Source organism: Catenuloplanes indicus, assembly GCF_030813715.1.
In the GTDB taxonomy this organism is placed as follows: domain Bacteria; phylum Actinomycetota; class Actinomycetes; order Mycobacteriales; family Micromonosporaceae; genus Catenuloplanes; species Catenuloplanes indicus.
In genome coordinates, this window is record NZ_JAUSUZ010000001.1 from 4,112,511 (window position 1) to 4,227,853 (window position 115,343).

Below are 115,343 nucleotides of genomic sequence, written 5' to 3' on the forward strand. Positions count from 1 at the left end.
TGCTGGCCGACAGCACGAAGTGGGACACGGTCGGCATCTCGTCCTTCGCCACGCTCGGCGAGGCACACACCCTGATCACCGACGCCGGTCTCCCCGACCCGGCGCGGGCCGTACTCGCAGATTACGTAACGGACCTACGACTGGTGGAAGCATGAAGCGCACCCCGATCACGCTGGCGGACGGCCGCGAGCTGATCTACTTCGACGAGAACGACGACGCGGTCCGGGAGACCGTGGACCGGCGCGAGCTGCCCCCGCCGCCGGCCGCGTCGCAGCTGCGGTACGACCCGCTGACCGACGAGTGGGTGGCGGTCGCGGCGCACCGGCAGACCCGCACGTTCCTGCCGCCGGCGAACGAGTGCCCGCTGGACCCGTCCACGGACGCGTTCCAGACCGAGATCCCGGGCGACTACGACGTGGTGGTGTTCGAGAACCGGTTCCCGTCGTTCAGCGCGCGGACCGTCGACTCGCCGGGCGACTCGATCACGGACCTGGTGCCGATCAAGCCGGGCTTCGGGCGGTGCGAGGTCGTCTGCTTCACCTCGGACCACAACACGGCGTTCACCGCGCTGCCGCCGTCCCGGGTGCGCCTGGTCGTGGACGCGTGGGCGGACCGAACCGCGGAGCTGTCCGGCACGCCCGGGATCGAACAGGTCTTCTGCTTCGAGAACCGGGGCGTGGAGATCGGCGTGACGCTGCACCACCCGCACGGGCAGATCTACGCGTACCCGTTCCTGCCGCCGAAGACCGTGGCCATGCAGGCGGCGGCGCGGAAGCACTTCGACGCGACCGGGCGGAACCTCTACGCGGACGTGCTGGCCGCGGAGATCAAGGCCGGTGACCGGGTGGTGGCGTCGAACGAGTTCTGGACCGCGTACGTGCCGGCCGCGGCGCGCTGGCCGTTCGAGGTGCATCTGGCCCCGCACCGGCAGGTCGCGGACATACCGGCGCTGACCTCGGACGAGCGGGACGCGTTCGCGCTCATCTACCTGGAGATCCTGAAGCGCTTCGACGGGTTGTTCGACGGGCCGATGCCGTACATCTCGGCGTGGCACCAGGCGCCGGTGAACGCCGGGCGCGAGCTGGGCTACCTGCACCTGCAGCTGTTCAGCATCCGGCGCGCGCCGGGCAAGCTGAAGTACCTGGCCGGTTCCGAGTCCGCGATGGGCGTCTTCATCAACGACGTGACGCCGGAACAGGCCGCCGGCATGCTCCGGGACGTGCGGCTCTAGGGGGTGTGCGGGAGGCCCGGGACAGAGCCTCCCGCACGAGGGAAGGGACGACTTGAGGTCGTTCTGCCCAAAATAACGGCATATGTTCCCGGGAGTTACGGCCGGAACATCCGAAAAACGAACGAAGGCCCGCACCCCGGCAGGGTGCGGGCCTTCGTTTTGTGGATCAGGCGCCGAGGCGCTTCGCCAGGTTCTGGTCCAGCGTGGTCATGAACTCGTCCGTGGTCTGCCACGGCGCGTCCCGGCCGATCAGCGCGGCCAGGTCCTTCGTCATCTGGCCGCCCTGGACGGTGTCGATGATGACCTGCTCCAGCGTGTCCGCGAACTCCGAGACGGCCGGCGTGCCGTCCAGCTTGCCGCGGTGCGACAGGCCCCGGGTCCAGGCGAAGATCGAGGCGATCGGGTTGGTGCTGGTCTTCTCGCCCTTCTGCCACTGCCGGTAGTGCCGGGTGACCGTGCCGTGCGCGGCCTCGGCCTCGACGGTCTGGCCGTCCGGCGTCATCAGCACGGAGGTCATCAGGCCCAGCGAGCCGAAGCCCTGCGCCACGGTGTCGGACTGCACGTCACCGTCGTAGTTCTTGGCGGCCCAGACGAAGCCACCCTCCCACTTCAGCGCCGCGGCGACCATGTCGTCGATCAGGCGGTGCTCGTAGGTGATGCCGGCCGCTGCGAACTCGTCCTTGAACTCGGCCTCGAAGACCTCGGCGAACAGGTCCTTGAACCGGCCGTCGTACGCCTTGAGGATCGTGTTCTTGGTCGACAGGTAGACCGGGTAGTTGCGGGACAGGCCGTAGCGGAACGAGGCCCGCGCGAAGTCCCGGATCGAGTCGTCGTAGTTGTACATCGCCATGCCGACGCCGCCGCCGGGGAACTTGGCGACCTCGAACTCCATCGGCGCGGAGCCGTCGTCCGGCGTGAACGTGACGGTCATGGTGCCCGGGCCGGGCGCCACGAAGTCGGTCGCCTTGTACTGGTCGCCGTGGGCGTGCCGGCCGATGATGATCGGCTTGGTCCAGCCCGGCACCAGGCGCGGCACGTTGGACATGATGATCGGCTCGCGGAACACGACGCCGCCGAGGATGTTGCGGATCGTGCCGTTCGGCGAGCGCCACATCTTCTTCAGGCCGAACTCCTCGACCCGCGCCTCGTCCGGCGTGATGGTGGCGCACTTGACGCCGACGCCGTGCGTCTTGATGGCGTTCGCCGCATCGATCGTGATCTGGTCGTTCGTCTCGTCGCGCTTCTCGACGGACAGGTCGTAGTACTCCAGCTCGACGTCGAGGTACGGCAGGATCAGCTGCTCACGGATCTGCTTCCAGATGATCCGGGTCATCTCGTCGCCGTCGAGCTCCACGACCGGCTTGTTTACCTTGATCTTCGCCATCCGCCGGCGCTCCTCTCGGGGGCAGGTGCCCTTTCGCGAACTGTGGATTCTCAAGCAGTACGAGCGTACTGCAACGGCCTCGTGCCTGCCCTGCGGGCCCCCATCAGTCAAGCACCAGGCCCGACACGCCCGGTGGACAAACGGACTTTCCCGAAATGTCGCCTAGGTTGGAAGGTGTCGCCCGTTCACCGACCTCCAGCCACGATCTCGGCGCGGGGACGCGAGACCACCGGGCCTCATACGTTCCAGCTGGGGGCAGCACGCCATGTCGCTACCGTTCGCGCGTCCGGTCCGCCGGCGTGGTGTGCTCGCCGGGCTGGCTACCGGACCGCTGCTGCTCCGGCCCGGGCGTGCTCGCGGCGCCGGCGGACCGCTGCCGGACGGGCTCTTCGCGCTCGGCGTTGCCTCCGGCGACCCGCTGCCGGACGGCGTGGTGATCTGGACCCGGCTCGCGCCCGTCGCCGGCGGCATGCCGGACCGGGCCGTCGAGGTCGACTGGGAGATCGCCGAGGACGACCTGTTCCAGCGGGTGCGCCGGCGCGGCACCGCCTACGCCGAGCCGGAACTCGGCCACTCCGTGCACGTGGACGTGCGCGGCTTGCGCGCGGCCGCGGACTACCACTACCGGTTCCGGGCCGGCGCGGAGATCTCGCCGGCCGGCCGTACCCGCACCGCGCCGGACCCGCGCGCCTCACCGGACCGGCTGCGGTTAGCGTTCGCCAGCTGCCAGGACTACCAGGCCGGCCAGTACACCGCGTACCGGCACCTGGCGGCCGAGGACCTGGACTTCGTGGCGTTCCTCGGCGACTACGTCTACGAGACGCCGCCGGACCCGGGGGCGTACCGGATGCACGAGGGTATCGGGGAGCCGTACACGCTGGACGAGTACCGCGGCCGGTACGCCCGGTACCGCGGCGACCCGGACCTGCGGGCGGCGCACGCGGCGTTCCCGTGGATCGTCACGCTCGACGATCACGAGGTGGACGGCAACTGGGCGGACGAGGTGCCGAAGGACCCGGGTGCGCAGCCACCGGAGGTGTTCCGCGCGCGCCGGATCGCGGCGTTCCAGGCGTTCTACGAGCACATGCCGCTGCGCCGGGCGTCGCTGCCGCGCGGGCTGGACATGCGGGTCTACCGGCGGCTGCGATTCGGCGATCTGGCCGGCGTGCACGTGCTCGACACCCGGCAGTACCGCAGTGACCAGCCGGCCACGCTCGCGGCCGCGGAGGACCCGGCGCTGAGCATGACCGGGCCCACCCAGGAGCGCTGGCTGATCGACGGCCTGGCCACGTCCGGCACCCGATGGAATCTGCTGGCCAACCAGGTGATGTGGGCGTCCAACGACCGCCGGGCCGGGCCGGAGCGGCGGTACTCGTTCGACAACTGGGACGGCTACCGGGTGCAGCGACGCCGGCTGCTCGAGTTCCTCGGCTCGGACCGGGTGGCCAACCCGGTCGTGCTGACCGGCGACCGGCACTGCACCTGGGTCTGCGACCTGCGGCCGGACTTCGACGACCCGGCGTCACCGGCGGTCGCGGCCGAGCTCACCGGCACCTCGATCAGCTCCGGCGGGGACCCGGACACGGTCGCGTTCCACGCCGCCTACGACCCGGTCATGGCGGAGAGCCCGCACTGGAAATACATCGACAACCGGCGAGGGTACGTGGTGAGCGAGCTGACGCCCGAGCGGATGCGCTCCCGGCTGCGCGTGGTGGACAGCGTCTGGGCCGACGACAGCCCGATCCGCACGGCGGCCGAGTTCGTGACGGAGGCCGGGCGGCCCGGCGTCTCGGTCGCCTGGCAGGAGCCGGCGACCTACGCGCGGGCCCGCGCACACGACGGCCCGGTCTTCAGCGTCCACGACGACCGGGACGCGTTCCCGCTCCGCCGCTGACCGGGCGGCTCGGCGCCGGGTCTTCGGTGACCAGCGGCGGAACCGGAAGGGAGGCCGCCCGCGGCCGACCGGTGCCCGCGGGAGCATACGGGCAGCACCACGCCGGAAGCGGGAAGATCAAAGCTCTTGATCTTCGGTCTCCGGAACGGCGAAGCCGGGCCCGCTCGTCGCAGGCCCGGCTTCCGCACGGTGGATCAGAGGTTGGCGACGTCGGCCTGCTTGGTGCGGACCGCCTCGGCCGCGGTCTTGAGGTCGGCCAGCTCGGCGTCGGTCAGCGTGGTCTCGACGACCTTCTTGACGCCCTCGGCGCCGATCTCGGCCTCGACGCCGAGGTAGACGCCGGAGATGCCGAACTCGCCGTCGACCCAGGCGCAGACCGGCATGACCGCGCCGGAGTCCTCGGCGACCGCCTTGGCCATCCGGGCGGCGGCGGCGGACGGCGCGTAGTAGGCCGAACCGGTCTTGAGCAGCGCGACCACCTCGGCGCCGCCGTTGCGGGTGCGGACCACCAGCTCCTCGATCTTGTCGGCCGGGAGCAGGTCGGCCAGCGGCTTGCCGTCGACCGTGCAGCGCGACGGGACCGGGACCATGGTGTCGCCGTGCGAGCCGAGCGTGAGCGTCTTGACGCTGCTCACCGGCACGTTGAGCGTCTCGGCCACGTTGTTGGTGAAGCGCGCGGTGTCCAGCATCCCGGCCTGGCCGAGCACCCGGCTCTTCGGGAAGTTGGTGGCGATCTGGGCGAGCGCGGTCATCTCGTCGAGCGGGTTGGAGACCACGATGATCACGGCGTTCGGCGCGTGCTTGGCCACGTTCTCCGCGACGCCGCGGACGATGCCGGCGTTCACCTCGAGCAGGTCCATCCGGCTCATGCCGGGCTTGCGCGGCAGGCCGGCGGTGATCACGACGACGTCGGAGCCCGCGATGGCCTCGTAGCCCTCGCCGCCCTTGCCGGTGGTCTGGCCGACGACCTTCGTCTCGAAGCCCTCGATGGCGCGGGACTGGTTCATGTCCAGCGCGAGACCCTCCGGCTTGCCCTCGACGATGTCCGTGAGGACGACGGTCTCGAAGATGTCGTACTCGGCGAGGCGTTGCGCGGTCGTCGAACCGTAGAACCCGGCGCCGACGACGGTGACCTTCTTGCCCATGTCGCGTCACTCTTCTCTGGACGAGGCGGTTTTCCCGACCGTATCAATCGGGTTACGTGTTACCTCCGCCGGTCCAATGATCGTTAAGTAAGCCACCGGACACCGCCCGTATGTGACGCTGCGTCCACTTCCCGCCTCTAACGCTCCGTAACCCAGACTGTGTCACTTCCCACACTGTGAGCTTTGCAGCGGTCACAAAACAGTCAGTCGGGCATCAACCTCGCGTTGATCCAACCCTCCGAGACCTGGCCGTTTAGTCCAAATAATGGTGCATAATGCCTATTAACCACTTGGGTGATTGTCGCGGCCCGCTACCAGGGTGAGCAGGGATAACGCAAGTCGATGGAGGCGTGCTAGGGCATGTCGCCGTAAAGCACCGATTTGTGGGAGGGACGGACCCGCCCTACCTTTGCCCGGGCGTTGCTCAGCGTTACTCACACAGGGGCGAAGCTGCGCAGCGTAAGGAAACAAGGAGGCACCATGCAGGTCCGCAGATTCGCGGCCTTGGCCGCTCTCCCCGTCGTCACGTCCCTCGGCCTGGTCGCGTGCGGCCAGAGCGGCGACGATGCGAGCGAGAGCAACCCGTCCGCGATCGTCTCGATCGAGATCGCCGAACCTCAGCACCTGGTTCCGACCAACACCAACGAGACCTCCGGGTCGCAGGTGCTGGCGGCACTGTTCACGCCTCTCGTGAGCTACGACGAGGCGAACAAGCCGGTCGAGGACGCGGCCGAGTCGATCACCTCGACCGACAACACGGTCTGGACGATCAAGCTCAAGGACGGCTACACCTTCCACAACGGCGAGAAGGTCACGGCCGACAGCTACATCAACGCCTGGAACTACGGCGCGTACGCGCCGAACGCCCAGGGCAACTCATACTTCTTCGAGAAGATCGCGGGCTACGCGGACCTGCAGTCGACGGACCCGGACGACGACGGCCCGCAGAAGGCGCCGGCGCCGAAGGCGAACAAGCTGTCCGGCCTGGCCAAGGTCGACGAGCTGACCTTCACCGTGACGCTCGGTGCGCCGTACGTCGACTTCAAGACGATGCTCGGCTACACCGCGTTCTACCCACTGCCGGCCGCCGCGTTCTCGTCCGAGGGCGTCCTCGCCGAGGGCTACGAGGAGGCGCCGATCGGCAACGGCGCGTTCAAGATGAACGGCACCTGGCAGCACGACGCGAAGATCGAGGTCGCGGTCTACGACGCGTTCCCGGGCGAGAAGCCGAAGATCGCGGGCGTGGAGTTCCGGATCTACCAGCAGCTCACCGCGGCCTACGCGGACGTGCAGTCGGACAACCTGGACGTGCTCCGGACGATCCCGACCGAGAACATCACCACCGCGCCGACCGACCTGGGTGACCGCTACGCGACCAGCCCGGCGTCGACGTTCCAGTTCCTGGCGTTCCCGACGTTCCAGCCGGACTTCGCGAAGCCGGAGGTCCGCAAGGCGATCTCGATGGCAATCGACCGCGACGAGATCATCAAGTCGGTCTTCAAGAACTCGCAGCAGTCCGCCCGCTCGTTCGTGTCGCCGGTCGTCGGCGGCTACCGCGAGGACACCTGCGGCGCCTCCTGCCAGTTCAACGCGGCGAACGCGAAGACGGCGTACACCGCGGCCGGTGGCCCGGCGACGATCAAGATCTCGTACAACGGCGACGGCGGCCACAAGGACTGGGTCGACGCGACCTGCAACCAGCTCAAGACCAACCTGGGCATCCAGTGCACCGGTGTGGCCGAGCCGAAGTTCGCCGACCTGCTCAGCAAGGTCGAGAAGAAGCAGGACGTCGGCATGTTCCGGATGGGCTGGGTCATGGACTACCCGTCCATGGAGAACTACCTCGGCCCGATCTTCACCACCAAGGGTTCCTCGAACTACTACGGGTACAGCAACCCGGAGTTCGACGCGCTGGTCGCCGAGGGCACCAAGGCGGCGGACGAGGACGCGGCCATCGCGAAGTACCAGGCGGCCGAGGACATTCTCGCCGTCGACATGCCGGTGATCCCGCTGCGCTTCGGGCAGAACAACTTCGGTTACTCGACGAAGGTGCGCAACGTGGAGCTCGACCTGTTCCAGCGGATCGACCTGCACAAGATCGAAGCGGTCAGCTGACCAGCTGGGCGTGACGGTGGCGGCGTCACCGGCCCATCAGGCCGGGACGCCGCCACACCTCTATCTTCCCGGCGCGTGTCCTCCCCCTGACCCAGGGGACGCGTCGCCCTCTCTTGGGGGTTCCCTCACGTGATTCGCTACCTCGTGCGGCGCCTGCTTCAGGGCGTACTCACGTTTTTCGGGGCCACGTTCGTGGTCTACGCGCTCATGTTCGCCAACCAGAACGACCCGCTGCAGGCGCTCGCCGGTGAGCGCCCGATCTCGGACAGCGTCCGGCAGACGCTGACCGAGCGTTACCACCTGAACGAGCCGTTCATCGTCCAGTACGGCTACTACATGCGCGGCATCTTCCAGGGCGACTTCGGCACGTCGCTGACCAACCGGCCGATCTCCGAACTCCTGGAGAACGCCTGGCCGAACACCGCCCGGCTCGCGGTGATGGCCGTGATCTTCGCGGCGCTGATCGGCATCGTGGCCGGTGTCGTCGCGGGTATCCGGCGGACGGGCATCTTCGACCACACCACGCTGATCGTCACACTCGTGCTGATCTCGATCCCGATCGTGGTGCTGGCCCCGTTGATGCAGCTGTTCTTCGGTGTCGAACTGCGGTGGTTCCCCGCCACCGCGGGAGCCGACCCGGACTTCTACGCGCTGATGCTCCCGGCGATGGTGCTGGGCGCCGGCTCACTGGCCACGTATTCGCGGCTCACTCGTACCTCGGTGGTGGAGAACCTCCGGGCCGACTACGTGCGGACCGCGAAGGCGAAGGGTCTGACCCGGAACCGGGTGATCGGTGTGCACGTGCTGCGGAACTCGCTGATCCCGGTGATCACCTATATCGGTGTCGACCTGGGTGGTCTGATGGCCGGCGCGATCGTGACTGAGGGTGTGTTCAACATCCCGGGTGTCGGTTCGCAGCTGTTCCGGGGGATCACCACGGAGGACGGCCCGCTGGTGGTCGGCTTCGTCAGCATCCTGGTGATCATCTTTATCTTGGCCAACCTGATCGTCGACCTGCTCTACGCGGTCCTGGACCCGAGGATCCGGTATGAGTGACATGCAATCGGTGGCCGCCACCGAGGTTCCGTCCGCGGAACGGGCCCGCAGTCTGGGTCAGGACGCGTGGCGGGATCTGCGGCACAATTGGATTTTCTGGTTCGCCTCGGCGATCGCGTTGGTCGTGATTTTGATGGCGATCGTGCCGTCGTTGTTCACGCCGAACGATCCGGCCGATTGTGCGTTGTCGCGGCAGCACGCGCCGGGTAGTGGGTGGGCGTTGTTCGGGTACGACTTCCAGGGTTGTGACATCTATGCCCGTACGGTCTACGGTGCGCGTGCCTCGATCTGGGTGGGTGTGCTGTCCACGGCGCTGGCCTCGACGGTGGGTTTGATCTTCGGGCTGTCGTCGGGGTTTTTCGGTGGCTGGCTGGACGCGATCCTGTCCCGGATCACCGACATCGTGCTCGGCATTCCGCTGCTGCTGGCCGCGATCGTCCTCGGCAAGCGCCTGGCCTCGGCCGACACCGGTGGTTCGTCCGGCCTGATGGCGGTCGTGGTCGTGCTCGGCATCCTGGGCTGGACCACCGCCGCGCGCGTGATGCGGTCCTCGGTGATCTCGGCGAAGAACCAGGACTACGTCGCGGCCGCCCGGATGCTCGGCGCGGGGAACTTCCGGATCATGTTCCGGCACATCCTGCCGAACGCGATCGCACCGTTCATCGTGGTGCTCACGATCGCGCTCGGGCAGTTCATCGCCACCGAGGCCACGCTGTCGTTCCTCGGCATCGGCCTCAAGGGCAACGCCATCTCGTGGGGCATCGACATCTCGACCGCGTCGAAGCACGTTCGTGAGTCCGCTCCGCCGCTGGTCGCGCCGTCGATGTTCCTGGCGATGACCGTGCTGGCGTTCATCATGCTCGGCGACGCCATCCGCGACGCCTTCGACCCGAAGCTGCGGTGACCCCCATGCCTCCTGCTGCAAAACACCTGCTCGAGGTCAAGGACCTCTTCGTCGAGTTCAAGAGCCGGGACGGCGTCGCCAAGGTGATCAACGGCGTCTCGTACCACCTGGACGCCGGTGAGACGCTCGCGGTGCTCGGCGAGTCCGGCTCCGGCAAGTCGGTCACCGCCCAGGCGATCATGGGCATCCTGGAGATGCCGCCGGCCCGGATCCCGTCCGGCCAGATCCTCTACAACGGCGTCGACCTGCTCAAGCTGCCCGAGGACAAGCGGCGGGAGGTGCGCGGCAAGGAGATCTCGATGATCTTCCAGGACGCGCTCTCCGCGCTGAACCCCGTCTTCCCGGTCGGCTGGCAGATCGGCGAGGTGCTCCGCAAGCGCGAGGGCAAGTCCCGGGCCGACGCGCGCAAGCGGGCGATCGAGCTGATGGACCTGGTCAAGATCCCGGCCGCGAAGCAGCGCGTCGGGGACTACCCGCACCAGTTCTCCGGCGGTATGCGGCAACGCGTCATGATCGCGATGTCGCTGGCGCAGGACCCGAAGGTGCTGATCGCGGACGAGCCGACCACCGCGCTCGACGTCACCGTGCAGGCCCAGATCATGGACCTGCTCGGCGACCTTCGCCGGGACCTCAACATGGGGCTGATCCTGATCACGCACGACCTGGGCGTGGTCGCGGACGTGGCGGACCGGATCGCGGTCATGTACGCCGGCCGGATCATCGAGGAGGCGCCGGTCTACGACATCTACGAGGCACCGGCGCACCCGTACACCAAGGGTCTGCTCGCCTCGATCCCCCGGCTCGACCAGCGCGGGCAGAAGCTGGCGACGATCAAGGGCCTGCCGCCGAACCTGGCGAACATCCCGTCCGGCTGCCCGTTCCACCCCCGCTGCCCGTACGCCCAGCCGGTCTGCCGGGAGCTGGTCCCGGCCAAGCACGTGCTCGGCCCGCGGTACAGCGCCTGCCACTTCGCCCAGGAGGTAGTCAGTGACCAGCGCTAGGGGGACCGCAGCCATGGGTTCGGCCAAGCCGGCGCCGCAGCATCACCCGCGGCACGGTGAGGTGCTGCTCGACGTGCAAGGCCTGGTCAAGCACTTCCCGATCAGCCAGGGCGTGGTGTTCAAGCGCAAGGTCGGCGCGGTGCAGGCGGTCGACGGCGTCAGCTTCCAGCTGCGCCGCGGCGAGACGCTCGGCGTGGTCGGCGAGTCCGGCTGCGGCAAGTCCACGCTGGCCAAGCTGCTCATGCGGCTGGAGACGCCGACCGCGGGCAAGGCGCTGCTGGAGGGGCGGGACATCTACTCGCTCGGCGGCACCGAACTGCGCAAGCTCCGCCGCAACGTGCAGATGGTCATGCAGGACCCGTACACGTCGCTGAACCCGCGGATGACGGTCGGCGACATCATCGGCGAGCCGTTCGAGATCCACCCGGACGCGGCGCCGCGCGGTGACCGCCGCCGGCGCGTCCAGGAACTGCTCGAGGTGGTCGGCCTCAACCCGGAGCACGTCAACCGGTACCCGCACCAGTTCTCCGGCGGTCAGCGCCAGCGCATCGGCATCGCCCGCGCGCTCGCGCTCCGCCCGCAGATCATCGTCTGCGACGAGCCGGTGTCCGCGCTGGACGTGTCCATCCAGGCGCAGGTGATCAACCTGCTGGAGCAGCTGCAGGACGAGTTCGGGCTGTCGTACATCTTCATCGCGCACGACCTGTCCGTGGTCCGGCACATCGCGGACCGGGTCGCGGTCATGTACCTCGGCAAGATCGTCGAGCTGGGCTCCGAGTCGGAGATCTACGAGCGGCCGACGCACCCGTACACCCAGGCGCTGCTCTCCGCGGTGCCGGTGCCCGACCCCCGGGCGCGCAACCACCGCGAGATCATCCGCCTGGACGGCGACGTGCCCTCACCGGCCAACCCGCCGTCCGGTTGCCACTTCCGCACGCGCTGCTGGAAGGCGCAGGACATCTGCGCCGCGCAGGAGCCGCCGCTCACCATCCGGCCGGCCGACCCGCACCCGTCCGCCTGCCACTTCCCGGAGCTGCGCCACCCGGTGGCGTAATTCGGTTGCTCTCCCCGAACCGGGCGGGTGGTCTGTCCACCATGACCATCCGCCCGGCTCATCCCGACGACGCGCCCGCGCTGGTCGCGCTGCGCCGTATCGTCTTCCCCTACCTGGTCCGCGGCGAGGCCGCGACCCGGCGCACGCTGGTCTCCCCGCCGCCCGGCTCGTCCATGGCCTCGTTCGTCGCGGTCTCCCCGGCCGGCGAGATCGTCGGCTTCGCCGCCGCGTTCCGCAACACCAGCACCACCTCGCGGCACGCGGGCCAGATCTCGCTGCTGCACGTCCACCCGTCGTTCCGCGGTCGCGGGTACGGATCCGCGCTGCTGCGCGCGTCGATCGAGCATCTGCGGGCGGCCGGGCTGCGCGACCTGCGGGGCTACGTGCTGCCGTCGTCGCTGCCGTTCGCGACCGCGCGCGGGTTCACGGCCGGCCGCGAGATGCGCTACTCCGCGCTCGACCTGACCGCGCCGCTGCCGGCCGCGCCGGAGCCGCCGCCCGGCTACACGCTCGCGCCGGTCTCCGCGCTCCCCGCCCGCGCGCTCTACACGGCCGAGGTCGCCGGTGCGGCGGACGAACCCTCCGACGTCGCGCCGGACGCGCTCACGTTCGAGAACTGGCGCTACGACGTGTGGGAGGACCCTGGGCTGGACAAGGACGTGAGCTTCGTGGTGCTCGCGCCGGGCGGTGAGGTGGCGTCGCTCTCGCTGCTGCAGCGCGACGGCGACCGGTGCTGGTCGGACATGACGGCCACGCTCCCGGCCCACCGAGGCCGGGGCCTGGCCCGGCTGGCGAAGACGGTGGCGCTGTCCCACGCCGCCGCCACGGGCGCCACCACGGCGTACACCTCGAACGACGTGTCGAACGCCCCGATGCTCGCGATCAACACCCGCCTCGGCTACCGCCCCACCGCCTCCACCTGGTCCGCCCTCACCACCCTCCCCGCGTAACCCACCCGCAAGCCCACGCCGGACCCGGGCGCCGCGCGCCCGAAATCTCACGCTATGGACAACCCCGCTCCACTAGCGAGGAGGAGGAGTGCGGCGAGCGGGGCAGCGGAAATCGGGCCGGGTGGATCGCGCTGAGGTTCACGGTGGACGACATGTGCAAACGGCCACGGACGATCGTCGAGGACGTGCGAAGGGCCGTGGCCGAGGCCACGGCCCTTCGTGGAACACGACCTAGTGGAAGAAGTGCCGGGCCCCGGTGAAGTACATCGTGATGCCGGCCTTCTCCGCGGCCGCGATGACCTCCTCGTCGCGGACCGAGCCGCCGGGCTGCACCACCGCGCGGACACCCGCCTCGGTGAGCACCTCCAGGCCGTCCGCGAACGGGAAGAACGCGTCCGACGCTGCGACCGAGCCGCGGGCCCGGTCGGCACCGGCGCGGGAGACCGCGAGACGCGCCGAGTCGACGCGGTTGACCTGGCCCATGCCGACGCCGACCGTGGCGCCGTCCGCGGCCAGCAGGATCGCGTTGCTCTTCACGGCGCGGACCGCACGCCAGGCGAAGGCCAGCTCGTCCAGCAGCTCCGCGGACGCGGACTCACCCGCGACCAGCCGCCACGCGGACGGCGCGTCGCCGGGCGCGTCGATGCCGTCCCGGGTCTGTGCCAGCAGACCGCCGCTGACCTGCCGGAACTCGACCGAGGCCGGGGCCCACGCGGGAGCGACCAGGATGCGCAGGTTCTTCTTGGCCCGCAGCACCTCGACCGCGCCGTCCTCGTAGCCGGGCGCGACCAGGACCTCGGTGAAGATCTCGGTGACCTGCCGGGCCATCTCGACCGTGACCGGCCGGTTGACCGCGATGACGCCGCCGAACGCGGAGACCGGGTCGCAGGCGTGCGCCTTGCGGTGCGCCTCCGCGACGTCACCGGCGAACGAGACCGCGATGCCGCACGGGTTCGCGTGCTTGATGATCGCGACCGCGGCGTCGGCCATGTCGTTCGCGGCGCGCCAGGCGGCGTCCGCGTCGACGTAGTTGTTGTAGGACATCTCCTTGCCGTGCAGCTGCTCGGCCTGGGCGAGACCGGCCGGGGCGGCCGGGTCGGCGTAGAGCGCGGCCTTCTGGTGCGGGTTCTCGCCGTATCGCAGCACGGCGGAGCGGCGCAGCGCGAGACCGGCGAACTCGGGCCACCACGCCTCGGACGGGTTCAGCTCCTGCGCGACCCACTCGGCGACGGCCGTGTCGTACTCCGCGATGTCCGCGAACGCGCGGGCCGCGAGCGCCCGGCGCTGCGGCAGCGTGAAGCCGCCGTCGGCGAGGGCCGACTCGATCAGGGGGTACGCCCGGGGGTCGGTCACCACGGCCAGCGACGCGTGATTCTTCGCGGCCGCGCGGACCATGGCCGGCCCGCCGATGTCGATCTGCTCGATGGTCTCCTCGACACCGGCCCCGGACGCGACCGTCTCCTGGAACGGGTAGAGGTTGGAGACCAGCAGGTCGAACCCGGCGATGCCGAGGTCGGCGAGCTGCGTGCGGTGCGACTCCAGCCGGGTGTCCGCGAGCAGGCCCGCGTGCACCTTCGGGTGCAGCGTCTTGACCCGCCCGTCCAGGCACTCGGGGAAACCGGTCAGCTCCTCCACCCGGGTCACCGGCACGCCGGTCGCGGCGATGGTCGAGGCGGTCGAGCCGGTGGAGACGATCTCGACACCGGCCGCGTGCAGCGCCGCGGCCAGCTCGACCAGGCCGGTCTTGTCGTAGACGCTGACCAGCGCGCGGCGCAGCGGCCGGCGGAACGACTCGTCCGCGGCGGCCAGCGTGTCGCCCGCGACGACCGCCTCGCCCGAGGTGGCGGCGCCGACCGCGCCGGTGGCGGACACCGCGGCCGTCACGACCGAGGCCTCACCTGGGGTGAGTGTCATGGAATGGTGACCTTTCTTCCCGTGATGGTCCAGCCTTCCCGGACCAGGCGCCCGACCTGCTCGACGAGCTGGCGGCGTTCGGCTTCCTTGATGCGCTCGGTGAGGTCGGCCTCGGTGTCGCCGTCTAGCACCGGTACGACGGTCTGCGCCACGATCGGCCCGGTGTCGACGCCCGCGTCCACGAAGAACAGCGTGGCGCCGGTGACCTTCACGCCGTACTCCAGGGCGTCGCGCGGGCCGTGGATGCCGGGGAACGACGGCAGCAGCGCGTTGTGCGTGTTGAGGTAGCGGTCGCCGAACGCGGCCAGGAACTCCGCGCCGACCAGCTTGAGGAACCCGGCGGAGATGATCAGGTCAGGCTTGTGCTCGGCGACGTGCGCGGTGAGCGCCGCGTCCCACTCGCCGCGGGTGGCGAAGTCCTTCACCCGGTCGACGAACGTGGGCACACCGGCCTCGGCCGCGATGTCGAGCCCGGCGATGCCGTCCCGGTCGGCGCCGACGGCCACCACGGTCGCGCCGTAGCCGGGGTCGGCGGACGCGTCGAGCAGCGCCTTCAGGTTGCTGCCCGAGCCGGAGATCAACACCACCAGTCGTGCGGGGGTATTCACCCGAGCACCCTACCGAGGCGGCCGGAGCGGCCCAAACGTCGGGTGTCCCAGGTGTGACAGACGATGTCCCGCCCGCGACGCGAAGCGACGCTCAGCTCGCCGGCGGCGTACCCGTGCGGGATTTTCCGGATTTTGCTCCGGCCACGAACATGCGGGAGGCGACCGCACCGGCCAGCGCGCCCACGGTGACCACGCCGGCGCCGATCAGCCCGACCTGCCACGCGGACGTGCCGAGCTCGGAGAGGCGCCCGCCGCCGAGCGGGCCACCGGAGGCGAACGCGGCCACGAACAGCACCACGCCCGCGACGGGCCCGGACATGGCCGCGGCCGCAGTGAGGCGGCGCCACGGCACCACCCGCGGTGGCCGGGACGGGTCACGACCGGCCCGCCGCAGCCGCCGGTGCAGCAGCCAGCCGGCCAGCATCGCGGCGATCAACGGCACCGCGGGCAGTGCGGCGCCGAGCCCGCCGAGCGGCCCGGACGGAAGACCGGCCACCAACGGTACGGTCGGCAGCGCGCCCACGCTCACCTGCGTTATCTGCACCGTGGTGTGGGTGCCGAGCGAGAAGCCCGGCCCGAGCAGGTAGCCGACCGCCCAGATCGCGGCGTTCGGCGCGTAGGCCAGGCTGACCAGTGTGATCCCGGCCTGCCCGGCCACCCCGGTCCGGTAGGCGCTGATCATGTCGCTGGCGTCGCCGCCGTTGAGCGCGATCGCGAGCCCGGTGCTCCCGGCCCCGGTGGCCAGGATCAGAAGACCGCCCACCACGCCGGTACGGACGGCGTCGCGCAGGTATCGCGGCAGGCGCGACGCCAGCTCGCCGAGCGCGCCGGTGGTCCGCAGCGCACCGGTGAGCGAGGCCAGCCCACCGGCCGCGAAGAGCGTGCCGAACGCACGCAACGCGTTGATCTCCGGCCCGCCGCCCGCGCCGACCAGCAGCGCCGCGAGCAGACCCAGCCCGCCCCAGGCAACCCCGATCGCACCGGCGACGGAGAACGCCTGCCGCATCGTGCCGTCGTCCCGCGCGCCGATCGCGCGGGTGACGTGCACGCCGGCCCGGGCCAGCCGCCAGGCGATCAGCACGGCCAGGCCGAGCGGCGCCAGGCCGACCGGGCCGAGTGAGGTGCCCAGCGGTACGCCGTGCCCGAGCAACCACGCGCCGAGCCCGATGATCACGGAGCCGCCGAGCGAGCCGGCGCCCTCGACCAGCTGCGCCAGCCACATGACCAGCGCGACCGGCAGGTAGGAGACCAGGAACGCCCAGCCGGCCGCGACGGTGGCGGCCACGGCGAGCGGCGCACGACCGGCCTTGGCCTGCGCGCGGGCTCGTTGCAGCGGCAACCGCACGGTGTCCCGGGTGCGCAGATCGCGGCCACCGGACGCGTCGATGGGGACCGTGTCGCGGGCAGCGAGATAGGCGGCCTCGGCGTCGGTCAGCGTCTCGTCCGGCTGGGCGCCTGAGGCCGGACGGTCCGGGGTGCTCGGCATCGGTGCCTACTTTTCCACGTCAGCCCTGTTCTGGCTAAGGAAAACCCCCGCCGAGTGTCCTCACTCGACGGGGGTTGTGACCTAAAACGCAGTCAGCTCATGATCTCGCGCATCAGGCGCGCGGTCTCGGACGGCGTCTTGCCCACCTTGACGCCGGCCGCCTCGAGCGCGACCTTCTTCGCGTCCGCGGTGCCGGCCGAGCCGGAGATGATCGCACCGGCGTGGCCCATGGTCTTGCCGGGCGGGGCGGTGAAGCCCGCGATGTAGCCGACGACCGGCTTCGTCACGTTCGCCTTGATGAAGTCGGCGGCCCGCTCCTCGGCGTCGCCACCGATCTCACCGATCATGACGATCGCGTCGGTGTCCGGGTCCTCCTGGAACGCCTTGAGCGCGTCGATGTGCGTGGTGCCGATGACCGGGTCACCGCCGATGCCGACCGCGGTGGAGAAGCCGATGTCCCGCAGCTCGTACATCAGCTGGTAGGTCAGCGTGCCGCTCTTGGAGACCAGGCCGATCCGGCCGGCGCCGGTGATGTCACCGGGGATGATGCCGGCGTTGGACTGGCCGGGCGACGCGATGCCGGGGCAGTTCGGGCCGATGATCCGGGTCTTCTGACCCTTCGCCACGTTGTGCGCCCAGAACGCGGCGCTGTCGTGCACCGGGATGCCCTCGGTGATCACGATGGCCAGGCCGATCTCGGCGTCGATCGCCTCGATCACCGCGGCCTTGGAGAACGCCGGCGGCACGAAGATGACGGTGACGTCCGCACCGGTCTTCTCCATGGCCTCCTTGACCGTGCCGAAGACCGGCAGCTCGGTACCGTCGAAGTCGAGCGTCTGCCCGGCCTTCTTCGGGTTGGTGCCGCCGACCACGTTCGTGCCCGCGGCGAGCATGCGCTTGGTGTGCTTGGTGCCCTCGGACCCGGTGATGCCCTGGACGATGACCTTGGAGTCCTTGGTGAGCCAGATAGCCATTGTCGTCAGACCCCCGCAGCCGCGAGCTCGGCGGCACGCGCGGCCGCACCGTCCATGGTGTCGACCCGCTCGACGAGCGGGTTCGCGGCCGAGTCGAGGATCGCGCGGCCGGCCTCCGCGTTGTTGCCGTCCAGGCGGACGACCAGCGGCTTGGTGACCTGCTCGCCCCGGTCGGCCAGCAGCTGCAGCGCCTGCAGGATGCCGTTCGCGACCGCGTCGCAGGCGGTGATGCCGCCGAAGACGTTGACGAAGACGGACTTCACGGCCGGGTCGGAGAGAACGATCTCTAGGCCGTTCGCCATCACGGTCGCGCTCGCGCCGCCGCCGATGTCGAGGAAGTTCGCCGGCTTCACGCCGCCGTGGTTCTCGCCCGCGTAGGCGACCACGTCGAGCGTGGACATGACCAGGCCCGCGCCGTTGCCGATGATGCCGACCGAGCCGTCGAGCTTGACGTAGTTGAGGTTCTTCTCCTTGGCCGCCTGCTCCAGCGGGTCGACCGACGCGGCGTCGACGAAGCCCTCCTGGTCCGGGTGCCGGAAGTGCGAGTTCTCGTCCAGCGTCACCTTGGCGTCCAGGCAGAGGACCTTGCCCTCCGGCGTCTTGGCCAGCGGGTTGACCTCGACCAGCGTGGCGTCCTCCTTGATGAAGGCGACCCACAGCTTCTGCGCGATGTCGACGATCTGCTCGGACACGTCGGCCGGGAACTTGGCGGCCGCGACGATCTCGCGCGCCTTCGCCTCGTCCACGCCCTGGATCGCGTCGATCGCGATCTTGGCGACCTTGTCCGGGTCGGTCTCGGCGACCGTCTCGATCTCCATGCCGCCCGCGACGGAGGCGATGCACAGGAACGTGCGGTTCGCCCGGTCGAGCAGGTAGGAGAGGTAGTACTCCTCGGCGATGTCAGCGGTGACGGTCAGCATGACCTTGTGCACCGTGTGACCCTTGATGTCCATCCCGAGGATGTCCGTCGCGCGCGCGGTCGCCTCGTCGACGCCCTCGGCCAGCTTGACGCCGCCGGCCTTACCGCGGCCACCGACCTTCACCTGGGCCTTGACGACGACCCGGCCGCCGAGACGGTCGGCGATCGCGCGGGCCTCCTCGGGGGTCGTGGCGACGCCACCGCTCAGCACGGGCAGGCCGTGCCGCTCGAATAGCTCGCGCCCCTGGTACTCATACAGGTCCACTTGCGCGTCCCGATTCACTCCGCGGCACCCCGGCGCCGCTGCCAGCGTGGATGTGCACCGCTCATCCGGTGATGAGAAGGTGCCTTTCCCGTCACCCTAGCGACCTGGGCACTCCGTGCCGTCAGGCGGGTACATGGTGTGCGGTACTGCACATTCCGCCCGCTCCGCGGTTCTCGGTACAGGTGGTGGCGATGGGACACCAGTTACGCCAAAAATCGCGCATCCGGTTCCGTAACCCCTGTTCAGAGGGCGTCGTTGAGTCAGATGTCAGCGCACGCACGGCGGGCGCGGCACGAGAAAGCGGCCGATGCCCTGTCGGTCGAGGGGTGGCGGCGGGGCATCGCGCATAGAGGGGCCGGACGTGTGAGGGGTGCGTCCGGCCCTTCCCTATTTCCGCATTTCACGGCAATTCCCGGCTATTTACTGTCGGCCGGGATTCCCGCCACATTCGCGCGGACCCAGTCGACGATCGACTGCATGGTGGCGCCGGGGCCGAAAATCTTCGAGACGCCGATCCGCTCCAGTTCCGGGATGTCCGCGTCCGGGATGATGCCGCCGCCGAACACCACGATGTCGTCGACGCCGCGCTCGGCCAGCAGGTCGACCACCCGCCGGAACAGCGTCATGTGCGCACCGGAGAGCACGGAGAGCCCGACCGCGTCCGCGTCCTCCTGGATCGCGGTCTCCACGATCTGCTCCGGCGTCTGGTGCAGACCGGTGTAGACGACCTCCATGCCGGCGTCCCGGAGCGCCCGTGCGACTACCTTCGCGCCGCGATCGTGCCCGTCCAGGCCCGGCTTCGCGACCACAACCCGAATTCGCGGTTCCATAGCTGCCGCACCTCTATTCAGTCATGAGAGATGTCCACAGAGCCACCTTAACGATCGTGCAGCCCCTAGGGGACGAGCGGCTCGCAATCGTGTCGTCACTCGATGAAGTAGCCGCGATCACATCACGTTAGGTATCGGCAAAAATTACGCAGCGCCACTAACGACGGGGGGTACAAATGGTTACGAATTCCGGCATTATGCGTCATGACGTCGCACACCCAGTCAGCAAATCGGCCGCAGAACTTGTGACCGGCCCACCGCTTGGCTACCGTGTCCAACGGCTGTCAACCGGGATACCCCGGAACGGTCGCCCAAACCAGCCAGTGTTCACCCACGGTCAGCGCCCGGCAGTCCGGAGCGCGTCAGCGCCGGGGAGTGAACAGATATCGGAGGGTGTACGTGCGTCAGCGGCTTTCATCCGAGCCCGACCGCTATCGCGGTCGACGTCGCGTACCTACCGTTCCCGGAAGCCGCTACGCGGCGGTGGTGACCACCGCGCTGGTCGGCGCCGGCGTGGTGGCCCTCGGCGCGGGCGCCGCGCTGGACGACGCCAAGGGCGTCGACACCACCGCGCTGAAGAACTCGCTCGACAGCACGACCACCGCGGAGGAGCTGGCCGAGCGCGAGGCGAGCGCCGAGCGCTCCACGCGTGACAGCGAGCGCACCGAGTCCGCGGACGCGGGTGGCCTGGCCACGTCGCTGGCCGAGTCTCCCGATGCCTGGCTCCTTCCGCTGCACGGATACGACTTCACCGCGCCGTACGGCATCCGGTGGAACGAGGTCCACCAGGGCATCGACCTGGCCGCCCAGGAGGGCACGCCGTACAAGGCCGTTCACGGTGGCACCGTGAAGCTGGCCGGGTGGTACGGCGGGTACGGCTACGCAGTCATTGTCGACCACGGCGACGGCGTCGAGACCATATATGGACACTCTTCGCAGCTCATGGTCGAGGCGGGCCAGCAGGTCAAGGCCGGCGACACGCTCGGCCTGGTCGGCGACACGGGCCACTCGTACGGCGCGCACCTCCACCTGGAGATCCACGTCGACGGCGAGCCCCGCGACCCGGTGCCGCTGCTCCGCGAGAAGGGCGTCGACATCCAGCTTGAGGTCGAGCAGGTCTACGGTGCTGTGACGGCTCCCTGACGCTCCGCTTTTCGTTACCGCCCTTCCCGTACCGGGAAGGGCGGTTTTTCGTCTACCCCAGGTTTTCGCTGTTCATCATGTCACTGGCGAAGTTGTGTGCCAGCACACACTTAGCAAGATCAACTTTCCGGACGTTACGGCATTCCGGCGGACAAATCAGCCGTGATCATGACTGATCAGGGTCGATCAGGACCAGGCCGGTGTGGTCCGGCATAGCGGGACCGATCAGCATTCTTCGTCATTGCTGCTGTTCAGCCGACGGAGGTGCGCCCGTGTACCACCACGCGGAGACCGCCACGACGACGGCCGCGGAGGATCGGGTGACCCCCGACGCCCCGGCCGTCCCCGTTCCCCGGGAGATCCTCGAGGCACTGGTCATCCCGAGTCCCCGGAAAAGCCCGGAAGCGCTGGCCGTCCCGCGTCCTCGGGTGAGCCCGGAAACTCCGGTCGCCGCTGGTTCGCAGGCCTTCCCCGGCCTCCCGGGCATCCGTGGTCCTCGGGAAAGCCCCGCAGCCACGGATGACGCCGTCGCTGCCGTCGCTTCAGGCGCCGGTGGCGCCTTCGGTCGCCCGGACACGCCCCGCCTCGCGGCGGACGCCGGTGGCAGCACGACTGCTCCAAGCGGTCGTGGACGGCCCGGCACACCCCGCCACTCGGCCGCGCCGGCCGACGGTGACCTGAACACCCTCGGTGCCGGCGAGCAGCCACCCGCAACCCGGCACTCGGCCGGGGAAGCCGGGGGCAGCGTGAACGCCGCCGGCGATGACAAGCAGCCACCCGAAACCCACGCCCCGGCCGCGGAGGCCGGCGGCAGCGTGGACGCCCCAGGCGATGACGAACGACCAGCCACGTCCCACGCCCGGGCCGTGCAGGACGGCAGCGGCCTCCGGGCTCGTGGTGGGCGGCCGGCGGAGCACGGCGGGCGGCACCGGCGGCTGCCCGGGCGGCACCGGCATCGGTACTACGTGCGGCTTGCGGCGCTGACGGCCGGTGCGCACCGGCGGCCGGAGCAGAAAGCCGCTCATCTTCGCCAGGCCGCCGCGGCCACGCTCGCCGTCACCGGACTGGCGCTCACCGGCGGCGCGACGCTCCACGACGCCGTCACCGGCCCGGACGGGGCCGAGCAGGCCGTACCGACCCCGGCCGCGCTCGCGAACGCGGAAGCGCTGGCGGAGCGCGCCGAAGCCGCGTCCGCCGCCGGCCGGTCCGCCCAGCGGACCGCGGCGGCGAGCCCGGCCGCGGCCCCCTCTGCGCCGACCGCAAGTCCCACGCCGGACAAGCCGAGCCCGAGTCCGTCGCCGGGTAAGAGCGCCGGAACGGCCACACCCACGAGCAGGCCCGCGGCCAAGGCCTGGGTGGATCCGATGCCGGAGGGGCGCACCACGTCCTGCTTCGGCCGCCGCTGGGGCAAGCTGCACGCCGGCATCGACCTGGCCGCGGCGAGCGGCACCCGGGTCCGCGCCGCCGGTGCCGGGACCGTGGTCACGGCCGGCGCGAACTACAGCGGCTACGGCCTGTCGGTGCTGATCGACCACGGCAACGGCTTCTACACGCACTACGCGCACCTGTCGCGCGTCTCGGTCGAGCCCGGTGACCGGGTCACGCCCGGGCAGACCGTGGGCGCGGAGGGCTCGACCGGCAACTCCACCGGGCCGCACCTGCACTTCGAGGTGCACGACGGCATGTGGAACCAGGTCGACCCGGCCGCCTGGATGGCGGCCCGCGGCGTCGACCTGGGGTGCTGACCTACATCTTCTCGATCGGCGCGTGCCGCAGCACCAGCCACACCTTCTGGTCGCCGAAGTCGATCTGGGCGCGTGCGCCCGCACCCTGGCCCTCGACCACCAGCACCCGGCCCAGCCCGTACCGCTGGTGGTTGACCCGGTCCCCGGGTGACACGGACGGCGCCTGGGTGCGCAGGTCACTGGCGGTGGCGAGCTTACTGGCGTCGATGCCCAGCCCTTGCGCGATCTTCTGCGCCTTGCTCGTCCCCCCGACGAACGTGGAATTTCGCGAAGCGCCGCGGCCGCCGACGCCGCCGGCCGAGCCGGACCACGTCGTGTACGACCCCTCGGTGCGCTCCCACCGGACCAGCTCACTCGGCAGTTCGTCGGTGAACCGCGAGGCCGGGTTGTACTGCGGTGCGCCCCAGGCGGACCGGGTGACCGCGCGGGAGAGGTAGAGCCGCTGCCGCGCCCGGGTGATCCCCACGTACGCCAGCCGCCGCTCCTCCTCCAGCTCCTTGGTGTCGGACATGGCTCGCATGTGCGGGAACACGCCCTCCTCCATGCCGGTGAGGAACACGACCGGGAACTCCAGGCCCTTCGCGGTGTGCAGCGTCATCAGCGTGACCACGCCCTGGTGGTCGGCGTCCGGCTCGTCCGGGATCTGGTCCGCGTCCGCGACAAGTGCGACCTGCTCCAAAAAGCCGGCGACGGACGACTCCGGCCCGTCCGCCGCCTCGGTGCGTTCGGTGTACTCCCGGGCGACGCTGACCAGCTCCTGCAGGTTCTCCACCCGGCCCGCGTCCTGCGGGTCGATACTCTCCTCGAGGCCGGTCAGGTAGCCGGAGCGGGTGATCAGCGCCTCCAGCACCTCCTCCGGCGGCGCGGTCCGGGCCAGCTCGCGCACGTCGTCGAGCATCGCGACGAACTCGTTGATGCCGTTGACCGCGCGGGTCGAGATGCCCGGCGCCTCCGCCGCCCGGCGCAGCGCGGCGCCGAACGAGATGCGCTCGCGGTTGGCCAGCGCCTCCACGCACGCCTCGGCGCGCTCGCCGATGCCGCGTTTCGGCGTGTTCAGAATCCGCCGGATGCTCACGGTGTCGTCGTCGTTGACCACGGCGCGCAGGTACGCCAGCGCGTCCCGCACCTCCTTGCGCTCGTAGAAGCGCACGCCGCCGACCACCTTGTACGGCAGGCCGACGCGGATGAACACCTCCTCGAACACCCGGGACTGCGCGTTCGTCCGGTAGAAGACGGCCACGTCGCCCGGCTTGGCCAGACCGTTGTCGCCGAGCCGGTCGATCTCCCGGGCCACCCAGTCGGCCTCGGCGTGCTCGGTGTCGGCCACGTACCCGACGATCCGCTCGCCCTCGCCCTGGTCGCTCCAGAGCCGCTTAGGCTTGCGGGACGTGTTGCGGTCGATCACCGCGTTAGCCGCGTTCAGGATGGTCTGGGTGGAGCGGTAGTTCTGCTCCAGCAGGATCGTGCGCGCGTCCGGGTAGTCGCGCTCGAACTCCAGAATGTTCCGGATCGTCGCGCCGCGGAACGCGTAGATCGACTGGTCCGCGTCGCCGACCACGCACAGCTCGGCCGGTGGCAGCCCGGCGTCTGGCACACCGTTGCCGACCAGCTCGCGAATCAACGTGTACTGCGCGTGGTTGGTGTCCTGGTACTCATCGACCAGCACGTGCCGGAAACGGCGCCGGTACGACTCCGCGACCAGCGGGTGCGACTGGAAGAGGTGCACGGTCGCCATGATCAGATCGTCGAAGTCCAGCGCGTGCGCCTCCCGTAGGCGGCGCTGGTAGAGCTGGTAGGCCTCGGCGACGGCCCGCTCGTTCGGCCCGGACGCCTTCGCCGCGAACTCCTCCGGGTCGGTCAGCTCGTTCTTCAGATTCGACACCTGGGTGGCCAGGCCGCGCGGCGGGTAACGCTTCGGGTCGAGGTCGAGCTCGCGCGCGACCAGCGTCATCAGGCGGCGCGAATCGTCCGCGTCGTAGATCGAGAAGGTCGACTTCAGCCCGGCGTGCTCGTGCTCGGCGCGCAGGATGCGCACGCACGCGGAGTGGAACGTGGAGACCCACATCATCCGCGCGCGGTTGCCGACCAGCGCGGCGACGCGCTCCTTCATCTCACCGGCGGCCTTGTTGGTGAACGTGATCGCCATGATCTCGCCGGGGTGCACGTCGCGCGCGGCCAGCAGATAGGCGATGCGGTTCGTCAGCACCCGGGTCTTGCCCGAACCGGCGCCGGCCACGATCAGCAGCGGCCCGCCGGCGTGCGTCACCGCATCGCGCTGCGGACCGTTGAGCCCGGCGAGCAGCGCCTCCGTGTCGCGGCGGGGCGGCGCGGGGCGGGTCGGCGGCGTGGGCTGGACCGGGGGGACATCAAACAGCGATTGCATCGCGGGCAAGTCTAGGCCCCCGGTATGACAGGCAACCTCGCCGATGCCAAGACGACACTCAAGCACTCTGGCGGGGGACCCACCGATGGACAAGCATGCGTGCATGGATCAATCTCGCAAGCGTCTCTGGCCGGTGCTGCGGGCGCTGGCGACGCCGGCCGCCGCACTGGCCGTCGCCATGGCTCTCGTCCCCGGGAGCGCACCGGTCGCCTCGCCGGCCGACGCCCTCACACCGGTCGCCGTCACGTTCAACGGGGGCGGGAAGACGGTCAAGGGCAACTTCCTCAGCTACAACGACTTCCACGGCGCCATCGACCCGCCGGCCGGCAGCGGCGGCCTGGTCACCGGCGTTCCGGCCGGTGGCGTCGAATACCTCGCCACCTGGCTGACGAAGCTGCGCGCGGAGGCCCGGGCGGAGGGTCGCGGCCGCAGCATCACGGTCGGCGCGGGCGACCTGATCGGCGCGTCGCCGCTGGTCAGCGCCGCGTTCCATGACGAGCCGACGATCGAGCTGATGGACCAGGTCGGGCTGGAGATCAGCTCGGTCGGCAACCACGAGTTCGACGAGGGCGTCAGCGAGTTGATCCGCCTCAACCGCGGCGGCTGCCACCCGGTCGACGGCTGCCAGGACGGCGACGGGTTCGCCGGCGCACGCTTCACCTACCTCGCCGCGAACACCGTCTACAAGCGGTCCGGCCTGCCGATCCTGCCGCCGGTCGAGGTGCGGCTGGTCGACGGCGTCCCGGTCGGCTTCGTCGGCATGACGCTGGAGGCCACGCCGAGCATCGTCAACCCGGCCGGCATCGCGGACGTCACGTTCCTCGACGAGATCGAGACCGCGAACAAGTGGGGTGGCCTGCTCCGCGCGTTCGGCGTGAAGTCGCTGGTCCTGCTGCTGCACGAGGGTGGCCAGCAGAACTCGCCACCGGCCACACCCGGCCTCTCCGACTGCGCGAATTTCTCCGGCCCGGTCGTGGACGTCGTCAACGGCCTGCGCCCCGAGTTCGGCCTGGTCGTCTCCGGTCACACGCACCGCTACTACACCTGCGCGCTGCCGAACGCGCACGGCGCGCAGACCGTGGTGACCAGCGCCGGCAGCAACGGCACGCTGATCACCGACATCGACTACGCGCTGGACCGGCGTACCGGGAAATTCGCCGAGATCACCGCGCGCAACGTGATCGTGGAGAACGGCGTGCGCAACGCGGACGGCACCTGGCAGACCGACCCGGCCACCGGCACGCCGGTCCGCAACCCGGCGCTGCGCGACCCGGCCGCGAAGCGGATCGCGGACAAGTACCGCACCGCGGTCGCGCCGATCGCGAACCGGGTCGTCGGCTCGATCACCGCGACCATCAGCCGCGACGTCGGCGCCAACCAGGAGAGCCCGCTCGGCGACGTGATCGCGGACGCGCAGCTGGCGTACACGCAGGGGGACGGCGCGCAGATCGCGCTGATGAACCCGGGCGGCATCCGCGCGTCCCTGCCGTACGACGCGCAGTCCGGCGGTGAGGCGCCCGGGCAGATCACCTACGGCGAGACGTTCACGGTGCAGCCGTTCAACAACCTGGTGGTCACCCAGACCTTCACCGGCGCGCAGCTCAAGAACGTGCTGGAGCAGCAGTTCGCCGGTTTCGGCGGGCAGACCACCCAGCGCGTGCTGCAGGTCTCGGCCGGCTTCACGTACAGCTACGACAGCACCGCCGCGGCCGGCAGCCGGGTCAGCGCGCTCGCGCTGAACGGCACCCCGATCGATCCGGCCGGGACGTACCGGGTGACGACGAACGACTTCCTGGCGAACGGTGGCGACGGCTTCACGAACCTGACGCTCGGCACCGGCCGCACCACCGCGCCCGGCTTCGACATCGACGCGCTCGTCACGTACCTGGAGGCGAACAGCCCGGTCGCGCCCGGCCCGGCGAATCGGATCACCCGCGTCGCCTGACGGAAAGGCCGGCCAGCCGCCGGATGTGTCCGATAAGTGGGCAAACGCTTGCGCGGTCACATCCGGCCTGGGCATACTCGACGGCGTGTTCCCGCAGGCGCGATTTTATGGCTACGGCTCCGGAGTCCCGGCAGCCGTGGGTCGCGCCTGAACGACAGACCTACGAAAAAGCCCCGGGCTCGGCAGCCCGGGGCTTTTTCGCGTCCCGGAACCGACCCAGCGTGATCAGGAGACCAGAATGGCCACGGTAGTGGAACAGCCCCAGGACGCCGGTCAGCCCAGCCAGGACACCGGTACGGCCGAGGCGACGGCGTCAGCCGCGATCGTCGAGATCCGCTCCCGGATCAACGAGATCGACGATGCGATCATCGCGCTGTGGAAGGAGCGGTCGGCGCTCTCGCAGCAGGTCGGGAAGACACGGGTGGCGTCCGGCGGGACGCGGCTCGTGCTGAGCCGGGAGCGCGAGATCATGGAGAAGTTCCGCGAGGCGCTGGGCGCGGACGGCACACAGGTCGCGCTCCTCCTGCTGCGTGCCGGGCGCGGGCCGCTCTGAACCGGAGGACATGGGAAACGGGGTCCAGCTCCATCGGGAGCCGGGCCCCGTTCCGGGCGGATCAGTCGACCGCGTGCACCACGTCGCGTACCTCGGCGAAGTGGCAAGCGCTCGGGTGCGCCGACTTCGGCCGCAGCGTCAGCATCGGGTCCTCGTCGGCGCACTTCTGCTGCGCCTTCCAGCAGCGCGTCCGGAACCGGCAGCCCGAGGGCGGGTTGGCCGGGGAGGGGACGTCGCCTTCGAGGACGATCTGGTCGCGGTGGCCGCGCAGGGTCGGGTCGGGGACCGGTACCGCCGACAGCAGGGCCTGCGTGTACGGGTGCGTCGGCTGCTCGTAGATCTCCAGGTCGCGACCGGTCTCGACGACCCGGCCGAGGTACATGACCGAGACGCGGTCCGCGATGTGCCGGACCACGGACAGGTCGTGCGCGATGAAGATGTACGACAGGCCCAGCTCGTCCTGCAGCTGCTCCAGCAGGTTGATCACCTGCGCCTGGATGGACACGTCCAGCGCGGATACCGGCTCGTCGCAGACGATGATCTCCGGACGGAGCGCCAGGGCGCGGGCGATGCCGATGCGCTGGCGCTGCCCGCCGGAGAACTGGTGCGGGTAGCGGTTGATGTGGTCGGGGTTCAGGCCGACCAGATCAAGCAGGTCACGGACCCGGCGCTTGCGGTCGCTCTTCGGCGCGACATCCGTGTGGATCTCGAACGGCTCGCCGATGATGTCGCCGACCGTCATCCGCGGGTTCAACGACGTGTACGGGTCCTGCAGCACCATCTGGATGTTGCGGCGGGCTCGGCGCAGCTCGCTGCCGCGGAGCTTGGTCATGTCCTGACCGCGCACGTTGATCGAGCCGGACGTCGGCGTCTCCAGCCCGACGAGCAGGCGGGCCAGCGTGGACTTCCCACAGCCGGACTCGCCCACGATGCCGAGCGTCTCGCCGCGCTTGAGCTCCAGGTCGACGCCGTCGACCGCCTGCACGGCGCCGACCTTCGACTGGAAGACGATGCCCCGGGTGATCGGGAAGTGCTTCTTCAGACCCTTCGTCTGCAGCACGATGTCGTCACTCAACGCCGGTCACCTCCTTCCAGAAGTGGCACCGGGCGGTGCGGTTGTGGGTGACCTGGTACGCGGGCGGCGGCGGGTCCTGACGGCAGACGTCACGGGCGAACCGGCACCGGGCCGCGAACGGGCAGCCCGGCGGGATGTTCGTCAGCGTCGGCGGGAGGCCCTTGATCACGCTGAGCTGCTGGCCCTTGAGGTCGACCCGGGGGATCGACTCGAGCAGGGCCTTCGTGTACGGGTGGGCCGGCTTCGCGTAGATGTCGTAGACCGGCGCCTCCTCCACCACGCGACCGGCGTACATGACCGAGATCCGGTCCGCCACGTCCGCCACCACGCCCATGTCGTGCGTGATCAGGATGAGGCCCATGTTCCGCTCGCGCTGCACCTCGGCCAGCAGGTTCATGATCTGGGCCTGCACGGTCACGTCGAGCGCCGTGGTGGGCTCGTCCGCGATCAGCACCTCCGGGTCGAGCGCCAGCGCCATGGCGATCATGACGCGCTGCCGCATACCGCCGGAGAACTGGTGCGGGTACTCGCCGACGCGCTGCCGCGCCGCCGGGATCTTCACCTGGTCGAGCAGCTCGATCGCGCGCTTCTTCGAGTCCGCCCGGGACATGCCGCGATGCTTGCGGAAGAGCTCGCCGAGCTGGAAGCCGACCGTGAAGACCGGGTTCAGCGCGGAGAGCGCGTCCTGGAAGATCATCGCGATCCGGTTGGCCCGGACCTGGCGGCGCTGGTCCTCCTTGAGCTTCAGCAGGTCGACGCCGCGGTAGCGGACCTCGCCGCCGGTGATGAAACCGGGCGGCGTGTCCAGGATGCCCATGATCGCCTGCGCGGTCACGGACTTGCCGCAGCCGGACTCGCCGAGGATCGCCAGCGTCTCACCCTCGGACAGCCGGAAGTTCGCGCCGTTGACGGCCTTGGCCACACCGTTCGCGGTGCGGAACTCGACCTTGAGGTCCTCCACGGCGAGCAGCGGTGCCGCCGCGTCGATCGGGAGGGTTTCGGTGTTCACCTTGATGTCGGTCATTGTCGTGCTCACCGCAGCTTCGGGTCGAAGGCGTCGCGGATGGCGTCGCCGAGCATGATGAACGCCAGCACGGTCATCGCCAGGAACATCGACGGCGCGACCAGCGGCGGAGCGGACTCACGAACGTGCTTCGACGCCGTGGAGATGTCGATACCCCACGAGATGGCGTTGCCCTTGAGGCCGATGCCGAGGAACGACAGCGTGGCCTCGGTGGCGATGAACTGCCCGAGCGCGATCGTGAGCACCACGATGAACGGTGCGATCGCGTTCGGCAGGATGTGCCGGAACATGATCCGGAAGTTCCCCGCGCCGAGCATCCGGGCGGCCGCGACGTAGTCCTGGTTCTTCGCCGAGATCACTGACGAGCGCATCACGCGCGCGGCGGTGGTCCAGCCCAGGATGCCGAGCACGACCACGACCGCCATCAGGCCGGACGAACCACCGGTGTCGGCCGAGGCCAGGCGCTTGCCGAGGACGATCGCGGCCAGCAGCAGCGGAATGCCGAGCACGATGTCGGTGATCCGGGACAGGATCGCGTCCAGCCAGCCACCGAAAAACCCCGACGACAGCCCGAAGATCAAACCCACCGTCGAGGCCAGCGCCGTGGACAGCACACCCACCCAGATCGAGGCACGCGCACCGTAGACCGTACGGGCATAGATGTCACAACCCTGGAAGTCGTACCCGAACAACGCCCACCCACTACCCGGCGCGTGCTGCCGCGACAACGCACAATCGGCCGGATCGTTCGGCGTGAACAACGACGGCACGATCGCCATCAAAATCACGACCAACGCGATCGCCGAGGCGAACCAGAAAATCCAATTGTGCCGCAGATCCCGCCACGCGTCCTGACCCAGGCTGCGGGCCTTCTCCTCGCCGGTGCCCTTGACGGGGGTGCCGCCCGGCGCCTCCGTCGCGGCAATCGATTGCAGATCACTCATGACACTTCGCCTCGTTCCGGTCCGCCCCGTCCGTTTTCTGCCGTGTGCTCACTCATACCGGATCCTCGGGTCCAGAACCGCGTAGAGCAGATCAACGATCAGGTTGGCCAGAATGAAGATGATCACCAGGATGCTGACGAAGCCGACCACCAGCGGGCCGTCCTCCGTGGTGATACCCCGGAACAGCTGCGAACCCACGCCCGGGATGTTGAAGACGCCCTCGGTCACGATCGCGCCGGCCATCAGGCCACCGAGGTCGACACCGATGTACGTGATCACCGGGATCAGCGAGTTGCGCAGCACGTGCACACCGATCACCCGGTTCCGGGTCAGACCCTTCGCCTTCGCGGTCCGCACATAGTCGGCGCGCAGATTCTCCACCACCGAGGTACGGGTCAACCGCGAATACGTGGCCAGTGAACCGGCACCCAGCACCATCGCGGGCAGCATCAGCGCGTAGAACGTCGGATTGGCACCGGCCGTGGCCGGGAACCAGCGCAGCTCCACGCCGAAGAACAGCTGCATGAGCGGGGCCAGCACCACGATCGGAATCGAGATCAGGACCAGCGTGATGATCAGCGTGGTGTGGTCGAAGATGCCCGCCCGCCGGATACCCGCCACGACACCGGCCACGATGCCGATCAGCGCCGCGAAGACGACCGCCATGACGGCGAGGCGGAACGTGTTGGGCCAGGCCTGGTCGAGCAGAACGGTGATCTCCCGGCCGGTCAGCGACGTGCCGAAGTCGCCCTGGAAGATGCCCTGCATGTAGTAGCCGTACTGGATGATGAACGGCTCGTCCAGGTGGTAGCGCTCGGTCAGCGCCTGCCGGACGTTGTCCGTGATCGGCCGCTCCCCCGCGAGCGCCTGCAACGGGTCGTTTTGGTTGGCGAACATGAGCGCGTAGACGACGAACGTGGCCCCGAAGAACGTGAGCACGCCCTGAAGCAGGCGCCGGATGATGTAACGAAGCATTTCTCAGGCCTTCTCCGCGAGGGATCGCGGTGCAAACTGCCTCGTGAGCAGCGACGGCGTGACACGGCGGTGGCGCCGCGCGTCCGATTGGACCCGCGGCGCCACCCCCGTCATGACGCGGCCTTGACTCAGGCGGCCTCGATCTTGATCAGGTTCACGCGGTTGAAGAGGTCCATCTCGACGTTCTTCACCTTGGTGGAGTGACCGAAGTTGTTCTGGCCGAAGCGCAGCGGGATCACCGGCATGTCCTGCACCAGAAGGTCCTCGGCGGCCTGGTACTTCGCGATGGCCTCCTCCGGCGTGGCGGCGGAGACACCCTCCTTGTACAGGGCGTCGAACTGCTTGTTCGAGTAGCCGTAGTAGTTGGAGGAGCCGTCGGTGGTGTAGATCGGGCCCAGGTAGTTCTCCATGGACGGGTAGTCCATGACCCAGCCCATGCGGAACATGCCGATCGGCTGCTTGTCGTCCAGCTTGGTCAGCAGGTCCGCGAACTTCGGCTCGGCGACACCGGTGCACTCGATGCCCAGGTTCGTCTTGAGCTGGTTGCAGGTCGCGTCGACCCAGTCCTTGTGGCCACCGTCACCGTTGTAGGTGATGGTGATCTGCTTCGGACCACCGGCGGCGTCGTACTCCGACTTGGCCTTGGCGGCGTCGAACGCGCAGTACTGGCCGCAGGTGTCCTCGCGGTAGCCGGCCACGACCGGGGAGACGAAGGAGCGGGCGGCGGTCTGCGAGCCCTTGAAGACGCTCGTGATGATCTCGTCGCGGTTGATCGCCTGAGAGATCGCGCGCCGCACCTCGGGCTTGCTGAACTCCTGCTGGTACGTCGGGAACGCGACGAACTGGAACGTGGAGGCCGGGCTCTTCTTGAACCGGTCGCCCAGGTCGGCCTCGGCGCTCGAGATGTTCTCGGTCGGGATCTGCTTCAGCACGTCCAGGTTGTCCGCGGCCAGGTCGGCGTAGGCCGCCGGCAGCGCCTGGTAAATCTTGAAGATGACGCCCTGGACCTTCGGCTTCTCGCCCGGGTACTCGGCGTACTGCTCGACCTCGATCTGCGAGTCGTGCTGCCAGGTGCCCTTCATCTTGAACGGGCCGTTGCCGATGATGGCTTCCTGGAAGTCTTCCTTGACGACACCCTCGGAGGCGAACGCGGCGGCCGGCAGCGGGTAGAACGCGGTGTAGCCGAGCATCGTCTTGAACTCGGAGAACGCCGCGGCCAGCTTGACCGTGAAGGTCAGTTCGTCGACCTTCGCGAGACCGGTCAGCGTCTTCGCCTTCGGCTCGGGCGCCTTCTGCGGGCCCTCCTCACCGTCCGGGTCCTCGGACTGCATGTCGGCCCAGCCCTCGATCTTCTCCCAGAAGTAGGAGTTGTTCTGGCCGTTCGGACCGTACGCGCCGTAGTTCCACGCGTTGATGTAGCTGTCGGCGACGACCTTCTCACCGTTGTGGAAGGTGTAGCCGTCCTTCAGCTTGATGGTCCAGGTGACGTTGTCCGTCGTGGTGATGGACTCCGCGGCCACCTCGACCGGCTTGTTGTCAACGTCGTAGTCCACGAGCGGCGTGAACAGAGCGGCGAGCACCTGCGAGCCGCTGGTCTCGTTCGTGTTGGACGGGAGCAGGTACTGCGGCTCCGCGACCTCGATGGAGACGACAGCGTTGCTGGCACCGGACTCGTCGTCGCCGCCGCCACCGCAAGCGGTGACGAGCAGGGCGGTCGCGGCAAGACCAGCCGAGATCTTTATTGCGGTTTTCCCGCGCATGGGAAGGGCCTCCTCAGGGCACTCACGAGGGGTATGTGAGGTGAGGAACACTGTGACACCGCAGGGACTCACAGGTGAAGGTGCTGTTATCAAGCCGATACTTGCCAGGCGGGGCGACATGGCCTGTTACCTGCATGTTTCGGGCCCCAAGCCGTCCCATCTGATCAGGTATTTCATTCCTTCGACTGCACACCGCCGTCGTTTGCGCAGGCAGCGGCTGTGATGTTCCCCGCGCCTGGTGTAACCCCCTGATTAACAAAATCCTATGTGGAGGCGCAAGGGATTTATACGGACAGACCGGATTGCGGGACCTAGACGAGGCGCCGGTCGGCCGCCCAGCGGGACAGCTCGTAGCGATTGCTCATCTGCAGTTTCCGGAGCACGTTCGACACGTGCGTCTCGACCGTCTTGATCGAGATGAACAGCTCCTTGGCGATCTCCTTGTACGCGTACCCCCGGGCGAGCAGCCGCAGCACCTCGCGCTCGCGGTTGGTGAGCTGGTCCAGCTCCGGGTCGGCGACCGGCGCGTCCGGCCGGGCCGCGAACGCGTCCAGCACGAAGCCGGCCAGCCGCGGGCTGAACACCGCGTCCCCCTCGGCCACCCGCCGGATCGCGGCGGCCAGCTCGTCCGGCGAGATCGTCTTCGTGACGTAGCCACGCGCACCGGCCCGGATCAGGCCGATCACGTCCTCGGCCGCGTCCGAGACGGAGAGCGCCAGGAACCGCACCTGTGGGTGCGACTTGCGCATCGCCTCCAGCACCGCGCGGCCGCCGCCGTCCGGCATGTGCACGTCCAGCAGCACCACGTCCGGCGTGGTCGCGGCGATCCGGCTGACCGCCTCCGCCACCGTGCTGGCCTCGCCCACCACGTCCACGTGCGCGCCCAACTCGGCACGGACACCGGCGCGGAACATCGCGTGATCGTCGACGAGGAAGACTCTGAGACTCATGCTGGCTACCTTTCCCTACCGGAGGTCACCGCGTCACGTTCCATCGGCAGGAACAGTCTGACCTCGGTGCCGTCCCCGATCTCACTACGGATCTCCGCGCGCCCGCCGTGCCGGCTCATCCGGCCCAGGATCGAACCGCGCACGCCGTGCCGGTTCTCCTCCACCGACTCCATGTCGAAGCCTGCGCCGCGGTCCCGGACGAACACGCTGAGCTGGTCCTCCTCCACCTCGGCGTAGAGCGACACGGTGGCCACCCCGGCGTGCCGGGCCGCGTTCACCAGCGCCTCCCGGGCGGCCATCACCAGCGCGGCGACCCGGTCGTCCGTCGCCCGGTCGCCGACCACCACGACCTCGACCGCTATCGCGTACGTGTCCTCGACCTCGGCGGCCGCCTCCTCCAGCGCGGCCGCGAACCGCTCGGTCGGCGACGCGGTCGGCTTGTAGAGCCAGTTGCGCAGGCTGCGCTCCTGACCGCGGGCCAGCCGCTGCACCGCCTTCACGTCGTCCGCGTTGCGCTGGATCAGGGCGAGCGTGTGCAGCACCTGGTCGTGCACCATCGCGGCCAGCTCCGCGCGCTCGGTCTCCCGGATCCGGCCCTCCCGCTCCGCGCGCAGCTGGCTCATCGTCCGCCACAGCACCGGCGCCGCCACCACGGACACCCCGGCCAGGCCGAGCCCGGCGAACAGCATGCCGTTCACCACGGCCTCGGAGTTCTCCGCCGGGACGTACACCGCGACCATGCCGATCACGCCGACCGCGACCAGCAGGCCGCCGCCGATGAACCGGAACAGGAACAGCCGCCGGTCGCTCTCCTCCAGGAACGTTCCCAGCCAGGGGAAACGCGGCAGTGCCTCGGTCCACTGACGGCGCCGCTCCGGCGTGGACTCGTGCCAGATGATGCCGGCGCCGACCGCCACGATCGCGACCAGCCAGCCGGCCGTGCTGGTGACGCTCGCGTTCTGGCCGAGCACCAGCACCTGCAGCAGGATCAGGCCGGCGCCGATCGCGATGAACGGCACCAGCTGCGCCACGTCCCGGCGGCGCGGCTCGCCGGTGACCCGCTCGTACGGCAGGACCGCCCAGAAGCCCGCGTAGAGCATCAGGCCCAGCCCGTTGAAACCCAGCAGGATCACGAACGCGGCCCGCACGGCCAGCGGCGACACCCGCAGGTGCCGGGCCAGGCCGGACGCGACACCGGCGACCACGCGATGATCGCGTGCCCGGAAGAGGCGGCGGGGCTGTCTGGCGGTGTCGATCATGGCTCCTCATGCGGTGCGGCGCTTACCGCATCGATCGTCACACGCGCGCGAGGCGCTGACCACGGGTTACCACCCGGACATGCGGCACCCGGCAAACTCAGGGTGGGGTCAGGGTCGGTGCCTGAGGCGATCCGGCCGCCCGAGGGCCGACCATCGAATGCATGAACACGCAGCACGACCCGGCCGAGCCGGGACCCTCTGCCCCGCCGCCCCCGCCGGGCCCCGGGCCTGCGGCCGCGCCGGGTGCCGGGGAGTTCCCCGGCGGCGCCGCGGCACCGCGCCTGTTCGGGCTCGTCCGCCCCCAGCAGGGCCGGTACGTCGCCGGCGTCTGCGCGGGCATCGGCCGCGCCACCAACACCGACCCCGTGCTCTGGCGGGTACTGCTCGCCGTGCTGGCCGTCTTCGGCGGCACGGGACTGCTGATCTACCTAGCCGCCTGGCTGATCATCCCGGCCGAGGGCGACACCGGCTCACCGCTGGAAGGGGTGCTCGGCAAGGGCGACTCCGGCACGTCACCGCTCACGGTCGTCGGACTGGCGATCCTCGCGATGGTCACGTTCGCCTACATCATGTCCGACACCTGGCGGGCGATGCTGCTGGTCGCGTGCGCCGCGATCGTCGGCGCGCTGATCGTCAACCGCGGGCGGCTCTCACCACCGGGGTACGCCGCACCGCCACCGCCACCGCCACCGCCCACCTCGGCGACCCCGGCCGCCGAGCCCGCTCCAGGAGTTCAGCCCGTGCCACCGAACGATCAGTACCAGCCCCAGCCCGGCTACGCACCGGCACCGCCGACCTGGCAGACGCCGCCGGCCGGGGGCTACCGGCCGCCGTTCGCGCCGCACGGGCCTTACGGGCCGTACACGGCCACGAACCCGCCGCCACCGGCACCGCCCCGCCAGCGGCCACCGAAGCCCCCCAAGGAGCGCTCGCCGCTGTTCGGCGCCACGCTCTCGGTGGTCCTGGTCGCGATCGGCGTGCTGTCGATCATCGACCTGAGCAACCTCGCCGGCCCGACCGCCGGCGCGTACTTCGCGGTCGTGCTCGGCATCGTCGGCGTCGGCATGCTGATCGGCACGAAGTGGGGCCGCGGCCGTGGCCTCATCGTCCCCGGGCTGGTCGCGGCCGTCGCGCTGGGCATCTCCGTGGCCGCCGAGGCGGACGGCTACGACGAGGGCTCCACCACCACGGTGTGGAAGCCGCGGACCATGAACGAGCTGTCCACCCGGCAGAGCGCCTCGTTCGGTGAAGCCACGCTCGATCTGCGGGCGCTCGACTTCACCGGCCTGGACAAGACCACCCGCGTCGAGCTCGGCGCCGGCGACCTCACCGTGCTGCTCCCGCCGAACGTGGACGTGATCGTCGACGTCGAGCTCGGCGCCGGCAGCGCCGAGGTGTTCGGCCGGACGATGGACGGCGTGGGCGCGAACGAGCGGTTCGAGGACCTCGGCGCGGACGGCGCGGGCGGCGGCGAACTCGCGCTGACGGTCTCGAACGGCGCCGGAGACGTGGAGGTCACCCGATGATGAAGGCACACCGCACCGACGGCGTCTCGCTGGGTTTCGGCATCGTCTTCCTGTTCCTCACCGGCTGGTGGGTGCTCGCCCAGTTCGTCACGCTGGCGCTGCCCGCGATCGGCTGGATGGTCGCCATCTCCCTGATCATCTTCGGGCTGGCCGGGCTGGTCGGCGCGTTCCGCTCCGGCCGGGGCGCGGTGCCGGCCCCGACCAGCGGCGCACCGGTCAGCGCGGTGCCGGTCAGCGGGCTGCCGACCGGCATGCACGCGGACATCGTGCGCGAGCTGATGGAGAACCAGCGCACGTCCGGCCGGGACACGGCGATCGGCATCGACGACACCCGGGTGGACGTGCGGCCCAACCCGGCCGCCGCGTTCGCGCCGGTCCAGCCCTCCCCCTACGCCACCGACCACCTGACCGCCCCGGACACCTCGCCCACCGGCGAGCCACACCCGTCCGACGGCGAGACACGGCCCGCCGACGGCGACCGGACCGAGGTGATCGAGGAGAAGACCGAGGTCATCGACGAGACACCGACGACGGAGATCCGGGCGGAGGGCGACGGCGGACGCCGCTAGCCGCGCGCCATATGCTTGGCGGGCGGAGGGTCACCCTCCGCCCGCCGGCCGCGTCCCCGACGGCCGCGACAGCTCAGCCTGCTGCGAGGAGCACACGCGCATGTCCCAGACCCCCGCGTCCGTCGAGGTCGGAGAGCGGGCCGCCCGCACGCTCACCGCCGAACTGGCCCGCCACTCCGGGCCGAAGACCGCGCTGGTGGTCGGCGCGCACGCCGGCTCCCCCGTGCTGCCCGCCGCGTTCGACGCGCTGCTGCCCGGCGACACGCTCACGCTCGTACCGGCGGAGAGCTCGTCTGTTCTTGATCTTCGGGACCACGTCGAGGCGCAGGGCGCGTGGATCGCCGAGCGCGTCACCGTGGCCGGCTCGCCGGAGGAGGCCGACCCGGCCGACGTGGTCATCGTCGCGGAGCCGCTGACCGGCGGCGCCACCCAGACCCGCGCGGTCATCGACGGCCTCACCAAGCTGCTCGCCGACGGTGGCGTGCTCAGCGTCGCCGCGGTCGCGCTGCCCGGCCTGGCCGGTGAGGCGAGCGCCGAGCTCGACCGCCAGTCCGCGCTGTTCGGCGCCGGCACCGACCTGGTGCTGCGCAACCGCCCGCCGCTGCGCGTGCACCGGCTGCGCTTCACGCCCGCGCCCGCGTCGCTGGCCGCCCGGCTGGCCCCGGCGTACCGGCCGTCCAGCGTGCCGATGACCCGCACGATGCACATGGACTCCAACGGTGTGGCCGCCGCCGGCATCGCGCTCGGCCTGGCCGCGCTCGCCCGCGCCGCCCGGCCCAAGTCAAAGCTGTGGTGGATCCCCGCGCTCGCCGCCGCACCGGCCGCCGCGTTCTTCCGCGACCCGCAGCGCGACGTGCCGGACGACGCGTCCGCGATCGTCGCCGCCAGCGACGGCAAGGTGCTCGCGGTCGAGCGCATCCGGGACGACCGGTTCGGCGACACCGAGTTCCTGCGCATCGCGGTCTTCCTGTCGATCCTGGACGTGCACGTCAACCGCAGCCCGGTGCCCGGCCGCGTCGCGGACTACTTCGTCACCGACGGCGGTTTCGCCGCCGCGATGAAGCCGGAGGCGGAGCACAACGTCGCCGCCTACACGGTTCTGGACACCGAGCGTGGCACCGTCGTCGTCGCCCAGCGCACCGGCCTGATCGCGCGCCGCATCGTGCAGCGCGCCCCCGTCGGGTCCGTCCTGGCCCGCGGCGAACGGCTCGGCCTGATCCGCTTCGGGTCGCGCACCGACGTCTACCTTCCGGCCGACTCGGTCGAGCCGCTGGTCGGCATCGGCGACCGGGTGGCCGGCGGCGCCAGCGTCATCGCCCGCTGGCTCTAGAGGCCTTTTGCCTTTCCCGCTTCCGGCGTGGTGACGTGCCGAGTGCTCCCGCGGGCACCGGTTCCGTCGTGGGCCGGGGGTGCCCTCGATCGGGACGGGAAGGCTGAGCGAAAAACGAAGCCGGGCGCTGGGGAGCCAGCGCCCGGCTTCGTTTCGCACGCCGCCGGGGCGACGTGCGGGTGTCAGGCGACGCGGTGCGGTGCCCGGCGGTTGCGCACCCACAGGACCGGGCCGCTGAGCAGGTACGCGACCACGATCAGCGCGAACGTCAGCCGCAGGTCCAGCAGTGCGCCCGCGATCGGGATGACCGCCAGCCACGGGGGCAGCCTCAGCAGCCGGGCCAGCTTCGCGTACGGGAAGCTGGAGACCATCGCGACCGCCAGCAGCGCGACGCCGGCCACCTGCACCTCACCGGGGATCGGCAGGCCGATCAGCACGGCGATGGCGAGCACCGCCGCGGCCATGGTGGTGGGCACGCCGCAGAAGAAGCGCCCGTCCTTCGGTGACACGTTGAACCGGGCCAGCCGGATGGCCGCGCACCCGGCGACCAGCGCGCAGGCGAGCCCGGCCGCGACCGTGGAGACGCTGCCGGCCAGGCTGGCGTAGACCACGATCGGTGCGGCCAGGCCGAACGAGCACATGTCGGCCAGCGAGTCCATCTGGGCGCCGAACGGGCTGGAGACGCCGAGCTTGCGGGCCAGCGCGCCGTCCAGCCCGTCGAACAGCACGCAGGCGATCAGGCACAGCGCCGCGGTCTGCACGTCGTCCCGCATGGCCAGGAAGACCGCGCTGAGCCCGAGGAAGATGCTGGCCAGCGTGCACGCGTTGACGACCGCGAAGGCGATCCGGCGGCTCATCGTATGTGCCCCCGGTAGGAGAGAGGTGTCGGCGGGGGCGGGCTCGGCGATCGGGGTGGCCTCGGCGATCGAACGGAGTTCGGCGAGGGTCGGCACGTCCGACGACGCGGGTAGCGCCTCGGGGAGTGGGTAGGCCACCGGCTGGGGGTGGCTGTCGGAGACGACCAGCGGGCGTTGGTTGGGTCGTCGAAGACCCGCTCGCACCTGCAGCACCTGCCGGGCGAACGATCCGCTCCGGCGTAGCCCGGCCCACCGGCGGCCGGCCGGGCGGGGGCTGTCTGCGGTACGACGCCGACGCCAGGGGGCTCTCGGCACTGTCCCTCCATCGCCGGCACTCTGTGCAGTTCGTGCCGGCTTGTCCCTAGGGTCGGCCCAGTGCGCCCGGACCGACGTGTGTCGTCGCCGGTCGCCGTGGTGCGCGGCCAGCGAAAATGGTCGCCGGCCTCGGGTCGTGGGCCGGTGGAGCCGTCACGGCCGTGTCCCGGTGCGGGCGTCGGCCGTTATGCGGCCTACACCATTGCACATGACCCAGCCGTCTGGCGATAGCCAGCAGTTAAACTTTGAGCCGCTTAACGCCCGAAATAACCCAATTGAGCTGCTGTACCATCTAGCACGGTTTGTCGCTAATTTAAGGTTCGTCGCTGACGCCTGCATTGAGCTGACTCCGAAGTTTACCGGACGACATGGCGCCGTTCAGAAGCACGGGAGCGTCAGCGGCGCGGGGCGGGCGCGGTGCGGCTCTGCCCGCGCAGCCACTCCAGTGCGGCCTGCGCGACGTCGGAGAGCGCCAGCGCGCGTGCCTCCGCCGGGTCGAACCAGCGCGCCTCGGCCGTCGACCCACCGGCCGCCTCGGTCACCACCGGCGTCGTCGGCTCGTCCACCGCCGCGGTGAACGTGACCCGCACGGAGTGCCAGTCGATCGGATACCCCTCCGGCCCGCGTGCGGCCGGGTTGCGCCGGTGCGAGACGCGCAGCAGGCCGGTGATGCGCCCGTGCTGACCCGCCTCCTCGACCAGCTCACGGAGAAATCCGGTGTCCGGCTGTTCACCGAAGTCCGTGCCGCCGCCCGGCAGGTGCCAGCGGCCGGCGCCCGGGTACGCACCCGCGATCTTCGTCAGCAGCACCCGCCCCGCCGGATCGGTCACCAGGCCGTACGCGGCGAACCGCTGCCCCCTAGGCCCACCGGCCGGCGTCGCCACCGCTGCCGGCAGCTCGACCCGCGGCGCGGTCCGCAGCGTCTCCTCGACCAGCCCCGGATCCGCCGGCACGCCGAGCAGCCGCGCGGTGAACGGCATCAGCGGCAGCGCGCCCAGCTCGTCCCGCGCCACCCAGCGGACCTGGTCGGTCGCGCCACCCGTTTCGTGCCGCAACTCGCCGGCCGCCGCCACGTCGAAGATCACCCGATCGTGGTGCAACAGGACCTCGCGGAACGGCAGCGGCCCGACGTCGGCGAGCACGGTGTGCAGACCGGCGACGCGGACCTCCAGGCCGGTCTCCTCGGCGAACGCGCGCACCACCGCCCACTCGGGGTGCTCTCCGTGCTTGAGGTCGCCGCCCGGGATCTGCCACAGCCCCGGCATGTCGGTGAACGCGGACGACCGGGTCAGCAGCACCCGGCCGTCCCCGTCGCGGCATATGCCGTACGCGGCGATCCTTCTTGTCTGGTCCACGGACCAAGATTAAGTGGATCAGGAGAGTTTGGCCGCCCGCATCGCTTCGATGGTGACCTCGGTCAGCTCCGACTCGCTCAGCGCGGCCACCTCGGCCATGGTGAACCAGCGCACGTCGTCCGTGGACCCGCCCACGTCGTGGATGGTCGGCGGGCACGGCCGGTCGACCGCGACCCGGTAGAACGCGCGCACGCCGTGCCAGTCGATCGGATAGCCCTCCGGGCCGAGCGAGGCCGGATCGCGGTGGCTGGCCACGCCGAGCAGCTCGACGATCTCGCCGGGCTGGCCGGTCTCCTCCAGCAGCTCGCGCAGCAGCGCGGTGCCGGGCTGCTCGCCGTAGTCGGTGCCGCCGCCGGGCAGGTGCCAGCAGCCGCCGCCCGGGTAGTTGGCCGCGATCCGGGTGAGCAGGATCCGGCCGTCCGGGTCGGTGGCGACCGCATAGGCCGCGAACCGCTGCGCCCGGTGCAGGCCGTCCGGGCCCGGGTACGCGTAGAACGACGGGAAGTCCGGCGCCTCGTCCGGCCGCAGGTCGACAGCGGCCGAGGCCAGCCCGAGCGCGGTGGCCGCGAACGGGCGCAGCGGCAGCGCCGCCGCCTCGTCGCGGGTGAACCAGCGCGCCAGGTCGGTGGGCTGGCCGACCCGGTCGATCAGCGAGCCGCCCCGGATCGAGACGGTATAGATCAGCCGGTCCGTGTGGATCGTGATGCCCCGGTGCGGCAGCGCACGCATGTCCGCCACCACGTCGTGCAGGCCGGAGACCGCGACGGACAGCCCGGTCTCGGCGGCGGTCTCGCGGACCACCGTGTCGTTCGGGTTCTCGCCGTGGTCGACGGCACCGCCGGGCAGGGACCAGGCGCCGGGTGTGCCGGAGCGCGGGCTCGCCCGGACCAGCAGGACGCGGCCGTCGGGGTCGGTACAGAGTGCGTATGCCGCGATCCTGCGAAGCGGCTCGAGCGCGGGTGTCACGCCGTCACATTGTTCTCGCGCTTTGTAACCCGCCCGTGAACACTGTCGGATGGGTGACAGTTGAACCGGTCAAAAGCACACGGGAGGAGGACATTGCCCCATTTGCCCGCCGAACATCAGCGGACGAATTACTCCCACTCGATCGTGCCCGGCGGCTTGCTCGTCACGTCCAGGACCACTCGGTTGATCTCCGCGACCTCGTTCGTGATCCGGTTGGAGATCTTGGCGAGCAGGTCGAACGGCAGCCGGGACCAGTCCGCGGTCATCGCGTCCTCGCTGGAGACCGGGCGCAGTACGACCGGGTGCCCGTACGTCCGGCCGTCGCCCTGCACACCCACGCTGCGCACGTCGGCCAGCAGCACCACCGGGAACTGCCACACGCTCCGGTCCAGGCCGGCCGCGGTCAGCTCCTCGCGCGCGATCAGGTCGGCCTGGCGCAGCACGTCCAGCCGCTCCCGGGAGACCGCGCCGATGATCCGGATCGCCAGGCCGGGGCCCGGGAAGGGGTGCCGCTGGACCATCTCCTCCGGCAGGCCGAGCTGGGCGCCGAGTGCGCGCACCTCGTCCTTGAACAGCGTGCGCAGCGGCTCGATCAGCGAGAACCGGAGGTCGTCCGGGAGGCCGCCGACGTTGTGGTGACTCTTGATGTTCGCGGTGCCGGTGCCGCCGCCGGACTCGACCACGTCCGGGTAGAGCGTGCCCTGCACCAGGAACTCGACGTCCCGCTCCGCGTCGACCTCGCGCGCCGCGGCCTCGAAGACCCGGATGAACTCGCGGCCGATGATCTTGCGCTTCTGTTCCGGGTCGGTCACGCCGTCCAGCGCGCCGAGGAAGCGCTCGGACGCGTCGACCACCTTGAGCCTGATGCCGGTGGCGGCGACGTAGTCCTTCTCCACCTGCTCCGCCTCGCCGGACCGCAGCAGGCCGTGGTCGACGAAGATGCAGGTCAGCTGGTCACCGACGGCCTTGTGCACGAGCGCCGCGGCCACCGCGGAGTCGACGCCGCCGGAGAGGCCGCAGATCACCTGCTTGTCGCCGACCTGCTCACGGATCAGCGCGACCTGCTCGTCGATGATGTTCGACGAGGTCCAAGTGGGCTCGATGCCGGCGATGTCGTACAGAAACCGCGTCAGCATGGTCTGGCCCTGCTCGGTGTGCAGCACCTCCGGGTGGAACTGCACGCCGGCCCGCTTGGCCAGCAGGTTCTCGAACGCGGCGACCGGCGCACCGGGCGAGGACGCGGTGACCGAGAAGCCGGCCGGCGCCTCGACGACCGAGTCGCCGTGGCTCATCCAGACCGGGAGGTCGGCGGGCAGCTCGCGGAGCAGCACACCCGGGTCGGTGGCCGGCGTCAGCGAGGTGCGGCCGTACTCCCGGGCGCCGGTGTGCGCGACCGTGCCGCCGAGCGTCTGGGCCATCGCCTGGAAGCCGTAGCAGATGCCGAAGACCGGGACGTCCGTGTCCAGCACGCCCGCGTCGAGCTGCGGGGCGCCGGGCTCGTAGACGCTGGACGGGCCGCCGGACAGGATGATCGCGGCCGGGTTCTTCGCCAGCATCTCGGTGACCGGCATGGAGTGCGGGACGATCTCGGAGTAGACGTTCGCCTCGCGCACCCGGCGGGCGATCAGCTGGGCGTACTGGGCCCCGAAGTCGACGACCAGGACCGGGCGCGGTGTGCTCATGTTCCGGAAGAATACCGAGGGGCCCGGACGCGTCCGCGCCCGAGCCCCCAGGACCTCATCGCCTGTAGGTGTACGTCGGCGAGTAGGACACGTTGCCGAGCTTGTCGTACGCCCGGATCCGGACCGTGAACCTCTTGCCGTACTTCGTTGCGTTGATCTTGAAGGACGTCCCGGTGCCGGTCACCTTGCCGTTGATCAGCAGCGCAACGGTGGCGACACCGTGCTTGTCGGACGCGGCCACCTGCACGGCGACGCTCTTCCTCACCCGTGAGCCGCTCTTCGGCGCGGTGACGGTCAGCGCCGGCCCGCGGTTGTCCGCCTCGAACCGCCGGGTCGCGGTGCTGACCCGCCCGGTCCAGTCGACCGCGCGGACCGCCACGTTCACGATCCCGTGGTACGCGGCGGAGTTCCACCGGAACGTGTACGGCGCGGCCCGGTCCACCCCGGCGACCGTGCCGTTCACGACCAGCTCCACCCGGTCCAGCCCGGTGTTGTCGGTCGCGGACGCGGTCACGGTCGTGGTGCCGTGCACCAGCGTGCCGGCCACCGGCACGCCGAGCGAGACGGCCGGTGCCGCGGTGTCGGTGACGGCCCAGACCGCGCGGCCCGCGTTGATCCGGCCGTACCGCACCCAGCCCAGCTTCGAGGAGCTGAGCGACAGCACTGTGCCCAGGTACGCGCCGCTGACCTGCGGCGCGCGCGACTGCATCAGCGCGGCCACACCGGCCACCAGCGGCGTCGCGGACGATGTGCCGCAGAACTCGACGTAGCCGCGGTCCAGGTGGTCCTGCGCCACGTTGCAGCCCGGCGCCGCGATGTCCACCCAGCCGGTGCCGTAGTTGGACCAGGAGTAGCGGCCGTCGCCGGTGGTCGAGCCACCGACCGAGAGCACCTGCGGGATCGCGGCCGGGTACTGGCGGACGGCCGTGTTCTCGTTGCCGGCCGCCGCGATGACCAGCGAGCCCTTGTCCGTGGCGTACTGCACGGCCGTGTTCAGCAGCGGTGACGACGCGCTGCCGGCCAGCGACATGTTGATCACCTTTGCGCCCCGGTCGGCCGCGTACCGGATGCCCTTGGCGATCGAGAGGTAGTCGCCGGAGCCCTTCGCGTCGAGCACCTTCACCGGGAGGATCGTGCAGTCCCAGCAGACGCCGGCCATCCCGCTGCCGTCGTCGCCGCGTCCGGCGATCACGCTGGCCACCGCGGTGCCGTGCCCCTCGTCGTCGGCCGGGTTCGCGTCGTCGTTGATGAAGTCGTAGCCGGGCAGCACCCGGCCGGCCAGGTCGCTGACCGCGTTGACGCCGGTGTCCAGTACCGCGACCGTGACCGGGTCGCCGGTCGTCATGCCCCAGGCACCGGGCACGTTGACCTTCCGCAGACCCCACTGCTCGGGCCAGAACGGGTCGTTCGGCGTCACGTCGGCCTTGGTGGCGACGTGGTTGCGGTCCACGAAGGCGACGCCGGGGTCACGGCGCAGCAGCGCGACGGCCTGGTCCGCGTTCCGGGCGGACACCTCGGCGACCACCGCACCGGCCGCGCGAGCGGCGTCGTCGACCACCCGCACGCCCCCGGCGTCGTCCGCCGCGGCCAGCGCGTCGTCCGCCGAGGCGCCGGGGGCGAGGCCGACCACCAGCTCGACCGGATTGCCGGGATCGGCGGACGCGGGCGCGGACAGGCCCACGCCGGCGGCGACCGCCATCACCAGCGCGACGGTCATCCGCCGCTGATTGACAAGCTTGCGCACCTGGATTTCACCGTTCCTCGGGGACACGCGACGCCGAGAACCGTAAAAATCCGGAATATGAGGATTAGGTCGTGCTCGGGTGCGGTTCGGGTGCGATCCGCTCATACGGCTGACCGAGCGGCGGCCGACGATCCGGTTCGCCCTTGCGCGGCCAGAACGCGCAGGCCCGTTCCGCCTGCGCGGTGATGGTCAGCGACGGGTTCACGCCCAGGTTCGCGGTGACCGCGGCACCGTCCAGCACGTGCAGCCCGGGGTGGCCGAAGACCCGCTGGTAGCCGTCGATCACGCCGTCCTCCGGCGTGGCGCCGATCGTGGCGCCGCCCAGGATGTGCGCGGTCATCGGCACGTTGAACGCCTCGGTCACCGCACCGCCCGGCACCCCGCCGATCTCCTCGGCCAGCGCCCGCGCCGCCGTATTGCCGGCCGGGATCCAGGTCGGGTTCGGCGCGCCGTGCCCCGGCCGGCTGCGCAACGACCATAAACCCAGCCGACGACGGTACGTCGTGGTGATCGAGTTGTCCGCCGACTGCATGACGAGCGTGATGATGGTCCGCTCCGACCACCGCCGCACCGACAGCATGCGCAGGTAGAGCAGCGGGCGGCGGGCGATCGTGCCGGCCCAGCGCAGCGGGCGCCGAGGGCCACCGTCGGTGAGCGCGGATTGCAGCAGGCCCATCAGGTTCGCACCCCGGCCGTACCGCACGCCCTCGATGTGGGTGTGCTCGTCCGGGTGGAACGAGCTGGTGATCGCCACGCCGTCGGTGAAGCCGAGGTCACGGTCCGGCCGCAGCACGGACGCGCCGAGGATCGACTCGGAGTTGGTCCGGGTGAGCGCGCCGACCCGCGCGGACAGGTGCGGGAGCGCGCCGGTCGCGCGGGCCCGGTGCAGCAGCCGCTGGGTGCCGAGCGCACCGGCCGCGAACACCACCTGGTCCGCCACGAACGTCTGCCGCCGTCGGTGCAGGCGCGCTCCGGTCCGTACCGTGTCGATCCGGTATCGGTCCTGGTCCGCCCGCACCGCGGTGACCGTGGTCATCGGCAGGACCGTCACACCGGCCCGCTCCGCGAGGTACAGATAGTTCTTGACCAGCGTGTTCTTCGCGCCCTGACGGCAGCCGGTCATGCAACTGCCGCAGTGCGTGCAGCCGGTGCGCGCCGGACCGGCCCCGCCGAAGTAGGGATCGGGCACGGTGCGGCCCGGCTCGCCGAGGAAGACGCCGACCGGCGTGGCGTGCACCGTGTCCGCCACGCCCATCCGCGCCGCGACCGCGCGCATCGCCCGGTCCGCCGCGGTCACCCGGGAGTAGGTCGTGACGCCCAGCATGCGCTTGGCGACGGCGTAGTGCGGTGCCAGCTCGGCGTGCCAGTCCGTGATGTCCCGCCAGGCCGGGTCCCGGTAGAACGCGGGCAGCGGCTCGTAGAGCGTGTTCGCGTAGACCAGGCTGCCGCCACCCACGCCGGCGCCGGACATCACCAGCACGCCGGACCGGGAGCTGCGCTCGCCGCGCAGCAACGTCATCCGCTGCAGGCCGAAGCAGCCCAGCGCGGGCGCCCAGAGGAAGCGCCGCAGCCGCCAGGACGTCTCCGGGAACTCGTCATCGGCGAACCGGCGACCGGCCTCCAGCACGGCGACCCGGTAACCCTTCTCGGCCAGACGCAGCGCCGCGACGCTGCCGCCGAAGCCGGAGCCGATCACGACGACGTCGAATTGCATGAATGCATGATTAGCGATCGGTAACAAGAACGCCAGGGCGCCGGCCGCGCTTGTGCGCGTACATCGCCGCGTCCGCCGCGCCCAGCAGCTCGTCCGCGGTCGGGTGGTCGCCGCTGTTCGCGTGGCCGATGCTCAGCTCCGGCACCAGCACGGCGGACGGCAGCGAGATCGGCCGGCAGACCGCGCTGGTCAGCCGGGACACGATGGTGCTGACGTCCTCCGGCTTGGCCTGGTCGTCGCAGAGGATCACGAACTCGTCGCCGCCGAGCCGGGCCACCGTGTCCGACGGGCGCACGCTCTGCCGCAGCCGGCTCGCGACCGTGGTCAGCAGCGCGTCGCCGATCGCGTGCCCGAGCGTGTCGTTGACCTCCTTGAACCGGTCCAGGTCCAGGTAGAGCAGCGTGACGGTCTTGCCGGTACGCCGGGTCCGGTTCAGCGCCATGGTCAGGCGGTCCATCAGCAGCGCGCGGTTCGGCAGGTCGGTGAGCGTGTCGTGGGTGGCCATGTGCGCCAGCCGGGCCTCGTACCGGCTGCGCTCCGCCTCCATCTGCTGCTGCGCCGTGATGTCCCGGAGGAACGCGTTCGCCTCCATCCGGCCGTTGTGCTCGGTGATCCAGAGCTTCATCTCCACCGGCACGTCCCGGCCGTCCCGGTGCCGGGCCACCACCCGGATCGGGTCGCCGGTGGCCAGCGTCGGCACCCGGGTGCGCAGCAGGCGCGCGAACCCGGTGTCGTGCGCGGCCCGGTCCTGCGGCTGGATCAGCACGTCCCGCAGCGGACGGCCGATCACCCGCGCTGCCGGCCAGCCGAACGTGCGCTCCGCGGCCGCGTTCCACTCCGTGATCGCGCCGTCCTCGTCCATGCTGACCAGCGCGTCCCCCGCGGTCTCGATGATCCGGGACAGGCGTTGCCGCTGTTCCTTCAGCAGTCGGTGTTCCGCGGCCTGCGCGGTGATGTCCCGGCCGACCACGGCCACGCCGACGATCTCCCCGGTGCGGTCCCGGACCGGCGACACGGACGCGGACATCTCGATCGCCCGGCCGTCCTTGCGCACGTAGGTGTGCTCGTGATTGAGGAAGACCTCGCCGTCCGCGATCCGCGGCAGCAGCCCGAGCGCGCGCTCGGGGTCGTCCTCCGCCAGCAGCAGGCTGCCGTGCCGACCGATGATCTCCTCGGCACGGTAGCCGAAGATGCGCTCGGCCGCCGGGTTCCAGCTGTCGATCATGCCGTTCAGGCCGAGGCCGATCACCGCGTCGTCGCACCACTCCACGATCGCGGCCAGCCGGGCGGACGCGGACACCGTCCGGCGCTGCCGCCAGTAGTGCAGCGCGAGCAGGACGATCGCGGTGCCACCGACCGCCACGATGCCCGCGAAGGCCACCTCCGGCGGTGTGATCGGCCCGTCCGTGAACATCCACACCACGTCGAACGTGGCCAGTACCACCAGCGTCAGCAGCACGGAGAGAAACAGCCAGGCGCGGTCGAACGGCCGGATCACCGTTGCCCCCTTTCGCCGGGTTCAGCCTGCTCCCACACCATCGGCACAGGTGACACGAATCGCAGAAAACCCGCTGAGTGTCGTGGGGCGGCAACGCGCGGCGGGGCGTCCTGCGTCTTCCCACTGCAGGAAGGATGTCGATATGCCACGGCGGCGCCTGATCATCGTCTCACTCACGGCCGCGCTCGCGGTGCTGATCGCGGGAGGCGCGTACGCGGTCGCACGCCCCCGGCCGGCCGCACCGGTCTCGGTCCCGTCGCCGGCCCCGGCCGCGTCACCGTCCGCGTCGCCCTCGCCGCCACCCGGCGCGGACATCACCGGCGGACCGCTGAACCTGCTGATCGTCGGCGTGGACACGCGGATCGACGAGCCCGGCTGGCAGCCGCACTCGGACGCGCTGATGATCCTGCACATCACCCGGGACCTGCGCGCGGCCTACCTCACGTCGCTGCCGCGGGACCTGGTGGTGGACGTGCCCGCGTTCCCGCCGGCCGGCTTCCGGGGCGGCACCCACAAGATCACCGAGGCGATGGCGTACGGCAGCGCGGTGCCCGGCGGGCGGCCGGACCCGGCGCAGGGCGTCCGGCTGCTGGCCACCACGGTCGGTAACTACACCGGAATCAAGCGCTTCGACGCGACCGCGGTGATCAGTATGGAGGGCTACGACGACCTGATCGACGCGCTCGGCGGGGTCCGGATCCACGTGGACGTCCAGACGCCGTCGATCCACCGCAAACCGGACGGCACCCGGCGGGCCGGGGACGGCGACCCACAGCAGGTGTACCGGGTCGGCACGATGACGATGACGGGCTGGCAGGCCATCGACTACGCCCGCCAGCGCTACCTGACCGGCGGCGACTACACCCGCCAGCGCCACCACCGGCAGCTGCTCAAGGCCATGCTGACCGCGGCCACCGACGAGGGCCTGCTGCGCGACGTCACGCGGATGGAGTCGGTGCTGGCCGCGGTCGCCGGCACACTGGTCTTCGACGGTGGCGCACACACCGCGGTGGACCTCGCGTTCGCGCTGAGCCACCTCCGCCCCGCGGACCTCACGCTGGTCGGCCTGCCGGGCGACGCGGTCTACGAGTCCGGCGCGTACGTCGGCGAGGCGCTGAATCCCCCTTCCGCCGACTACTTCAAATGCCTCCGCGCCGGCACGCTCCCCGCCTTCACCCACGACCACCCGGACCTCGTCGACCGCGCTTGAGACCTTGCCCGGTGTCGCCCCGTAGTGGCTGCCCGCTCACCCGACGGAGACTTGATCCGACCCTAGGTAGATCAAGCTCAACTTCCTGATCTCCCCGCTTCCCGGTGGCGGCATATCCTGCCGCTTCCCGACGGTGGCGTATCTTCCCGGTTCCCGGCGGCGGCATATCCTGCCGCTTCCCGACGGTGGCGTATCTTCCCGGTTCCCGGCGGCGGCATATCCTGCCGCTTCCCGACGGTGGCGTATCTTCCCGGTTCCCGGCGGTGGCGTATCTTCCCGCTTCCCGGCGGTGGCGTATCTTCCCGGTTCCCGGCGGTGGCGTATCTTCCCGGTTCCCGGCGGTGGCGTATCTTCCCGCTTCCCGGTGAGCGGCGTACCTTCCCGCTTCCCGGGGCGGCATTCCGAGTTCTCCCGCCTATGTTGCCGATTCCCCGGCTGATGCTCGCCACCGGCGCGGCTGCGGCAATCGGGCGCTCCGCGCCCGAAATATCGCGATATCTCGCCCTGCATCGGGGGGTGCTGCCGCCAGCGAACGACGCCACTCAGCCTGTGTGATCAATCAGTGGAGCATTTGGGATATCAACTTCGCTAGATGACCTCCTTTTTGCTCCACTGATTGATCACACAGGCTTCGGACCTGCGGCGGATGCGGTCACCGGGCGCGGCCGGAGACTTATCCGGAAATTTCGGGCGGGTGGCGCACTGGCCGGCTGCGTAGGCCGGTTCGGCACGGGGTGGCGTGCGGGCCGCCGGCGCCTCGGCGGGAATGGGCAACAGAGTCGCTCCCGCGTGCGATTCTCGCCGCCCGGCAAACCGCCGCTGGCGCTCCGCCTACTGCCGGCATCGGAGCCGGTCCCGAGGAACACCGTCCAGAATCACGCGCCCGGCACGCCACAGAACCCACAACCCGCAACCCGCAACCCGCAGTACAGCGCGACACCCCAGCGCGAGACCACCGCGTGGCACAGGACCGGCACAGTGCATCGGGCCGCGATGTGGCACCGGATTGCTGGGTGGTGGCGTGGGCCGGCGTCGGCGGGGGGAGCTGCGTGGTTTTCGGCCACGGCGGGACTTGCAGGGAGGAGCGCCAGCGACGACCGGTGCCCGCGGGAGCACTCGGAACGTCACCACCCGGGAAGCGGGAATATCCACTTTAGGTTCTTGATCTTCGTTTTGGCCGGGTGCTTCGCGGCCGAAATATCGCTCTATCTCATTCGCTCAGGGCTTCGGGGGCGGGGTCGCGGCGAACAGCCAGGTGTCGAAGAGGGCGCGCAGCGGGCGGCCGGAGACCCGTTCGGCGAGGGCGATGAAGTCGGCGGTGACCGCGTTGCCGTTGCGGCGCTCGCTGGTCCAGGTCTTGAGGATTCGGAAGAACGCGTCGTCGCCGACGGTCAGTCGCAGCGTGTGGACGGTGAGTGCGCCGCGGTGGTAGACGGCGTTGCTGAAGATGTTGGCGCGGCCGGGGTCGCCGGTCGGGATGGTCCAGTCCGTGCCGTCATAGGTCGAGTCGAACACGTCCTGGACCCGGACGCCACGGTTGTGTTCGTCCCACAGCCACTGCGCGTACGTGGCGAAGCCCTCGTTCAGCCAGATGTGCTGCCAGCCACCGATCGACACGCTGTTGCCGAACCACTGGTGCGCCAGCTCGTGTGCGACGAGCCAGGTGCCGTCGTCCTGGCGCCGGAAGTAGTCCGGGCCGTAGACCGGACGGGACTGGTTCTCCAGCGCGAACTTCACGCTCTCGTCCGCGACGATCACGCCCCCGTAGGCCTCCATCGGGTACGGGCCGAAGCGCTCGGCCAGGAAGTCCGCGATCTCGCCGGTGCGCGCCATCGCCGCGTCCTCGACGCCACCGGCCGGGATCGACGCGGCGACGGCCGTGACGATCGGACGGCCGCGGTGGTGCCCGGACCAGACCCGGAAGTCGCCGACCACCATGGTCGCGAGGTAGCTGGCCATCGGCACCCGCTCGGCCCACCGCCAGGTGGTCCAGCCGTCCGCGGTGGCCACGCCGTCCGGCACGCCGTTGCTGAGCGCCGTACGCCCGGCCGGAACCGTGATCTCCACGGCGTAGGTGGCCTTGTCCAGCGGATGGTCGTTGGCCGGGAACCACGATCCGGCGGACTCCGGCTGGCCGATCACCACCGCGCCGTCCCGTGTGTGCCGGAAGCCGCCCCGGCCGAGCGCGGAGTCGTCGATCATCGTGGGCACACCGGCGTACTCGATCTCCACGGTGAACCCGCCGGTGATCTCCTGGTCCGGCGTGACCACCAGCTCGCCGCCGTCCTGCCGGGTCGCCGCGGGCCGGCCGCCGACCGTGGCCCGGCTGACCGGCAGCCCGGCGAAGTCCAGGTTGAACCGGCGCAGCGGCGCGAGCGCGGTCGCGGTGATGACCGCGGTGCCGGTCAGCCGGTCGGTGCCCGGGTCGTAGCGGACCTTCAGCGCGTAGTGGCCGACGTCGTAGCCGCCGTTGCCATAGCGCGGGAAGTACGGATCGCCCAGGCCGTTCGCGCCGTGGCCGGGCCCGGCGTCGATCCCGGCCTCGGTCACCAGGCCGGGCGCGGTCTCGACCACGGTGCCGCAGCCCGCCAGCGTGGCGGCGACGAGCACGAGCGCTGCTGTGGACCTCACATCCTGGATGACACCGGAACACCCGGAAAGGTTGCAGCGGTTACGGTTTCGGCAGCGGCGGCTGGGTGGTGCCGAACAGCCAGGCGTCGAAGAGCGGGCGCAGCGACTTGCCGGAGACCCGCTCGGACAGCGAGACGAAGTCGGCGGTGACCGCGTTGCCGTTGCGGCGCTCACCGGTCCACGCCTTGAGGATCTTGAAGAACGCATCGTCGCCGACGGTCAGCCGCAGCGCGTGCACGGTGAGCGCGCCGCGCCGGTAGACCGCGCCGCTGAAGATGTTCGCCGGTCCGGGGTCACCGGTCGGCACGGTCCAGTCCATCAGGCGGTAGACGTCGTCGAACTGGGACTGGACGCTGATCTTCCGGTCCTTCTCGGCCCAGAGCCACTCGGCGTAGGACGCGAAGCCCTCGTTCAGCCAGATGTGCTGCCAGCCGCCGATCGACACGCTGTCGCCGAACCACTGGTGGGCCAGCTCGTGCGCGACCACCCAGGTGCTGTCCGACCCGGCGCGGAAGAACGACGGGCCGTACACCGGGCGGGACTGGGTCTCCAGCGCGTAACTGATCCGCGGGTCCGCGACCACCACGCCGCCGTAGGACTCGAACGGGTACGGCCCGAACTGCGTCTCCAGGAAGTCCGCGACCTCGGCGGTGCGGGCCATGGCCGCGTCCGCGTCACCGCCCTCCGGGAACGACGCGGCGACCGCGGTCAGGATCGGCCGGTTCCGGTGACTGCCCGAGGTGATCCGGTAGTCGCCGATCACCAGCGTGGTCAGGTACGGCGCCATCGGCGCGCGCTCGGCCCACCGCCACGTGGTCCAGCCGTCCGCGGTGGAGGTGCCCTCCGGCGTGCCGTTGCTGAGCGCGGCCAGGCCCTCCGGGACCGAGATCGCCAGGTCGTAGGTGGCCTTGTCGAGCGGGTGGTCGTTGACCGGGAACCAGGAGCTGGCCGATTCCGGCTGGCCGAGCGCGATCGCGCCGTCGTCCGTGTGCAGCCAGCCGCCGTCGCCGAGGATCGCCTTGATCGGCTGCGGCACACCGGCGTAGTCGATCTCCACCGTGAAGTCGCCGGTCACCTCCGCCGCCGGCGTGATGACCAGCTCGGACTCCTGCTGCTGCGCGGTGGCCGGCTGCCCGTTCACCGTCACCTTGCTGGTCGGCAGGCCGGTGAAGTCGAGATTGAACCGCCGCAGCGGCGCGGCCGCCACCGCGGTGATCGCGACGCGGCCGGTCAGCTGATCCGTGGCCGGGTCGTAGCGGACCTGGATGCCGTAGTGACCGACGTCGTAGCCGCCGTTGCCGTACCGCGGGAAATAGGGGTCGCCGATGCCCTCGGCGCCGATGCCGTCCGCGCCGGACGGGGACACCGACGGGGTCCGCGGCGGCGACGTGCACGCCGTGGTCAGCAGGCCGGCGGCCACCACCGCCGCGATGCTCTTCCGGACGCTCTTGGGCAGGCTCACGGCGGAAACGGTAACCGACTTTGCTGAGGGGACCGCGTAACCGCGGCCCCCTCACACGTCAGTCCAGGACGAGCGAGACCTTCTGGAACTCCTTGAGGTCCCGGTAGCCGCACTTGGCCATCGCCCGGCGCAGGCCGCCGAACAGGTTCAGCTGGCCGCTCGGGTCCGCGGCCGGGCCGTAGAGCAGCGTCTCCAGCGAGCCGAGCGGCTCGTTGGCCGGGCCGAACGAACCACGCGGCAGATTCGGGTGGGACGCGGCGGAGTGCCACCACGCGCCGGACGCCGGTGCGCCCTCGGCCAGCGACAGCGGCTCGCCGAGCATCACCGCGTCCGCGCCGCAGCCGAGCGCCTTCGCGATGTCGCCGGAGGTGGAGATGCCGCCGTCCGCGATCAGGTGCACGTACCGGCCGCCGGTCTCGTCCAGGTAGTCCCGGCGGGCCGCGGCCGCGTCCGCGATCGCGGTCGCCATCGGCACCCGGATGCCGAGCACGGTGTCGGTGGTGGCCCACTCGTCCGCGCCGATGCCCACGATCACGCCGGCCGCGCCGGTGCGCATCAGGTGCAGCGCGGTCTTGTAGTCCGTGCAGCCGCCGACGATGACCGGCAGGTCCAGGTCGGCGATGAACTCCTTGAGGTTCAGCGGCTCGTCCGTGGTGGACACGTGCTCCGCGGAGACCAGCGTGCCCTGGATGACGAGCAGGTCGACGCCCGCGTCCAGGATCACCGGGGCCAGCGCCAGCGTGTGCTGCGGCGACACGCGCACCGCGACGGTCACGCCGCCCTCGCGCATCTGCCGGACCCGCTCGGCGATCAGCTCCGGCTTGATCGGCTCGGAGTAGATCTCCTGCAGCCGGGGCGTGGCCGACTCGTCGTCGGCCAGGCCGGCCAGCTCCGCAAGGACCTTGGACGGGTCCTCGTAGCGGGTCCAGAGGCCCTCCACGTTGAGCACGCCGAGACCGCCGAGGCGGCCGAGCGCGATGGCGGTGTCCGGGCTCATGGTGGCGTCCGACGGGTGCGCCACGCAGGGGATCTTGAACGGGTACGCGTCCAGCTGCCACACCGTGGAGACGTCGTCGACGTCCCGGGTGCGGCGGCTCGGCACGATCGCTATGTCGGACAGGTGGTAACCGCGCTGCGCGGTCTTGCCCAGCCCGATCTCGACGACGTCACGCACGGGGTAGCTCCAGCCTTCTTCGAATCAGCGACTGTGGTAGTTCGGGGCCTCGACGGTCATCTGGATGTCGTGCGGGTGGCTCTCCTTGAGGCCCGCCGCCGTGATCCGGACGAGCTGCCCACGCTTGTGCAGCTCGGCCACGTTCTCCGCGCCGACGTAGAACATCGCCTGCCGGAGACCGCCGACCAGCTGGTGCGAGACCTGGGCCACCGTGCCCTTGTAGGGGACCTGGCCCTCGACGCCCTCCGGGATCAGCTTGTCGTCGCTGGTCACGTCGGCCTGGAAGTAACGGTCCTTGGAGTATGACTTGGCCTCCGGGCCACGGCCCTTCATGGCGCCCAGCGATCCCATACCCCGGTACGTCTTGAACTGCTTGCCGTTGATGAAGAGCAGGTCGCCCGGGCTCTCCTCGCAGCCGGCCAGCAGGCTGCCGAGCATCACCGTGTCCGCACCGGCCACCAGCGCCTTGGCGATGTCGCCGGAGTACTGGATGCCGCCGTCGCCGATCACCGGCACGCCGGCCGGGCGGGCGGCGCGGGCCGCCTCCATGATCGCGGTGATCTGCGGGACACCGACGCCGGCGACGATCCGGGTGGTGCAGATCGCGCCCGGGCCGACACCGACCTTCACCGCGTCCGCGCCCGCCTCGACCAGTGCCTTGGCGCCCGCGTACGTCGCGATGTTGCCGCCCACGATGTCGATCGTGGTGTCCTTCTTCAGCTGCCGGACCATGTCGGCGACCGCGCGGTTGTGACCGTGCGCGGTGTCCACCATCAGCACGTCGACGCCAGCGTCGACCAGCAGGCGTGCCCGCTTGTACGCATCTTCGCCGACGCCGATCGCGGCCGCGACGCGCAGCCGGCCCGCCTCGTCCTTGGTCGCGTGCGGGAACTGCTCGGACTTGGTGAAGTCCTTCACCGTGATCAGGCCACGCAGCACGCCGGCGTCGTCGACGATCGGCAGCTTCTCGATCTTGTGCTTGCGCAGCAGGTCGAGCGCCTGCTCCTTGGTCACGCCGACCGGCGCGGTGATCAGCGGCAGCTTCGTCATCATCTCCCTCACCGGCGTGGCCGGGTCGGTGACGAAGCGCATGTCACGGTTGGTGACGATGCCGACCAGCTTGCCGCTCGCGTCCGCGACCGGGACGCCGGAGATCCGGAACCGGCCGCAGAGCTTGTCCACCTCGGCGAACGTGTCCTCCGGGCTGCAGGTGACCGGGTTGGTGACCATGCCCGATTCGGAGCGCTTGACCAGGTCGACCTGGCTGGCCTGCTCCTCCAGTGAGAGGTTGCGGTGCAGCACGCCGATGCCGCCCTGGCGGGCCATGGCGATCGCCATCCGCGCCTCGGTGACGGTGTCCATCGCGCTGGAGACCAGCGGGATGTTGAGCGTCACGTTCCTGGTGAGCTGCGTGACCGTGCGCAGCTGGCTCGGCAGCAGGTCCGACTCACCCGGCTGCAAGAGCACGTCGTCGAAGGTGAGGCCCAACGGCACGGTCTGCTCTACGGACGACGAAAGGTCCACGATGAAAATCCCCTGAGCTTGGACGGCGGCGCGATAGTTCATCGTACCCAGACCCCTGATCGAGACCGTTTCCTCGTGGCCGGAAACGACGCAGGTCACCCGCCTGAGCCCCATCGATGGCGCCCGGATCACCTTCAGGGGGCGGCGGGCCGACGAAGAGGGCGGGTCTGCCGCTACGGTGGAGGCGTGCACGACGAGCCGATCGACCCCTTCAGCGGCGACCCTGTCGACCCGTCTGCGGGCCTGGACGACCTCACCGATGGGGACAACCTGGATCCGCTGACCGAGGCTGAGCGCCAGGACGTGCTGGAAGATCTGGCCGATCTTGAGATCTACCAGGCGCTTCTGGGCCCGATCGGGGTGCGTGGCCTCGTCATCGAGTGCGAGGACTGTCACGAGCCGCACTACTTCGACTGGGACCTGCTGCGCGGAAACCTGCGTCACCTGCTCAGCTCCGGGCGCCCGCGGGTGCACGAGCCGGCCTACGACCCGGACCCGGATCACTACGTGACGTGGGAGTACGCACGGGGTTACGCCGACGGGGTCCACGACACCCTCACCGAAGGAACCGACGAGAACGAGTGAGGGCCGGGCGCTTTGTAGCGCCCGGCCCCTTTCGTCCGCTTTGTCAGTCCACTAGTCCAGCGCGGAACCCGGCAGCCACCGCGTGCGCCCGGTCCCGCGCGCCCAGCTTGCGGAAGAGCCGCCGGGCGTGGGTCTTCACCGTGTCCTCCGAGACGAACAGCTCGCGGCCGATCTCCGCGTTGCTCTTCCCGTCCGACATACCGCGCAACACCTGCAACTCGCGTTCGGTGAGCGCGATCCGCCGGGCGGCCGGCTCCGGCTCCCGGCCGAGCTCGCTCTCCCCCGGCCGGCTCGCCGGCCAGCCGCCGCGACCGAGGTCACCCAGGCCGTCGCCCGGGTCCCCGAAGTCGCCGCGCTGCGACGGCACCACCTGGGTCGGCACCCGGCCGGGCATCATGCCGAGCGCGGACGCGGCGCCCTGCTCGGCGACGGCACCGGCGGTGGCCCGCACCTGACCGGCGACGGCCGCCGGCGCGGCACCGGCACCGGCGGGACGGGCCCCGGCCGGCGGCCGGGCGGGCAGGCAGAGCAGGAGCACCGCCTTGGCCACCACGCTGACCATGTCCTGCTCGGCACCGCGGATGACGCCCCGGGCGCCCGCGGCGACCGTGGCCGCCGCCGCACGGGGGTCTTCAGCGCCGAAGAGCACGATCACCGCCCCGGGGGATCTCGCCAGCACTCTCCGTGTAAATCCGACGCTGTCGGGCCGGGTGACCGCGGTGTCCGCCAGGACCACGTCGGCGGGCCTCTCGGCCAGCCGCAGCATCGCCTCCGGCTCGGTCACCGCAGTTCGGACGGCTCCGGCCACTCCCAGCCGGGCCGCCGTGGTCGCTACGGCTTGAGCCGCCAGCGGCGTCCGGACGCAAACGAGGACGGTACGCACAGTGATCCTCCTCTCCTCATAGGAGGAGACCACGAACCTGGGGCAGTATTACGCGCTTTCGACGGATAGAAGAGGAAACTTCCGGACACCTCGCCACGCCGGGGAACTGCGTGCGAATAACGATTCGATCTGTCATGTGTGAGCACTCCTCCCCCTGGGTAGAACGGCGTCAGGTCGGATCGGATGCGCCTGCTTTGGTCGCCGCCATCATCCGGCTCTTCCGGTTGAGCCACATGAGCCGTCGCGCGGCGCCGCGAGGGAGGGTGTCGATGTCCAACGTACGCAGACTGCCCGGTCCCATCTCCGACCTCTGGGAATGGCAGCGACTCGGCCTGTGCCGAGGACGCGACAGCGCACAGTTCTTCCACCCGGACGGCGAGCGCGGCTCGTCCCGCAACCGCCGGGAGACCAAGGCCAAGCAGGTCTGCGGCGCCTGCCCGGTGCGGGCCCAGTGCGCGGCGCACGCGCTCTCCGTCCGCGAGCCGTACGGCGTGTGGGGCGGCTTCAGCGAGTCCGAGCGACTGCGCCTGCTGGCCGTCGGCTGGGAGGACCTCGCCGACCGGAGGCACAGCGCGGTCGACGTGGCACGCCTGGAGGCCCGCCTCGGCGCACCCCACAAGAGCGCGGTTCCGGCGCAGCGGCGGCCCACCGCGGCCTGAACCCCCCGTCACTTCCCAGTGAATCTTCACACCCCCGGATACGTCGCGGCGGCGCCCAATGGTTCAGCGGGCGCCGCTCTCGCGTTCCTACGGGGTCCTGACCTCGACCTTCACGGTGTGCCAACCGGTGGCGCCGTCCGGTGCGACCGGCGCATCGTCCTCGGTCTGCACCGCGCCGGTCGCGTCCGTGGCCCGCACCCGGAGCGTGTGCTCGCCCGGCGTCGCGGTCCACGGGAGGGTCCACTGGCACCAGGTGTCCGCCGAGACGCTCGGGTGCAGCGTCGCGGCGACCCACGGGCCGCCGTCCACGCTCACCTCGACCGAGGCGACGCCGACGTGCTGCGCCCAGGCGACACCGGCGATCACGACCGGGCCGGCCGTCGCCGTCCGCCGGGGCGTGTCGATGCGTGACTGGGTCTTGATCGGCCCGCGGGCGGACCAGCCGCGCGGCACCCAGTAGGCGTCGAAGTCGGCGAAGCTGCTCAGCTCGATCTCGGTGATCCACTTGCAGGCGCTGACGTAGCCGTACAGACCAGGCACCACCATCCGCACCGGGAAGCCGTGCTCGACCGGCAGCGGCTCCCCGTTCATGCCGATCGCGAGCAGCGCGTCCCGTCCGTCCAGCAGGACGTCGGTCGGCGTGCCACAGGTCCAGCCGTCGACCGAACGGCTGACCACCTGGTCGGCACCGGGCAGCGGCCCCGCTTCCGCAAGAAGATCCCGCACGGGTACGCCGAGCCAGCGCGCGTTCCCGATCAGCTCGCCGCCGACCTCGTTCGAGACGCAGGCGAGCGTGACGTAGCGCTCGACCATCGGGCGCGCGAGCAGGTCGGCCCAGGTGATCGTGATCTCCCGCTGAACCCGGCCGTGAATCCGCAACTGCCAGCTCTCCGGGTCGACCTGCGGGACGCTCAGCGCGGTGTCGATCCGATAGAAATTCTCATTCTTCGTGACATAAGTGGCTAGATCGGGCGCCGGGTCGAGGCCGCCGGGCAGCGCCGGCGCCGGATCGGCCGGCTGCGGCAACGTCACGGTCGCCCGGATCTCCGCCACGCTCAGCCGCGTCGACAGCCACCGCCCGGCCGCGCCCGCCACCGCGGCCCCCGCCACGACCAGCCCGGCCACCTTGAGAAACCGCCTCCGCCCCACGGAATCGCCCCGGCCCGCCACGGCTCCCCCACCGAACGCCGCCGCTTCTCCCTGCTTCTCCGCCCCCGGCACAGCAGCTCCCGGCGCCGCCGCCACCGGCTTCACCACATCCGGCGGCGCCTCGCCTACCGCCGCCCTGGTGCGCGGCACGGCCGCCGCGCCCGGCCCCGCCGCGACGGTCGCCGGGATCATGCGCAGCAGGAACCAGCCCGCCGTCAGCGCGCCGGCCACCGCCGCCAGGGACGGCAGCGCCCACGCCGCGTTCACCCCCGGCCGGGTCAGCGCCGCCGCCACCCCGATGACGCCGAACAGCGCGGTGCCGCCCACCGCATAGGCCAGCGACCGCACCGCCAGCGCCCCCACCCCGGCCGCCGCGGCCGCGAGCAGCAGCACGGTTCCCACGATCAGCGCGGTCTTGTCGTGCACGCCGAACACCGCGATCGCCGCGTCCTTCACCGCCGCCGGCACGTGATCGACCACCACGCCACCGACCGCCACCACCGGCGCCGACCGCGGCCCGGTCAGCACCGCCACCAGCTCCGCCAGCCCCAGCCCCGCCGCAGCCGACGCCACCCCGGCCACCGCACCCCACCGCGCCGCGCCGGCACTCGCCGGCGCCGATGTCTCCGTCGTCATCGCCACGCTCCCCAGTCTGCCGCGCAGCGGCCCGGCGTCCCCGGTTCGAATCCTTACGGCTTACGAACACGCCTCAAAGTCGAGACTTCGGGAATCCACTTACTGTCACTCTGACAATAAGCTAGCCTTCAGTCATGCCGACCGATGAATGGGAACCTCCGGCCGTGCTACTGACCGTCGATCTGGTGATCCTCACGCTGCGCGACGCACGGTTGCGGCTACTGCTGATCGAGCGTGGCGTCGCGCCGTTCCGGGGTGCTCACGCACTCCCCGGCGGCTTTCTCGGCCATCTCGACGAAGACATCGAGGCGGCCGCGCGACGCGAGCTCGCCGAGGAGGCCGGGCTCGATGGCGGGGCGCTGCACCTGGAACAACTGGGCGTCTACGGCAAACCCGGCCGCGACCCCCGCGGGCGGGTGGTCTCCGTGGCCTACCTGGCCATCTCGCCCCGCCTGCCGGACCCGGTCGCGGGCACGGACGCGGCCGGGGCGAGCTGGCACGCGGTCGACGACGTCCTCGGCGGCGCGGTCCCGCTCGCGTTCGACCACCACCGCATCGTCGCCGATGGCGTCGAGCGGGCACGGGCGAAGCTCGAGCACTCCGCGCTCGCCACCGCGTTCTGCGCGGACACGTTCACGATCTCCGATCTCCAGGAGGTCTACGAGGCCGTCTGGGGCACCCGCCTCGACCCACGCAACTTCTATCGCAAGGTCCAGCGCACCGAGGGCTTCATCGTCGCCGCGGGTCCCACCAGGAAGACGGAGACCGGCCGCCCCGCCCGTCTCTTCCGCGCCGGCCCCCGCCAGGTGCTCCACCCGCCCATGGTCCGCACCGCCCTCACGAAGGGAACCGACGAATGATCGTGATCCTGACCGCGCTCAACCTGGAGTATCAGGCGGTCCGCCGGCACCTCACCGGCCTGGAGACCCAGGCGCACGCGGCCGGCACGCTGTTCGAGGTGGGCCGCCTACCCAGTGGCGGCCGCGTCGCACTCTGCCTGGCCGGCAAGGGCAACCAGTCCGCAGCCGTGCTCACCGAGCGCGCCATCGCCCGGTTTACGCCGTCCGCTGTGCTCTTCGTCGGCGTCGCGGGCGGCCTCTACCCCAGCATCAAGCTCGGCGACGTGGTCGTCGCCTCGAAGGTGTACGCGTACCACGGCGGCACCGCCGAGGACGACGGCATGAAGGCCCGCCCGCGCGCCTGGGACATCCCGCACGCCGCAGACCAACTCGCCCAGCACCTGGACCGGACCGGCGAGTGGACGCGGCACCTGCCGCCCGGTGTGGACGTGCCCGCCGTGCGGTTCGCCCCGATCGCGGCCGGCGAGGTGGTGCAGGACTCCGCCACGTCCGCCCACGCACGATGGGTCCGCGACCACTTCAACGACGCGCTGGCGATTGAAATGGAGGGCGCCGGCGTCGTCCACGCCGCGTTCCTCAACAGCGCACTGCCCGGCGTCGTGGTCCGCGGCATCAGCGACCGCGCGGACGGCACCAAGCAGCACACCGACGGCCAGAACTGGCAGCCCCACGCCGCGGCGAACGCAGCCGCGTTCGCGATCGCACTCGCGGACGAGCTGGCCCGGGCCGCCCACATCCGCACCGTCGAGCATCCGGGGAGCAGCGCCATGCTGGGATCGAACGAGAACGTGGCCAAGGGCAACGCGCGGGTCGGCGTGCAAGCCGGCATCGTGTTCGGCGGCATCCAGCAGTCGCCCGGCGCGGGCGAGCCGGGCGATGTGCTGGCCCGGATCGACGAGTTGCGCACCCAGCTGCGCCGCGCCCAGGCCGACGATCGGCTGGACGAGCACACCTACAAGGCGGCCGAGGCGGAGCTGACAATCGCCGCCGATTCACTGGCCACGGGCGCGGCCGGCGAGCGCGGCACCGGCTTGGTAGCCCTGAAGCGGCTCCGCGGCCTGGTGATCGATCTGTCCGACCTGGCGGCCGGGGTCGCCGCGGTAATAGCGCTGGTCCAGGGCCTGTCGTGACCGCGTTCGAGTCCAATACGAACAGCGCGGACGGCAACGCGACCGTCGGCGCCCAGATCGGATATCTGCAGCTCACCGTCGTTCATGAGGCACCCACCTACCACCTCCCGCCCGGCGCGTCCCCGGAGGAGCGCTTCACGTTCGGCTTGCGTTATCTGGCGGGCGGCGTGCCATCGACCGCGCTGGCGCAGATCGAGAAGGCGATGGCGGCCGGCTACACGAACAGCCGGGTGCGCTTCTACTGGGTGCTGTCGATCCTCAGCGGCCGGACACTGAGCCAGCTGACCGACGAGGACGAACACCGCCTGCGGAGCGCACTCGACTGGCCCCGGCTGCGCGCCGACGACGAATGGGTGGAGGGGCTGCGCGTCATCGAGCGCTTCCTCACCGCGCTGGACACCCCCAAGGACGACCCGCAGACCGCGATCAAGGCATTCGACGAACTGCCGGCGCTTCAGCGCCGGGAGATCCTGCGCCACTTGGAGCTGTTCCTCAAGGACAAGGTGCAGGACGCGATGTGGAAGCGCGCCCTGGAGCAGGCCCGGGCGGATCAGAACCGCGGCGACCGGCAGAACCGGGTGTGGATGTACTTCCAGCCCGACCCACGGGCACCGCGGGCCGCCACGCCGGCGCCCGTCTCCACCACGGTGCGTGATCGGGCTCTCGCCTGGGCGGCGAGCGCGGTCGCAGTCACTGCCCTCGTCCTGCTCACGGTGCTGTCCGGTGTCGGCTGGCCGCTTCTCGCGTGGTTCACGGGCGTGGCCGGCGCGATCCTGACCGCTCGGCCCGCCCTTGAGTGGCACTACCGGCTCATCCGCCTCCGGGCCGAGGAACGGGCACATGAGGTCTTCATCCAGCCGCAGGCCGCGCCGGAGGGCGGCTTCGCCGATGACGTCGACCGGTTGTTCCGCCGGTACATCGGCCGCTACCGCCCGCCGGACATCACCAAGGACGACTGGATCATGCAGACCTCGGGCATCCATCGCACCGTTCGCAACGAGATCGTCACCTCGTTCCGGGACACGGCGACGCGGGCCGAAGAGATCGCCTGGCTGGTCCGGCACCGCGTCGGCGACGTGCGGACCCGCTGGCAGAACGGCACGCTATGGTCCTACCGCGAGCGGCTCCGGATGCCGGTCCGTGAGCGTCTGCTGGTGGTGCTCGGGCTGAGCGTCCTGGCCGGCAGCGGCGTGTGGATGCTGTCGGCCGCGCTCCGGCAGGAGCCGTTGCGGGCGTCGGTCACGGTCGTGATCGCGGTGATCGCCTGCCGGGTCGCCGTCACCGGATGGCTTCGGATCACAGCCGAGGAGCGCCGGTACGCCGCGGATCTGGCCGAGTCCGAGGCACGTCTGGCGGGCGACACCCGGGCCTTCGAAAGGTGGACCACCAAGCTGTCCCGCCGGCCCAGTGACCGGGAGATGGCGACGTGGCTGGACTGCGACCGCCGGATCCTGATGGACCGGGCGATGCAGCACTACAACCTGGCTCCGCGGCACGTCATAGCGAGCGCCTTCATCACCGGGCCGGGCCGCCTCACCCAGCGCGCCCGCGTACGCCGGGGCCCGTGGCGGTTCTCGCAGTACCAGGTCCGGGTGTTCCTGCTGACCCAGGATGGCGTGCGTCAGATGACCGCGAACCTCGACTTCTCGACCGGCGAGTTCCAGATCCGCAACCGCACCAACTACCGCTACGAGGCGGTCGCATCGGTGCACGTCACCGAGGTGCACCGGTCCCGGCCGCGGTTCCGGCTGACACTGCTGAACGGCGAGCCGATCGACGTGGAGGTGACCGGCGACGATCTGCTGCCACCGGAGGCACAGCCCGACTCGGACGTCGCGGAGGTGGTGTCACTGGACTCCAGCGGCCTGCGAAACACGTTGCATGTTCTTGAGGGCATCGCGGCGGAAGGGAAGCAGTGGGTGCGCCTCGACCGGCAGCGCCGGGGCAACCGAGTCTCGATGCTGAAGAAGACCATCGACTCCCTGATGCACTGACGCGAAACGCCCCGGAGCCGGCGGGCTCCGGGGCGTTCAGACACGTCGGGTCAGAAGCCCGGGCCGTGCTGGTGGCCGTGGCCGTGCGAGTGGCCGTGGCCGCCGGCGGCGGCGGGCTCGGGCTCGGCGGGCTTCTCGGCGACCAGGGTCTCGGTCGTGAGGAGCAGGCCGGCGATCGAGACGGCGTTGGCGACGGCGGAGCGCGTCACCTTGACCGGGTCGATGATGCCGGCGGCGGCCAGGTCGACGTACTCGTCGGTGGCCGCGTTCAGGCCGGTGCCCCAGGGGGAATCGGTGACCTTGTTGACCACGACGTAGCCGTCGTGGCCGGCGTTCTGGGCGATCCAGCGCAGCGGCTCGACGAGCGCCTTGCGGAGGATCCGGACGCCGGTGGCCTCGTCGCCGGTCTTGCCGAGGTCGCCGTCGAGCACGGAGGCGACCTGGACCAGCGCGGCGCCGCCGCCCGGGACGGTGCCCTCCTCGACCGCGGCCTTGGTGGCGGCGATCGCGTCCTCGATGCGGTGCTTGCGCTCCTTCATCTCGACCTCGGTCGCGCCGCCGGCCTTGATGACCGCGATGCCGCTGCCGAGCTTCGCGAGACGCTCGGAGAGCTTCTCCCGGTCCCAGTCGGAGTCGGTCGCCTCGATCTCCTTCTTGATCTGGGCGACCCGGTCGGCGACCTCGGCGGAGTTGCCGCCGCCGTCGACGATCGTGGTGTTCTCCTTGTCGACGACCACGCGGCGGGCGGTGCCCAGCTGGGAGATCGTCGTCTGGTCCAGCTTGTAGCCGAGCTCGGGGGCGATGAGCTCCGCGCCGGTGGAGATCGCGATGTCCTGCAGCATGGCCTTGCGGCGGTCGCCGAAGCCCGGCGCCTTCACCGCGGCGACCTTGAAGGTCTTGCGGATCGCGTTCACCACGAGCGTCGCGAGCGCCTGGCCCTCGACGTCCTCGGCGATGATCAGCAGCGGCTTGCTGTCCTGCAGCACCTTCTCCAGGAGCGGCAGGATCTCCTCGACCGTGGAGATCTTCGAGGTGGTGATCAGGATGTACGGGTCCTCCAGCACCACCTCCTGCGCCTCGGCGTCGGTCACGAAGTTCGGTGAGATGAAGCCCTTGTCGAACTGCAGACCCTCGGTGATGTCCAGCTCGGTGGCGAGCGTGGAGCCCTCCTCGACGGTGATGACGCCGTCGCGGCCGACCCGGTCCATCGCCTCGGCGATCAGCTCGCCGATCGTGGCGTCCTGCGCGGAGACGGTCGCGACGTGCGCGATCGCCTTGTGGTCCGCGACCTCGACCGCCTTCTCGATCAGCGCGTTCGACACGGCCTCGACGCCCGCGTCCAGGCCGCGCTTGATGCCGGCCGGGTTCGCGCCGGCGGTCAGGTTGCGGATGCCCTCCCGGACCAGCGCCTGAGCCAGCACGGTCGCGGTGGTGGTCCCGTCACCGGCGACGTCGTTGGTCTTCGTCGCCACCTCCTTGACGAGCTGAGCGCCAAGGTTCTCGTACGGGTTGGTGAGCTCGATCTCCTTGGCGATGGTGACGCCGTCGTTGGTGATCGTCGGAGCGCCGAACTTCTTGTCCAGCACGACGTTGCGGCCGCGCGGCCCGAGGGTGACCTTTACGGTGTCCGCGAGCGCGTTGACGCCGTGCTCGAGCAGGTGGCGGGCGTCATCCGAGAAGCTCAGGATCTTCGCCATTGTTGTCCCTTCACGGACTTGAGAAACCTGCGGTCACGCCGTCGGGCGCGAAACCGCTGGAGAACCGCCTATGAGCGCAGACAGCCCCGGCCCCCGCGAAACGGGTTCCGGGGCTGACCGCAGAGAATTACTTAGAAAGTCACTTCTCGATGACGGCGAGCACGTCGCGCGCGGAGAGCACGAGGTACTCGGCGCCGGCGTACTTGACCTCGGTGCCGCCGTACTTCGAGTAGATGACGGTGTCGCCGACCTTCACGTCAACCGGGATGCGGTTGCCCTTGTCGTCGACGCGGCCGGGTCCGACGGCGACGACGGTCCCCTCCTGCGGCTTCTCCTTGGCGGTGTCGGGGATCACGATGCCCGACGCCGTGGTGGTCTCGGCCTCGTTCGCCTGGACGAGGATGCGGTCCTCGAGCGGCTTGATCGCAACCTGGGTCGCGGTAGTCACGGGCATACCCTCCTGGGGTACTGGTGTCGTTACCGACCATGCGTGCGCGAACGCGCGCTGGACGGCGTCAATCTGCCTCATGCCACCGGGCGGGCCGTCGTCGCGGGTGCCGGACCGCCAGGCGTTGCTCCCGGGACGGGCCCGGGAAGCTTGGTGCTCCCGGGATGCCCCGGAAGGCTGGCACCCACCCATGGCGAGTGCTAACGGAAGGTTATTCCGGTGGCTAGCACTCCGTCAAGGAGAGTGCCAACACCCCGCGCGCCGCGGCGAACCGGGCCGCCCGGGAGGATGACAGGGTGGAGCTGGATCTGCTGCGTACCCCCGAGGGAGAGGCCGCGCTCGCCGCGGCCGCGGCGACGGACGGCGGTGACGCGCTGGCCGCGGCTGCCGGGCTGCGGCGTGCCGGTTTTCCGCCGGAGCTGGCCTCGGCCGCGCTGACCCAGGCCGAGCTGCGCCGGCGCGCGGTCGCGAAGTTCGGCGCGGACGCGGACGTCATGTTCTTCACCCGCGCCGGGCTGGAGCAGGCCACCCGCGCCACGGTGGCGGCACGCCGGGCGGCCAGGCTGCACGCCGCGGGCGTACGCGTGCTGGCCGATCTGGGTTGTGGTCTCGGCGCGGACGCGATCGCGGCGGCCCGGACGGGCATCCGCGTGCGGGCCGTGGAGGCCGACCCGCACACCGCGGCGCTGACCACGGCCAACGCGGCCGCGCTGGGACTGACCGGCCTGATCACGGTGACCACCGGAGACGCCACCGAGGCCGACCTGACCGGCGTGGACGCGGTGTTCTGCGACCCCGCCCGGCGTGCCTCGAAGACCGGCCGGCGCGTCTTCGACCCGGCGTCGTTCTCCCCGCCCTGGGACTTCGTGGCCGGGCTGGCCGCACGCGTGCCGCGTACCGTGCTGAAGCTCTCCCCCGGCATCGATCACGAGCTGATCCCGGACGGCGCGGAGGCGGAGTGGGTGAGCGTGGGCGGCGACGTGGTGGAGGCCGCGTTCTGGTGCGGGCCGCTGGCCGGTGTGCCGCGCCGCGCCGCGGTGCTGCCGGACGGCGGCGAGCTGACCGGCGAGCCGGACGTGCCCGCCGGGGTCGGCGGCGTGCGGCGGTACGTCTACGACCCGGACGGCGCGGTCGTGCGGGCACACCTGGTGGCCGCGTTCGCGGATCGGGTCGGCGGCGTCCTGGCCGACCCGCAGATCGCCTACGTCTATGCGGACACGCCGGTGGCGACCGGTTTCGGCCGCTGCCTGGAGGTACTGGACACGATGCCGTTCTCGCTGAAGCGACTGCGCGCCGAGCTGCGGCGGCGCGAGGTGGGCCGGGTCGAGATCCTCAAGCGCGGTTCCGCGCTCGACGTCGCCCAGTTGCGTCGTGACCTGCGACTCAGCGGTCCGGAGGAGTTGTCGCTGGTGCTCACCCGGGTGGCCGACGCCCCCGTAACGTTGCTCTGTCGGCCCGTACCGTCGAGGAATATGTCTTGATCTGCCGAAATGCGGGCCTCAGCCGGGCATAGTGGGATTTGTCCTCTGAAGCGGATGAAAGGTCCACGTATGCGCCGCGGTCTCGCCACCCTCACCGCCGCCATCGTCGCGGCCGGCTCGATCGCCGCCTGCGGAGGTGACGACGCGGCCGACGACGCGATCCCGAAGATTGCCGTGATCCTTCCGGACAGCTCGTCGTCCGACCGCTGGGAGACGGCGGACCGCAAGTTCCTGGAGAGCGCGTTCCAGAACGCCGGCATCTCGTTCGACATCCAGAACGCGCAGGGCGACAAGACCGCGTTCCAGTCCATCGCCGACCAGCAGATCACCAACGGCGCCACGGTGCTGATGATCGCCAACCTGGACTCCGGCACCGGCAAGGCGGTCCTGGACAAGGCACGGGCCAAGGGCGTCGCCACGATCGACTACGACCGGCTCACGCTCGGCGGCGGCGCCGAATACTACGTCTCGTTCGACAACGTGGCCGTCGGCAAGCTCCAGGGCGAGGGCCTGCAGCAGTGCCTGACCGCACTGAAGGCCACCAAGCCGGTGATCGCGGAGCTGCACGGCTCCCCCACCGACAACAACGCCACGCTGTTCAAGGAGGGCTACCAGTCCGTGCTGAACCCGCTCTACCAGAGCGGCGCCGCCGTGAAGGGCCCGGAGCAGGCCGTCCCGGACTGGAGCAACACGGAGGCCGGCAAGATCTTCGAGCAGATGCTCACGCAGAGCCCGAACATCCGCGGCGTGCTGGCCGCGAACGACGGCATGGGCAACGCGGTCATCCAGGTGCTGAAGCGGAACAACCTGAACGGCAAGGTGCCGGTCACCGGCCAGGACGCGGACGTGCAGGGCCTGCAGAACATCCTCGCGGGCGACCAGTGCATGACCGTCTACAAGGCGATCAGGGAAGAGGCCAACGCGGCCGCGAAGCTCGCCATCTCACTGGCCAAGGGCGAACGCCAGGAGGTCACCGGCAAGGTCGCCGACCCGGAGAGCGGCCGCGAGGTCCCGTCCGTGCTGCTCACTCCGAAGGCGATCTTCCGGCAGGACGTGAAATCCGTGGTCGTCGACGGCTACGTCACCCGCAGCGAGCTGTGCACCGACGCGTTCGCCGCGGCCTGCCAGGAGCTCGGCATCTACTGACCGATACCCTTGGGCTCGTGGCGAAGTCTGCGAGCAAGGCCGGCGGCACCCCGGCGACGACGCTGCTCACCCGGCAGAAGATCGCGTTCACCGCGCACACGTACGAGGTCGACCCCAAGGCCACCTCCTACGGCGAGGCGGCCGCGTCCGCGCTCGGCGTCGCACCGACGCGCCTGTTCAAGACGCTGGTCGCAACCGTTGACGGCCAACTCGCGGTCGGCGTGGTCCCGGTCTCGGCCTCCCTGGACCTGAAGGCGCTGGCGGCCGCGCTCGGCGGCAAACGCGCCACGATGGCCGACCCGGCCGCCGCCGAACGCGCCACCGGCTACGTGACCGGCGGCATTTCTCCGTTCGGCCAGCGCTCCCGCCTCCGAATCGTGGTCGACTCGTCCGCGGAGGGCCAGGAGACCGTCTTCGTCTCCGGCGGGCGTCGCGGACTCCAGGTCGAGGTCCCGCCGTCCGCCTTTCCGGACGCCGCCGGTGCGATCTTCGCACCTATCGCCACTGGTTGAGGGCTGCGTTTCGCGTAAATACTGATGGGTCCGCTCGCGGCGTGGTGCGGTCCGCTCGCTCCGGCCCTGTTGCCCATTCCCCGGGCTTGCGCCCGCCGCACCCAGTCCTGCTTCGGCACTCGACCCTGGAGCGGCACGCGACCCCACAGCGGCATTCAGGTCGCGCTCACTCGGCCTTGCTTCGGCAATCTGGCTCTGTCGACGCTCTGCGCCCGATATGTCGTTATATGTCGCCCCACATGGAGTGCGCTGACCGTCGGTGATCGACGCTGCCGCGCCCTGGGTGATCAATCAGTGGAGCGTCAGGTATATCAACTTCGCTAGATGACCTCCGTTTTGCTCCACTGATTGATCACACAGGCTTCGGTCCCACGGCGGATGTGATCACCAGGCGCGGCGAGCGAGGGTACGGAAGGCATCGGCGAGCAAGCCGCTTGGGGCGGCAAGCCGGGTGCCAAGGAGCGAGCCCCTCCAGAGCACACCGGGGAGCAAGCTGCAGCGGGCTGCAAATCACGCGGAAGCGCACACCACGCTGAACCGCACCGCACGGAAACGCGCACCGCACGGAACCGCACACCGCACGGAACCGCACACCGCACGGAACCGCACACCGCACGGAACCGCACGCCACGCGGAAGCGCACGCCACGGAAGCGGCAGCAGCCCAAGCAGGTGGATCCGCGAACCCGCGGTCACACAAGCCGCACGGAAGGCAAGCAGCGCCGGGCAGAAGCCGCGCGGAGACGTGACCACGCCGCGCCGCAAGCCGCGCGAGCAGGTAAGCCGTACACGGCAAGCCGCGCCGGGGAGCCCTCCGCACCCGGGGGCGCGGGGGCGTACCACGGCGTTAGTTGATCTTGCATTTTGGGCGTGTGTCGGGCGTGTTGCGAAATTGTTATGCCACTAAACAAAAGAGGGGGTTGTGCCACGCGCCACAGGCGAAATACGTTGCCGGACACAACAAATCTTCGATATCGCAGGGAGCTTCACCACACGAAAGGACCATGCACAATGCGCAGAGTCCTGACCACGCTGGCCGCGGCCGGCCTTGCTGCGGGCACGCTCGTCGCGTGCGGCGACGACTCGGGCACCGGGGACGCGCGACCCGCCAAGATCGGCGTCATTCTGCCGGACAGTGCCTCGTCGAACCGCTGGGAGACGGCGGATCGGAAGTATCTTGAGGCGGCGTTCAAGGCGGCTGGCGTCGAGTATGACATTCAGAACGCGCAGGGCGACAAAAACGCGTTCCAGACCATCGCGGACCAGATGATCACGAACGGCACCACGGTTCTGATGATCACCAACCTCGATTCCGGCACCGGTAAGGCCGTGCTCGACAAGGCGAAGAGCCAGGGTGTGGCCACGATCGACTACGACCGGCTCACGCTCGGCGGCAGCGCGGAGTACTACGTGAGCTTCGACAACGTGCAGGTGGGCAAGCTGCAGGGCGAAGGTCTGCAGAAGTGCCTGACCGACCTGAAGGTGACCAAGCCGGTCGTCGCGGAGCTGCACGGCTCGCCCACCGACAACAATGCCACGCTGTTCCAGCAGGGCTACGAGTCGGTGCTGAACCCGCTGTACGAGAACGGCACCTACATCAAGGGGCCGCAGGAGCCGGTGCCGCAGTGGAACAACACCACGGCCGGCACGATCTTCGAGCAGATGCTCACCCAGACGAACAACAAGATCGACGGCGTGCTGGCCGCGAACGACGGGCTCGGCAACGCGGTCGTGACCGTGCTGAAGCGGAACGGCCTGAACGGCAAGGTGCCGGTCACCGGCCAGGACGCGGACGTGCAGGCGCTGCAGAACATTCTCGTCGGCGACCAGTGCATGACCGTCTACAAGGCGGTCAAGCAGGAGGCGGACGCGGCGGCCGAGCTGGCCATCGCGCTGTCGAAGGGCGAGCGGAAGGACGTGCCGGGCAAGGTCACCGATCCGGAGACCGGCCGGGAGGTTCCGTCCGTGCTGCTCACCCCGAAGGCGATCTTCTTCGATAGCGTCAAGGACGTGGTCGCGGACGGTTACTGGACCGCGGCGCAGCTGTGCACCGGTGTGTACGCGGTCAAGTGCACCGAGGCCGGCGTCAGCTAGAGCCGGAGAGAACCGCGCCGCCCGGGACGACGTTCCGGGCGGCGCGCGAATCGCTAGGAGAGATGTGTCCGGGACACCCCTGCTGGAACTGCGCGGGATCGACAAGGGCTTCGGCCCGGTCCAGGTCCTGCGCGACGTGAACTTCGCGGTCCACCCCGGCGAGGTCACCGCGCTGGTCGGTGACAACGGCGCCGGCAAGTCCACGCTGGTCAAGTGCGTCAGTGGCATCTACCCCATCGACTCCGGGCAGATCTTCTTCGAGGGCCGGCCGGTCTCGATCAACAGCCCGCGGGACGCGGCCTCGCTCGGGCTGGAGGTCGTCTACCAGGACCTCGCGCTCTGCGACAACCTCGACATCGTGCAGAACATGTTCCTCGGCCGGGAGAAGCGCAGCGGTCTGGTGCTGGACGAGCCGACCATGGAACAGCTTGCGTCGGAGACGCTGGCCAGCCTGTCCGTGCGCACGGTGAAGTCGCTGCGCCAGCACGCGTCCAGCCTCTCCGGCGGTCAGCGGCAGACCGTCGCGATCGCCAAGGCCGTGCTCTGGAACAGCAAGGTCGTCATCCTGGACGAGCCGACGGCCGCGCTCGGCGTGGCACAGACCGCGCAGGTGCTGGAGCTGGTCCGCCGGCTCGCGGACCGCGGGCTGGCGGTCGTGCTGATCTCGCACAACATGAACGACGTCTTCGCCATCTCGGACCGGATCGCCACGCTCTACCTCGGGCGAATGGCCGCGCAGGTGAAGACCACGGACGTGACGCACTCGCAGATCGTCGAACTGATCACGGCGGGGCGCAGTGGCGAGCTCGGCCTGGCGGAGAACGGGGGGCCGAGGTGACCACGGAGCCGACGGTGGGCGGGCACGTCCGCGACTACCTGCGCCGGGTGCGCGGCGGCGACATCGGCTCACTGCCGGCGGTACTCGGGCTGATCGCGCTCTGTGTGTTCTTCGGCGTGATGCGGCCGGCCTTCTTCAGCGCCGGCAACTTCGCGAACCTCTTCACCCAGGGCGCCGCGGTCACCATCATCGCGATGGGCCTGGTCTTCGTGCTGCTGCTCGGTGAGATCGACCTCTCCGCCGGGTACGCCAGCGGCGTCTGCGCGTCCGTGCTCGCGGTGCTGCTGACCTACCAGGGCTGGCCGTGGTACGCGGCGACGCTGGCCGCGCTGGCCACCGGCGCGGTGATCGGCGTGTCCATCGGGTTCATGGTGGCGAAGGTCGGCATCCCGTCGTTCGTGGTCACGCTGGCCGCGTTCCTGGCGTTCCAGGGCGTGGCGCTGATCCTGATCAAGGGTGGCACCAACGTGCCGGTCCGGGACGACGTGTTGCTCTCGGTCTCGAACCGGAACGTACCACCGGCGCTCGGCTGGGCGCTGTTCGCGCTCGGCGTGCTGATCTACGCCGGCATCCAGCTCTGGCAGTGGCGCAACCGGCATCGGCGCGGGCTGATCACCGATCCGCTCGGCGTGGTGCTGGCCCGGATCGGCGCGCTGGTCGCGGTGGTCGGTACCGCGGTCTACGTGCTCAACCTGGAGCGCAGCCGGAACGTGCTGATCACCTCGCTGAAGGGCGTGCCGGTGGTGGTGCCGCTGATCGTGCTGCTGCTGGTGATCCTGACGTTCGTGCTGCACCGCACCGCGTACGGCCGCCACGTCTACGCGGTCGGCGGCAACCGGGAGGCCGCGCGCCGGGCCGGCATCAACGTCGACCGGATCCGCATCTCGGTCTTCGTCATCTGCTCCTTCATGGCCGCGATCGGCGGCGTGGTGGCGGCCAGCCGGGCCGCCTCGGTCGACGCGAACACCGGCGGCAGCAACGTGCTGCTCTACGCGGTCGGCGCCGCGGTGATCGGCGGGACCAGCCTGTTCGGTGGCAAGGGCCGGATCATCGACGCGGTGATCGGCGGCGCGGTGGTGGCGGTGATCGACAACGGCATGGGCCTGATGAACGCGAGCGCGGGTGCGAAATTCGCGTGGACCGGTGGCGTGCTACTCGCCGCCGCTAGCATCGATGCGCTGTCCCGGCGTCGCGCGGCGGCCACCGGTCTCCGTTAAGCCCAGGTCCACCATGGAGAGTTCACACTGATGCGCGCCGGACCCAGCCAGGACGAGGTCCGCCGGCAGAACCTCGGGGCGCTGCTGCGCTATGTGCACGTGCACGGGCCGATCTCCCGCGCGGAGCTGACCACCCGGCTCGGGCTCAACCGCAGCACGATCGGGGCGCTGACCGCGGATCTGACGGCGGCCGGGCTGGTGCGCGAGGAGGCGCCACGCGGTTCCCGCCGGGCCGGCCGGCCGTCGCTGGTGGTGCTGCCGGAGTCCAGCCGGGTGTACGCGTACGCGCTCAGCATCGAGGTCGACCGGCTGCGCGCGGCCCGGGTCGGGCTGGGCGGTGAGGTGCTGGACGAGCGCGTCTACGACCGTCCCCGGGACCTGCGCGTCTCCGAGGTGGTCGGCCCGCTGGCCGCGTTCGTGAAGGAGATGCAGCACGCGGCGCCGGAGGGCGGCCGGTACGTGGGCGTGGGCGTGGCCGTGGCGGGCATGGTCCGCCGGCACGACGGCCTGGTCCGGCTCACCCCCAAGGCCGGCTGGGTGGACGAGCCGCTCGCCGAACCGCTGGCCGAGGCGCTCGGCGGCGACCACACGGTCCGGGTCGGCAACCACGCGGACCTGGCGCTGCTGGCCGAGCACCTGCGCGGCGTGGCGGTGGACACCGAGGACGTCATCTACCTGCACGGTGAGGTCGGGATCGGCGCCGGGATCATCGCGCACGGCACGCTGATCACCGGCCACGGCGGGTACGCCGGCGAGGTCGGCCACATGATCGTGCACCCGGGCGGCCGTACCTGCAGCAGCTGTGGCGCGCGCGGCTGCTGGGAGTCGGAGATCGGCGAGGAGGCGCTGCTGCACGCGCTGGGCACGGACGGCAGCGGCCGGATCCCCGCGCACCAGCTGATCGCCGCGATGCGCGGGGACCCGGGCAGCCACGAGGCGCTGCGTCAGATCGGAGAGTGGCTCGGCCTCGGCGTCGCCAACCTGGTCAACATCTTCAACCCGGAGATGGTCATTTTCGGCGGTACGCTACGGAACCTCTACCTGACCACGGCCGCCCAGGTGCGGTCGCGGCTCAACTCGCTCGCGTTGCCGGCCAGCCGCGAGCTGCTGCGCCTGCGGACGCCGAAGCTGGGTGAGGACGCGGCGCTGATCGGTGCCGCCGAGCTCGCATTCACTCAGCTTCTCGCGGACCCGCTGAGTGAAGCCCCCGTAGTGCCTCGTCCACCAGCCGGTCGGTGAACTCCGCGCCGACCGGGTCGCCGGTGACCAGCACCCGGTAGTAGATCGGCCCGACCAGCGTGTCGACGAGCAGGTCCAGGTCGAGGCCGGCCGGCAGGTCACCGCGCGTCACCGCGCGTTCCAGCGGCGCCCGGTCCAGCTCGCGCTGCCGGTTCAGGTGTTCGGCGCGCAGCCGGGCGGCCAGCGTGGCGTCGTGCTGCGCCTCGCCGTGCAGCGCGCGGAACACCGCACCGGCGTCGTGCTCGGTCAGGAACGTCGCCAGGCCGCGCAGATGCAGCCGCAGGTCGGTGCCGAGCTCACCGGTGTCCGGTGGGCTCAGCGCCTCGCGGGCGTCCGTGCTGAACGCCTCCAGCAGCACGTCGGCCTTGGACTGCCACCACCGGTAGATGGTCTGTTTGGCCACGCCCGCGCGGGCCGCGATCCCCTCGATCGTGAGGCGCGCGTAGCCGCGCTCGACCAGCAGATCGTCGGCCGCTTCCAGGATGCTGAGTCGCGCCTCTTCGCTGCGGCCGTGGCGGTTGCCTCGATGCGCCGTCACGCCCGTTTTCTCCTTTTTTTCTTCATGCTTTTTCATGCCCGACAATAATCGCGCTTGACTAGACGCAACGTTGCGTCCACTCTACCCGGATGAACTGTCTGTCAACGCCTCGTGTGCGTACCGTTCTCGACCGTCTGCACGCCGCCGCCGACCTCGACGAGGACCGGCCGCACCCCCGCCCCGACGCCGGCGCCTCCGCGCAGGAGCGCGCCGACCTGCTGGCCGACGCCTACATGCCGATCTCCGCGCGCGGCGGTGATCTGCTCTACGCGCTGGTCCGGGCGTCCCGGCCGGCGCGCGTGGTGGAGTTCGGCACGTCGTTCGGCATCTCCACGCTCTACCTGGCCGCGGCCGTGGCCGACAACGGCGCCGGGCACGTGGTGACCACGGAGCTGAGCGCCGCGAAGGTGACCGCGGCCCGGGCCAACCTCACCGAGGCCGGCCTGGCGGACGCGGTCACGGTGCTGGCCGGCGACGCGCTGGCCACGCTCGCCGGCGAGCCCGGCCCGATCGGCCTGCTGCTGCTCGACGGCTGGAAGGAGCTGTGCCTGCCGGTGCTGCGCCTGCTGGAGGACCGGCTGGCCCCGGGCGCGCTGGTCGTCGCGGACGACGTCAGCTTCCCGACCATGGCGCCATACCTGGAGTACGTGCGCGACCCCGCGGCCGGCTACGTGAGCGTGGAGTTCCCGGTCGGCGACGGCATGGAGATCAGCTGCCGGGCGTAATTAATTCGGTGGATCCCGACCCGCTCCGCACAGTAGCTTTTCGTAACTATGCGTGACTTGCCGCGGCCGGATCCGGGAGTCGCCGACCACCGGTCGGCGGGCCGCCTGCTGTGGTGGATGGTCCTTCGGGTGCGGCACAAGCTGGCCGTCTCGGTCGGCCTCGGCGTGCTGTGGATGTGCTCGATGGCGCTGGCACCGGCGCTGATCGGCATCGCGGTCGACCGCGGCGTGGCCGGCCGGGACGCGGGTGAGCTCGCCGGCTGGGCCGGTGCCGTACTCGCGCTCGGCGTGGTGCAGGCCGTGGCCGGGATCCTCCGGCACCGGTTCGGCGCACACAACTGGCTCGACACCGCGTACGGAACCGTGCAGCTCACCGTGCGGCAGTCCGCCCGGGTCGGCGCCGCGCTCCCCCGCCGGATGTCCAGCGGCGAGGTGGTCAGCATCGGCGTCTCGGACATCGAGCAGCTGGGCAGCGCGATCGAGATCGTCGACCGGGCGATCGGCGCGGTCGCCGCGGTCGTGGTCGTCACCGCGATCATGCTGGGCACGTCCACCCAGCTCGGCCTGGTGGTGCTGATCGGCGTGCCGCTGCTGCTAGCCGCGGTCGCGCTGCTGCTCCGCCCGTTGCAGGCCCGGCAGGAGGCGTACCGGACGCGCCAGGGCAAGCTCACCACCCGGGCCGCGGACATCGTCACCGGGCTGCGCGTGTTGCGCGGCGTCGGCGGCGAGCACCTGTTCGCGGCCGGTTACCGCAGCGAGTCGCAGGAGCTGCGCGCCGCCGGCGTACGGGTGGGCCGCGTCGGCGCCGTGCTGGAGGCGACACAGGTGCTGCTACCCGGGCTGTTCCTGGCGCTGGTCGTCTGGCTCGGCGCGCGGCTGGTGCTGGCCGGCGACCTCACCGCCGGCCAGCTCGTCGCGTTCTACGGCTACACCGCGTTCCTGGTCCCGCCGCTGCGCACGCTCACCGAGGCGGCCGACAAGATCGCGGTCGCGCTGGTCTCCGCGCGCCGCCTGGTCCGGCTGCTGGACCTGGAACCGGACCCGGCGTCGCCGGCACACCCGGTGCCGATGCCGCGGGAGCCGGCGGCGCTGGCCGATCCGCGCTCCGGGCTGCTGGTGCGCCCGGGCGTGCTGACCGCGATCGCGGCGGCCGACCCGGCGGACGGGGCCGCGATCGCGGAGCGGCTGGCGCGGTTCACCGACTCGGAGGCGCGGCTGGGCGACGTACCGCTGCGGGATTTTGATCTTAATGAGTTGCGGTTCCGGGTGCTGCTCGCGGAGAACGAGGCGCGGCTGTTCGCCGGCCCGCTGCGCGATGCGCTGGGCGGTGGCCCGGTCGAGGACGCGCTGCGCACGGCCGCGGCGGAGGACATCGTGAACGCGCTGCCGGACCGGCTGGAGACCGAGATCGCGGCGCGCGGGCGGGAGTTCTCCGGCGGGCAGCAGCAACGGCTGCGGCTGGCCCGGGCGCTGTGCGCGGACCCGGAGACCCTGATCCTGGTGGAGCCGACCAGCGCGGTCGACGCGCACACCGAGGCGCGAATCGCGAGCCGGCTCGGCCCGGCGCGCACCGGGCGCACCACCGTGGTCTGCACGACCAGCCCGCTGGTGCTGACGCACGCGGACCGCGTCTGCTACGTCGAGGACGGCAAGGTCATCGCGGAGGGTACGCATCGCGAGCTGCTCACCGGCGAACCGCGCTACGCCGCGACGGTCACCCGCCAGGAGGCGTCATGACGCAGCTGCCGATCGCCGACGGCGGCGAGGTCCGGCGGTACGTGCTGGGCCTGTTCCGCCGCCACCCGCGCGAACTCGGCGTCATGCTCGGCCTGCACGGGCTCGGCGCGCTCTGCGGCCTGGCCTCCCCCTGGCTGCTCGGCGAGCTGGTCGAGATCATCCGGGCCGGCGGCACAGCCGGCACGCTGGACCGGGTCGGTCTGGCGCTGGCCGGGTTCGTCATCGTGCAGAGCGTGCTGGTGTACTTCGCGCGGTACGCGTCCGCGCGGCTCGGCGAGCGGGTGCTGGCCGAGCTGCGCGAGGAGTTCGTCGACCGGGTGCTGTCCGTGCCGATCGGGACCGTGGAGCGGGCCGGCACCGGCGACCTGCTCACCCGGACCACCCGGGACGTCTCCTCGCTGGCCTACAGCGTGCAGTGGGCCGCGCCGGAGATCCTCACCGCGCTGATCACCATCGTGCTGCTGATCGGTGCGCTGGCGCTGGTGTCGCCGCTGTTCCTGCTGGTCCCGCTGATCGCGGTGCCGACGCTGTGGCCGGCGACCCGGTGGTACCTGCGCCGTGCCGCCGGTGGCTATCTGCGCGAGCGGGCCGCGTACGCGCGGATCACCGAGGGACTGGCCGAGACCGTCGAGGGCGCGCGAACCGTGGAGGCGCTGCGGCTGCACGAGCGCCGCCGCCGGCAGACGGACGCGGACATCAGCGGCTCCTACTGGGCCGAGCGCTACACGCTGTTCCTGCGCACGGTCTGGTACCCGCTGGCGGACACGTCCTACGTGCTGCCGATCGCCGGGACGCTGCTGCTCGGCGGGCTGTACTACGCGAACGGCTGGATGACACTGGGCACCGTGATCGCGGCCGTGCTCTACATGCAGCAGCTGGTCAACCCGATCGACCAGGTGCTCTCCTGGCTGGAGGACCTGCAGGAGGGACAGGCCGCGCTGGCCCGGGTGATAGGCGTCGGGAACGTCCGCACGGCCGGCGGCGAGTCCACCGACGTGCCGCGCGGGAACGGCATCCGGCTCGACGACGTGACGTTCGCCTATGTGCCCGGCCGTCCGGTGCTGCGTGGCGTCTCGCTGGACATCGCGCCCGGCGAGCGGCTCGCCGTGGTCGGGCCGTCCGGCGCGGGCAAGTCCACGCTGGGCCGGCTGCTGGCCGGGGTGCACCGGCCGGGGTCCGGCGCGCTCACGGTCGGCGGCGTGCCGGTGTCCGCGCTCCCGCCGGAACGGCTGCGCGGCGAGGTCGCGCTGGTCACCCAGGAACACCACGTGTTCGCCGGTACGCTGCGCTTCAACGTGGTGCTGGCCCGGCCCGGCGCCGGTGCCGACGAGATCACGGACGCGCTGGCCGCGGTGGACGCGCTCGGCTGGGCGACCGAACTGCCGGACGGGCTGGAGACGGTGGTCGGCGAGGGTGGACACCCGCTCACCCCGGCGCAGGCGCAGCAGGTGGCGCTGGCCCGGCTGGTGCTCGCGGACCCGCACACGCTGGTGCTCGACGAGGCGACGTCGCTGCTCGACCCGCGCGCGGCCCGGTCGCTGGAACGCTCGCTGGCGGCGGTGCTGGCCGGCCGGACCGTGGTGGCGATCGCGCACCGGCTCTTCTCCGCGCACGACGCGGACCGGGTCGCGGTGGTGGAGGACGGCCGGATCGTGGAGTGTGGATCACACGACGAACTGCTGGCCGCGAACGGCTCCTACGCCGCGCTCTGGCGATCCTGGCAGAGCTAGAGCCGGTATGCCGGGGCGCGGTCCGCACGTCGATACCGGCTCTAGAGATCCCAGACCGAGACCCCGCCGGTACGGCTGGGAGCGCGCCCGGTCAGGCCGGTGAGCAGCGCCTCCACGGCCGCACGGTACGGCTGGTCATTCGGCAGCACGATCACGGACGTCTGCCAGTAGGCCAGGTCCGCGGCGAACGCGGCCCGGTCCACCGCGGTCAGCGGCGGGACGAACCCGGTCGCACTGACCGACACGATCAACGCGTGCGTCGGCCGCCGCCACGGGCCGAACATGGCCCGGCCGTCCGCGGACGGGTCCGGACCGAGGAAGTAGCCGAGCGCCAGCGGGAAGTCCAGGCCGGTCCGGGCGGCCCAGCGCATGCCTGTGGTGTCCGTCCACACCCGCGGCGTGACCAGCATGCTGCCACCGTCCGCGAGATGTGCGCGGTAGCCGCGCTCCGCGATGTAGGCCGGCACCGCGGCGACCCGCTCGGTGGTCAGCGGCATCGGCACGATCGGCACCAGCGCGGCCACGACCAGCGCCACCCCGGCCCGGGACCGGTCCACCGCGAGCGCCAGCAGCAGGCCGACGCACGGGATCGCGATCAGCGACAGCCGGGTCGGCACCACGGAGTCGAACAGCGGCAGGTGCGCGAACGGCTCCCACGGGCCGGGGCGGGTCACGTCGCCGTACCCGTTGACGATCACGTCCCGGCCGACCGAGAGGACCGCGAAGACCACGGCGGTGCAGGCGGCGGCGAGCGCGGCGGCCCGGCGCCGGAACAGCACCGCGAGCACCACGAACGTGATCACCAGCGGGATGCCGAACGCCGCGTTCTGCTCGGTCTCGTTCGGCGTCAGGTGGCCGAACGGGGAGATCGGCCCAGCCAGCGAGTGCGTGGCGAACGAGACGAACGCGGTCACGTCGTTGCCGTAGCTGGTGGTGAACTCCGGTACGCCGCGGTAGCTGCCCGGGCCGGTGAACTGCACCCACAGCGGGTACGCGACCAACGGGACCACCACCGCCAGCGCGACGCCGAGGCTGGTCAGGAACCGCCGCTTGTCCACCTCGTGCGGGCGCAGCGCCAGGAACAGCAGGCCGAAGACCGCGCAGCCCAGGCCGGTGAAGAACAGCGCCTCCTCGTTGATGAACACCTGCCACGCCATGATCAGGCCGAGCGTCAGGCCGTTCCTCCGGCTCGGGCTGAAGAGCAGGTGAACGACGAACGGGAGCAGGAACTGGGCGGTCCAGTTCGGGTGCCCCTGCGCGTGCGTGTAGACGCCGGGCGCGAAGCCGCAGAACGCGCCGCCGACCCAGGCCGCGACCGGTGACACGCGCAGCCGGCGCAGGAACACCCAGAACCAGCCGTACGCGGTGAGCGCCAGACCGAGCAGCACCAGCAGCGCGATCGTGGCGGCCGGACCGGCGAGCAGCGTGACCGGCGCCAGCGGGATGCCGAGGCCGAGCACGGACGTGTTCGCCATCAGGTTCACGCCGAGCGGCACGTTGAGCTGATCGGTGACGAACGGGTCGCTGACGTCGCCGGTCACCAGTGCGGCGGCCCGGGCCAGCACGTACTCGAAGAACGCGTGGTCACCTTCGTTGGCCGCCGGCACGGCCCGGTCCGGATCCCGCCACAGCGGCAAGGTCACGATCAAGCCCATCAGCAGGTACGCGATGAGCGCCGTGAGGTGCCTCCCGGTCCGGGTCACCGATGCATGATAGGGCTTCCCCAGCCGGACTTATCGGACTTATCGGTCGACTTGGGTGAACTCCCAGACGTGCGGTGACCGTGCGACCAGGTGCTCCGGCGGCTCCGGCAGGTCGACCGGGCCGCTGCGCCACTTGGAGATCACCACGAGCCGGTTGTCCGTCGAGGAGAACACCTCGGTGGACATGTGCAGCGGGTAGACCTCGATCGACGGGACCGCGGCGTCGCACACCCAGGTGAGCAACTCCGCGTGACCCGCGGGCCGGGCCTTGACCTCCCACATGCGAACGATCACGTCCGGCATCGCCCCCTCCTCCCCTGGCGGTGAAACTCTTTCATCCGGGGGGATGACACCGGAGGCTACCGGTCCCGCTCCATGATCAGGGCATCGGTGTTGCTCGGCTGGTAGTAGCCCTTGCGGACGCCGATCCCCTCGAAACCGTAGCTGCCGTACAGCCGCTGCGCGGGCACGTTGTCCACCGCGACCTCCAGCAGCACCCGCTCCGCACCGTGTCGCTCCGCCTCGGCCAGGAGCGTCTCCAGCAGCGCGCGGCCGACGCCGTGCCGCTGCCGGTCGCGGCGGACCGCGATGTTCTGCACCCAGGCGTCCGGTTCCTGCATCGCCAGCCCGGCGTAACCGTCCACGCGGCCGGCGTCGTCCAGTGACACCACGTAGTAGTGACCGTTCGCCAGCTCGTTCCAGAACATGCCGGCGGTCCACTTCTCGGCGCCGAACAGGTCGGCCTCGATCGGCAGCAACTCGTCGATATGCCACCAGCGCAGCGGCCGGATCGCGTCACTCATCGCCGGAACCATAGCGCCTTGCCACGTCACAAGGGGTGCGCGGCTCTGTGACCGGTCAGTAGGCTGGGGCCATGTGGCAGGCCGAAGTTCGAGTTGATCTCGACGCGATCCGGGCGAACGTGGCCCATCTCGTCGCCGGGACCAGCGCCGAGGTCATGGCGGTGGTCAAGAGCGACGGGTACGGGCACGGCATGGTCGCCTCCGCACGGGCGGCTCTGGACGGCGGCGCCACCTGGCTCGGCGTCGCCACCCTGACCGAGGCGCTCACGCTGCGTGAGGCCGGGCTGACCGCGCCACTGCTCTCCTGGCTGATCGCCCCCGGCCTGCCGCTGCACGACGCGGTCGCGGGCGACATCGACCTGAGCGTCGCCACGCTCGGCCTGCTGGACGAGGTGGCCACCGCGGCCGAGCGCGCCGAGCGCGTCGCCCGCGTGCACCTGAAGATCGACACCGGGATGAGCCGCGGCGGCGCCACGCCCGCGGAGTGGCCGGTGCTGCTGGAGGCGGCCGCCAAGGCACAGTCGGACGGGCTGATCGACGTGGTCGGCGTCTGGTCCCACCTCGGGTGCGCGGACGAGCCCGGCCACCCCAGCGTCGACGCGCAGCTGACCGCGTTCCGGGACGGGCTGGAGGTCGCCGCCCGGTTCGGTGTCCGGCCGCGCTACCGGCACATCGCCAACTCGGCCGCGCTGCTCACCCGCCCGGACGCGCACTTCGACCTGGTCCGCCCCGGGCTCGCCATCTACGGCCTGTCGCCGATGGGCGGACGCGCCGACGGGCTCCGGCCCGCGATGACCGCACGCGCCCGGGTGATGCTGGCCAAGCGGGTACCGGCCGGCTCCGGCGTCTCCTACGGCCACACCTACGTCACACCGGTCGAGTCCACCATCGCGGTGATCCCGATCGGCTATGCCGACGGCGTCCCCCGGCATGCCTCCAACGGCGGCCCGGTGCAGATCGGCGGCCGGGTCCGCCCGATCGCCGGCCGCGTCTGCATGGACCAGTTCATGGTCGACTGCGGCGACGATCCGATTCAGGCCGGTGACCTGGTCACCCTCTTCGGCCCCGGCGACGCCGGCGAGCCCACCGTCGACGACTGGGCCGCCGCCTCCGGCACCATCAACTACGAGATCGTCGCCCGCTTCGGCAGCGCCAGGGTAGCCCGCGTCTTCGACGGCCTCCCCCCGGAGCCCACCTCATGACTCCACCCCGGACCGCCACCGCTCGCTCGCGACCGCAACCGCGGCCCTCCGGCACGCCCGGCACCGGCGCCCCGATGCCAGCCGGCGCGGCACCCGGTACCGGCGGGCCCAGCGACCCGACGCCGGTCAGCTCAGCGCCGGCCAGCAGGGTCCCAGCCAGCCCGGCGCGCGCCGACGCGGCGCCGCAGCGGTTGCGGGTGGCCGGCGGGAGTGGCGTGGTGGCTCGATTCGTCCGACAGCGTTATCGCAGCCTGGAGGAAGGGCAAGCATGAGTTCGGCGTCATCGTCCTCGTCGTCTCTGGTTTCGTCGGTCTTCACCCCCAAGGTCGGGAAACGCGCCGGGATCATCGGCGCCGTGGTCGGGCTCGCCGCCGCCGGCATCGCGGCCGGGGTCGCCGCCGAGCGGACCATCGTGCGCCGCACCAAGCGGGGCACGATCGATCCGTACGCGGATGAGAAGTTCGGCGAGCAGCCCTACGACGAGTCCTTCATGATCACCGCGCCGGACGGCACCGACCTGCACGTCGAGGTGCTCGACCCGGTCGACGGGCTGGAGGTCGAACCGGACTTTCCCGGTGCGCCCGGTGCTGACCTGGAGGCCGAGCCCACGATCGTCTTCGTGCACGGCTTCTGCCTGGACATGGGCACGTTCTACTTCCAGCGCAAGGAGCTGGTACGGCGCGGCGACTACCGGATGGTCTTCTACGACCAGCCGGGGCACGGCCGCTCCGGCAAGCTGGAGTCCGGCGACTACCACCTGGAAGCGCTGGCCGAGTCGCTGAACGCGGTCATCGAGGCCACCGTGCCGACCGGCCCGATCGTGCTGGTCGGCCACTCCATGGGCGGCATGACGATCATGGCGCTGGCCGAGCGGTACCCGGACCTGCTGCGCACCCGGGTGTCCGGCGTCGTGCTGATGGCCACGTCCGGCGGCAAGCTGGAGGAGGCCCGGCTGTCGCTGCCGTCGCTGGCCGCGCGGGCCGGTGCGCCGTTCCTGCCGGTCGTCACCCGGACCACCCGGCTCACCGGCAGCGTCATCGACCGAGCCCGGCTCGCCTCCTCCGACCTGGCCTGGCTGCTCACCCGCCAGTTCGGCTTCGGCGGCAGCGCGCCCAGCCCGGCGCTGGTCACGTTCGTCGAGTCGATGAACTCGCACACCACGGCAGACACGGTCACGCGCTATCTGCGGACGATCTACACGCATGACCGGTTCCCCGCGCTGGACACGCTGCAGGACATCCCGACGCTCGTGATCGCGGGCGACAAGGACCAGATCCTGCCGGTCACCCACTCGCGTGAGATCGCCCGCCACCTGCCGAACGCGGAGTTCATCGAAATCCCGGACAGCGGGCACGTGGTCATGCTGGAGCACGCTGACGAGGTGAACGCCGCGCTCATCTCCTTCCTGGAGAAGCTGTGACGGTTCTGTCGCACCCGTCCGATACGGTGCGACCGCACGTCCCGTAGTTCCCCTGTGGAGGAGTCGCCAGCATGTCCCTCGACCTCGTCAGCCTGCTGCCCGCGCCGTGGCAGGCCGTCCTCGCCCCGCACCTGGACGCGGAGCGGACCCGCAAGCTGGGCGAGTTCGTCGCGGGGGAATATGCGTCGCAGACCGTCTACCCCCCGGTCGAGGACCTGTTCACGGCATACCGGCTGTGCCCGCCGGAGCGGGTGCGCGTGCTGCTGCTCGGCCAGGACCCGTACTTCAAGGCCGGCCAGGCACACGGCATGAGCTTCAGCGTCCGCGAGGGCGTCCGGGTGCCCCCGTCGCTGCGCAACGTCTTCAAGGAGATCGCGGCCGACGTCGGCGCGGGCATGCCCACCACCGGCGACCTGACTCCGTGGGCCGAGCAGGGCGTCCTGCTGCTCAACTCGATCATGACGGTTCGCGAGGGGAAGGCCGGTTCGCACGCGAAGAAAGGCTGGGAGGAGTTCACGGACGCCACCATCAGCGCCGTGAACGAGCTGGACACGCGCGTGGTCTTCATGCTGTGGGGCAGCTACGCCCGGAAGAAGGCCGCACTGGTCACCAACCCGCAGCACGTGGTGCTGGAGGCCGGCCACCCGAGCCCGATGAACCCGGCCGGTTTCCTCGGCACCCGCCCGTTCAGCGCCTGCAACAAGGCCCTCGCGGACGCCGGCCTCACCCCGATCGACTGGTCGCTCACCCCGGCCTGATCTGCCCGTCCAGCACCGCCACCCGGCCGTCACGGGGCCACTCCGGCAAGTGGTAGTCCGAGCGTGATGCGGGACAGCGCGTCCAGCGCCGTCCCGCCACGATCCCAGTAGCCGAGGTGCCCGGCGTCGGCCTGGCTGGGGAAGACGCGGGCGCCGAAATCCGGGTCCGCGGGGTTGTGCCCGTGCCACAGGTCGTCCTCCGGCCGGCCGTAGGCGAGGGCCGCGCCCGCGCCCGGCACCGCGGCCGCGAGCGCGGCATCCGTCACCGCGGCGACCGGTGACACCGGCGCGTGCTGGATCGGGTCGGTGATCGAGGTACTGGCCCAGACCTCGGACACGCGCAGCTGTGTCGCGTGCTCCACCCCGGCACCGGGTGAGGCGAGCAGCACCAGTGCGTCGGCGTCCAGCCCGTGATCGCGGGCGGTCACGCCGGTGACCAGGGTGCCGTAGCTGTGGCCCAGCACCACCTGCCGGGCCGGGTCGCCCTCGTGCGACGCCCGCAACCCTTCCTGGAACTGGTGCAGCGCGGGCGCCGCATCCCGCGCCGGTGCGGCGGACACGGCCTCGTCCAGGAAGTCCGGTGCGTCGTAGTCCAGCCAGAGCACGGCCGCGGTACGTCGCGCCGGGTCCAGCTCGGTCGCGGCCTCGGCAACCCGCGCGGCCCGGTCCAGCTCACCACCGGCCGAGGCGAGATCGCTGGTCATGCCGGGCACGTAGGTCACCACGGCCGCGCTGCGGTCCGGATCGCCGACCGCCACGATCGCCCGGCCGTCCCGCGACGGGTCGAAGCGCACCAGGTAACGCGGCGGATCCGCGTCCGCGGACACCCGCTCGGCCAGCCGCTCCAGCGACCCGATGAGCGCGGTGTCCCGCGCGTAGGCTGCGTCGCCCGGGATCACGCCACGCAGGTCGGCACCGGTCAGGCTGACGCCGCCGGACGCCGCGCCGCTGCGCAGCCCGTCCACCGGGAGGCCGAGGCGGGCCGCCTCCAGCGCCAGGTCCAGCAGCGCGCGGTTGGCCAGGTCACGAGCGGTGATCGGCACCCCGTCCAGCCCACCGACCAGCGTCGGCTCGTGCCGGATCAGCCACCGCCGCTGCGCCGGGGTGAGCGAGTCCCACCACGCGCGCGTGGTGGCCGGCGACGCGTCCGGCCCGGGCCGGTGCCCCGGCGGCACGCTCTCCCACCCGTGACCGGCCGCACCGCTCAGCTCCGCGAGCCGGACCGCCGCCTCCGCGTCCGCGACCGCCGCCGCACGCAGCGCCGCCTCGATCTCAGCCGCCACGGCCACCGACGGCCCACCACCCACCGGCACCGCACCGCCCGGGGTGAACGCGCCGACCACCCGGCCCGTGATCTCGACCGCCAGGCCCGCTGCCTCGGCCGCGCGGACCGCCGCAGCCAGACGAGCCTTTGCCGCCTGGACGGCCGCCGCGTATTCCGTCAGAACCGTGGCGGTCTCGAGCTGCGCGAGCCGGCCGGCCTCCAGATCGTCCCGCAGCCGGCGGAGGCGGCCGATGGCCGCGTCGGCGCCGGCACCCGACCAGACGCGGGTCACCGCGACCGCACCGGCGGCCAGCTCCAGCGCACGCCGGGCACCGGATGCCGCGAGGTCGCGCCAGGCCGCCGCGGACGCCCGCCACGCGGGCGGGCTCGCCTGCCACAGCTGTTCATACGTCACGGCCATGCGCGTTTCACCCCCGGTGCGCCGGTCAGGTGGCGGAGGCGGGTGGCGGCCGACCGGTCGACCGCCTCATAAGCCGTGGCCGCACGAGCGAGCCCCGCCGCCGCTGCCGCCACGCCGGTGCCGCACCGATCCAGCGCGGACCAGGCCGCATCCGCCAGCTCGGCCGACGCGCCGGACGCCGCCCAGCCGGGCGCGGTGACGGACAGGCGGCCCGGTGGCATGCCGAGCAGCCGGCGGGCCACAGCCGCGAGCCGGTCAGCGCAGGCCCGCAGCGCCGGAGTGGTGACGTCGATGACTTCCATGCCGACCACCGTCCCACTCGGACACCGGGCCGGATAAGCCCTGTGGACGACGTCCGGCGCGCGTACCGCATGGTTGTCCACAGGGGTTGCCGACTCCCCCACTAGGCTCTACAGCGTGATCGTTTCCGTCGGCATGGACGTGGTGCTCGTCGAGCGGTTCGTCCGCGCGCTGGAACGGACGCCGCAGCTCGCGGACCGGCTGTTCACCGAGGGCGAGCGGCATACCGCGTCCGGGAATCCGCGGCCCGCCGAGTCGCTGGCCGCCCGGTTCGCCGCGAAAGAGGCGGTCGCGAAGGCGCTCGGTGCGCCGTCGGGGTTGCGCTGGCACGACTGCGAGGTGGTCTCGGACGCGGCCGGGCGGCCGTGGCTGACCGTGTCCGGCACGGTCGCGGCCGCCGCCGCCGAGTGCGGGATCACGCGCTGGCACCTGTCCCTGTCGCACGACGGCGGCATCGCGTCCGCCATGGTGGTAGCCGAGAGCTAGGAGTTCGCATGCGGGGCGTGTGGCGGGTCGCCGACGTGAGGTCGGCGGAAGAGACGCTGATGCGCGAGGTCCCGGACGGCACGCTCATGCAGCGCGCCGCGGCCGGGCTCGCCCGCCGGTGCGCGCTGCTGCTGGACCGGGTCTACGGGGCCCGGGTGCTGCTGCTGGTCGGCGCCGGGAACAACGGCGGTGACGCGCTCTTCGCGGGCGCGCTGCTGGCCCGCCGCGGCGCGCACGTCACCGCGCTGCTGCTGAGCCCGGACCGGGCACATCCGGCCGGTCTGACCGCGCTGCGCCGGTCCGGCGGCCGGGTTCGCACCCGATGGGACGAACGGCTTCCCGCGGACCTGGTGATGGACGGCATCGTCGGCATCGGCGCCACCGGCGGCCTGCGCGAGCCCGCCATCGGCATCGTCGAGGCGCTGGCCGTGCGCGCCCCGCGCCCGATCATGGTCGCGGTCGACGTGCCGAGCGGCGTCGACGTGGACACCGGCGCGGTGCCGGGCGCGGCCGTCACGGCGGACGTGACGGTCACGTTCGGCTGTCTCAAACCGGCACTGGTCGCCGGTCCGGCCGCGCCGCTGGCCGGTCACGTCGAGCTGGTCGACATCGGCATCGCGCCACAGGCCGCGCCCGCGCTGCGGATCGCCGGTGCCGCGGACGTCGCCGAGTGGTGGCCCCGGCTGACCGCCGGCTCGGAGAAGTACACCCGGGGCGTCGTCGGGATCGCCACCGGCTCGCACACGTACCCGGGTGCGGCCGTGCTGTCCACCGCCGGTGCGCTGGCCGGCCCGACCGGCATGGTGCGATATGCCGGAACCGCCCGCGCCGAGGTGCTCCGGGCGCATCCGTCCGTCGTCGCGGCGGACTCCGTCGCCGGCACCGGGCGTGTGCAGGCCTGGCTCTGCGGCTCCGGCATCGGCACCGACGAGGACGCGCGCACGGCGCTGCACGACGTGCTCGGCACGGATCTGCCGGTCGTGCTGGACGCGGACGCGCTCACCATGCTGGTCGACGGCTCATCGGCGGACCGGCTCCGGGACCGCGACGCACCCCTGGTGATCACGCCGCACGACCGCGAGTTCGCCCGGCTGGCCGGTGGCGGGCCGGGATCGGACCGGGTGGGCGCCGCGCTCGCCCTGGCCGCGCGGATGCACGCGGTGGTGCTGCTCAAGGGCGACCGCACGATCGTCGCGGCGCCGGACGGTACGGCCTGGGTCAACCCGACCGGCACCGCCGCGCTGGCCACCGGCGGCACCGGCGACGTGCTGGCCGGCCTGCTGGCGTCCCTGCTGGCCGCGGGCGTCGATCCGGTCCGGTCCGCGGTCACCGCCGCCTACCTGCACGGCCTCGCCGGTCGCGTCGCCGCGGAACACGGGCCGGTCACGGCGCCGGACGTGGCCGTCGCGCTGCGCGAGGCGGTCGCCTCGATCATTCCTTGAGATTTTCCCGCTTCCGGCGTGCCCACTTCCCCAGTGCTCCCGCGGGCACCGGTTCCGTCGCCGGTCACCGAAACCCCGGAGCGTCAGGCGACGAGGCGAACGCGCGCGAAGCCGCGGCGAGACGCGGCCGGGACGTGACCGGCGACACCGACCGCGGCTCGTGGTGACCACCCGCGGAACTGACAGGGAGGAGCGCCGGCGACGACCGGTGCCCGCGGGAGCATGCGGACAGCACCACCCGGGGAGCGGGTATATCGATCTGCACGGAAAGGCCGGCCCGCGAGCGAACGCGGGCCGGCCTTCAGCGGAGATCCGGCTCTACTCGACGGTGACCGACTTGGCCAGGTTGCGCGGCTGGTCGACGTCGTGGCCGCGGGAGCTGGCGATCTCGCAGGAGAGGACCTGGAGCGGCACCGTGGTGACCAGCGGCGCCAGCAGCGTGGGCGTACGCGGCACGCGGATCAGCTCGTCGGCGTAGGGGACGACCGCGTCGTCGCCCTCCTCCGCGATCACGATGGTGCGGGCACCACGCGCGCGGACCTCCTGGATGTTCGACACGATCTTGTCGTGCAGGACGCCGCGGCCGGCCGGCGACGGGACGATGCAGACGACCGGCGTGCCCTGGTCGATCAGCGCGATCGGGCCGTGCTTGAGCTCGCCCGCCGCGAAGCCCTCGGCGTGCATGTACGCCAGCTCCTTGAGCTTGAGCGCGCCCTCCAGCGCCACCGGGTAGCCGACGTGCCGCCCGATGAACAGCACCTGCTGCGCGGACGCGAGGTCACGCGCGAGCTTGCGGACCGGCTCCATCGACTCGAGCACGGTGCGCAGCTTGTCCGGCATCTCCTGGAGCTGCTTGACGACCGCGCCGACCTCGTCCGCGTACTTGATCCCGCGGACCTGTGCCAGGTGCAGGCCGATCAGGTAGCAGGCGACGAGCTGGGTGAGGAACGCCTTGGTGGACGCGACCGCGACCTCGGGACCGCCGTGCGTGTAGAGCACCGCGTCGGACTCGCGCGGGATGGTGGACCCGTTGGTGTTGCAGATCGCGAGCACGCGCGCCTTCTGCTCCTTGGCGTGCCGGAGCGCCATCAGCGTGTCCATCGTCTCGCCGGACTGGGAGATCGCGATGACCAGCGTGGAGCGGTCCAGCACCGGGTCGCGGTAGCGGAACTCGCTGGCCGTCTCGACCTCGCACGGGATGCGCGTCCAGTGCTCGATCGCATACTTCGCGACCAGACCCGAGTGGTACGCCGTACCGCACGCCACGATGAAGACCTTGTCCACGTCGCGCAGGTCCTGCTCGGTGAGGCGGACCTCGTCGAGCACGATCTCGCCGGTCTCGGTGAGCCGGCCGAGCAGCGTGTCCGCCACCGCCTGCGGCTGCTCGGCGATCTCCTTGAGCATGAAGTAGTCGTAGCCGCCCTTCTCGGCGGCGGACGCGTCCCAGTCGATGTGGAACGGACGGCCCTCGACCGGCGTGCCGTCGAAGCCGGTGATCTCGATGCCCTCCGGCGTGATCAGCACGACCTGGTCCTGGCCCAGCTCGACCGCCTCGCGGGTGTGCTCGATGAACGCGGAGACGTCGCTGGCCAGGTAGTTCTCTCCCTCGCCACGGCCGACCACGAGCGGCGAGTTGCGGCGGGCGCCGACGACCGCGCCGGGGATCGCGGTGTCCACGGCGAGCAGCGTGAACGCGCCCTCCAGCCGGCGGGAGACGCGGCGCATCGCCTCGGCGAGCGCCTGCGGGCCGGTCACGCCCTCGGAGTTGACCTCGGTGAGCGCGATGGCGAGCAGGTGCGCCGCAACCTCGGTGTCGGTCTCGCTGCTGAACTCGACGCCGAGCGCCTCGAGCTCGACGCGGAGGCGGGCGAAGTTCTCGATGATGCCGTTGTGGATGACCGCGACACGACCGTCCTGCGAGACGTGCGGGTGGGCGTTGCGGTCGGTCGGGCCGCCGTGCGTGGCCCAGCGGGTGTGCCCGATGCCGGTGGTGCCGGCCGTGATGCCGCCGGCCTGGCCCTCGCCGAGCGCCTTCTCCAGGTTGGCGAGCTTGCCCGCCTTCTTCTCGGTGTGCAGCGCGCCGTCACCGACGACGGCGACGCCCGCCGAGTCGTAACCCCGGTACTCGAGCCGCCGCAGCCCGTCCAACACGATGCTCAGTGCCGGCCGGTTGCCGACGTAACCCACGATTCCGCACATGGCAGCCAGAGTAGCGGAGTTTTGCTCAACCCGCGTGCGCGAAGGCCGGGTATTCGCTCACGGACATTGCGCGATTGGGGGATTTATGCGGGACCTATACGGACAGAACATCCCAGGTACCTGTCGGTAAGCCGATTGCCGGGATAGGGCAGGCTGGTGCACGGTGTATCGCCCCGCACGTCTGGAGCCCCGAGGCCATGACCGAGCCCCACCCGCCGTCCCCGCAGCCCGAGCAGCCCAACCCGTGGGCACGCCCCCCGGAGGGCGTGCCGGAGCAGCCGGTGCAGTACGGCCCGCCGCAGTACGGCCAGCCGCAGTACGCCCCGCCGCCCACCGCGCACTGGGCCTACGACCCGCAGCAGGCACCACCGCCGCAGCAGCGCTCGGTGAAGCCGATCATCGCGATCATCGCGGCCGCCGTGGTGCTGCTCTGCGCGGGCACGGTCGTGGCCGGTGTGCTGGTCTTCAACCAGGCGCGGAACGCGGCGCAGGACGTCCTGCCCTCGCTGCCCCCGCTGCCGACCGGGGCGCCGGAGCCGACCCGCCCGGCGCCCACCGGGTCCGCGCCGGCGACCGAGGACCCGTTCCAGATCCCCGGCCTGCCGGATCTGGACGACCTGCTCCCGACCGGCGCCGGCGTCACCGCGAGCCCGGACGCGACGGTCGTCTACGAGGTCACCGGCCCGGACGACGCCGCGGTCACGTACACGGAGGCGGGCACCACGCCGAAGTCGGAGCGGGACGTGCGGCTGCCGTGGCGGAAGGAGTTCACGCTCGGCTCCGAGACACCCCTGCTCAGCGTGACCGGCATCCACTTCGGCACCGAGAACTCGGAGCTCACCTGCCGGATCACGCTGGACGGCAAGGAGATCGTGAAGCGCACCGCGTCCGGCAACGCCTCCACCGCTACCTGTATGCAGTTCGTCGTGGTTTCGTAGACCGGTGACTGATCCACTGGTGGCGCGCATGCGCCCGTTCGGCACCACGATCTTCGCGGAGATGTCCGCGCTCGCGGTCCGGACGGGCGCGGTCAACCTCGGCCAGGGCTTCCCGGACACGGACGGGCCGCCGGAGATGCTGGCCGCCGCGGAGGCGGCGCTGCGCGGCGGCCGGAACCAGTACCCGCCCGGCCCGGGCATTCCGGAGCTGCGCGCCGCGGTCGCGCGCCACCAACGGCGGTTCTGGGATCTCCGGTACGACCCGGACGGCGAGATCCTGATCACGGCGGGCGCGACCGAGGTGATCGCGGCGACGATCATGGCGCTCTGCGAGCCGGGCGACGAGGTGGTCTGCTTCGAACCGTTCTACGACTCGTACGCCGCGTCGATCGCGCTGGCCGGTGCGGTGCGGCGCCCGGTCACGCTCTACCCCGACGGGCGTTTCGCCTTCGACCCGGGGCAGCTGCGCGCGGCGTTCTCCGACCGCACCCGGCTGGTGCTGCTGAACTCGCCGCACAACCCGACCGGCAAGGTGTTCACCCGGGACGAGCTGGACCTGATCGCCCGGCTGTGCCGGGACCATGACGTCTACGCGGTCACCGACGAGGTCTACGAGCACCTGGTCTTCACGGACAGCGCGGCGCCGCACGTGCCGCTGGCCACGCTGGACGGCATGCGGGAACGCACGCTGCGCATCTCCTCGGCCGGCAAGACGTTCTCCTGCACCGGCTGGAAGATCGGCTGGGTCAGCGGCCCGCGCGAGCTGATCAGCGCGGTCACCCGGGTCAAGCAGTTCCTGACGTACGTCAACGGCGCGCCGTTCCAGCCCGCGATCGCGGTCGCGCTCGACCTGCCGGACGCGTACTACCGCGACTTCCGGGACGGCCTGCAGGCCCGCCGGGACCGGCTCGCGGACGGGCTCGCCCGGGCCGGCCTGCGCGTGCTGCCGTCCGAGGGCACCTACTTCATCACGGCCGACATCTCCGGCGTCTCGGACGGCGACGGCATCGCGTTCTGCCGGGAGCTGCCCGAGCGGCTCGGTGTCGCGGCGATCCCGACGCAGGTCTTCTACGACAACGCGGAGCCGGCGCGGACGCTGGTCCGGTTCGCGTTCTGCAAACGCGAGGAGGTCATCGACGAGGCGGTCAGGCGCCTGGCCGGGCCGTAGTCGCGGCCGACCCGGTGGGCAGCCGCGCGCCCATCAGCGCCTCCAGCCCGCGGCTACGGCGCGGCGCGCGACGGCCGTGGCGGGAGGCCGCGACCAGCATCGGGTACGTCAGCGGCCGCCGGACGACCTCGGTCCACGAGCCGCCGAGCAGTTGCAGCGCGAGCGCGCCGAGCCAGATCGCCGCGGTCCGCACCGGGTCGTCGAAGAGCAGGCCGTAGATCAGGTACAGGTCGATCAGCGGCGCCAGCAACGGCAGCAGCGTGTGGAACAGCAGCAGCGCGAGCAGCGCCCGCCGTCCGTAGCGGCCGCCGGGACCGGACTCGACGAGCACGCGCCGGTGCTTCCACATCGCCTGCATGTCGCCGTAGAGCGCGGTGTACGGGCGTGGCCGGGCCGGGATGCGGGCGTCCGGCGCACCGACCACGCGCCATCCGGCCCGGACCACCGCGACGGTCAGGTCGGTGTCCTCGGCCAGCGTGTCGTCGGAGAGGCCGTCGACCTGGCGCAGCGCCTCCCGCCGGTACGCACCCGCCGCGGCCGGGACCGTGGGCAGGCAGCGCAGCGCGTCGTATGCCCGCTGTCGCGCCCCGGCGCCGGTATCGGCGGCGACCGCGCCGACCGCCGGGTCCGCGAACGGGCCGATCAGCGCCGGTACGGTGCCCGGCCGGAAGATCGTCTCGCCGTCCGTCAGCACGATCACGTCCGTGGTGGCGTGCGCGATGCCGGTGTTCAGCGCGGCGGCCCGGCCCGCGTGCCGCTGGCGCAGCACCGTGACGCCCGGGTACGCCTCGGCCAGCTCCGCCGTGCGGTCCGTGGACCCGTCGTCGACCACGATGACGTCGGCCGGCCCCAGCGAGCCGAGCACGTCCGTGATGCGCTCGGCCGCGTTGTGTACCGGTACGACCACGGTGACCCGGCGGTCATAGCCGGCCCCCGGGCCGGTCCGCCGCCGGACCAGCGACAGCGCGCATCGCGCCAGCAGTAACGCCCCGAGCAGCAGCAACGCGACCGTGAACCAGCTCGCCACGGTCCATCCGGCCTGCACCAGGCCGACCAGTGCGAGCCCGAGCGCCCGCTCCGCGCCGTCCGGGGGCGGGTTCGCCGGGGCGCCCCGCAGCATGGTGATCGTGTAGCCGGCCCGCTTGAGCTCCGGGATCACCGCGTCCAGCGCGGCCGCGGTCCGCTCACCGCCGGCGAAGCGCACCACCGCCCCCTCGCCGCCGGGCGGCATGACCGCGCGCCGGATGTCGGTCAGCGTCGCCGCCGGGTCGCCGTCCCGGGCCTCGCGCGTGGTGCCGGTGGCGCGGAGCAGCGTGCTGGACACGTTCGCGGCACCGGCCAGCGCGTACCGGGTGGTGGCGGTGTCGATGCCGATCTCGTGGCCGGCGGCCCGGACGTCGCGCACGATGCCGGGGTACCGGGCGATGCGCGCGCCGGTCATGAAGAAGACCGCGGGCACGTCGTGCTCGGCCAGCACGCCCAGAATCCCGGGCGTGAACGCCGGGTCCGGGCCGCCGTCGAACGCGAGCACGATGTGCCGCTCCGGCGGTGCGGCGGTGCCCGTGACCGGCGCGTCCGGCACGCCGAGCCGGCTCGTCACCGCGCCGTTGACCAGCAGCAGACCGATGATCAGCCCGAGCGTTCCGAGCAGTAGGAACCAGCGCCTCACTATCTTCCCTCGGCCGGCTCCCGGCGCTCCTTACAATTTGTGACCGCGCTCACAGCTACCGGGCCGCGGACCGGTTCGTTGAGCAGGGGCGTGCTGTGGAAACGCCTCGCCGTTCTCGTGCCGGTCCTGCTCGCCGCCGGGTGCACCAGCGCCGACGATCCCCGGCCGCCGCTGCGGGTGGCACCCTACGTCGACATCGCCAGCGGCTCGCTGGACATCGCGGAAGCCGTACGCGCATCCGGCCAGACCGACTTCACGCTCGCGTTCGTGGTCGCGAACCGGTCGAAGGCCTGCGCGCCGACCTGGGGTGGCACGGTGCCGCTGGACTCGCCGCGGGTGCAGGCCGACCTGGACGCGATCGCCCGGCTGGGCGGCGAGGTGACCGTGTCGACCGGCGGCGCGACCGGCACGTACCTGGAGAGCGTGTGTTCCCGCGCGGAGCTGACCGCCGCCTACCGGGCGGCGCTGGACGCGGCCGGCAGCAACGACCTGGACGTGGACATCGAGCGCCCGGTCACGCCGGATACGGTCACCGGCGCGCTCGCCGACCTGCAGCGGGAGCGCGGCACCTCGGTCACGCTGACCGTGCCGGTCGCCGGCCCGGATCGAGGGCTGACGAAGGAGAGCACGGCGCTGTTGCGGAGCGCGGCGGCGGCCGGCGTCGAGCTGTCCGTGAACGCGATGACGATGAACTTCGACCCGGCCGGTGCGGGCTGGGCAGACGCGATGGTCGCGGCCACCGACGCGGTCGCGGCGGACCTGGCCGCGATCTGGCCGGACCGGGACGTGCACCGGATGCTCGGCGTGACCCCGATGATCGGCGTCAACGACACCGGCCCGGTCACCACGCTCTCCGACGCACAGACCGTCCTGCGGTACGCGGAGGCGCGCGGCCTGGGCTTCGTGCGCTTCTGGTCCGTCAACCGGGACAACGACGGCTGCTCCGGCACGGTCTCCCCGTCGTGCAGCGGCATCGCGCAGTCCCGGTTCGAGTTCCTGCGGCTGTTCGGCGGGGGCCACTGAGCGTGGCCCCCGCCGGTGCGTCACACCGCGCGGACCACGTCCGCGACGCGCTCGGCCACGCGCTGCGCGGTCTCCGCGGTCGCCGCCTCGATCATGACGCGGACCAGCTGCTCCGTGCCGGACGGGCGGAGCAGCACCCGGCCGGTGTCGCCCAGCTCCACCTCGGCCTCGGCCACCGCGGCCTTGACCGCCGGTGCGGACGCGACCGCGGCCCGGTCCGAGACCGGCACGTTGATCAGCACCTGCGGCAGCTTCGTCATGATCGACGCCAGCTCCGCCAGGGACTTGCCGGTCGCGGCCATCCGCGCCATCAGGTGCAGGCCGGTCAGCGTGCCGTCGCCGGTGGTGGCGTACGCGGGCATCACCACGTGGCCGCTCTGCTCGCCGCCCAGCGCCAGGTCGGACGCGCGCAGCTCGTCCAGCACGTACCGGTCGCCGACCTTGGTCTCGCGCAGTTTGATGCCGGCCTCGCGCATCGCGATCCGCAGCCCGAGGTTGCTCATCACGGTGGTGACCAGCGTGTCGTCGGTGAGCGCGCCGGCCTCGTGCATGGCCACGGCCAGGATGCCCATGATCTCGTCGCCGTCGACCACCTCGCCGGCCGCGGAGACCGCCAGGCAGCGATCCGCATCGCCGTCCAGGCCGATGCCCAGGTGTGCGCCGTGCTCGACCACCGCGGCCTGCAGGCTCTCCAGGTGGGTGGCGCCGCACTCGTCGTTGATGTTCAGCCCGTCCGGCTCCGCGTTGATCACGACGACCTCCGCGCCGGCCTCGCTGAACGCGGCCGGGGCCACGTCCGCGGGCGCGCCGTTCGCGCAGTCGACCACGACCTTGATGCCGGCCAGCGGGTGCGGCGTGGAAGCGACCAGGTGCTTCACGTAGTGGTCCGCGCCGTCCAGCAGGTCGTGCACGCGGCCGATCGCGGCGCCGACCGGCCGGGTCCAGCCGCCGTTGTTCGCCTCGATGGCAGCCTCGATCTTCGCCTCGATGTCGTCGGGCAGCTTGTGCCCGCCGGCGGCGAAGAGCTTGATGCCGTTGTCCGGCATCGGGTTGTGCGAGGCGGAGACCATCACGCCGAAGTCCGCCTTCGTCTCGCCCACCAGGTATGCCACGCCCGGCGTGGGCAGCACGCCCACCCGCAGCACGGTCGCCCCGGCACTGGCCAGGCCCGCGACCACGGCCGCCTCCAGCATCTCGCCGCTGGCCCGGGGGTCACGGCCCACGATCGCCAGCGGCGGGTGGCTGCGGTCCGCCTCGGCGAGCACGTGCGCGGCCGCGACCGCCACGGACATCGCCAACTCCGGCGTCAGATCCGCGTTCGCCTTGCCGCGCACGCCGTCGGTGCCAAAGAGCCGCCCCATTGCCGTCCTTCCCTCGCCTGATCTCGGTGGTACGTCGTCGACCGCCGCATCCTCGTTCATGACACGGCGGTGGTGCGACCTTTCAGTCGCGTATTACATGCGGGGAGACTTCGTACAACAGCAAACGGCCAGGCGAACCACCCGTCGAGGGCGGTCTGCCTGGCCGTCAGCGTGCGACCGGCAAGGTCAGCGCTTCGAGTACTGCGGCGCCTTGCGAGCCTTCTTGAGACCGTACTTCTTGCTCTCCTTGACCCGGGCGTCCCGGGTGAGGAAACCGGCCTTCTTCAGCGCCGGACGGTCGTCGCCGTCGTTGGAGATGAGGGCACGGGCGATCGCGAGGCGCAGCGCACCGGCCTGGCCGGTGATGCCGCCGCCGCGCAGGTTCGCGATGACGTCGAAGATCTCGGTCTTCTCCGCGGTCACCAGCGGCTCACGAATGAGCTGCTGGTGCACCTTGCTCGGGAAGTAGGCCTCGATGTCACGGCCGTTGCAGGTGACCTTGCCGGTGCCCGGAACGAGGCGAACCCGGACGATGGCCTCCTTGCGGCGGCCGACGGTCTGGATCGGGCGCTCGCCGCGCGGCACGCGGCTCAGCGTCGCGACCGCGGGGGCCTCCTCGACGGTCTCCTCGGCCACCTCGGCCTCGGCGACGGCCACGGTGGCGTCGGTGTCGATGTCGGTCGCCGGCGCGTCAGCGGCAGGCGTCTGCTCGTCGATGTCAGTCATGCTTCTTCTCTCGCCTGCGCTACTACTGCGCGATCTGCGTGATCTCGAACGGGACCGGCTTCTGCGCCTCGTGCGGGTGCTCAGCGCCGGCGTAGACCTTCAGCTTCTTGATCAGCTGACGGCCGAGCTTGTTGTGGGGCAGCATGCCCTTGACCGCGAGCTCGATCGCGCGCTCGGGGCGCTTGGTCAGCAGCTCGTCGTAGCCGACCTGCTTGAGACCACCCGGGTAACCGGAGTGGCGGTACGCCACCTTGGTCTGCCGCTTGTTGCCGGTCAGAGCCACCTTGCCCGCGTTGATGATCACGACAAAGTCGCCCGTGTCGACGTGCGGCGCGAAAGTCGGCTTGTGCTTACCGCGGAGCAGAGTCGCGGTGTGGGTGGCCAGTCGGCCCAGCACGACGTCAGACGCGTCGATGACGTGCCACTGACGCTCGATTTCACCCGGCTTCGGGCTGTACGTACGCACAGGTCTACCTTGTCTCGTCGTCGGTCTGAAGTCGCGCGCTTGGCGTCGATCCAGCACGCACGCGAAACACCAGATTACCCCGACCTTCTTTTCCACGTCGCAGCGGGACGGAGAAGCTCTGCGCCCGTCCGACATCGGCGCAGACACAAGGCCGGATCGGTGCAAGCACAGGGGCTGGTGACGGTGACGTGACCGGCATATCGCTAGCCATCGCACAACAGCAGGCAACGATACCCGGTCTCCCTACCCAGGGTCAAAACGGCAGCTCCCGGCTCCCTGACCGGCGGGCATCGGGGAGCGTGAGCGGCTCTTAACAGGCTCAAAACAATCAAGACGTGTGAGCGAAACCGCTCCCCGGCACTCTTCCGACATGGCGGGTGCAAAGGCGTACAGGCGACATGACGGGGTGTCATCACCCCAGCTTCGCCGCGCGTGCACCGGCCACACCGAGCCACCGCCAGGCTTGAGGACGGACCTGGCGGTGACGCCGAGCCGGTTCCCCGGTTCGGCACCCGGCGAGCGCGGTTCTCTGCCGAACCGCTCCGCCGGCACAGAGGAGCCGCGGCGCGGACCGGCCGGAGGCACGGTCGATCAGCGCAGGCGTGACGTGGGAGCGGGTCGACGCCGAGGACGGCGTGTTCGTCGCGTGCCCGTCGGTGGACCGGCCGGACCCGCCGCGGCTCCTCGCCCACTGCTCACCCAGGGAGTGCGCCCGTGACCCCCTCCGCAGATGTCTGACGAGCTGAGCGGCTTCACGATCGGGGTCACCGCCGACCGGCGCCGGGACGAGCTGGCCTCCCTGCTGGAGCGGCGCGGTGCCCGCATCGTGCTCGCGCCCGCGCTGCGCATCGTGCCGATCGCCGACGACACCGAGCTCCGCGCCGCGACCCGCGCCTGCCTGGAGAACCCGCCGGACATCGTGATGGCGAACACGGGCATCGGCATGCGCGGCTGGCTGGAGGCGGCCGAGGGCTGGGGACTGGGCGAGCCGCTCCGGGCCGTGCTGGCCGGGGCGTACACGGTCGCCCGCGGCCCGAAGGCCCGCGGTGCCATCCGCGCCGCCGGCCTGCAGGACCAGTGGTCGCCCGACTCGGAGAGCTGCGAGGAGGTGGTCGAGCACCTCAAGGCGTACGGCGTCGCCGGCAAGACCATCGCGATGCAGCTGCACGGCGACCGCCAGCCCGAGTGCTCCGACGCCCTGGAGGCGGCCGGGGCCCGGGTGATCGAGGTCCCGGTCTACCGCTGGGCCCCGCCGACCGACCCGGCCCCGCTGCACCGCCTGGTGGACCTGATCACCGGCCGCCTCGTCGACGCGGTCACGTTCACCTCCGCACCGGCCGTCAGCGCGCTGCTGCGCGCCGCCGGGCCGTCCGCCGACTCGGTGCTCGACGCGCTGCGCAACGACGTGCTGGCGGCGTGCGTGGGCCCGGTCACGGCCGCGCCGCTGCGCCGGCACAACGTGCCGGTCATCTCGCCCGCCCGGGCCCGCCTCGGCGCGATGGTCCGCACGCTGGTCGACGAGCTGCCGCAGCGCGCGCTCAACCTCAAGATCGCCGGGCATGTACTCACGCTGCGTGGTCACGCCGCGGTGATCGACGGCGAGCTCAAGCCGCTGGCCCCGGCGCCGATGGCGGTGCTCCGCGCGCTGGCCGCCACGCCCGGCCGGGTGCTGTCCCGCGCCGCGCTGCTGCGCACGCTCCCGCGCGGGGCGGACGAGCACGCGGTCGAGATGGCGGTGGCCCGGCTGCGCGCCGGCCTGGGCACGCCCGGGGTGGTGCAGACGGTGGTCAAACGCGGTTACCGCCTCCCGGTCGACTGACCGGGGTACAGCCTGCTGTACCCGGATCGACCAGCTGACGGGATCGTCGCCGCCCGGTGCCGCCCATAGCGTCGAATGCATGACTACTGGGTGGAAGTACCGCAAGCTGACCGTCGCGCTCACCGCCACCGCGGTGCTCGCCGGAGGGGTGGGCGTCGCCGGCGCGGACGTCCTGGACGGTGCGCCGGCGGCCACCGCCGCGGCCGCGCAGTCCGGCTGGAACGGCATCACTCGCGAGCAGGTCCGGATCGACTTCGGCGAGGGCTGGGTCACGAACGCCGAGCTGACCTACCCGAGCCGGGCCAAGGGCCGGCTGCCGCTGGTCGTGATGCTGCACGGCAGCGGGCACAACGACATGAACCAGACGCTGCCGGACGGCGGGGGCTCGACGTTCGTGCCGCTCGCCCAGGGTGCGAGCCGGGAGGGCTTCGCGACGCTGCGCTTCAACAAGCGCGGGGTCACCGGCATCGGCCCGGTGGAGAGCACCGACCCGGCGCAGCTGAACCCGAAGAACCCGTACGAGCAGATCCAGCAGGACGCGGCCGCCGCGATCCGGTTCGGCGCCGCGTCGAAGCGGATCGACCCGAACAAGATCTTCCTGCTCGGCCACAGCGAGGGTACGAACGTGGCCGCCAACCTCGCGGCCGACCCGAAGGCGTTCGGCATCCCGACGCCGGCCGGGGTGATCGCGATGGGCGTGGTCGGCAAGGACATCCGCACGCTGCTCACGCTCCAGCTCTTCGGCCGACAGCTGCTCCAGTTGCACGACGAGTTCGACGTGGACGGCGACGGGCAGCTGACCGCGCCGGAGGCGTCCGACGGGCTGGCCGGCCAGCCCGCCGAGGTGGCCGACCAGTTCCGCGCGGTACTGCTCGACGGCGACAAGGTGCTGGCCAGCACCGACCGCAACGGTGACGGGCAGATCGCGATCGACGCGGAGGCCGGTGCGGTGCTGCGCGCGGCCACCCGGATCGACGACTACCCGAACGTGCCGGGCCTGGAGGAGCTGCAGGAGTACGTCGCCGACATCGCGCGCTTCCCGACCGTGACGCAGGCGCTGCCGCGGTTCGCCGGCCCGACGCTGCTGCTCAACGGCGAGAACGACCTGCAGACTCCGGCCCGCGCCGCGATCGCCGCGGACACCGCGGTCGCCGCGGCCGGCAACCGGGACCACACGCTGATCATCTACCCGGGCATGGCGCACACCATGAACATCACGCCGAAGTTCACCCCGGAGTTCCGCGAGCCGGACGCGCAGGTCGTCACGGACGTCCGCGCGTGGCTCAGGTCCCACCGCTGATCGGCATCACATCCGCGAGGGCGGCCACCGCACCGGTGGCCGCCCACGCTGTCGGCCCGCCGGGCCGGTTCCGTCCTTTCGTGCCCACACGGATCTGGAGCCCGCGGGAGCATGCGGCCCGGCCCCAACCCTAGGCAGGCCTAAACACTGAGCCTCCGCCGAAAGCGGGAAGATGAAAAAGGAAAGCGGCGGCGCGGATCAGATCCACGCCGCCGCCCTGTATAGGAAGCTCAGCCGACGAGTTGCCCCTGATCGCGCTGCGCCCGCAGCATGATCATGGCGTGCTCGACGACCGTGACCAGCACATTCTTGGTTGATTCCCGCTCGCGCGCGTCGCACAGCACCAGAGGGACGTGGTTCGGGATGGCCAGCGCCTCCCGAACCTCGTCGATCTCGTACATCGGCGCGCCGTCGAAGCGGTTGAGCGCCACGACGTACGGGAGTTTGCGGTTCTCGAAGTAGTCCAGCGGGGCGAACGCATCGGAGATGCGGCGGGTGTCGACCAGGACGGCCGCGCCGACCGCGCCCTTGATGATCTCGTCCCACATGAACCAGAAACGGGTCTGCCCGGGCGTGCCGAACAGGTACAGGATCAGGTCGTCGGCCATGGTGATACGGCCGAAGTCCATGGCGACGGTAGTGGTGCCCTTGCCGGGCACCTTCGACGGGTCGTCGATACCGACGCCCGCCGCCGTCATGACGGCCTCCGTGGTCAGCGGAGTGATCTCTGAGACGGCGCCGACAAGCGTGGTCTTGCCGACGCCGAAGCCGCCGGCGATCACGATCTTGGCGGAGGTTATTTCTTTGCGCCGCTCCGGGCCCCCCGCTCGGTCAAAGCCTGCGAAGTCCACTTAGCACCCTTTCAAGGAGATCCATCCGCTCCTCATACGCTTCAACGGGAGCGGCACTGTGCAGGGTCAGCAGACCGTCGACAACCATGTCGGCGACGATGACGCGTGCGACGCCGAGCGGCAGGCGAGCATACGCGGCGATCTCCGCCAGGGACATCGCACGACCCTCGCAGAGGGATGCGATGCGGTGCTTGTCGTGTCCGGCGAAGCGCGCCTCCTGCACATTGGCGACGCTTGCCGTAAGGATCGCCTCGACGGCGATGTCTCGGCGCGCCTCTGTGCGGCCACGAGTGACCGCGTAAGGACGGACCAGTGACCCACGGGGGTCTTCCGGCTGCACCATGACGGTCACCTCCTAGTAGCGCACTGCCCCGTTGTCAGAACCATCGATGATATTAACTGCTGTCCGGCTTCGCCGGGGGGTCATACGGTGTGACCCACGGCCTCGCGCGGAAGCGGGCGCAGAGCCGCACCGACCCGCTCCACGAGAAGCGCCATCTCGTAGCCGACCTGGCCCACGTCGCAGCTGCGCGCGGCCAGCACGGCCATCGAGCTTCCGTCCGAGATGGACATGAGGAAGAGGTACCCGCTGTCCATCTCGATGATGGTCTGCTGGACGCCGCCGCCGTGGAACATCCGGGCGGCGCCCTCGGTCAGGCTGACCACACCGGAGGTGATGGCCGCCAGCTGGTCCGCCCGGTCGTGCGGGAGGTCCCGCGACGACGCGAGCAACAGGCCATCCGCCGACACGGCCACCACGTGGGCGATGCCGGCGACGCTGTCGGCGAAGTTGCTCAAAAGCCAACCCATGTCCTGCATCGCAGCTTGGCGGGTCATCCGTTGGTCTCCTTGGGGTTGGACTCGGCGTCGCCGGCTTCGGCACCGGCGCTCCGGCCGCGGTGCACACCACGGTGGTACGCGGACAGCAGGCCACGCACCTCATCGGGGGTGCGACGGGTTCGTTCCGCGGGCTTCGTCTCGACGCCGCCGGGGACCAGCTGCGCCTGCGGGGTCCGCTTCGGCAGGCCGGACCGGGTGGTGCCGCTGGTGGCCGGCTTGGCCGCCTCCTGCGCGCGCTTCCAGCCGTCGTCGGCCGCGGTGCGCCAGGTGGCCTCGTCCGGCGTCACCGACGGAGACGTCGCCGGGGCCGGTACCGGAGCCGGTGCGGGCGCCGCGGCCGGAGCGCCGAAACCGGAACTCACCGGCGTGCTGGTCTCCGCGCCGTACGACGTCGCACGGCTCTCGGACCGCCGCGGCGCGGCCGGCTCGGGAGCGCGCACCGGCAGCGCCGTGGTCTCGGCCGTCATCGCGGACGACGCCGACGGGGACGGCGCGCTGGTGCCACCGACCGGCGGCGGCGCGTACCCGGCCGTCGGCATCGACCAGACCGCGGTGTCGGCCTGGCCGTGGGTGCGGAACCAGACCGCCTCCATCTGCCGGAAGATCGGCGCCTCGCCCTGCTCCGCCGGTGCACCGCCACGCTCGAACGGGGCCGTGCTGACCCCGCCCGGGGAGGCGGACATCGGGTGGACGGTGGCGGAGATCGTCTGCGCTTCGGGCGCCGAGGCGACCGGGGGCACGATCGGCGTCTGCACCGACGGCGGGGCCGGCGGTGCGACCGGTGGGGCTACCGGCGGCGGCGCGACCGGAGCCGGAGCGATCGCCGCGGGCTGCGTCTGCCGCTGGCTCGGGAACGCGGACCCGCCGATGGTCGGCAGCTGCTGCGTGGCGTCCTGCCGGGGGCGCAGCGGGTTCTGCCCGGCGACCGGCAGCGCCTGCGTCGGAGTGCCCGCGTTGACCTGGAAGTCACGCGGCTGCTGCGGTGCGGGCTGCTGCCACTGCTCGGCCGGCTCGCGCGGCGGGGTGAGCGTGGCGGTACGCGACGGGGTGAGCGACTCGCCCCACGCGGGTGGGGAGCTGACCGGTGCCGACGGGCCCTGCTCGACGGCGAGCGGGCTGCGCGGACGCGGCAGAGCAGGCTCGCGCCCACGGGTGCGCGGTAGCACAACCACCCCGTGCGGCAATGTCACTTGCGCGACAGTACCACCCTCCACATTGGGCCGAAGCTCCACTCGGATGCCGTAACGGGAGGCGAGCCGGCCGACGACCGCGAGACCCATCAGGCGGAACGCGCCGACGTCCACGGTGGGCGGTGTCTCGAGCCGCTGGTTCAGCGACTCCATCTGCTCCTCGGTCATGCCGAGGCCACGGTCCTCCACCTGGATCAGCACGTAGTCCCGGACGCGGCGGGCGTCCGCGACCACCACCGTGTTCGGCGGCGAGAACCGGGTCGCGTTGTCGAGCAGCTCGGCGACGAGCCGCACGACGTCGTTGACCGCGTGCGCGGAGACCGAGATGTCGGTGTCCACCGTGCCGAACTCGATGCGGTTGTAGAGCTCGACCTCGGACTGCGAGGCCCGGAGCACGTCGATCAGAAGCGCGTCCTCGCGCCGCGGCGGCGCGGAGTCCGCGCCCGCGAGAACCAGCAGGTTCTCGTCGTTGCGGCGCATTCGGGTGGCGAGGTGGTCGAGCTGGAAGAGCTGGGCGAGGCGCTTGGGGTCCTCCTCACCTCGCTCGATCTTGTCGAGCTCACCGATCATGCGGTCGACCAGCGCCTGCGAGCGGCGGGCCAGGTTGAGGAACATCGCGGAGACGGAGGTACGGAGGGCGGCCTGCTCGGCCGCGATCCGGACCGCCTCGCGGTGCACCACGTTGAAGGCCTGCGCGACCTCACCGACCTCGTCCCGCGTGTTGAGGCGGATCGGGTCGCGCAGCTCCTTGACGATCTCGTCCGCGCCGCCCTCACCGAGGCTGCGCACGTCACGGAGCCGGGCGACCGCGTCCGGGAGGTCGTGGTTGGCCACCGTCATGGCGCCCTCACGCAGTCGCCGGAGCGACGCGTTGAGCGAGCGGGCGAGCAGGAACGCGAGAGCGACGGCGACCGCGAGCGCGATGAGGACCAGCGCGATCTCGATGATCACCTGCTGGACGACCGCGTTCTGCTCCGCCTCCGCGTACGCGACGAGCTGCTGCTCGATGCCGATCTCGGCGTGCCGCATCAGGTTCGCGACCGCGCCGATGGCGGCGGAGGCGGCGTCCGCGGTGATCTCCGGCTGCGCGGTCGAGCCGGCGGTGGTGATGATGGTGTTCGCCACGCGCTCGGCGAACGTGACCGCGTCACCGGTGATCGTGCTGTTGACGACGTTGCGCAGCGCCTCGTCGTTCGAGGCCGCGACCGCGACCTGCGCCTCCTGCTGTTCGGCCAGCGTGGCGAGGAACGAGGCGAGCTGCTCCTGCCCGAGGTTCCGGTTGCCCAGCAGCGCGACGTACGCGACGGCCTGCTCCTCCGCGGTGGCGTTCTTCGCGTTCGAGAACGCGAAGGCGGTCCGCAGCGAGTCGGCGAGGTCACCCTCACCGGCGGTCTGACTGATCACCTCCAGGTACGCCATCAGGTCGTCCATCACCACGCCGTAGCGCAGGATCGCGGCCTGCGGGGTGGTCCTCTCCCCCGCCAGCACGTCCTGCCGGGTGGTGTCCAGCCGCTCGTCGATGTTGCTGTCGATGGTCAGCAGCCGGGTCTCGACGTTCTCCGGCAGACCGGAGAGTGCCCGCCGGGACTCCTGGTAGGACGCGATGCGCTGATCGGTCGCCGCGGTCGCGGCCGTGAACGCGTTCGACAGGTTGGCGTTGCTCCCACCCGCGAGCAGGCGAGCGGCTGCCATCCGCTCACCGTGCAGATCATGGGAGAGCGCCGACACGTCGAGGCTGAGCGCGGTCAGCGACCGCACGAGGCCTGCGTCCGCGGCCCGGTTGGTGCTCTCCCAGAGCCGCAGGCTTGCGAGCACGAGGATGGCTGCCACCGGGACCACGAGGATCATGGCGAGCTTTGTACGGATCCGGGCGTCGCGAAGGCGCGGCAGACCGGATCGACGCGCGGGACGCGCGAAGTTGCCCAAATTCGCTTTGGGGTGCGTGCTCACGAGACCTCCGTCGTTCTCGTCCACGCGCAACCCGCCTTCATGACGGCATGGGGGGTGGGGTTGTCACACGCGGCACGATCCGCGATTTCACCAGAAGCGGCCGCGAATGGGAAGCCTCAGGGAGGCAGGAATCGGTCTCGGCGGACCGATCATCCAAGAACAGTCAGCCGGTGTGGAGTCGGTCTCACCGCGTTGAACTGCACGAATGACTCGGCGCGTGCTATTAATCACCGCAAAGTTATGCCAAATGCACACCGGACCCGCCCGCATCGTGGGACGAAGTGTCCACGAACGAGCATCCACCTCCAGCTTGACCAGTAGACCGAACGGTTGGCACAGTTCTCGCGTTTGCCGTCTCGTACGCGGGACGGCAGTGAGCGCCGCGCAGCCGTCGCTGCGCCGCGAAGAGGAGGACTGACCCTTGAGGCCAACCCGCGCCATGCTCGCGGTGGTCACCTCGGCCGCTCTGCTGGCAACGGCCGCCGGATGCGATTCAGCGACCACTGAGGACACCGCAGCAACCATTCTGATCGCCGCCGATCTGGAGCTGTCCGGTTCCGGCGCCTCGGTGGGCACCGCCTACAAGAACGCGCTGGAGCTGAAGAGAGATCAGCTCAACGCGGTGCCCGGTGGCCCGAGGATCGAGCTGGACATCAAAGACAACCGGTCGGACAGCAAACTGTCGGCCCAGAACATCACCCAGTTCGCCAACAACTCGAATGTTGCGGCGCTCATCACAGGCGCTTGCGCGCAGTGTGTGACGGAGTCACTGGAGACGATCACGGCGCGCAAGCTTCCGACGATCTCTCTGTCGCCGTCGTCCGATGTGGTGCTTCCGGTCACAGAACGTCAATTCATCTTCAAGCTTGCGTCCAATCCGGATCACAACGCGTCCGCACTGGTGTCCGAAATTGCGTCGTCCGATATTGATCGCTTCGCGTTGGTGACGACGACCGACCCGTACGGCGAGAACATGCGGGAGACGATCACCAACGAGGCGCGCAACGCGGATATGACCAAGGTCGGCGACCGGCCGATCGCGCCGGGCGACGCGGAGGTCGACACCGCCGTCGCGCAGCTGGTCGCGCTGGCCCCGGACGCGCTGGTGGTGGGCGCGCTGCCGGACCGCGCGCAGGAGGTCGCGGTCAGCGCCCGCAAGGCCGGCTTCGACGGCCCCATCTTCTTCGACGCGGCCGCGGCCGGTGACCTGTTCCTGTCCGGCGAGGCGCAGAAGGCGTCGGACGGCGCGACCATGGTCTTCTCGCAGACGCTGACGATCGACGAGGTCATCGCGAACACGCCGGCCAAGGCTTCGCGAGCCGCGTGGTTCAGCGACTACACGTCCCGGTTCGGCACGTACTACGGGCCGTCCTCGTTCGCCGCGGACGCGGTGCAGCTGATCGTGAACGGCGTGCAGCGGGCCGGCGGCACGAACGGCGACGCGCTGCGCGGCGCGATCGAGACCAGCCAGATGGACGGGATCACCGGCCCGATCCGCCTGACCCCGACGAACCACTCGGGTCTGATGCCGCAGACGCTGGTGGTGCTGGTCGCGGACAGCGGTCGCTGGCACCTGAAGGCCTGATCCACCACGGTACGACGAAGGGGGCCCGCCGACCGGTGGGCCCCCTTCGCGTTGCCGTCTACCGGGAGGTCTCCCGGGCCCACGGCAGCAGCAGGCGCTCCGCCCAGACGATCAGGTAGTACGACAGCACGCTCATCAGGCCGAGCAGGAAGATGCCGGCGAACGCGAGCGGCGTGTTCAGCTGCGACCGGGACGACGCGATCACGTAGCCGATGCCGTCGCCGCCACCACCGATGAACTCACCCACCACCGCGCCGACGAACGCCAGCGAGATGCCGAGCTTGAGGCCGGTGAAGAACTGCGGCAGCGCCCACGGCACGCGGACCTTGAGGAACGTCTTCAGCTTCGACGCGTCCATCGACTGGGTCAGCTCGATCAGGTCGGCCGGCACCGACTTCAGGCCGGCCATCGTGGACAGCACGATCGGGAAGAACGAGAGCAGCACCACGACCAGCACCTTCGGCTCGTAGCCGAAGCCGAACCACATCACCAGCATCGGGCCGATGGCGATCTTCGGGATGGCGTTGAAGGCCACCAGGATCGGGGAGATGGCCTGGTCCAGCACGCGCGAACCGGCAAGCGACAGCGCCAGCAGCACCCCGATGACGATCGCGATGGCAAAGCCCAGCCAAACCTCGAACAGGGTGAACAGCGACTGGTCGATCAGGTACTCGGCACGTGAGCCGACGATCACCTCGAGCGCGAGCTCGGGCGACGGGACCACGGACGTCGGCACGTCCCAGACGCGTACCGCGGCGTACCAGGCGGCCAGGATCAACACGAAAGCGAACAACGGCAGAAGCACGCCGCCGACCTGCGGGCGTCGGAAACGCCCCACGGCCTGCGTGGTCATAGGAACTCCCTTGTGGACCTGAGGGGTGGGAATCTCGCGATAGCGGCAAATCATGAGATTTGACGCTATGTACGGACCAATGATGCAGGGGCTAGCCTGTGCGCGCAGGGTGCTCGCCGATCGCACAGGAGAGGGCAAATGATCCAGCTCAACAACGTCTCCCGGACGTTCCACGGACGCCGCGGCACCGTGGAGGCGCTGCGGGGCATCAACTTGCACATCCGCGAGGGCGAGTTCGTCGCGATCGTGGGCCGGTCCGGTTGCGGCAAGTCCACACTGCTCCGCCTGATCGCCGGGCTGCTCCCGGTGACCGACGGCAACATCGTGGTCGGCGGCACCGCCGTCACCAAGGCGCGGCGGGAGACCGCAATGCAGTTCCAGCGTCCGGCACTGCTGCCGTGGCGTACCGTGCTGGGCAACGTGCTGTTCCCGGTGGAGATCTTCGGCTGGAAGAAGCGCCAGCACGTCGAGCGCGCCCGACAGCTGCTCGCCACCGTCGGCCTCGAGGGGTTCGAGGACCGCATGCCGCACGAGCTCTCCGGTGGCATGCAGCAGCGTGTCTCGCTGTGCCGGTCGCTGATCCAGTCGCCCAAGGTGATGCTGATGGACGAGCCGTTCTCCGCGCTCGACGCGCTCACCCGCGAGGAGATGAGCGTCGAACTGCAGCGCATCCACATGGAGGAGCGGACCACCACGGTCTTCGTCACCCACTCGATCGACGAGGCGGTGCTGCTGGCCGACCGGGTGATCGTGCTCAGCCCGCGGCCGGGCCGGATCAAGGAGATCGTCGATATCGACGTCCCCCGCCCGCGGTCGCTCGGCCCCAGCGCGCACCTGGAGACGCTGGCCGGGCACCAGGCCCGCCTGCACGAGCTGCTGATGCACCGGGACGAGCCGATCGCTGCCTGACCTTTGTGGACAGACATTCGGCCGTGCCCCGCGAGGGACACGGCCGAATGTCGTTGCGGCATCGTGCGATCAGGCCTTGGGAGCCAGATCGATCTTCACGAAGTCCGCCGGGGTCTTGCCGGCCGGGATCGAGCCGGCGCCCTCGAGGATCGCGATGACCTTGGCGACCCGGTCCGCGTCGACGACGCCCAGCTTCGGCGCGTCACCGATGGTGTAGGTCTTCATGATGACCATCTCGGCCGCGGCGACCTCGACGTCCGTCTCCGGGACGGCCTTGGCGAGGATGTCCGCGGACTCCTTCGGGTTGTTGATCGAGTAGTCCATGCCCTTGAGCAGCGCGGTCGCGAACTTCTGCGCCATCTCCGGGTTCTCGTTCGCGATCTTGTCCGAGGTGAGCAGGAAGTGACCGTAGAGGTCGGTGATCACGTCGGAGAACGGCAGCGAGACCGCCTTGCGGGTGCCGCCGCCGGCCGCCTTCTCGATCAGCGGCTGACCCACGACGAACTGGCCGATCGCGTCGACCCTGCCCTGGCCGAGCGCCGGGCCGAGCGCGCCCGCCTCGGTCGGGACGATCGTGACCTTCTTGTCGTCGAAGCCGGCGAGCTTCGCGTACAGCGGGAAGAGGATCGAGGTGGTGGCGCCGTTCTGGTCGCCGAGCTTCTTGCCCTCGAGGTCCTTCGGCGTGGTGATGCCCTTGTCGTCGAGGGTCATGATGCCGACCATCGAGCGCTGCTGCACGGCCGCGACCGCGGTGATGCCCTCGGTCTTGCCGTTCGCCTTGGTCAGCATGTAGCCGGTCGAGTCCACCGGCGCGAAGTCGGCGGCGCCGGACTGCAGCGCGGCCATGTTCTCGCCGGAGCCGGTGCCGACCTGGATGTCGACGTCGAGGCCGACCTCCTCGAAGAAGCCCTTCTCCTTCGCGACGTACGCGTAGCCCTCACGGCCGAACGTATTGAACGCTGTTAGGTACGTCACCTTGGTGAGCTCGCCGGAGGCGCTGTCGCCTCCGGAGTCACCCGAATCGGTGCATCCGGCCACTGCCACCACTGCCATGGCAGCAACAGCCGCCGCGAGTCCGCGGAACGTCCTCATGGGATTCTTGCCCTTCCTCCAGCCACCCTGGCTAGGCCATCTAGGTCAGGTGTGAGCGGGCCGGGCGGTGGCGGCATCACTATCGATCCCCCTGCCGACAACCCCCGGCGTAGCGGGCAACAGAGTACGAGACCACGCGTTACCGGTCACCCCGCCCTCGCATTGCGAGACGGCAACGAAATGGACAGTGTTGGCTTAACCACTTCTTAGGTGCGAGAACGCCGAGATGGGGGCTAACCTCTGCGCCCATGCGAGTCTGCGTGTTCACCGAGCCACACCGTGGCGCCACATTCGACGAGATGGTGCGCGCGGCGCGGCACGCCGAGGCAGCCGGTTACGACGGCTTCTTCCGCGCGGACCACTTCATGCCGGTGAACAGGTCGGACGGCTTCCCGGGCCCGTCCGACGCGTGGGTGACGCTCGGCGCGATCGCGCGTGAGACGCGCACTATCCGGCTCGGCACACTGCTGACTTCAGCGACTTTCCGTCACCCCGCGATCACGGCGGTAACCGTCGCGCAGGTGGACGAGATGAGCAACGGACGCATCGACTTCGGTCTCGGCGCGGGGTGGCTCGGCGCGGAACACACAGCGCTCGGTATTCCTTTCTTCACACCGCGTGAAAGGTTCGAGCGTCTCGACGAACAGCTCCAGATCATCACCGGGCTGTGGGCGACTCCGCGCGGCGAGCGCTTCTCGTTCAGTGGCAAGCATTTCACGCTCGTCGACGCACTCGCGTTGCCGAAGCCGGTGCAGACGCCCGGCCCGCCGGTGATCGTCGGCGGCCGCGGTCCGAAGAGCACGCCGCGGCTGGCCGCGCTGTACGCGGACGAGTACAACGTGCCGCCGTCGTCCGCCAAGAAGTGCGCCGAGCAGTACGAGCTGGTCCGCGCCGCGAGCGAGAAGTACGGCCGGACCAAGGCACCCCTGGTGTTCTCCGCGAGCGTCGCGGTCGCATGCGGGCGCACCGACGCGGAGATCGCCGAGCGCCTGGCGCTGCTGGAGGAGCCGTCCATCCTGCCGCCCGAGCCGGTCGTCGCCGGCACGCCAGCCCAGGTGGTCGAGGAGCTCGCCGCGTACGCCGAGGCCGGCGCCACCCGGCTCTACGTGCGGCTGCGCGACCAGTCCGACCTGGACCTGCTGGATCTCCTCGCGGCCGAGGTCATTCCGCACCTTCCGTAACGTTTCCGCCACCCGTAACGTGCCCCACATGGCCATTCGGACCTGGGGCAGGGTGCTGCTGACCTCGCTCGGCGTGAGTCTCCTGGTGGGCGCCGGTCAGCTCGGCGTCGCCTACGGGTTCGGCCTCGTCCGCTTCGGGCGCGCGTTCGCCGACGGCATCGAGAACCAGTGGCACGCGCAGCTCACCTGGGTGGCCTGGTTCGCGATCGTCGCGGCCGTCACCGGCGCGCTGGCCGCGGACCGCGCCGCCCGCCGGCTCGGCTACGACGGCGGCCTCCGCATGCTGGCCGGTCTGGCGGTCTCCGCCTCGATCGGCGCGGCCGGGGTAGCCCTGATCACCATGCCGGCCGCGCACGCCGCGCGGCTCACCGACGGCACCGATCCGGCCGGCGCGGTCGGCACCGCGGTCCTCGCCGGTGCGGCCGCCGGCCTGCCGCTCGCCGCGCTCGCCCTCTGGCAGCGCGCGTACGCCTGGGCACTGATCGCCGTCGCGGCCGCGGCCTGGCTGCTCGCCGTCGCCTCGGCGGTGCCGTCGTTCGGGCCGGGCCAGGAGATGCCGGCCGTCCGGCTGGGTGTGCTCGACCCGGCCGCGTTCAGCACCGGCACCGTTCAGCGCCTCGCGGTCGTGGTGATGCCGTCGCTCGCGCTGATCGCCGGTGCCGCGGTCGGCGCGGTCGCCCGCCGCCGGGAGTGGCACACCGCGGTCATCGCCACGTCCGGGCTGCTCGGGGCGGCGCCGCTGGCCGTCGCGTACCTCGCAGCCGGCCCCGGTGGCCCGGCCGACGCCTACCAGGCGGCGCCGTTCTGGGGCTCGCTGGTGGCGCTGGCCGCGGGCGCGCTGGGCTCGCTGCTCGCGGTCGTCACGCACCGCACCGACGTCAAAGACCCAGATCAGAACCCTCCGCCGGTACGGGGTGAGCCCGGCGACCCGGACTCCTCCCCCGGCGGTCCCGGTTCCTCGTCCGAGGCTGGTTCTCCGGCCGCGAGCGGGGTATCCGTACCCGATGTGACCCTTGATCCGGCCGCGCCCGGCGCGGTCGACCCGCGACACGGACCGGACCTCGGCGAATCCGCTCGATCCCGGCACTCCGATAAGCTCCATCGGCTCGACCAGCACGGACGAACCAGTCAGTACAGACATACCGGCCACAACGGGGAAGTCAGACCACCCAGGAACGAAGGACGATGATCCGCCCGGCAGGGAATCTCACATCTCCCGTGATTCCGTGCCGAACGCTTTGATCTCTCCGACACTGGATGACGTGTTGTCTCCCAAGGAACGCGAGACGCAGGAAGAGGGCGGGAGCGACATGTTCACCCCCGAGACGGACGGCGGCGACCGCGACCAGACGCGCCCGCGGGGCGACGCCGACCCGGCCCAGGAGCACCCGCTCCCGGACGACGCTGCCTGGACCAGCCCGGCATCCCTCCGCCAGGGCAGTCGCAGCGGCTTCGGCGAGATCGAGGAGCCGCCCCCGGCCCTGGACGCACTCCGCCAGCCGACCGGCGCGTTCCGCCAGGCCAACTGGTCCGCCGCCTTCGGCGCCAACCAACCCTGGGAACTCGACCAGTCCGAACGCGAGCCCACCCCCTTCGAACTCGCCGAACGCGCCCGCCGCGCCGAAGCCGACCGTCTCCTCGCCACCGGCGACCACGACTTCGGCGCCCCGGCCGACGCGCCTTCGACGCCCACCGGGAACAGCGACGCCACCGTCCCGGCGGACAGCGGCGCGGCCTTCCCGGCGCCCGCTGATGGTGGTGACGCGGTGCAAGACGGTGGGATCGATCACGATCGCGACGTCGGCACGAGCACGAGCACGAGCGCCGAACGAATCCCGGCCGCACAGGACCGATCGAGCGTCGGTGACCGCGCCGCTGACACCGGCCACTCGGTCACCCTGGACTTCGGAGCGTCGGCGGAGCCGCCACCGGAAGCGCCGCAGAGCGGCAGCCTGAACACGCGGATCGGCCTCGCAAGCCTGCGCGCCGACTTCGCGGCCGGCATCCGCGCCGGCTCGGAGGACGCCACCGAGTTGCCCGGCGGCCCGGCCATCCCGCCGCCTCCCGCTCCCGGCCCGCCTCCC

95 protein-coding genes (2 of these 95 cut by a window edge) are annotated in these 115,343 nt (G+C 71.0%); 47 read left to right on the forward strand and 48 right to left on the reverse strand.

Annotation, left to right across the window (positions count from 1 at the left end):
• Both J2S42_RS18465 and galT read left to right on the forward strand, forming a co-directional pair.
• Nucleotides 1-155, forward strand: the end of a protein-coding gene (locus tag J2S42_RS18465; protein WP_307240830.1) for a DeoR/GlpR family DNA-binding transcription regulator. 619 nt of this gene lie to the left of the window's left edge; 155 of the gene's 774 nt are visible here — the last part of the coding sequence; its start codon lies off the left edge, out of view; it ends in the stop codon at nucleotides 153-155.
• Entirely contained in the window at nucleotides 152-1,231 is a 1,080-nt protein-coding gene (gene galT / locus J2S42_RS18470; RefSeq protein WP_307240832.1) for a galactose-1-phosphate uridylyltransferase, read from the forward strand. Before J2S42_RS18465 ends, galT begins: the two co-directional genes overlap by 4 nt.
• Nucleotides 1,232-1,397: 166 nt before the next feature.
• Here the strand turns inward: galT and J2S42_RS18475 are convergent, their stop codons facing one another.
• Nucleotides 1,398-2,615, reverse strand: coding sequence for an NADP-dependent isocitrate dehydrogenase (locus J2S42_RS18475; protein ID WP_307240834.1), 1,218 nt, complete (start codon nucleotides 2,613-2,615; stop codon nucleotides 1,398-1,400).
• Nucleotides 2,616-2,880: 265 nt separating this feature from the next.
• On the opposite strand from J2S42_RS18475, the gene J2S42_RS18480 reads away from it, so the two are divergent.
• Nucleotides 2,881-4,509 carry an alkaline phosphatase D family protein gene (locus tag J2S42_RS18480; protein ID WP_307240836.1) on the forward strand — a complete coding sequence of 543 codons (1,629 nt, stop codon included), beginning with the start codon at nucleotides 2,881-2,883 and terminating at the stop codon, nucleotides 4,507-4,509.
• Between the two features lie 194 nt (nucleotides 4,510-4,703).
• On the opposite strand, the gene mdh is transcribed toward J2S42_RS18480, so the two are convergent.
• Entirely contained in the window at nucleotides 4,704-5,654 is a 951-nt protein-coding gene (mdh, locus tag J2S42_RS18485; RefSeq protein ID WP_307240838.1) for a malate dehydrogenase, read from the reverse strand.
• 480 nt (nucleotides 5,655-6,134) lie between these two features.
• Here mdh and J2S42_RS18490 point away from each other — a divergent pair, with 480 nt between their 5' ends.
• From J2S42_RS18490 to J2S42_RS18515, 6 genes are all read left to right on the forward strand, one after another.
• A complete protein-coding gene (locus J2S42_RS18490; protein ID WP_307240840.1) occupies nucleotides 6,135-7,769 on the forward strand; it encodes a peptide ABC transporter substrate-binding protein in 1,635 nt (544 codons plus the stop codon).
• 129 nt (nucleotides 7,770-7,898) lie between these two features.
• Complete coding sequence (locus J2S42_RS18495; protein WP_307240842.1) at nucleotides 7,899-8,825, forward strand: ABC transporter permease; 927 nt, start codon at nucleotides 7,899-7,901, stop codon at nucleotides 8,823-8,825.
• Nucleotides 8,818-9,729 (forward strand): ABC transporter permease, encoded by a 912-nt coding sequence (locus J2S42_RS18500; protein ID WP_307240844.1) that lies wholly within the window; start codon nucleotides 8,818-8,820, stop codon nucleotides 9,727-9,729. The genes J2S42_RS18495 and J2S42_RS18500 overlap by 8 nt, the downstream gene beginning before the upstream one ends.
• A gap of 5 nt (nucleotides 9,730-9,734) precedes the next feature.
• Nucleotides 9,735-10,730 (forward strand): ABC transporter ATP-binding protein, encoded by a 996-nt coding sequence (locus J2S42_RS18505; protein ID WP_307240846.1) that lies wholly within the window; start codon nucleotides 9,735-9,737, stop codon nucleotides 10,728-10,730.
• A 13-nt stretch (nucleotides 10,731-10,743) separates the two neighbouring features.
• Entirely contained in the window at nucleotides 10,744-11,784 is a 1,041-nt protein-coding gene (locus J2S42_RS18510; RefSeq protein WP_307240848.1) for an ABC transporter ATP-binding protein, read from the forward strand.
• Between the two features lie 41 nt (nucleotides 11,785-11,825).
• Nucleotides 11,826-12,734 (forward strand): GNAT family N-acetyltransferase, encoded by a 909-nt coding sequence (locus J2S42_RS18515; RefSeq protein ID WP_307240851.1) that lies wholly within the window; start codon nucleotides 11,826-11,828, stop codon nucleotides 12,732-12,734.
• 231 nt (nucleotides 12,735-12,965) lie between these two features.
• Here J2S42_RS18515 and purH read toward each other — a convergent pair whose 3' ends face one another.
• The 6 genes from purH to icmB form a co-directional block, all read right to left on the reverse strand.
• Nucleotides 12,966-14,648 (reverse strand): bifunctional phosphoribosylaminoimidazolecarboxamide formyltransferase/IMP cyclohydrolase, encoded by a 1,683-nt coding sequence (gene purH / locus J2S42_RS18520; protein ID WP_370879204.1) that lies wholly within the window; start codon nucleotides 14,646-14,648, stop codon nucleotides 12,966-12,968.
• A complete protein-coding gene (purN, locus tag J2S42_RS18525; RefSeq protein ID WP_307240853.1) occupies nucleotides 14,645-15,256 on the reverse strand; it encodes a phosphoribosylglycinamide formyltransferase in 612 nt (203 codons plus the stop codon). The genes purH and purN overlap by 4 nt, the downstream gene beginning before the upstream one ends.
• Nucleotides 15,257-15,347: 91 nt before the next feature.
• On the reverse strand, nucleotides 15,348-16,742 hold the full coding sequence (locus J2S42_RS18530) for a cell division protein PerM (protein ID WP_307240855.1): 1,395 nt from the start codon (nucleotides 16,740-16,742) through the stop codon (nucleotides 15,348-15,350).
• Between the two features lie 92 nt (nucleotides 16,743-16,834).
• Nucleotides 16,835-17,716 (reverse strand): succinate--CoA ligase subunit alpha, encoded by an 882-nt coding sequence (gene sucD, locus J2S42_RS18535; RefSeq protein ID WP_307240857.1) that lies wholly within the window; start codon nucleotides 17,714-17,716, stop codon nucleotides 16,835-16,837.
• A 5-nt stretch (nucleotides 17,717-17,721) separates the two neighbouring features.
• Nucleotides 17,722-18,900: an ADP-forming succinate--CoA ligase subunit beta gene (gene sucC, locus J2S42_RS18540; protein WP_307240859.1), complete on the reverse strand. Its 1,179-nt coding sequence runs from the start codon at nucleotides 18,898-18,900 to the stop codon at nucleotides 17,722-17,724.
• A 416-nt stretch (nucleotides 18,901-19,316) separates the two neighbouring features.
• On the reverse strand, nucleotides 19,317-19,730 hold the full coding sequence (gene icmB, locus J2S42_RS18545) for a coenzyme B12-dependent isobutyryl CoA mutase small subunit (RefSeq protein WP_307240861.1): 414 nt from the start codon (nucleotides 19,728-19,730) through the stop codon (nucleotides 19,317-19,319).
• 399 nt (nucleotides 19,731-20,129) lie between these two features.
• On the opposite strand from icmB, the gene J2S42_RS18550 reads away from it, so the two are divergent.
• Both J2S42_RS18550 and J2S42_RS18555 read left to right on the forward strand, forming a co-directional pair.
• A complete protein-coding gene (locus J2S42_RS18550; RefSeq protein WP_307240863.1) occupies nucleotides 20,130-20,873 on the forward strand; it encodes a M23 family metallopeptidase in 744 nt (247 codons plus the stop codon).
• A 965-nt stretch (nucleotides 20,874-21,838) separates the two neighbouring features.
• Nucleotides 21,839-22,618 (forward strand): M23 family metallopeptidase, encoded by a 780-nt coding sequence (locus J2S42_RS18555; RefSeq protein ID WP_370879405.1) that lies wholly within the window; start codon nucleotides 21,839-21,841, stop codon nucleotides 22,616-22,618.
• 1 nt (nucleotide 22,619) lies between these two features.
• Here J2S42_RS18555 and pcrA read toward each other — a convergent pair whose 3' ends face one another.
• Nucleotides 22,620-25,001 (reverse strand): DNA helicase PcrA, encoded by a 2,382-nt coding sequence (gene pcrA, locus J2S42_RS18560; RefSeq protein WP_307240867.1) that lies wholly within the window; start codon nucleotides 24,999-25,001, stop codon nucleotides 22,620-22,622.
• 178 nt (nucleotides 25,002-25,179) lie between these two features.
• Between pcrA and J2S42_RS18565 the strand changes: the two genes are divergently transcribed.
• Nucleotides 25,180-26,946 carry a bifunctional metallophosphatase/5'-nucleotidase gene (locus J2S42_RS18565; protein WP_503128932.1) on the forward strand — a complete coding sequence of 589 codons (1,767 nt, stop codon included), beginning with the start codon at nucleotides 25,180-25,182 and terminating at the stop codon, nucleotides 26,944-26,946.
• A 238-nt stretch (nucleotides 26,947-27,184) separates the two neighbouring features.
• Nucleotides 27,185-27,499 carry a chorismate mutase gene (locus J2S42_RS18570; protein WP_307240870.1) on the forward strand — a complete coding sequence of 105 codons (315 nt, stop codon included), beginning with the start codon at nucleotides 27,185-27,187 and terminating at the stop codon, nucleotides 27,497-27,499.
• Between the two features lie 61 nt (nucleotides 27,500-27,560).
• Here J2S42_RS18570 and J2S42_RS18575 read toward each other — a convergent pair whose 3' ends face one another.
• From J2S42_RS18575 to J2S42_RS18605, 7 genes are all read right to left on the reverse strand, one after another.
• Entirely contained in the window at nucleotides 27,561-28,574 is a 1,014-nt protein-coding gene (locus J2S42_RS18575; protein ID WP_307240872.1) for an ABC transporter ATP-binding protein, read from the reverse strand.
• Nucleotides 28,567-29,598 (reverse strand): ABC transporter ATP-binding protein, encoded by a 1,032-nt coding sequence (locus J2S42_RS18580; RefSeq protein WP_307240874.1) that lies wholly within the window; start codon nucleotides 29,596-29,598, stop codon nucleotides 28,567-28,569. The genes J2S42_RS18575 and J2S42_RS18580 overlap by 8 nt, the downstream gene beginning before the upstream one ends.
• An 8-nt stretch (nucleotides 29,599-29,606) precedes the next feature.
• Nucleotides 29,607-30,542, reverse strand: coding sequence for an ABC transporter permease (locus tag J2S42_RS18585; protein WP_307240876.1), 936 nt, complete (start codon nucleotides 30,540-30,542; stop codon nucleotides 29,607-29,609).
• Nucleotides 30,543-30,590: 48 nt separating this feature from the next.
• Entirely contained in the window at nucleotides 30,591-31,517 is a 927-nt protein-coding gene (locus J2S42_RS18590; RefSeq protein WP_307240878.1) for an ABC transporter permease, read from the reverse strand.
• 128 nt (nucleotides 31,518-31,645) lie between these two features.
• Nucleotides 31,646-33,277 carry a peptide ABC transporter substrate-binding protein gene (locus J2S42_RS18595; RefSeq protein ID WP_307240880.1) on the reverse strand — a complete coding sequence of 544 codons (1,632 nt, stop codon included), beginning with the start codon at nucleotides 33,275-33,277 and terminating at the stop codon, nucleotides 31,646-31,648.
• A gap of 311 nt (nucleotides 33,278-33,588) precedes the next feature.
• Nucleotides 33,589-34,227, reverse strand: coding sequence for a response regulator (locus tag J2S42_RS18600; protein ID WP_307240882.1), 639 nt, complete (start codon nucleotides 34,225-34,227; stop codon nucleotides 33,589-33,591).
• A gap of 5 nt (nucleotides 34,228-34,232) precedes the next feature.
• Nucleotides 34,233-35,486: an ATP-binding protein gene (locus J2S42_RS18605; RefSeq protein ID WP_307240884.1), complete on the reverse strand. Its 1,254-nt coding sequence runs from the start codon at nucleotides 35,484-35,486 to the stop codon at nucleotides 34,233-34,235.
• 161 nt (nucleotides 35,487-35,647) lie between these two features.
• Between J2S42_RS18605 and J2S42_RS18610 the strand changes: the two genes are divergently transcribed.
• The 3 genes from J2S42_RS18610 to J2S42_RS18620 all read left to right on the forward strand — a co-directional run bounded on the left by J2S42_RS18610 (nucleotide 35,648) and on the right by J2S42_RS18620 (nucleotide 38,911).
• Nucleotides 35,648-37,012 (forward strand): PspC domain-containing protein, encoded by a 1,365-nt coding sequence (locus J2S42_RS18610; protein ID WP_307240886.1) that lies wholly within the window; start codon nucleotides 35,648-35,650, stop codon nucleotides 37,010-37,012.
• Entirely contained in the window at nucleotides 37,009-37,581 is a 573-nt protein-coding gene (locus tag J2S42_RS18615) for a hypothetical protein (protein WP_307240888.1), read from the forward strand. Before J2S42_RS18610 ends, J2S42_RS18615 begins: the two co-directional genes overlap by 4 nt.
• A gap of 100 nt (nucleotides 37,582-37,681) precedes the next feature.
• On the forward strand, nucleotides 37,682-38,911 hold the full coding sequence (locus J2S42_RS18620) for a phosphatidylserine decarboxylase (RefSeq protein ID WP_307240890.1): 1,230 nt from the start codon (nucleotides 37,682-37,684) through the stop codon (nucleotides 38,909-38,911).
• A 182-nt stretch (nucleotides 38,912-39,093) separates the two neighbouring features.
• On the opposite strand, the gene J2S42_RS18625 is transcribed toward J2S42_RS18620, so the two are convergent.
• The 7 genes from J2S42_RS18625 to J2S42_RS18655 form a co-directional block, all read right to left on the reverse strand.
• Complete coding sequence (locus J2S42_RS18625) at nucleotides 39,094-40,083, reverse strand: CDP-alcohol phosphatidyltransferase family protein (protein ID WP_370879205.1); 990 nt, start codon at nucleotides 40,081-40,083, stop codon at nucleotides 39,094-39,096.
• A 395-nt stretch (nucleotides 40,084-40,478) separates the two neighbouring features.
• Complete coding sequence (locus tag J2S42_RS18630) at nucleotides 40,479-41,438, reverse strand: NUDIX hydrolase (protein WP_307240892.1); 960 nt, start codon at nucleotides 41,436-41,438, stop codon at nucleotides 40,479-40,481.
• 18 nt (nucleotides 41,439-41,456) lie between these two features.
• Nucleotides 41,457-42,404: an NUDIX domain-containing protein gene (locus J2S42_RS18635; RefSeq protein WP_307240894.1), complete on the reverse strand. Its 948-nt coding sequence runs from the start codon at nucleotides 42,402-42,404 to the stop codon at nucleotides 41,457-41,459.
• A gap of 128 nt (nucleotides 42,405-42,532) precedes the next feature.
• Entirely contained in the window at nucleotides 42,533-44,086 is a 1,554-nt protein-coding gene (guaA, locus tag J2S42_RS18640) for a glutamine-hydrolyzing GMP synthase (protein ID WP_307240896.1), read from the reverse strand.
• Nucleotides 44,087-44,141: 55 nt separating this feature from the next.
• The gene (locus J2S42_RS18645; protein WP_307240898.1) at nucleotides 44,142-45,830 is read right to left on the reverse strand and encodes a S8 family serine peptidase; all 1,689 of its coding nucleotides are present in this window, start codon (nucleotides 45,828-45,830) and stop codon (nucleotides 44,142-44,144) included.
• A 64-nt stretch (nucleotides 45,831-45,894) separates the two neighbouring features.
• Nucleotides 45,895-47,544, reverse strand: a complete 1,650-nt coding sequence (locus J2S42_RS18650) for an FAD-dependent oxidoreductase (protein WP_307240900.1) — start codon at nucleotides 47,542-47,544, stop codon at nucleotides 45,895-45,897.
• Nucleotides 47,545-47,554: 10 nt separating this feature from the next.
• Nucleotides 47,555-49,042, reverse strand: coding sequence for a PAS domain S-box protein (locus J2S42_RS18655; RefSeq protein ID WP_307240902.1), 1,488 nt, complete (start codon nucleotides 49,040-49,042; stop codon nucleotides 47,555-47,557).
• A gap of 142 nt (nucleotides 49,043-49,184) precedes the next feature.
• On the opposite strand from J2S42_RS18655, the gene J2S42_RS18660 reads away from it, so the two are divergent.
• Nucleotides 49,185-50,252 (forward strand): LCP family protein, encoded by a 1,068-nt coding sequence (locus tag J2S42_RS18660; protein ID WP_307240904.1) that lies wholly within the window; start codon nucleotides 49,185-49,187, stop codon nucleotides 50,250-50,252.
• A gap of 1,218 nt (nucleotides 50,253-51,470) precedes the next feature.
• Here J2S42_RS18660 and J2S42_RS18665 read toward each other — a convergent pair.
• From J2S42_RS18665 to guaB, 4 genes are read right to left on the reverse strand one after another with little or no spacing between them, the layout of a single operon-like run.
• Nucleotides 51,471-52,883, reverse strand: a complete 1,413-nt coding sequence (locus tag J2S42_RS18665; RefSeq protein WP_370879206.1) for a M1 family metallopeptidase — start codon at nucleotides 52,881-52,883, stop codon at nucleotides 51,471-51,473.
• 40 nt (nucleotides 52,884-52,923) lie between these two features.
• Nucleotides 52,924-54,345 (reverse strand): M1 family metallopeptidase, encoded by a 1,422-nt coding sequence (locus J2S42_RS18670; protein WP_307240905.1) that lies wholly within the window; start codon nucleotides 54,343-54,345, stop codon nucleotides 52,924-52,926.
• Nucleotides 54,346-54,403: 58 nt separating this feature from the next.
• Nucleotides 54,404-55,519, reverse strand: a complete 1,116-nt coding sequence (locus J2S42_RS18675; protein ID WP_307240907.1) for a GuaB3 family IMP dehydrogenase-related protein — start codon at nucleotides 55,517-55,519, stop codon at nucleotides 54,404-54,406.
• Nucleotides 55,520-55,543: 24 nt separating this feature from the next.
• Nucleotides 55,544-57,043, reverse strand: a complete 1,500-nt coding sequence (gene guaB, locus J2S42_RS18680; protein WP_307240909.1) for an IMP dehydrogenase — start codon at nucleotides 57,041-57,043, stop codon at nucleotides 55,544-55,546.
• 186 nt (nucleotides 57,044-57,229) lie between these two features.
• Between guaB and J2S42_RS18685 the strand changes: the two genes are divergently transcribed.
• A complete protein-coding gene (locus tag J2S42_RS18685; RefSeq protein ID WP_306837945.1) occupies nucleotides 57,230-57,628 on the forward strand; it encodes a DUF5319 domain-containing protein in 399 nt (132 codons plus the stop codon).
• 43 nt (nucleotides 57,629-57,671) lie between these two features.
• Here J2S42_RS18685 and J2S42_RS18690 read toward each other — a convergent pair whose 3' ends face one another.
• Nucleotides 57,672-58,511 carry a helix-turn-helix transcriptional regulator gene (locus J2S42_RS18690; protein WP_307240911.1) on the reverse strand — a complete coding sequence of 280 codons (840 nt, stop codon included), beginning with the start codon at nucleotides 58,509-58,511 and terminating at the stop codon, nucleotides 57,672-57,674.
• Nucleotides 58,512-58,780: 269 nt separating this feature from the next.
• On the opposite strand from J2S42_RS18690, the gene J2S42_RS18695 reads away from it, so the two are divergent.
• Nucleotides 58,781-59,170: a WhiB family transcriptional regulator gene (locus J2S42_RS18695; RefSeq protein WP_307240913.1), complete on the forward strand. Its 390-nt coding sequence runs from the start codon at nucleotides 58,781-58,783 to the stop codon at nucleotides 59,168-59,170.
• Nucleotides 59,171-59,257: 87 nt separating this feature from the next.
• Here J2S42_RS18695 and J2S42_RS18700 read toward each other — a convergent pair whose 3' ends face one another.
• Nucleotides 59,258-60,955, reverse strand: a complete 1,698-nt coding sequence (locus J2S42_RS18700; RefSeq protein ID WP_307240915.1) for a molybdopterin-dependent oxidoreductase — start codon at nucleotides 60,953-60,955, stop codon at nucleotides 59,258-59,260.
• 134 nt (nucleotides 60,956-61,089) lie between these two features.
• Between J2S42_RS18700 and J2S42_RS18705 the strand changes: the two genes are divergently transcribed.
• The 3 genes from J2S42_RS18705 to J2S42_RS18715 are packed head-to-tail and all read left to right on the forward strand — an operon-like array spanning nucleotide 61,090 to nucleotide 64,939.
• Nucleotides 61,090-61,815 carry an NUDIX hydrolase gene (locus J2S42_RS18705; RefSeq protein WP_307240917.1) on the forward strand — a complete coding sequence of 242 codons (726 nt, stop codon included), beginning with the start codon at nucleotides 61,090-61,092 and terminating at the stop codon, nucleotides 61,813-61,815.
• Complete coding sequence (locus tag J2S42_RS18710; protein WP_307240919.1) at nucleotides 61,812-62,945, forward strand: 5'-methylthioadenosine/S-adenosylhomocysteine nucleosidase family protein; 1,134 nt, start codon at nucleotides 61,812-61,814, stop codon at nucleotides 62,943-62,945. Before J2S42_RS18705 ends, J2S42_RS18710 begins: the two co-directional genes overlap by 4 nt.
• Entirely contained in the window at nucleotides 62,942-64,939 is a 1,998-nt protein-coding gene (locus J2S42_RS18715) for a hypothetical protein (RefSeq protein ID WP_307240921.1), read from the forward strand. The genes J2S42_RS18710 and J2S42_RS18715 overlap by 4 nt, the downstream gene beginning before the upstream one ends.
• A gap of 50 nt (nucleotides 64,940-64,989) precedes the next feature.
• Here J2S42_RS18715 and groL read toward each other — a convergent pair whose 3' ends face one another.
• The gene (gene groL / locus J2S42_RS18720; RefSeq protein ID WP_307240923.1) at nucleotides 64,990-66,636 is read right to left on the reverse strand and encodes a chaperonin GroEL; all 1,647 of its coding nucleotides are present in this window, start codon (nucleotides 66,634-66,636) and stop codon (nucleotides 64,990-64,992) included.
• Between the two features lie 139 nt (nucleotides 66,637-66,775).
• A complete protein-coding gene (groES, locus tag J2S42_RS18725) occupies nucleotides 66,776-67,084 on the reverse strand; it encodes a co-chaperone GroES (RefSeq protein WP_503128928.1) in 309 nt (102 codons plus the stop codon).
• Between the two features lie 296 nt (nucleotides 67,085-67,380).
• Between groES and J2S42_RS18730 the strand changes: the two genes are divergently transcribed.
• The 7 genes from J2S42_RS18730 (at nucleotide 67,381) to J2S42_RS18760 (ending at nucleotide 75,610) form a co-directional block, all read left to right on the forward strand.
• Complete coding sequence (locus tag J2S42_RS18730) at nucleotides 67,381-68,565, forward strand: class I SAM-dependent methyltransferase (RefSeq protein WP_307240927.1); 1,185 nt, start codon at nucleotides 67,381-67,383, stop codon at nucleotides 68,563-68,565.
• 69 nt (nucleotides 68,566-68,634) lie between these two features.
• Nucleotides 68,635-69,711, forward strand: a complete 1,077-nt coding sequence (locus J2S42_RS18735) for a sugar ABC transporter substrate-binding protein (RefSeq protein WP_307248844.1) — start codon at nucleotides 68,635-68,637, stop codon at nucleotides 69,709-69,711.
• A gap of 17 nt (nucleotides 69,712-69,728) precedes the next feature.
• Nucleotides 69,729-70,223, forward strand: coding sequence for a Cys-tRNA(Pro) deacylase (ybaK, locus tag J2S42_RS18740; protein WP_307240929.1), 495 nt, complete (start codon nucleotides 69,729-69,731; stop codon nucleotides 70,221-70,223).
• A 1,010-nt stretch (nucleotides 70,224-71,233) separates the two neighbouring features.
• On the forward strand, nucleotides 71,234-72,316 hold the full coding sequence (locus J2S42_RS18745) for a sugar ABC transporter substrate-binding protein (RefSeq protein ID WP_307240931.1): 1,083 nt from the start codon (nucleotides 71,234-71,236) through the stop codon (nucleotides 72,314-72,316).
• Between the two features lie 64 nt (nucleotides 72,317-72,380).
• Nucleotides 72,381-73,154 (forward strand): ATP-binding cassette domain-containing protein, encoded by a 774-nt coding sequence (locus tag J2S42_RS18750; protein WP_307240933.1) that lies wholly within the window; start codon nucleotides 72,381-72,383, stop codon nucleotides 73,152-73,154.
• Nucleotides 73,151-74,371 carry a sugar ABC transporter permease gene (locus J2S42_RS18755; RefSeq protein ID WP_307240935.1) on the forward strand — a complete coding sequence of 407 codons (1,221 nt, stop codon included), beginning with the start codon at nucleotides 73,151-73,153 and terminating at the stop codon, nucleotides 74,369-74,371. The genes J2S42_RS18750 and J2S42_RS18755 overlap by 4 nt, the downstream gene beginning before the upstream one ends.
• 30 nt (nucleotides 74,372-74,401) lie before the next feature.
• Entirely contained in the window at nucleotides 74,402-75,610 is a 1,209-nt protein-coding gene (locus J2S42_RS18760; protein ID WP_307240937.1) for an ROK family transcriptional regulator, read from the forward strand.
• On the opposite strand, the gene J2S42_RS18765 is transcribed toward J2S42_RS18760, so the two are convergent.
• On the reverse strand, nucleotides 75,543-76,148 hold the full coding sequence (locus tag J2S42_RS18765) for a TetR/AcrR family transcriptional regulator (protein ID WP_307240939.1): 606 nt from the start codon (nucleotides 76,146-76,148) through the stop codon (nucleotides 75,543-75,545). The two genes, J2S42_RS18760 and J2S42_RS18765, sit on opposite strands and share 68 nt — an antisense overlap.
• Before the next feature lie 89 nt (nucleotides 76,149-76,237).
• On the opposite strand from J2S42_RS18765, the gene J2S42_RS18770 reads away from it, so the two are divergent.
• Genes J2S42_RS18770 through J2S42_RS18780 form a run of 3 tightly spaced genes read left to right on the forward strand, consistent with a single transcriptional unit; the run spans nucleotide 76,238 to nucleotide 80,340 of the window.
• Complete coding sequence (locus J2S42_RS18770; protein ID WP_307240941.1) at nucleotides 76,238-76,873, forward strand: O-methyltransferase; 636 nt, start codon at nucleotides 76,238-76,240, stop codon at nucleotides 76,871-76,873.
• A gap of 48 nt (nucleotides 76,874-76,921) precedes the next feature.
• Nucleotides 76,922-78,610: an ABC transporter ATP-binding protein gene (locus J2S42_RS18775; RefSeq protein ID WP_307240943.1), complete on the forward strand. Its 1,689-nt coding sequence runs from the start codon at nucleotides 76,922-76,924 to the stop codon at nucleotides 78,608-78,610.
• A complete protein-coding gene (locus J2S42_RS18780; RefSeq protein ID WP_307240945.1) occupies nucleotides 78,607-80,340 on the forward strand; it encodes an ABC transporter ATP-binding protein in 1,734 nt (577 codons plus the stop codon). Before J2S42_RS18775 ends, J2S42_RS18780 begins: the two co-directional genes overlap by 4 nt.
• Before the next feature lie 41 nt (nucleotides 80,341-80,381).
• Here J2S42_RS18780 and J2S42_RS18785 read toward each other — a convergent pair whose 3' ends face one another.
• The 3 genes from J2S42_RS18785 to rimI form a co-directional block, all read right to left on the reverse strand.
• Complete coding sequence (locus J2S42_RS18785) at nucleotides 80,382-82,043, reverse strand: DUF6311 domain-containing protein (RefSeq protein WP_307240947.1); 1,662 nt, start codon at nucleotides 82,041-82,043, stop codon at nucleotides 80,382-80,384.
• Nucleotides 82,044-82,082: 39 nt separating this feature from the next.
• Nucleotides 82,083-82,337, reverse strand: a complete 255-nt coding sequence (locus J2S42_RS18790; protein WP_307248846.1) for a hypothetical protein — start codon at nucleotides 82,335-82,337, stop codon at nucleotides 82,083-82,085.
• A gap of 65 nt (nucleotides 82,338-82,402) precedes the next feature.
• Nucleotides 82,403-82,846: a ribosomal protein S18-alanine N-acetyltransferase gene (rimI, locus tag J2S42_RS18795; protein ID WP_307240949.1), complete on the reverse strand. Its 444-nt coding sequence runs from the start codon at nucleotides 82,844-82,846 to the stop codon at nucleotides 82,403-82,405.
• A 71-nt stretch (nucleotides 82,847-82,917) separates the two neighbouring features.
• Here rimI and alr point away from each other — a divergent pair, with 71 nt between their 5' ends.
• The 3 genes from alr (at nucleotide 82,918) to ung (ending at nucleotide 86,226) form a co-directional block, all read left to right on the forward strand.
• On the forward strand, nucleotides 82,918-84,048 hold the full coding sequence (gene alr, locus J2S42_RS18800; RefSeq protein WP_307240951.1) for an alanine racemase: 1,131 nt from the start codon (nucleotides 82,918-82,920) through the stop codon (nucleotides 84,046-84,048).
• A 298-nt stretch (nucleotides 84,049-84,346) separates the two neighbouring features.
• The gene (locus tag J2S42_RS18805) at nucleotides 84,347-85,468 is read left to right on the forward strand and encodes an alpha/beta fold hydrolase (RefSeq protein ID WP_370879406.1); all 1,122 of its coding nucleotides are present in this window, start codon (nucleotides 84,347-84,349) and stop codon (nucleotides 85,466-85,468) included.
• Between the two features lie 71 nt (nucleotides 85,469-85,539).
• Nucleotides 85,540-86,226 carry a uracil-DNA glycosylase gene (ung, locus tag J2S42_RS18810; protein ID WP_307240955.1) on the forward strand — a complete coding sequence of 229 codons (687 nt, stop codon included), beginning with the start codon at nucleotides 85,540-85,542 and terminating at the stop codon, nucleotides 86,224-86,226.
• A gap of 29 nt (nucleotides 86,227-86,255) precedes the next feature.
• On the opposite strand, the gene J2S42_RS18815 is transcribed toward ung, so the two are convergent.
• A complete protein-coding gene (locus tag J2S42_RS18815; RefSeq protein WP_307240957.1) occupies nucleotides 86,256-87,911 on the reverse strand; it encodes an alpha/beta hydrolase in 1,656 nt (551 codons plus the stop codon).
• The gene (locus J2S42_RS18820; RefSeq protein ID WP_307240959.1) at nucleotides 87,902-88,213 is read right to left on the reverse strand and encodes a hypothetical protein; all 312 of its coding nucleotides are present in this window, start codon (nucleotides 88,211-88,213) and stop codon (nucleotides 87,902-87,904) included. Before J2S42_RS18820 ends, J2S42_RS18815 begins: the two co-directional genes overlap by 10 nt.
• A gap of 115 nt (nucleotides 88,214-88,328) precedes the next feature.
• Here J2S42_RS18820 and J2S42_RS18825 point away from each other — a divergent pair, with 115 nt between their 5' ends.
• Complete coding sequence (locus J2S42_RS18825) at nucleotides 88,329-88,697, forward strand: holo-ACP synthase (protein WP_307240961.1); 369 nt, start codon at nucleotides 88,329-88,331, stop codon at nucleotides 88,695-88,697.
• An 8-nt stretch (nucleotides 88,698-88,705) separates the two neighbouring features.
• The gene (locus J2S42_RS18830; RefSeq protein WP_307240963.1) at nucleotides 88,706-90,139 is read left to right on the forward strand and encodes an NAD(P)H-hydrate dehydratase; all 1,434 of its coding nucleotides are present in this window, start codon (nucleotides 88,706-88,708) and stop codon (nucleotides 90,137-90,139) included.
• A gap of 318 nt (nucleotides 90,140-90,457) precedes the next feature.
• On the opposite strand, the gene glmS is transcribed toward J2S42_RS18830, so the two are convergent.
• Complete coding sequence (glmS, locus tag J2S42_RS18835; RefSeq protein ID WP_307240965.1) at nucleotides 90,458-92,338, reverse strand: glutamine--fructose-6-phosphate transaminase (isomerizing); 1,881 nt, start codon at nucleotides 92,336-92,338, stop codon at nucleotides 90,458-90,460.
• A gap of 197 nt (nucleotides 92,339-92,535) precedes the next feature.
• On the opposite strand from glmS, the gene J2S42_RS18840 reads away from it, so the two are divergent.
• Both J2S42_RS18840 and J2S42_RS18845 read left to right on the forward strand, forming a co-directional pair.
• On the forward strand, nucleotides 92,536-93,276 hold the full coding sequence (locus tag J2S42_RS18840; protein ID WP_307240967.1) for an MmpS family transport accessory protein: 741 nt from the start codon (nucleotides 92,536-92,538) through the stop codon (nucleotides 93,274-93,276).
• Between the two features lie 28 nt (nucleotides 93,277-93,304).
• Nucleotides 93,305-94,444, forward strand: a complete 1,140-nt coding sequence (locus J2S42_RS18845) for a pyridoxal phosphate-dependent aminotransferase (RefSeq protein ID WP_307248848.1) — start codon at nucleotides 93,305-93,307, stop codon at nucleotides 94,442-94,444.
• Here J2S42_RS18845 and J2S42_RS18850 read toward each other — a convergent pair.
• Complete coding sequence (locus tag J2S42_RS18850; protein WP_307240968.1) at nucleotides 94,422-96,113, reverse strand: bifunctional polysaccharide deacetylase/glycosyltransferase family 2 protein; 1,692 nt, start codon at nucleotides 96,111-96,113, stop codon at nucleotides 94,422-94,424. The genes J2S42_RS18845 and J2S42_RS18850 overlap by 23 nt on opposite strands.
• 90 nt (nucleotides 96,114-96,203) lie before the next feature.
• Here J2S42_RS18850 and J2S42_RS18855 point away from each other — a divergent pair, with 90 nt between their 5' ends.
• The gene (locus J2S42_RS18855; protein WP_307240971.1) at nucleotides 96,204-97,136 is read left to right on the forward strand and encodes a glycoside hydrolase family 18 protein; all 933 of its coding nucleotides are present in this window, start codon (nucleotides 96,204-96,206) and stop codon (nucleotides 97,134-97,136) included.
• A 20-nt stretch (nucleotides 97,137-97,156) separates the two neighbouring features.
• Here J2S42_RS18855 and glmM read toward each other — a convergent pair whose 3' ends face one another.
• The 3 genes from glmM to rplM all read right to left on the reverse strand — a co-directional run bounded on the left by glmM (nucleotide 97,157) and on the right by rplM (nucleotide 99,689).
• Nucleotides 97,157-98,497: a phosphoglucosamine mutase gene (glmM, locus tag J2S42_RS18860; protein ID WP_307240972.1), complete on the reverse strand. Its 1,341-nt coding sequence runs from the start codon at nucleotides 98,495-98,497 to the stop codon at nucleotides 97,157-97,159.
• Nucleotides 98,498-98,683: 186 nt separating this feature from the next.
• The gene (gene rpsI / locus J2S42_RS18865) at nucleotides 98,684-99,223 is read right to left on the reverse strand and encodes a 30S ribosomal protein S9 (RefSeq protein WP_307240974.1); all 540 of its coding nucleotides are present in this window, start codon (nucleotides 99,221-99,223) and stop codon (nucleotides 98,684-98,686) included.
• A 22-nt stretch (nucleotides 99,224-99,245) separates the two neighbouring features.
• Entirely contained in the window at nucleotides 99,246-99,689 is a 444-nt protein-coding gene (gene rplM, locus J2S42_RS18870) for a 50S ribosomal protein L13 (RefSeq protein ID WP_307240976.1), read from the reverse strand.
• A gap of 730 nt (nucleotides 99,690-100,419) precedes the next feature.
• Between rplM and J2S42_RS18875 the strand changes: the two genes are divergently transcribed.
• Nucleotides 100,420-101,508, forward strand: coding sequence for a uroporphyrinogen-III synthase (locus tag J2S42_RS18875; RefSeq protein WP_307240978.1), 1,089 nt, complete (start codon nucleotides 100,420-100,422; stop codon nucleotides 101,506-101,508).
• A 79-nt stretch (nucleotides 101,509-101,587) separates the two neighbouring features.
• Nucleotides 101,588-102,808 carry an alpha/beta fold hydrolase gene (locus J2S42_RS18880; protein ID WP_307240980.1) on the forward strand — a complete coding sequence of 407 codons (1,221 nt, stop codon included), beginning with the start codon at nucleotides 101,588-101,590 and terminating at the stop codon, nucleotides 102,806-102,808.
• A 230-nt stretch (nucleotides 102,809-103,038) separates the two neighbouring features.
• Here J2S42_RS18880 and J2S42_RS18885 read toward each other — a convergent pair whose 3' ends face one another.
• The 4 genes from J2S42_RS18885 to J2S42_RS18900 form a co-directional block, all read right to left on the reverse strand.
• Nucleotides 103,039-103,659 carry a GTP-binding protein gene (locus tag J2S42_RS18885; protein WP_307240982.1) on the reverse strand — a complete coding sequence of 207 codons (621 nt, stop codon included), beginning with the start codon at nucleotides 103,657-103,659 and terminating at the stop codon, nucleotides 103,039-103,041.
• On the reverse strand, nucleotides 103,640-104,002 hold the full coding sequence (locus J2S42_RS18890) for a DUF742 domain-containing protein (RefSeq protein ID WP_307240984.1): 363 nt from the start codon (nucleotides 104,000-104,002) through the stop codon (nucleotides 103,640-103,642). The genes J2S42_RS18885 and J2S42_RS18890 overlap by 20 nt, the downstream gene beginning before the upstream one ends.
• A gap of 80 nt (nucleotides 104,003-104,082) precedes the next feature.
• A complete protein-coding gene (locus tag J2S42_RS18895; RefSeq protein ID WP_306837879.1) occupies nucleotides 104,083-104,496 on the reverse strand; it encodes a roadblock/LC7 domain-containing protein in 414 nt (137 codons plus the stop codon).
• The gene (locus J2S42_RS18900) at nucleotides 104,493-107,639 is read right to left on the reverse strand and encodes a sensor histidine kinase (protein WP_370879407.1); all 3,147 of its coding nucleotides are present in this window, start codon (nucleotides 107,637-107,639) and stop codon (nucleotides 104,493-104,495) included. The genes J2S42_RS18895 and J2S42_RS18900 overlap by 4 nt, the downstream gene beginning before the upstream one ends.
• Before the next feature lie 421 nt (nucleotides 107,640-108,060).
• On the opposite strand from J2S42_RS18900, the gene J2S42_RS18905 reads away from it, so the two are divergent.
• Nucleotides 108,061-109,224, forward strand: a complete 1,164-nt coding sequence (locus J2S42_RS18905) for an ABC transporter substrate-binding protein (RefSeq protein WP_307240988.1) — start codon at nucleotides 108,061-108,063, stop codon at nucleotides 109,222-109,224.
• Nucleotides 109,225-109,282: 58 nt separating this feature from the next.
• On the opposite strand, the gene J2S42_RS18910 is transcribed toward J2S42_RS18905, so the two are convergent.
• Nucleotides 109,283-110,077: an ABC transporter permease gene (locus J2S42_RS18910; protein ID WP_307240990.1), complete on the reverse strand. Its 795-nt coding sequence runs from the start codon at nucleotides 110,075-110,077 to the stop codon at nucleotides 109,283-109,285.
• A gap of 138 nt (nucleotides 110,078-110,215) precedes the next feature.
• Between J2S42_RS18910 and J2S42_RS18915 the strand changes: the two genes are divergently transcribed.
• Nucleotides 110,216-110,986, forward strand: coding sequence for an ABC transporter ATP-binding protein (locus J2S42_RS18915; RefSeq protein WP_307240992.1), 771 nt, complete (start codon nucleotides 110,216-110,218; stop codon nucleotides 110,984-110,986).
• Between the two features lie 69 nt (nucleotides 110,987-111,055).
• Here the strand turns inward: J2S42_RS18915 and J2S42_RS18920 are convergent, their stop codons facing one another.
• Nucleotides 111,056-112,039 carry an ABC transporter substrate-binding protein gene (locus J2S42_RS18920; protein WP_307240994.1) on the reverse strand — a complete coding sequence of 328 codons (984 nt, stop codon included), beginning with the start codon at nucleotides 112,037-112,039 and terminating at the stop codon, nucleotides 111,056-111,058.
• A 287-nt stretch (nucleotides 112,040-112,326) separates the two neighbouring features.
• On the opposite strand from J2S42_RS18920, the gene J2S42_RS18925 reads away from it, so the two are divergent.
• From J2S42_RS18925 to J2S42_RS18935, 3 genes are all read left to right on the forward strand, one after another.
• Nucleotides 112,327-113,259 carry a TIGR03560 family F420-dependent LLM class oxidoreductase gene (locus tag J2S42_RS18925; protein ID WP_307240996.1) on the forward strand — a complete coding sequence of 311 codons (933 nt, stop codon included), beginning with the start codon at nucleotides 112,327-112,329 and terminating at the stop codon, nucleotides 113,257-113,259.
• 28 nt (nucleotides 113,260-113,287) lie between these two features.
• Entirely contained in the window at nucleotides 113,288-114,448 is a 1,161-nt protein-coding gene (locus J2S42_RS18930) for a hypothetical protein (RefSeq protein ID WP_307240997.1), read from the forward strand.
• 73 nt (nucleotides 114,449-114,521) lie between these two features.
• Nucleotides 114,522-115,343: the beginning of a hypothetical protein gene (locus J2S42_RS18935; RefSeq protein ID WP_307240999.1), read on the forward strand. Its footprint extends 3,432 nt past the window's final position; only the first 822 of its 4,254 coding nucleotides appear in the window; it begins with the start codon at nucleotides 114,522-114,524; its stop codon lies off the right edge, out of view.

What these genes read in the sequence shown, in the direction of transcription:
- galT (WP_307240832.1), top strand. Translation starts at nt 152, where the DNA reads ATGAAGCGCACCCCGATCACGCTGGCGGACGGCCGCGAGCTGATCTAC.
- J2S42_RS18475 (WP_307240834.1), bottom strand. Translation starts at nt 2,615, where the DNA reads ATGGCGAAGATCAAGGTAAACAAGCCGGTCGTGGAGCTCGACGGCGAC.
- J2S42_RS18480 (WP_307240836.1), top strand. Translation starts at nt 2,881, where the DNA reads ATGTCGCTACCGTTCGCGCGTCCGGTCCGCCGGCGTGGTGTGCTCGCC.
- mdh (WP_307240838.1), bottom strand. Translation starts at nt 5,654, where the DNA reads ATGGGCAAGAAGGTCACCGTCGTCGGCGCCGGGTTCTACGGTTCGACG.
- J2S42_RS18490 (WP_307240840.1), top strand. Translation starts at nt 6,135, where the DNA reads ATGCAGGTCCGCAGATTCGCGGCCTTGGCCGCTCTCCCCGTCGTCACG.
- J2S42_RS18500 (WP_307240844.1), top strand. Translation starts at nt 8,818, where the DNA reads ATGAGTGACATGCAATCGGTGGCCGCCACCGAGGTTCCGTCCGCGGAA.
- J2S42_RS18505 (WP_307240846.1), top strand. Translation starts at nt 9,735, where the DNA reads ATGCCTCCTGCTGCAAAACACCTGCTCGAGGTCAAGGACCTCTTCGTC.
- J2S42_RS18510 (WP_307240848.1), top strand. Translation starts at nt 10,744, where the DNA reads ATGGGTTCGGCCAAGCCGGCGCCGCAGCATCACCCGCGGCACGGTGAG.
- J2S42_RS18515 (WP_307240851.1), top strand. Translation starts at nt 11,826, where the DNA reads ATGACCATCCGCCCGGCTCATCCCGACGACGCGCCCGCGCTGGTCGCG.
- purH (WP_370879204.1), bottom strand. Translation starts at nt 14,648, where the DNA reads ATGACACTCACCCCAGGTGAGGCCTCGGTCGTGACGGCCGCGGTGTCC.
- J2S42_RS18530 (WP_307240855.1), bottom strand. Translation starts at nt 16,742, where the DNA reads ATGCCGAGCACCCCGGACCGTCCGGCCTCAGGCGCCCAGCCGGACGAG.
- sucD (WP_307240857.1), bottom strand. Translation starts at nt 17,716, where the DNA reads ATGGCTATCTGGCTCACCAAGGACTCCAAGGTCATCGTCCAGGGCATC.
- icmB (WP_307240861.1), bottom strand. Translation starts at nt 19,730, where the DNA reads ATGGAACCGCGAATTCGGGTTGTGGTCGCGAAGCCGGGCCTGGACGGG.
- pcrA (WP_307240867.1), bottom strand. Translation starts at nt 25,001, where the DNA reads ATGCAATCGCTGTTTGATGTCCCCCCGGTCCAGCCCACGCCGCCGACC.
- J2S42_RS18565 (WP_503128932.1), top strand. Translation starts at nt 25,180, where the DNA reads ATGGCTCTCGTCCCCGGGAGCGCACCGGTCGCCTCGCCGGCCGACGCC.
- J2S42_RS18570 (WP_307240870.1), top strand. Translation starts at nt 27,185, where the DNA reads ATGGCCACGGTAGTGGAACAGCCCCAGGACGCCGGTCAGCCCAGCCAG.
- J2S42_RS18580 (WP_307240874.1), bottom strand. Translation starts at nt 29,598, where the DNA reads ATGACCGACATCAAGGTGAACACCGAAACCCTCCCGATCGACGCGGCG.
- J2S42_RS18585 (WP_307240876.1), bottom strand. Translation starts at nt 30,542, where the DNA reads ATGAGTGATCTGCAATCGATTGCCGCGACGGAGGCGCCGGGCGGCACC.
- J2S42_RS18590 (WP_307240878.1), bottom strand. Translation starts at nt 31,517, where the DNA reads ATGCTTCGTTACATCATCCGGCGCCTGCTTCAGGGCGTGCTCACGTTC.
- J2S42_RS18595 (WP_307240880.1), bottom strand. Translation starts at nt 33,277, where the DNA reads ATGCGCGGGAAAACCGCAATAAAGATCTCGGCTGGTCTTGCCGCGACC.
- J2S42_RS18600 (WP_307240882.1), bottom strand. Translation starts at nt 34,227, where the DNA reads ATGAGTCTCAGAGTCTTCCTCGTCGACGATCACGCGATGTTCCGCGCC.
- J2S42_RS18605 (WP_307240884.1), bottom strand. Translation starts at nt 35,486, where the DNA reads ATGATCGACACCGCCAGACAGCCCCGCCGCCTCTTCCGGGCACGCGAT.
- J2S42_RS18610 (WP_307240886.1), top strand. Translation starts at nt 35,648, where the DNA reads ATGAACACGCAGCACGACCCGGCCGAGCCGGGACCCTCTGCCCCGCCG.
- J2S42_RS18615 (WP_307240888.1), top strand. Translation starts at nt 37,009, where the DNA reads ATGATGAAGGCACACCGCACCGACGGCGTCTCGCTGGGTTTCGGCATC.
- J2S42_RS18620 (WP_307240890.1), top strand. Translation starts at nt 37,682, where the DNA reads ATGTCCCAGACCCCCGCGTCCGTCGAGGTCGGAGAGCGGGCCGCCCGC.
- guaA (WP_307240896.1), bottom strand. Translation starts at nt 44,086, where the DNA reads ATGAGCACACCGCGCCCGGTCCTGGTCGTCGACTTCGGGGCCCAGTAC.
- J2S42_RS18650 (WP_307240900.1), bottom strand. Translation starts at nt 47,544, where the DNA reads ATGCAATTCGACGTCGTCGTGATCGGCTCCGGCTTCGGCGGCAGCGTC.
- J2S42_RS18660 (WP_307240904.1), top strand. Translation starts at nt 49,185, where the DNA reads ATGCCACGGCGGCGCCTGATCATCGTCTCACTCACGGCCGCGCTCGCG.
- J2S42_RS18695 (WP_307240913.1), top strand. Translation starts at nt 58,781, where the DNA reads ATGTCCAACGTACGCAGACTGCCCGGTCCCATCTCCGACCTCTGGGAA.
- J2S42_RS18700 (WP_307240915.1), bottom strand. Translation starts at nt 60,955, where the DNA reads ATGACGACGGAGACATCGGCGCCGGCGAGTGCCGGCGCGGCGCGGTGG.
- J2S42_RS18705 (WP_307240917.1), top strand. Translation starts at nt 61,090, where the DNA reads ATGCCGACCGATGAATGGGAACCTCCGGCCGTGCTACTGACCGTCGAT.
- J2S42_RS18710 (WP_307240919.1), top strand. Translation starts at nt 61,812, where the DNA reads ATGATCGTGATCCTGACCGCGCTCAACCTGGAGTATCAGGCGGTCCGC.
- groL (WP_307240923.1), bottom strand. Translation starts at nt 66,636, where the DNA reads ATGGCGAAGATCCTGAGCTTCTCGGATGACGCCCGCCACCTGCTCGAG.
- J2S42_RS18735 (WP_307248844.1), top strand. Translation starts at nt 68,635, where the DNA reads ATGCGCCGCGGTCTCGCCACCCTCACCGCCGCCATCGTCGCGGCCGGC.
- J2S42_RS18745 (WP_307240931.1), top strand. Translation starts at nt 71,234, where the DNA reads ATGCGCAGAGTCCTGACCACGCTGGCCGCGGCCGGCCTTGCTGCGGGC.
- J2S42_RS18760 (WP_307240937.1), top strand. Translation starts at nt 74,402, where the DNA reads ATGCGCGCCGGACCCAGCCAGGACGAGGTCCGCCGGCAGAACCTCGGG.
- J2S42_RS18770 (WP_307240941.1), top strand. Translation starts at nt 76,238, where the DNA reads ATGAACTGTCTGTCAACGCCTCGTGTGCGTACCGTTCTCGACCGTCTG.
- J2S42_RS18775 (WP_307240943.1), top strand. Translation starts at nt 76,922, where the DNA reads ATGCGTGACTTGCCGCGGCCGGATCCGGGAGTCGCCGACCACCGGTCG.
- J2S42_RS18780 (WP_307240945.1), top strand. Translation starts at nt 78,607, where the DNA reads ATGACGCAGCTGCCGATCGCCGACGGCGGCGAGGTCCGGCGGTACGTG.
- rimI (WP_307240949.1), bottom strand. Translation starts at nt 82,846, where the DNA reads ATGAGTGACGCGATCCGGCCGCTGCGCTGGTGGCATATCGACGAGTTG.
- alr (WP_307240951.1), top strand. Translation starts at nt 82,918, where the DNA reads ATGTGGCAGGCCGAAGTTCGAGTTGATCTCGACGCGATCCGGGCGAAC.
- ung (WP_307240955.1), top strand. Translation starts at nt 85,540, where the DNA reads ATGTCCCTCGACCTCGTCAGCCTGCTGCCCGCGCCGTGGCAGGCCGTC.
- J2S42_RS18815 (WP_307240957.1), bottom strand. Translation starts at nt 87,911, where the DNA reads ATGGCCGTGACGTATGAACAGCTGTGGCAGGCGAGCCCGCCCGCGTGG.
- J2S42_RS18820 (WP_307240959.1), bottom strand. Translation starts at nt 88,213, where the DNA reads ATGGAAGTCATCGACGTCACCACTCCGGCGCTGCGGGCCTGCGCTGAC.
- J2S42_RS18830 (WP_307240963.1), top strand. Translation starts at nt 88,706, where the DNA reads ATGCGGGGCGTGTGGCGGGTCGCCGACGTGAGGTCGGCGGAAGAGACG.
- glmS (WP_307240965.1), bottom strand. Translation starts at nt 92,338, where the DNA reads ATGTGCGGAATCGTGGGTTACGTCGGCAACCGGCCGGCACTGAGCATC.
- J2S42_RS18840 (WP_307240967.1), top strand. Translation starts at nt 92,536, where the DNA reads ATGACCGAGCCCCACCCGCCGTCCCCGCAGCCCGAGCAGCCCAACCCG.
- J2S42_RS18845 (WP_307248848.1), top strand. Translation starts at nt 93,305, where the DNA reads ATGCGCCCGTTCGGCACCACGATCTTCGCGGAGATGTCCGCGCTCGCG.
- glmM (WP_307240972.1), bottom strand. Translation starts at nt 98,497, where the DNA reads ATGGGGCGGCTCTTTGGCACCGACGGCGTGCGCGGCAAGGCGAACGCG.
- rpsI (WP_307240974.1), bottom strand. Translation starts at nt 99,223, where the DNA reads ATGACTGACATCGACGAGCAGACGCCTGCCGCTGACGCGCCGGCGACC.
- J2S42_RS18875 (WP_307240978.1), top strand. Translation starts at nt 100,420, where the DNA reads ATGTCTGACGAGCTGAGCGGCTTCACGATCGGGGTCACCGCCGACCGG.
- J2S42_RS18880 (WP_307240980.1), top strand. Translation starts at nt 101,588, where the DNA reads ATGACTACTGGGTGGAAGTACCGCAAGCTGACCGTCGCGCTCACCGCC.
- J2S42_RS18890 (WP_307240984.1), bottom strand. Translation starts at nt 104,002, where the DNA reads ATGGTGCAGCCGGAAGACCCCCGTGGGTCACTGGTCCGTCCTTACGCG.
- J2S42_RS18895 (WP_306837879.1), bottom strand. Translation starts at nt 104,496, where the DNA reads ATGACCCGCCAAGCTGCGATGCAGGACATGGGTTGGCTTTTGAGCAAC.
- J2S42_RS18910 (WP_307240990.1), bottom strand. Translation starts at nt 110,077, where the DNA reads ATGACCACGCAGGCCGTGGGGCGTTTCCGACGCCCGCAGGTCGGCGGC.
- J2S42_RS18915 (WP_307240992.1), top strand. Translation starts at nt 110,216, where the DNA reads ATGATCCAGCTCAACAACGTCTCCCGGACGTTCCACGGACGCCGCGGC.
- J2S42_RS18920 (WP_307240994.1), bottom strand. Translation starts at nt 112,039, where the DNA reads ATGGCAGTGGTGGCAGTGGCCGGATGCACCGATTCGGGTGACTCCGGA.
- J2S42_RS18925 (WP_307240996.1), top strand. Translation starts at nt 112,327, where the DNA reads ATGCGAGTCTGCGTGTTCACCGAGCCACACCGTGGCGCCACATTCGAC.
- J2S42_RS18930 (WP_307240997.1), top strand. Translation starts at nt 113,288, where the DNA reads ATGGCCATTCGGACCTGGGGCAGGGTGCTGCTGACCTCGCTCGGCGTG.